General features: G+C 70.6%; 116 protein-coding genes and 1 pseudogene (2 of these 117 only partly in view). 84 read left to right on the forward strand and 33 right to left on the reverse strand.

Annotated features, from left to right (window positions below):
* A protein-coding gene (gene tuf / locus B072_RS0102460) for an elongation factor Tu (RefSeq protein ID WP_018528343.1) crosses the window boundary here: on the forward strand, positions 1–825 show its 3' portion. The gene continues 369 nt to the left of window position 1, outside the view; 825 of the gene's 1,194 nt are visible here — the last part of the coding sequence; its start codon lies beyond the left edge, outside the window; its stop codon occupies positions 823–825.
* A gap of 106 nt (positions 826–931) precedes the next feature.
* Here tuf and B072_RS0102465 read toward each other — a convergent pair whose 3' ends face one another.
* The 5 genes from B072_RS0102465 to B072_RS0102485 all read right to left on the reverse strand — a co-directional run bounded on the left by B072_RS0102465 (position 932) and on the right by B072_RS0102485 (position 7,033).
* The gene (locus B072_RS0102465) at positions 932–1,255 is read right to left on the reverse strand and encodes a hypothetical protein (RefSeq protein WP_018528344.1); all 324 of its coding nucleotides are present in this window, start codon (positions 1,253–1,255) and stop codon (positions 932–934) included.
* Positions 1,256–1,287: 32 nt separating this feature from the next.
* On the reverse strand, positions 1,288–3,309 hold the full coding sequence (locus B072_RS0102470; RefSeq protein WP_018528345.1) for a PIG-L family deacetylase: 2,022 nt from the start codon (positions 3,307–3,309) through the stop codon (positions 1,288–1,290).
* Between the two features lie 166 nt (positions 3,310–3,475).
* Positions 3,476–5,068 (reverse strand): caspase family protein, encoded by a 1,593-nt coding sequence (locus B072_RS46130; RefSeq protein WP_018528346.1) that lies wholly within the window; start codon positions 5,066–5,068, stop codon positions 3,476–3,478.
* Positions 5,069–5,078: 10 nt separating this feature from the next.
* A complete protein-coding gene (locus tag B072_RS0102480) occupies positions 5,079–5,438 on the reverse strand; it encodes a hypothetical protein (RefSeq protein ID WP_018528347.1) in 360 nt (119 codons plus the stop codon).
* A 95-nt stretch (positions 5,439–5,533) separates the two neighbouring features.
* Positions 5,534–7,033 carry an MFS transporter gene (locus B072_RS0102485; RefSeq protein WP_018528348.1) on the reverse strand — a complete coding sequence of 500 codons (1,500 nt, stop codon included), beginning with the start codon at positions 7,031–7,033 and terminating at the stop codon, positions 5,534–5,536.
* 149 nt (positions 7,034–7,182) lie between these two features.
* On the opposite strand from B072_RS0102485, the gene B072_RS0102490 reads away from it, so the two are divergent.
* The 35 genes from B072_RS0102490 (at position 7,183) to B072_RS0102655 (ending at position 29,704) form a co-directional block, all read left to right on the forward strand.
* Complete coding sequence (locus B072_RS0102490; RefSeq protein WP_018528349.1) at positions 7,183–7,635, forward strand: MarR family winged helix-turn-helix transcriptional regulator; 453 nt, start codon at positions 7,183–7,185, stop codon at positions 7,633–7,635.
* A gap of 443 nt (positions 7,636–8,078) precedes the next feature.
* The gene (gene rpsJ / locus B072_RS0102495) at positions 8,079–8,387 is read left to right on the forward strand and encodes a 30S ribosomal protein S10 (protein ID WP_003948644.1); all 309 of its coding nucleotides are present in this window, start codon (positions 8,079–8,081) and stop codon (positions 8,385–8,387) included.
* A 17-nt stretch (positions 8,388–8,404) separates the two neighbouring features.
* Positions 8,405–9,049, forward strand: a complete 645-nt coding sequence (gene rplC / locus B072_RS0102500) for a 50S ribosomal protein L3 (protein ID WP_018528350.1) — start codon at positions 8,405–8,407, stop codon at positions 9,047–9,049.
* Positions 9,050–9,054: 5 nt separating this feature from the next.
* Positions 9,055–9,708 carry a 50S ribosomal protein L4 gene (gene rplD, locus B072_RS0102505; RefSeq protein ID WP_018528351.1) on the forward strand — a complete coding sequence of 218 codons (654 nt, stop codon included), beginning with the start codon at positions 9,055–9,057 and terminating at the stop codon, positions 9,706–9,708.
* Entirely contained in the window at positions 9,708–10,124 is a 417-nt protein-coding gene (gene rplW / locus B072_RS0102510) for a 50S ribosomal protein L23 (RefSeq protein WP_018528352.1), read from the forward strand. Before rplD ends, rplW begins: the two co-directional genes overlap by 1 nt.
* A 39-nt stretch (positions 10,125–10,163) precedes the next feature.
* Positions 10,164–11,000 carry a 50S ribosomal protein L2 gene (gene rplB, locus B072_RS0102515; RefSeq protein ID WP_018528353.1) on the forward strand — a complete coding sequence of 279 codons (837 nt, stop codon included), beginning with the start codon at positions 10,164–10,166 and terminating at the stop codon, positions 10,998–11,000.
* Positions 11,001–11,012: 12 nt separating this feature from the next.
* Positions 11,013–11,294, forward strand: coding sequence for a 30S ribosomal protein S19 (rpsS, locus tag B072_RS0102520; protein WP_018528354.1), 282 nt, complete (start codon positions 11,013–11,015; stop codon positions 11,292–11,294).
* Between the two features lie 42 nt (positions 11,295–11,336).
* Positions 11,337–11,684 (forward strand): 50S ribosomal protein L22, encoded by a 348-nt coding sequence (gene rplV, locus B072_RS0102525; protein WP_004571827.1) that lies wholly within the window; start codon positions 11,337–11,339, stop codon positions 11,682–11,684.
* Positions 11,684–12,526, forward strand: a complete 843-nt coding sequence (gene rpsC / locus B072_RS0102530; protein ID WP_018528355.1) for a 30S ribosomal protein S3 — start codon at positions 11,684–11,686, stop codon at positions 12,524–12,526. Before rplV ends, rpsC begins: the two co-directional genes overlap by 1 nt.
* A 5-nt stretch (positions 12,527–12,531) precedes the next feature.
* Positions 12,532–12,951 carry a 50S ribosomal protein L16 gene (rplP, locus tag B072_RS0102535; protein WP_018528356.1) on the forward strand — a complete coding sequence of 140 codons (420 nt, stop codon included), beginning with the start codon at positions 12,532–12,534 and terminating at the stop codon, positions 12,949–12,951.
* Positions 12,951–13,175 carry a 50S ribosomal protein L29 gene (gene rpmC, locus B072_RS0102540; protein WP_018528357.1) on the forward strand — a complete coding sequence of 75 codons (225 nt, stop codon included), beginning with the start codon at positions 12,951–12,953 and terminating at the stop codon, positions 13,173–13,175. The genes rplP and rpmC overlap by 1 nt, the downstream gene beginning before the upstream one ends.
* Positions 13,175–13,459 (forward strand): 30S ribosomal protein S17, encoded by a 285-nt coding sequence (gene rpsQ / locus B072_RS0102545; RefSeq protein WP_018528358.1) that lies wholly within the window; start codon positions 13,175–13,177, stop codon positions 13,457–13,459. The genes rpmC and rpsQ overlap by 1 nt, the downstream gene beginning before the upstream one ends.
* 98 nt (positions 13,460–13,557) lie before the next feature.
* Positions 13,558–13,926, forward strand: coding sequence for a 50S ribosomal protein L14 (rplN, locus tag B072_RS0102550; protein ID WP_003974257.1), 369 nt, complete (start codon positions 13,558–13,560; stop codon positions 13,924–13,926).
* 2 nt (positions 13,927–13,928) lie between these two features.
* Positions 13,929–14,252, forward strand: coding sequence for a 50S ribosomal protein L24 (gene rplX / locus B072_RS0102555; RefSeq protein WP_016645174.1), 324 nt, complete (start codon positions 13,929–13,931; stop codon positions 14,250–14,252).
* Positions 14,252–14,809: a 50S ribosomal protein L5 gene (gene rplE / locus B072_RS0102560; RefSeq protein WP_018528359.1), complete on the forward strand. Its 558-nt coding sequence runs from the start codon at positions 14,252–14,254 to the stop codon at positions 14,807–14,809. The genes rplX and rplE overlap by 1 nt, the downstream gene beginning before the upstream one ends.
* 5 nt (positions 14,810–14,814) lie before the next feature.
* The gene (locus tag B072_RS46135; protein ID WP_003948630.1) at positions 14,815–15,000 is read left to right on the forward strand and encodes a type Z 30S ribosomal protein S14; all 186 of its coding nucleotides are present in this window, start codon (positions 14,815–14,817) and stop codon (positions 14,998–15,000) included.
* A 226-nt stretch (positions 15,001–15,226) separates the two neighbouring features.
* Positions 15,227–15,625, forward strand: a complete 399-nt coding sequence (rpsH, locus tag B072_RS0102565) for a 30S ribosomal protein S8 (RefSeq protein WP_018528360.1) — start codon at positions 15,227–15,229, stop codon at positions 15,623–15,625.
* A 24-nt stretch (positions 15,626–15,649) separates the two neighbouring features.
* The gene (gene rplF / locus B072_RS0102570; protein WP_018528361.1) at positions 15,650–16,189 is read left to right on the forward strand and encodes a 50S ribosomal protein L6; all 540 of its coding nucleotides are present in this window, start codon (positions 15,650–15,652) and stop codon (positions 16,187–16,189) included.
* Between the two features lie 3 nt (positions 16,190–16,192).
* Positions 16,193–16,576: a 50S ribosomal protein L18 gene (rplR, locus tag B072_RS0102575; protein ID WP_018528362.1), complete on the forward strand. Its 384-nt coding sequence runs from the start codon at positions 16,193–16,195 to the stop codon at positions 16,574–16,576.
* Between the two features lie 43 nt (positions 16,577–16,619).
* On the forward strand, positions 16,620–17,225 hold the full coding sequence (rpsE, locus tag B072_RS0102580; protein WP_018528363.1) for a 30S ribosomal protein S5: 606 nt from the start codon (positions 16,620–16,622) through the stop codon (positions 17,223–17,225).
* Entirely contained in the window at positions 17,225–17,407 is a 183-nt protein-coding gene (rpmD, locus tag B072_RS0102585; RefSeq protein WP_005481207.1) for a 50S ribosomal protein L30, read from the forward strand. The genes rpsE and rpmD overlap by 1 nt, the downstream gene beginning before the upstream one ends.
* Before the next feature lie 2 nt (positions 17,408–17,409).
* Positions 17,410–17,865: a 50S ribosomal protein L15 gene (gene rplO / locus B072_RS0102590; protein WP_018528364.1), complete on the forward strand. Its 456-nt coding sequence runs from the start codon at positions 17,410–17,412 to the stop codon at positions 17,863–17,865.
* A gap of 234 nt (positions 17,866–18,099) precedes the next feature.
* Positions 18,100–19,413 carry a preprotein translocase subunit SecY gene (secY, locus tag B072_RS0102595; protein WP_018528365.1) on the forward strand — a complete coding sequence of 438 codons (1,314 nt, stop codon included), beginning with the start codon at positions 18,100–18,102 and terminating at the stop codon, positions 19,411–19,413.
* A complete protein-coding gene (locus B072_RS0102600; RefSeq protein ID WP_018528366.1) occupies positions 19,413–20,060 on the forward strand; it encodes an adenylate kinase in 648 nt (215 codons plus the stop codon). The genes secY and B072_RS0102600 overlap by 1 nt, the downstream gene beginning before the upstream one ends.
* 111 nt (positions 20,061–20,171) lie before the next feature.
* Positions 20,172–21,008, forward strand: coding sequence for a type I methionyl aminopeptidase (gene map, locus B072_RS0102605; RefSeq protein WP_018528367.1), 837 nt, complete (start codon positions 20,172–20,174; stop codon positions 21,006–21,008).
* Positions 21,009–21,168: 160 nt separating this feature from the next.
* Entirely contained in the window at positions 21,169–21,390 is a 222-nt protein-coding gene (gene infA / locus B072_RS0102610; protein ID WP_004927214.1) for a translation initiation factor IF-1, read from the forward strand.
* A gap of 59 nt (positions 21,391–21,449) precedes the next feature.
* Positions 21,450–21,563, forward strand: coding sequence for a 50S ribosomal protein L36 (gene rpmJ, locus B072_RS0102615; protein WP_003974245.1), 114 nt, complete (start codon positions 21,450–21,452; stop codon positions 21,561–21,563).
* A 213-nt stretch (positions 21,564–21,776) separates the two neighbouring features.
* Positions 21,777–22,157 (forward strand): 30S ribosomal protein S13, encoded by a 381-nt coding sequence (gene rpsM / locus B072_RS0102620; protein ID WP_018528368.1) that lies wholly within the window; start codon positions 21,777–21,779, stop codon positions 22,155–22,157.
* A 64-nt stretch (positions 22,158–22,221) separates the two neighbouring features.
* Positions 22,222–22,626 carry a 30S ribosomal protein S11 gene (gene rpsK, locus B072_RS0102625; protein WP_003948617.1) on the forward strand — a complete coding sequence of 135 codons (405 nt, stop codon included), beginning with the start codon at positions 22,222–22,224 and terminating at the stop codon, positions 22,624–22,626.
* A gap of 115 nt (positions 22,627–22,741) precedes the next feature.
* Positions 22,742–23,764: a DNA-directed RNA polymerase subunit alpha gene (locus B072_RS0102630; RefSeq protein WP_003966937.1), complete on the forward strand. Its 1,023-nt coding sequence runs from the start codon at positions 22,742–22,744 to the stop codon at positions 23,762–23,764.
* 83 nt (positions 23,765–23,847) lie between these two features.
* A complete protein-coding gene (rplQ, locus tag B072_RS0102635; RefSeq protein ID WP_018528369.1) occupies positions 23,848–24,345 on the forward strand; it encodes a 50S ribosomal protein L17 in 498 nt (165 codons plus the stop codon).
* Positions 24,346–24,427: 82 nt separating this feature from the next.
* Positions 24,428–25,282: a tRNA pseudouridine(38-40) synthase TruA gene (truA, locus tag B072_RS0102640; RefSeq protein WP_018528370.1), complete on the forward strand. Its 855-nt coding sequence runs from the start codon at positions 24,428–24,430 to the stop codon at positions 25,280–25,282.
* A 194-nt stretch (positions 25,283–25,476) separates the two neighbouring features.
* Positions 25,477–27,063, forward strand: coding sequence for a glycosyltransferase family 2 protein (locus B072_RS0102645; RefSeq protein WP_078506253.1), 1,587 nt, complete (start codon positions 25,477–25,479; stop codon positions 27,061–27,063).
* Positions 27,063–28,097 carry a glycoside hydrolase family 26 protein gene (locus B072_RS0102650; RefSeq protein ID WP_018528372.1) on the forward strand — a complete coding sequence of 345 codons (1,035 nt, stop codon included), beginning with the start codon at positions 27,063–27,065 and terminating at the stop codon, positions 28,095–28,097. Before B072_RS0102645 ends, B072_RS0102650 begins: the two co-directional genes overlap by 1 nt.
* On the forward strand, positions 28,094–29,704 hold the full coding sequence (locus tag B072_RS0102655; RefSeq protein ID WP_018528373.1) for an ArnT family glycosyltransferase: 1,611 nt from the start codon (positions 28,094–28,096) through the stop codon (positions 29,702–29,704). The genes B072_RS0102650 and B072_RS0102655 overlap by 4 nt, the downstream gene beginning before the upstream one ends.
* A 19-nt stretch (positions 29,705–29,723) precedes the next feature.
* On the opposite strand, the gene B072_RS0102660 is transcribed toward B072_RS0102655, so the two are convergent.
* A complete protein-coding gene (locus tag B072_RS0102660; RefSeq protein ID WP_026245380.1) occupies positions 29,724–30,575 on the reverse strand; it encodes a hypothetical protein in 852 nt (283 codons plus the stop codon).
* Positions 30,576–30,884: 309 nt separating this feature from the next.
* On the opposite strand from B072_RS0102660, the gene rplM reads away from it, so the two are divergent.
* From rplM to glmM, 3 genes are all read left to right on the forward strand, one after another.
* Positions 30,885–31,328, forward strand: a complete 444-nt coding sequence (gene rplM, locus B072_RS0102665; RefSeq protein ID WP_026245381.1) for a 50S ribosomal protein L13 — start codon at positions 30,885–30,887, stop codon at positions 31,326–31,328.
* 44 nt (positions 31,329–31,372) lie between these two features.
* Complete coding sequence (rpsI, locus tag B072_RS0102670) at positions 31,373–31,894, forward strand: 30S ribosomal protein S9 (protein ID WP_018528376.1); 522 nt, start codon at positions 31,373–31,375, stop codon at positions 31,892–31,894.
* A gap of 103 nt (positions 31,895–31,997) precedes the next feature.
* Positions 31,998–33,356, forward strand: a complete 1,359-nt coding sequence (glmM, locus tag B072_RS0102675; protein WP_018528377.1) for a phosphoglucosamine mutase — start codon at positions 31,998–32,000, stop codon at positions 33,354–33,356.
* A 285-nt stretch (positions 33,357–33,641) separates the two neighbouring features.
* On the opposite strand, the gene B072_RS0102680 is transcribed toward glmM, so the two are convergent.
* Both B072_RS0102680 and coaA read right to left on the reverse strand, forming a co-directional pair.
* Positions 33,642–34,574, reverse strand: a complete 933-nt coding sequence (locus tag B072_RS0102680) for a DUF389 domain-containing protein (RefSeq protein WP_018528378.1) — start codon at positions 34,572–34,574, stop codon at positions 33,642–33,644.
* A gap of 34 nt (positions 34,575–34,608) precedes the next feature.
* Positions 34,609–35,607 carry a type I pantothenate kinase gene (coaA, locus tag B072_RS0102685; protein WP_018528379.1) on the reverse strand — a complete coding sequence of 333 codons (999 nt, stop codon included), beginning with the start codon at positions 35,605–35,607 and terminating at the stop codon, positions 34,609–34,611.
* Positions 35,608–35,842: 235 nt separating this feature from the next.
* Between coaA and B072_RS48575 the strand changes: the two genes are divergently transcribed.
* Complete coding sequence (locus B072_RS48575) at positions 35,843–36,004, forward strand: hypothetical protein (RefSeq protein ID WP_018528380.1); 162 nt, start codon at positions 35,843–35,845, stop codon at positions 36,002–36,004.
* A gap of 31 nt (positions 36,005–36,035) precedes the next feature.
* Positions 36,036–37,877 carry a glutamine--fructose-6-phosphate transaminase (isomerizing) gene (gene glmS, locus B072_RS0102695; protein WP_018528381.1) on the forward strand — a complete coding sequence of 614 codons (1,842 nt, stop codon included), beginning with the start codon at positions 36,036–36,038 and terminating at the stop codon, positions 37,875–37,877.
* Here the strand turns inward: glmS and B072_RS0102700 are convergent.
* Together B072_RS0102700 and B072_RS0102705 are read right to left on the reverse strand one after the other, a co-directional pair.
* Positions 37,838–38,056 carry a DUF397 domain-containing protein gene (locus tag B072_RS0102700; protein ID WP_018528382.1) on the reverse strand — a complete coding sequence of 73 codons (219 nt, stop codon included), beginning with the start codon at positions 38,054–38,056 and terminating at the stop codon, positions 37,838–37,840. The genes glmS and B072_RS0102700 overlap by 40 nt on opposite strands.
* An 8-nt stretch (positions 38,057–38,064) precedes the next feature.
* The gene (locus B072_RS0102705) at positions 38,065–38,916 is read right to left on the reverse strand and encodes a helix-turn-helix domain-containing protein (protein WP_018528383.1); all 852 of its coding nucleotides are present in this window, start codon (positions 38,914–38,916) and stop codon (positions 38,065–38,067) included.
* 276 nt (positions 38,917–39,192) lie between these two features.
* Between B072_RS0102705 and B072_RS42220 the strand changes: the two genes are divergently transcribed.
* Genes B072_RS42220 through B072_RS0102720 form a run of 3 tightly spaced genes read left to right on the forward strand, consistent with a single transcriptional unit; the run spans position 39,193 to position 41,080 of the window.
* Positions 39,193–39,780 carry a hypothetical protein gene (locus B072_RS42220; protein WP_199790997.1) on the forward strand — a complete coding sequence of 196 codons (588 nt, stop codon included), beginning with the start codon at positions 39,193–39,195 and terminating at the stop codon, positions 39,778–39,780.
* Between the two features lie 24 nt (positions 39,781–39,804).
* Positions 39,805–40,176 (forward strand): holo-ACP synthase, encoded by a 372-nt coding sequence (locus tag B072_RS0102715; RefSeq protein WP_018528385.1) that lies wholly within the window; start codon positions 39,805–39,807, stop codon positions 40,174–40,176.
* A 28-nt stretch (positions 40,177–40,204) separates the two neighbouring features.
* A complete protein-coding gene (locus B072_RS0102720) occupies positions 40,205–41,080 on the forward strand; it encodes a hypothetical protein (RefSeq protein WP_018528386.1) in 876 nt (291 codons plus the stop codon).
* 24 nt (positions 41,081–41,104) lie between these two features.
* On the opposite strand, the gene B072_RS0102725 is transcribed toward B072_RS0102720, so the two are convergent.
* Positions 41,105–41,458: a hypothetical protein gene (locus B072_RS0102725; RefSeq protein WP_018528387.1), complete on the reverse strand. Its 354-nt coding sequence runs from the start codon at positions 41,456–41,458 to the stop codon at positions 41,105–41,107.
* 136 nt (positions 41,459–41,594) lie between these two features.
* Between B072_RS0102725 and B072_RS0102730 the strand changes: the two genes are divergently transcribed.
* The gene (locus B072_RS0102730) at positions 41,595–42,167 is read left to right on the forward strand and encodes a DUF4240 domain-containing protein (protein ID WP_018528388.1); all 573 of its coding nucleotides are present in this window, start codon (positions 41,595–41,597) and stop codon (positions 42,165–42,167) included.
* Positions 42,168–42,193: 26 nt separating this feature from the next.
* Positions 42,194–42,709 carry an SMI1/KNR4 family protein gene (locus tag B072_RS0102735; protein WP_018528389.1) on the forward strand — a complete coding sequence of 172 codons (516 nt, stop codon included), beginning with the start codon at positions 42,194–42,196 and terminating at the stop codon, positions 42,707–42,709.
* A 16-nt stretch (positions 42,710–42,725) separates the two neighbouring features.
* Here the strand turns inward: B072_RS0102735 and B072_RS0102740 are convergent, their stop codons facing one another.
* Together B072_RS0102740 and B072_RS0102745 are read right to left on the reverse strand one after the other, a co-directional pair.
* Positions 42,726–44,000 (reverse strand): amidohydrolase, encoded by a 1,275-nt coding sequence (locus tag B072_RS0102740; protein ID WP_018528390.1) that lies wholly within the window; start codon positions 43,998–44,000, stop codon positions 42,726–42,728.
* Entirely contained in the window at positions 43,997–45,286 is a 1,290-nt protein-coding gene (locus B072_RS0102745) for an MFS transporter (protein WP_018528391.1), read from the reverse strand. The genes B072_RS0102740 and B072_RS0102745 overlap by 4 nt, the downstream gene beginning before the upstream one ends.
* Positions 45,287–45,375: 89 nt before the next feature.
* Between B072_RS0102745 and B072_RS0102750 the strand changes: the two genes are divergently transcribed.
* Positions 45,376–46,425, forward strand: coding sequence for an Lrp/AsnC family transcriptional regulator (locus B072_RS0102750; RefSeq protein WP_018528392.1), 1,050 nt, complete (start codon positions 45,376–45,378; stop codon positions 46,423–46,425).
* 200 nt (positions 46,426–46,625) lie between these two features.
* Here B072_RS0102750 and B072_RS0102755 read toward each other — a convergent pair whose 3' ends face one another.
* From B072_RS0102755 to B072_RS0102765, 3 genes are read right to left on the reverse strand one after another with little or no spacing between them, the layout of a single operon-like run.
* Positions 46,626–48,059, reverse strand: coding sequence for an NAD(P)H-hydrate dehydratase (locus tag B072_RS0102755; RefSeq protein WP_018528393.1), 1,434 nt, complete (start codon positions 48,057–48,059; stop codon positions 46,626–46,628).
* Between the two features lies 1 nt (position 48,060).
* Positions 48,061–48,900 (reverse strand): alpha/beta hydrolase, encoded by an 840-nt coding sequence (locus B072_RS0102760; protein ID WP_018528394.1) that lies wholly within the window; start codon positions 48,898–48,900, stop codon positions 48,061–48,063.
* A complete protein-coding gene (locus B072_RS0102765) occupies positions 48,897–49,475 on the reverse strand; it encodes a TetR/AcrR family transcriptional regulator (protein ID WP_026245382.1) in 579 nt (192 codons plus the stop codon). Before B072_RS0102765 ends, B072_RS0102760 begins: the two co-directional genes overlap by 4 nt.
* Before the next feature lie 158 nt (positions 49,476–49,633).
* Between B072_RS0102765 and B072_RS0102770 the strand changes: the two genes are divergently transcribed.
* The 4 genes from B072_RS0102770 (at position 49,634) to tsaE (ending at position 53,667) form a co-directional block, all read left to right on the forward strand.
* Positions 49,634–50,554: a L,D-transpeptidase family protein gene (locus tag B072_RS0102770; RefSeq protein WP_018528396.1), complete on the forward strand. Its 921-nt coding sequence runs from the start codon at positions 49,634–49,636 to the stop codon at positions 50,552–50,554.
* 44 nt (positions 50,555–50,598) lie between these two features.
* Positions 50,599–51,807 (forward strand): alanine racemase, encoded by a 1,209-nt coding sequence (gene alr, locus B072_RS0102775; protein WP_018528397.1) that lies wholly within the window; start codon positions 50,599–50,601, stop codon positions 51,805–51,807.
* A gap of 119 nt (positions 51,808–51,926) precedes the next feature.
* Complete coding sequence (locus B072_RS0102780) at positions 51,927–53,165, forward strand: alpha/beta hydrolase (RefSeq protein ID WP_018528398.1); 1,239 nt, start codon at positions 51,927–51,929, stop codon at positions 53,163–53,165.
* Positions 53,128–53,667 (forward strand): tRNA (adenosine(37)-N6)-threonylcarbamoyltransferase complex ATPase subunit type 1 TsaE, encoded by a 540-nt coding sequence (gene tsaE / locus B072_RS0102785; protein WP_018528399.1) that lies wholly within the window; start codon positions 53,128–53,130, stop codon positions 53,665–53,667. Before B072_RS0102780 ends, tsaE begins: the two co-directional genes overlap by 38 nt.
* 361 nt (positions 53,668–54,028) lie before the next feature.
* Here tsaE and B072_RS0102790 read toward each other — a convergent pair whose 3' ends face one another.
* Entirely contained in the window at positions 54,029–54,583 is a 555-nt protein-coding gene (locus tag B072_RS0102790; RefSeq protein ID WP_026245383.1) for a L,D-transpeptidase, read from the reverse strand.
* A 119-nt stretch (positions 54,584–54,702) separates the two neighbouring features.
* Here B072_RS0102790 and tsaB point away from each other — a divergent pair, with 119 nt between their 5' ends.
* The 4 genes from tsaB to B072_RS0102810 are packed head-to-tail and all read left to right on the forward strand — an operon-like array spanning position 54,703 to position 57,209.
* Positions 54,703–55,362 carry a tRNA (adenosine(37)-N6)-threonylcarbamoyltransferase complex dimerization subunit type 1 TsaB gene (gene tsaB / locus B072_RS0102795; RefSeq protein WP_018528401.1) on the forward strand — a complete coding sequence of 220 codons (660 nt, stop codon included), beginning with the start codon at positions 54,703–54,705 and terminating at the stop codon, positions 55,360–55,362.
* A gap of 26 nt (positions 55,363–55,388) precedes the next feature.
* Complete coding sequence (gene rimI, locus B072_RS0102800) at positions 55,389–55,874, forward strand: ribosomal protein S18-alanine N-acetyltransferase (protein WP_043243221.1); 486 nt, start codon at positions 55,389–55,391, stop codon at positions 55,872–55,874.
* Entirely contained in the window at positions 55,867–56,964 is a 1,098-nt protein-coding gene (tsaD, locus tag B072_RS0102805; protein ID WP_018528403.1) for a tRNA (adenosine(37)-N6)-threonylcarbamoyltransferase complex transferase subunit TsaD, read from the forward strand. The genes rimI and tsaD overlap by 8 nt, the downstream gene beginning before the upstream one ends.
* The gene (locus tag B072_RS0102810; RefSeq protein ID WP_018528404.1) at positions 56,961–57,209 is read left to right on the forward strand and encodes a hypothetical protein; all 249 of its coding nucleotides are present in this window, start codon (positions 56,961–56,963) and stop codon (positions 57,207–57,209) included. Before tsaD ends, B072_RS0102810 begins: the two co-directional genes overlap by 4 nt.
* Positions 57,210–57,221: 12 nt before the next feature.
* On the opposite strand, the gene B072_RS0102815 is transcribed toward B072_RS0102810, so the two are convergent.
* A complete protein-coding gene (locus tag B072_RS0102815) occupies positions 57,222–58,778 on the reverse strand; it encodes an alpha/beta hydrolase (protein ID WP_018528405.1) in 1,557 nt (518 codons plus the stop codon).
* 242 nt (positions 58,779–59,020) lie between these two features.
* On the opposite strand from B072_RS0102815, the gene B072_RS0102820 reads away from it, so the two are divergent.
* The 3 genes from B072_RS0102820 (at position 59,021) to B072_RS0102830 (ending at position 61,863) form a co-directional block, all read left to right on the forward strand.
* Complete coding sequence (locus B072_RS0102820; protein WP_043243222.1) at positions 59,021–60,001, forward strand: LCP family protein; 981 nt, start codon at positions 59,021–59,023, stop codon at positions 59,999–60,001.
* A gap of 156 nt (positions 60,002–60,157) precedes the next feature.
* Positions 60,158–60,514, forward strand: a complete 357-nt coding sequence (locus tag B072_RS0102825; RefSeq protein WP_018528407.1) for a YciI family protein — start codon at positions 60,158–60,160, stop codon at positions 60,512–60,514.
* Positions 60,515–60,597: 83 nt separating this feature from the next.
* A complete protein-coding gene (locus B072_RS0102830; RefSeq protein WP_018528408.1) occupies positions 60,598–61,863 on the forward strand; it encodes an RNA polymerase sigma factor in 1,266 nt (421 codons plus the stop codon).
* A gap of 31 nt (positions 61,864–61,894) precedes the next feature.
* On the opposite strand, the gene B072_RS0102835 is transcribed toward B072_RS0102830, so the two are convergent.
* On the reverse strand, positions 61,895–63,082 hold the full coding sequence (locus B072_RS0102835) for a THUMP-like domain-containing protein (RefSeq protein WP_018528409.1): 1,188 nt from the start codon (positions 63,080–63,082) through the stop codon (positions 61,895–61,897).
* A gap of 83 nt (positions 63,083–63,165) precedes the next feature.
* Between B072_RS0102835 and B072_RS0102840 the strand changes: the two genes are divergently transcribed.
* The 4 genes from B072_RS0102840 (at position 63,166) to groL (ending at position 67,480) form a co-directional block, all read left to right on the forward strand.
* Positions 63,166–64,095, forward strand: coding sequence for a polysaccharide deacetylase family protein (locus tag B072_RS0102840; protein WP_018528410.1), 930 nt, complete (start codon positions 63,166–63,168; stop codon positions 64,093–64,095).
* Positions 64,096–64,136: 41 nt separating this feature from the next.
* Complete coding sequence (locus tag B072_RS0102845; RefSeq protein ID WP_018528411.1) at positions 64,137–64,967, forward strand: polysaccharide deacetylase family protein; 831 nt, start codon at positions 64,137–64,139, stop codon at positions 64,965–64,967.
* A gap of 415 nt (positions 64,968–65,382) precedes the next feature.
* Positions 65,383–65,691 (forward strand): co-chaperone GroES, encoded by a 309-nt coding sequence (gene groES, locus B072_RS0102850; protein WP_018528412.1) that lies wholly within the window; start codon positions 65,383–65,385, stop codon positions 65,689–65,691.
* A 160-nt stretch (positions 65,692–65,851) separates the two neighbouring features.
* A complete protein-coding gene (gene groL, locus B072_RS0102855; protein ID WP_018528413.1) occupies positions 65,852–67,480 on the forward strand; it encodes a chaperonin GroEL in 1,629 nt (542 codons plus the stop codon).
* 87 nt (positions 67,481–67,567) lie between these two features.
* On the opposite strand, the gene B072_RS0102860 is transcribed toward groL, so the two are convergent.
* The 4 genes from B072_RS0102860 to B072_RS0102865 form a co-directional block, all read right to left on the reverse strand.
* Positions 67,568–68,341 carry an SDR family NAD(P)-dependent oxidoreductase gene (locus B072_RS0102860; RefSeq protein ID WP_018528414.1) on the reverse strand — a complete coding sequence of 258 codons (774 nt, stop codon included), beginning with the start codon at positions 68,339–68,341 and terminating at the stop codon, positions 67,568–67,570.
* Between the two features lie 45 nt (positions 68,342–68,386).
* Positions 68,387–69,691 carry a transposase gene (locus B072_RS46150; protein ID WP_324603817.1) on the reverse strand — a complete coding sequence of 435 codons (1,305 nt, stop codon included), beginning with the start codon at positions 69,689–69,691 and terminating at the stop codon, positions 68,387–68,389.
* On the reverse strand, positions 69,637–69,798 hold the full coding sequence (locus B072_RS49740; RefSeq protein ID WP_324603813.1) for a helix-turn-helix domain-containing protein: 162 nt from the start codon (positions 69,796–69,798) through the stop codon (positions 69,637–69,639). The genes B072_RS46150 and B072_RS49740 overlap by 55 nt, the downstream gene beginning before the upstream one ends.
* 248 nt (positions 69,799–70,046) lie before the next feature.
* On the reverse strand, positions 70,047–70,715 hold the full coding sequence (locus B072_RS0102865; protein WP_026245387.1) for an MOSC domain-containing protein: 669 nt from the start codon (positions 70,713–70,715) through the stop codon (positions 70,047–70,049).
* An 80-nt stretch (positions 70,716–70,795) separates the two neighbouring features.
* Here B072_RS0102865 and B072_RS0102870 point away from each other — a divergent pair, with 80 nt between their 5' ends.
* Entirely contained in the window at positions 70,796–71,704 is a 909-nt protein-coding gene (locus tag B072_RS0102870; protein WP_018528416.1) for a LysR family transcriptional regulator, read from the forward strand.
* 58 nt (positions 71,705–71,762) lie between these two features.
* On the opposite strand, the gene B072_RS0102875 is transcribed toward B072_RS0102870, so the two are convergent.
* On the reverse strand, positions 71,763–72,104 hold the full coding sequence (locus B072_RS0102875) for a WhiB family transcriptional regulator (protein ID WP_018528417.1): 342 nt from the start codon (positions 72,102–72,104) through the stop codon (positions 71,763–71,765).
* 393 nt (positions 72,105–72,497) lie between these two features.
* On the opposite strand from B072_RS0102875, the gene B072_RS0102880 reads away from it, so the two are divergent.
* From B072_RS0102880 to B072_RS0102895, 4 genes are all read left to right on the forward strand, one after another.
* Positions 72,498–73,109, forward strand: a complete 612-nt coding sequence (locus B072_RS0102880; protein ID WP_003948568.1) for a response regulator transcription factor — start codon at positions 72,498–72,500, stop codon at positions 73,107–73,109.
* A gap of 331 nt (positions 73,110–73,440) precedes the next feature.
* A complete protein-coding gene (locus tag B072_RS0102885) occupies positions 73,441–74,028 on the forward strand; it encodes a sigma-70 family RNA polymerase sigma factor (RefSeq protein WP_018528418.1) in 588 nt (195 codons plus the stop codon).
* A gap of 138 nt (positions 74,029–74,166) precedes the next feature.
* Positions 74,167–75,678, forward strand: a complete 1,512-nt coding sequence (guaB, locus tag B072_RS0102890) for an IMP dehydrogenase (protein WP_026245388.1) — start codon at positions 74,167–74,169, stop codon at positions 75,676–75,678.
* Positions 75,679–75,807: 129 nt separating this feature from the next.
* A complete protein-coding gene (locus B072_RS0102895) occupies positions 75,808–76,932 on the forward strand; it encodes a GuaB3 family IMP dehydrogenase-related protein (protein ID WP_018528420.1) in 1,125 nt (374 codons plus the stop codon).
* Between the two features lie 75 nt (positions 76,933–77,007).
* On the opposite strand, the gene B072_RS0102900 is transcribed toward B072_RS0102895, so the two are convergent.
* On the reverse strand, positions 77,008–77,625 hold the full coding sequence (locus B072_RS0102900; RefSeq protein WP_018528421.1) for a hypothetical protein: 618 nt from the start codon (positions 77,623–77,625) through the stop codon (positions 77,008–77,010).
* Positions 77,626–77,686: 61 nt separating this feature from the next.
* The gene (locus B072_RS0102905; RefSeq protein ID WP_018528422.1) at positions 77,687–78,940 is read right to left on the reverse strand and encodes a nucleotide sugar dehydrogenase; all 1,254 of its coding nucleotides are present in this window, start codon (positions 78,938–78,940) and stop codon (positions 77,687–77,689) included.
* A gap of 314 nt (positions 78,941–79,254) precedes the next feature.
* On the opposite strand from B072_RS0102905, the gene B072_RS0102910 reads away from it, so the two are divergent.
* The 9 genes from B072_RS0102910 to B072_RS0102950 all read left to right on the forward strand — a co-directional run bounded on the left by B072_RS0102910 (position 79,255) and on the right by B072_RS0102950 (position 96,294).
* Positions 79,255–80,961: a glycerol-3-phosphate dehydrogenase/oxidase gene (locus tag B072_RS0102910; protein WP_018528423.1), complete on the forward strand. Its 1,707-nt coding sequence runs from the start codon at positions 79,255–79,257 to the stop codon at positions 80,959–80,961.
* Positions 80,962–81,265: 304 nt separating this feature from the next.
* On the forward strand, positions 81,266–83,221 hold the full coding sequence (locus B072_RS0102915) for a serine/threonine-protein kinase (protein ID WP_018528424.1): 1,956 nt from the start codon (positions 81,266–81,268) through the stop codon (positions 83,219–83,221).
* A 157-nt stretch (positions 83,222–83,378) separates the two neighbouring features.
* The gene (locus tag B072_RS0102920) at positions 83,379–85,799 is read left to right on the forward strand and encodes a protein kinase (RefSeq protein WP_018528425.1); all 2,421 of its coding nucleotides are present in this window, start codon (positions 83,379–83,381) and stop codon (positions 85,797–85,799) included.
* A gap of 168 nt (positions 85,800–85,967) precedes the next feature.
* On the forward strand, positions 85,968–87,602 hold the full coding sequence (locus B072_RS0102925) for a serine/threonine-protein kinase (protein WP_018528426.1): 1,635 nt from the start codon (positions 85,968–85,970) through the stop codon (positions 87,600–87,602).
* Between the two features lie 63 nt (positions 87,603–87,665).
* Positions 87,666–89,282 (forward strand): serine/threonine-protein kinase, encoded by a 1,617-nt coding sequence (locus B072_RS0102930; protein ID WP_018528427.1) that lies wholly within the window; start codon positions 87,666–87,668, stop codon positions 89,280–89,282.
* 90 nt (positions 89,283–89,372) lie between these two features.
* A complete protein-coding gene (locus tag B072_RS0102935) occupies positions 89,373–91,016 on the forward strand; it encodes a serine/threonine-protein kinase (protein ID WP_018528428.1) in 1,644 nt (547 codons plus the stop codon).
* 85 nt (positions 91,017–91,101) lie between these two features.
* Entirely contained in the window at positions 91,102–92,724 is a 1,623-nt protein-coding gene (locus B072_RS0102940) for a serine/threonine-protein kinase (RefSeq protein WP_078506273.1), read from the forward strand.
* Between the two features lie 135 nt (positions 92,725–92,859).
* A complete protein-coding gene (locus B072_RS0102945; RefSeq protein WP_018528430.1) occupies positions 92,860–94,473 on the forward strand; it encodes a succinic semialdehyde dehydrogenase in 1,614 nt (537 codons plus the stop codon).
* Between the two features lie 33 nt (positions 94,474–94,506).
* Complete coding sequence (locus B072_RS0102950; protein ID WP_026245389.1) at positions 94,507–96,294, forward strand: GMC oxidoreductase; 1,788 nt, start codon at positions 94,507–94,509, stop codon at positions 96,292–96,294.
* A 78-nt stretch (positions 96,295–96,372) separates the two neighbouring features.
* On the opposite strand, the gene B072_RS0102955 is transcribed toward B072_RS0102950, so the two are convergent.
* Positions 96,373–97,374 (reverse strand): LPXTG cell wall anchor domain-containing protein, encoded by a 1,002-nt coding sequence (locus tag B072_RS0102955; RefSeq protein WP_018528432.1) that lies wholly within the window; start codon positions 97,372–97,374, stop codon positions 96,373–96,375.
* A gap of 320 nt (positions 97,375–97,694) precedes the next feature.
* Between B072_RS0102955 and B072_RS0102960 the strand changes: the two genes are divergently transcribed.
* Complete coding sequence (locus tag B072_RS0102960; protein ID WP_234018775.1) at positions 97,695–98,426, forward strand: hypothetical protein; 732 nt, start codon at positions 97,695–97,697, stop codon at positions 98,424–98,426.
* Between the two features lie 488 nt (positions 98,427–98,914).
* Here the strand turns inward: B072_RS0102960 and B072_RS0102965 are convergent, their stop codons facing one another.
* Positions 98,915–99,202: a chorismate mutase gene (locus B072_RS0102965; protein WP_018528434.1), complete on the reverse strand. Its 288-nt coding sequence runs from the start codon at positions 99,200–99,202 to the stop codon at positions 98,915–98,917.
* An 820-nt stretch (positions 99,203–100,022) separates the two neighbouring features.
* Between B072_RS0102965 and guaA the strand changes: the two genes are divergently transcribed.
* Complete coding sequence (guaA, locus tag B072_RS0102970; protein WP_018528435.1) at positions 100,023–101,603, forward strand: glutamine-hydrolyzing GMP synthase; 1,581 nt, start codon at positions 100,023–100,025, stop codon at positions 101,601–101,603.
* 81 nt (positions 101,604–101,684) lie between these two features.
* On the opposite strand, the gene B072_RS0102975 is transcribed toward guaA, so the two are convergent.
* Complete coding sequence (locus tag B072_RS0102975) at positions 101,685–102,164, reverse strand: pyridoxamine 5'-phosphate oxidase family protein (RefSeq protein WP_018528436.1); 480 nt, start codon at positions 102,162–102,164, stop codon at positions 101,685–101,687.
* 116 nt (positions 102,165–102,280) lie between these two features.
* Between B072_RS0102975 and B072_RS0102980 the strand changes: the two genes are divergently transcribed.
* The gene (locus B072_RS0102980; RefSeq protein WP_018528437.1) at positions 102,281–103,090 is read left to right on the forward strand and encodes a class II aldolase/adducin family protein; all 810 of its coding nucleotides are present in this window, start codon (positions 102,281–102,283) and stop codon (positions 103,088–103,090) included.
* An 11-nt stretch (positions 103,091–103,101) separates the two neighbouring features.
* Here B072_RS0102980 and B072_RS0102985 read toward each other — a convergent pair whose 3' ends face one another.
* A complete protein-coding gene (locus B072_RS0102985) occupies positions 103,102–103,989 on the reverse strand; it encodes a DUF4429 domain-containing protein (protein WP_018528438.1) in 888 nt (295 codons plus the stop codon).
* Between the two features lie 174 nt (positions 103,990–104,163).
* Between B072_RS0102985 and B072_RS0102990 the strand changes: the two genes are divergently transcribed.
* Together B072_RS0102990 and B072_RS0102995 are read left to right on the forward strand one after the other, a co-directional pair.
* A complete protein-coding gene (locus B072_RS0102990) occupies positions 104,164–105,435 on the forward strand; it encodes a hypothetical protein (protein ID WP_026245390.1) in 1,272 nt (423 codons plus the stop codon).
* Positions 105,436–105,555: 120 nt separating this feature from the next.
* The gene (locus tag B072_RS0102995) at positions 105,556–106,077 is read left to right on the forward strand and encodes a DoxX family protein (protein ID WP_018528440.1); all 522 of its coding nucleotides are present in this window, start codon (positions 105,556–105,558) and stop codon (positions 106,075–106,077) included.
* Positions 106,078–106,385: 308 nt separating this feature from the next.
* Here the strand turns inward: B072_RS0102995 and B072_RS0103000 are convergent, their stop codons facing one another.
* Together B072_RS0103000 and B072_RS0103005 are read right to left on the reverse strand one after the other, a co-directional pair.
* Positions 106,386–106,589, reverse strand: coding sequence for a hypothetical protein (locus B072_RS0103000; RefSeq protein WP_018528441.1), 204 nt, complete (start codon positions 106,587–106,589; stop codon positions 106,386–106,388).
* Positions 106,579–107,883: a PspC domain-containing protein gene (locus B072_RS0103005; protein ID WP_018528442.1), complete on the reverse strand. Its 1,305-nt coding sequence runs from the start codon at positions 107,881–107,883 to the stop codon at positions 106,579–106,581. The genes B072_RS0103000 and B072_RS0103005 overlap by 11 nt, the downstream gene beginning before the upstream one ends.
* 175 nt (positions 107,884–108,058) lie before the next feature.
* Here B072_RS0103005 and B072_RS0103010 point away from each other — a divergent pair, with 175 nt between their 5' ends.
* The 3 genes and pseudogenes from B072_RS0103010 to B072_RS42225 all read left to right on the forward strand — a co-directional run.
* Positions 108,059–109,366, forward strand: a complete 1,308-nt coding sequence (locus B072_RS0103010) for an ATP-binding protein (protein WP_026245391.1) — start codon at positions 108,059–108,061, stop codon at positions 109,364–109,366.
* The gene (locus B072_RS0103015; protein ID WP_018528444.1) at positions 109,363–110,055 is read left to right on the forward strand and encodes a LuxR C-terminal-related transcriptional regulator; all 693 of its coding nucleotides are present in this window, start codon (positions 109,363–109,365) and stop codon (positions 110,053–110,055) included. The genes B072_RS0103010 and B072_RS0103015 overlap by 4 nt, the downstream gene beginning before the upstream one ends.
* Before the next feature lie 57 nt (positions 110,056–110,112).
* Positions 110,113–110,496: pseudogene (locus tag B072_RS42225) on the forward strand (LysE family translocator); the annotation flags it as partial.
* A gap of 157 nt (positions 110,497–110,653) precedes the next feature.
* Here the strand turns inward: B072_RS42225 and B072_RS0103025 are convergent.
* Positions 110,654–111,393, reverse strand: the 3' portion of a protein-coding gene (locus tag B072_RS0103025) for a serine hydrolase domain-containing protein (protein WP_018528446.1). Its footprint extends 322 nt past the window's final position; only the last 740 of its 1,062 coding nucleotides appear in the window; its start codon lies off the right edge, out of view; it ends in the stop codon at positions 110,654–110,656.

A 111,393-nucleotide genomic window follows, 5' to 3' on the forward strand; every position in this document is an offset into this window, starting at 1 on the left:
CTGGCCCGCCAGGTCGGCGTTCCGTACATCGTTGTCGCCCTGAACAAGGCCGACATGGTGGACGACGAGGAGATCCTGGAGCTCGTCGAGCTCGAGGTTCGTGAGCTCCTCTCCGAGTACGAGTTCCCGGGCGACGACGTTCCGGTCGTCAAGGTCTCGGCGCTCAAGGCGCTCGAGGGCGACAAGGAGTGGGGCAACTCGGTCCTGGAGCTCATGGCCGCCGTCGACTCCGCCATCCCGGAGCCGGAGCGCGACGTCGACAAGCCGTTCCTCATGCCCATCGAGGACGTCTTCACGATCACCGGTCGCGGTACGGTCGTCACCGGCCGTATCGAGCGTGGTGTCCTGAAGGTCAACGAGACCGTCGACATCATCGGCATCAAGACCGAGAAGACCACCACCACGGTCACCGGCATCGAGATGTTCCGCAAGCTGCTCGACGAGGGCCAGGCCGGTGAGAACGTCGGTCTGCTCCTCCGTGGCATCAAGCGCGAGGACGTCGAGCGCGGCCAGGTCATCATCAAGCCGGGTTCGGTCACGCCGCACACCGAGTTTGAGGCCCAGGCCTACATCCTGTCGAAGGACGAGGGTGGCCGTCACACCCCCTTCTTCAACAACTACCGCCCGCAGTTCTACTTCCGTACGACGGACGTGACCGGCGTCGTGACCCTCCCCGAGGGCACCGAGATGGTCATGCCGGGTGACAACACCGAGATGAAGGTGGAGCTCATCCAGCCCGTCGCCATGGAGGAGGGCCTCAAGTTCGCCATCCGTGAGGGTGGCCGGACCGTCGGCGCCGGCCAGGTCACCAAGATCAACAAGTAAGTCCGCTTACTTGCTGGGCTTGATGCCTGGTAGCTCCTACTGCGAGCTCTGAAAGGGCCCGTACGACTTCGGTCGTACGGGCCCTTTTGCATGCGCCGAAGCGCTTCTACGCGGCGAACGTCCAGCGCACGGCGGCCACGATGCCGAGGACCGCGCCCGGCGCGACCCAGGTCCAGCTGATGACGCGGCGCACCGACCGCGGCAGCCACAGGGCGACCAGCGCGACGCCGAACACGACCGTGACGAAGCAGGACAGCTCGATGCCGCGGTGGGCGGGGATGTCCCAGACACCCTGCGGCTCGATCGTCAGGGCCGTCCAGCAGAAGTACGCGGAGAGCAGGGTCAGGATGCCGATCGGCACGGCGAGGACGAGGCGCACGCAGCCGCGGTCCTCGTCGGACAGGTCGGGCCGGGCGGAGTGAGGGGCCATCGGGCCAGTGTGGGGCCCGGCCCGCGGCGGGATCAGGCTTTTGCGCGGGCCGGTCGCCACAGCCAGGGCCGGGCGTCCGGGGAGAGTCCCGCCGCCGTCGGTCCGCGCCGGTCCGCCACCAGGGCCGGGCCGTCCAGGGTGACGGGGCCCGTGGCCGGGCGGGTGATCCTGCCGTCCTCCAGGAGCTGGACCCGGCCGTCGGTGCCGAGCCCGAGCAGATAACCGCCCGCCGCCGCCACCGGGCCGTAGCCGGGGAAGTCGAGCGCCGGGCCGCCGGGGGAGAGCAGCCGGGCCGAGGCGGGCGGCCGGTAGTAGAGGCGGCCGTCCGCCGCGGCGATCGCGTCGGCGGGGACGGGCAGGACGGCGAGCGGGGCCGCTCCGTCCGGCGTCCAGTGGTGGACCGTGTCGCGGCCGGGGGCGTACACGTGCACCTGCCCGTCGCCGCCCACCACCGCGGTGAGGCCGTCCTGGACGGGGCCGCCGCCGAGGTCGCGCCAGGGCGACCAGGTTCCGGCCGTGTCCCGTACGCGGGTGCTGATGCCCTGCGCCGCGTTGCGCACGAAGAGGTGGACGCGCCCGTCGGGAGCGGTGACCGCCACCGGGACCCCGATGCGCCGGCCGCGGTCGGGGTCGCTGCCCTCGGGATTGCCGAGACCGGTCCAGGAGCCGTACCTGTGCGGGCCGCGCTGCTCCAGGGCCACGATCTCCCGGGCGTCGGTCGCGCCGCGGCCCTCGATCGCGGCGAGCCGCAGCCCGAGGACGAGGTGGCGGCCGCCGGGGAGCACGGCGCCGCCGAGCACCGGGGCGAGCGGGCCGCCGCCGAGGTCGACCGGGGCCCCGAACCTCCCGTCCTTCTCCTCGTAGCGCACCGCCCGCAGTCCGAGCACGCCGTACGCGGTGAGGTGGCCGTCGGGGTCCGGGGCGAGCGCGAGGCGTGGCCCCGGGTAGCGGTGGTGGGTGGCGCGGACCCAGCCCTTGCGGTTGGTGAGGGGGCGGTCGCCGCCGACGTTGTAGTCGCCGCAGCCCGACGGGTTGCCGCAGCTCCAGTCGGGGGCCGCGCCGTAGGGGACGAGGTGGGCCGCCTTCTGGGCCAGGACCTGGGCCGGGAGGTTCTTGGGCCAGTGGTGGTTGTAGTAGCCGCGGAAGGCGGTGACGGCGAAGGCGGGCGGCCCGCCCCCGGCCTGTCGCGCCCAGCGGATCAGCGCGGCCCAGGTGAAGCAGGCGACGGCGGTGTGGTCGGCGTGGTCGGAGTAGCCGGGCTGCTCGCTGTCGCGGATCCGGGTGATCCGGTCGCCGAGCTGGATGTCGGGGTCCGGGTCGAGGGTGTGCACCAGGGTGGGGCGGTAGCGCTGGAAGAGCTCGACGAGGACGGTGACCAGGGAGTCGTAGTCGTACGTCTGGACCGTGCGCAGCGGCGAGCCGTCGGGGACGAGGGTGCGCAGGAGCAGACCGCTCTCGCGCCACAGCGCGGGGACGCCCATGTGGCCCGCCGGGGTGTGCATCGCGAGGTCGAGATGGACCAACTCGACGCGTCTGCCCCGGTGTTCGAGGGAGCTGGCCTCGGCCTGGAAGCCGCTGGGCAGTCGCAGGACGATGGTGTCCCAGCGGGTGAAGACGGGCAGGCCGAGCTGGGTCGCGTAGGACTGGCGCAGGCCCTGGTGGCGGGCGGCGGAGTAGGCGGCCTTGTTCGGGGCGGGCTGCCGGTCCGCGTCGGTCTTGTTCCGTCCGTCGGCCTCGCCCGCGGTGACGTACACGCAGACGAGCGGGGTGCCCGCGTCGAAGGCGTGCTGCGCGTCCGGGTTCATGAAGTACAGGTCGTCGTCGGGGTGGGCGAGGACCTGGAGCAGCAGGGCGCGGTCGGCCTGGGCGGCGGGCAGGCCCGAGGCGGGGGCGGGGGCGGTGGTGCGCGGCGGGGGAGCGGGGGTGGCGCGGGAGCAGGCGGTGAGCGAACCGGCGGCGGCGAGAGCGGCGGCGCCGCCGAGAACGACGGAGCGGCGGGACGTACCTCGCTCAACAGGCTTTTCGGGCCCCGCTATCGCAGGTCGCTTCCGCATGAGGGCGTACTCCGTCCGCTGTGGAGGCAGCGGTCGGTCGTGCGCTCGCCTCTGTTCAGGTGCTGTGGTGATTCACCTGGTGAGAGGGTCGCCAAGGGGTGGGGGTTCCATGCGCGTACATGTTCCGTTCACCCGAAGGGTGTGCGGTCCGTCCATGCGCTCCCGTTCAGGAGTCGCCGAGGACGAAGGACGTCTGCGACTTCGGGAAGCCGGTCGAGCTCAGCTCCACCAGGTACGTGCCTGACGGTGCGCTGCCGCCGGAAGGGGGAGCGCAGTCGGGGGCGCTCGGCTTCCGGTCCCACTTCACGGTGTGGGTGATGGTGCCCCCGGCGGGCGCGCGGAGCAGTTGGCCGCCTGTCTCGGGGCAGTCGTCCGAGGACCACAGAGGCTTGTCCTCACCGGCCTTGCTGAACACCAGTACGGCCCTCCGCGGCCCCAGGTCGATCTTGCAGTCGCTCGTGGAGCTGTTCTTCGCGGTGATCTCCATGTGCGGCTGTTCGCCGGGCTCGTAGGAGTTGTGTGCGCTGCGCACGGACAGCGACACGGCGCCCGAGGTGCAGTCGGGCAGGGGGCTCACGGCGGACGCGGTGGGCTTCGGTGAGGACTTCGGGGAGGCCTTTGGTGAGGACTTCGGTGAGCCCTTCGGGGAGGCCGAACTCTTTCGCGGAGAGGCGCCGGGAGCGGCGGAGACCGTCGATCCTGCCTTGTCCGCCGTCGAGCCGTCGCCGCCGTGCTGGTCGGCGCCCACGGTGAGGACCGCCCAGACCGTGGCGCCGAGCGCCCCGAGGGCGAGCAGCGCGACGAGCGCCCGTCGGCGGGACGGAAGGCCGCGGGCGCGGTGCCGGACGGGTTCCGGGAACGCGGCCATCGCGGTGCGCGCGGCGGAGGGCGCGGTGGTGCGCGGGCGAGCGGTGACCGTGGGCGCGGAGCGGTCCGGGCGGGGTCCCGTCGACGGGGACGGGGACGGGGACGGAGGCAGGAAGCGGAGGTCCCCCGCCGGGATGTCGGTGACGACGCGCAGCGTCTGGGGCTGCCCGGGCTTCCGGTAGGCCCGGTGCAGTTCCGTGATCCGGTCCTGGACGGCCCGCTGGAACTCCAGGAGGTCGAGGTCCCCGGCGCCGCGGTGGGTGGCCACGACGTCCGACACCGATCGCGAGAAGATGCTGAAGGACTCGTCCGGACCCACTCCGGGCACCGGGTCGACGGGCTTGTCCCTGGCGCGGACGAACAGGGCGAACTGCCCCGGTGAACAGGCGTACACGAAGGCGACCTTGCGGCGCAGCGCGGCACCGGCCTTCTGCCGCCCCCACTGCCGGACACCGGCCACACCCATGGAGCTCTGCTCGATCCCCTCACGACAGGCGTCGATCAGGAAGACGACGCGGGCCGCGGGCGTCTCGTCCAGGTGCGCACGCCAGTCGATGGCCACGCACCCGGACTCGAAGGGGTGCGTGTCCTCCTGAACGTCCTCCGGGACCAGGAAGTCGCGGCCTCCGGCGTGCACCCCGTGGCCGCTCAGCAGCACGAGCAGGGTGTCGTCCCGTCCGGCCCGTCTGAGGAAGCCGGTCACCTGGCCGTCGACGAAGTTCCTGGAGACCTGCTTGCCGCCTTCCCGCGCGGCCACGACCAGGACGTCGAACCCCCGGTCCTCGAGCGCCGAGCCGAGGCGGGCCAGGTCCGCGGGGACGAAGGGAAGCGGGGAGACACCGGGCATCTCGTAGTCGCTCGCCCCGATGAGCAGGGCCCTGTGCCGTGCCATCACGTACCGGTCACTGCTTGAAGACCAGCGTGATGCCGTGGCCCCGCTGGATCTGCGCGCTGCCGATGAACTGCACCCCGCCGCTCGCGGTCACCGAGAAGGACAGGTGCGCCTCGCGCAGCGGCAACGGTCCGCCGCGCGCCGCGGCTTCCGCGAAGACTTCCTGCAACGCGTCCACGGCGTCGGCGAGGTTCTTCCGTAACGGTCCGAGCGGCACGTTCCGCAGCCGTACGTCCGCGTCGTCGTCCCGGAACAGCCCCATGGTGTCGCCGTCGTCCCCGAACTCGCTGTCCGCGTCGTCCTGGTGATCGTGCGACACCCAGAACGGCAGTCCCGGAACATCGGACGACCCCGCGGCGGCAGAACCCATCGCTCCCCCTCGATCAGCGACAACATGTCAACTGTACGGAGCGGCAGGGGAGTTCGGGGCCGCAGTGGCCGATCCGGTGTCCGGGACCGCGGAGGTCAGTGCCGGCCCGCCTGGGGCTTGGCGTCGACCAGGAGGGCTGCGAAGACTCCGGCGAGCAGCATCGCGCCGACGGCGTACCAGATCGCGTGGGTGTAGCCGTGGACGATGCCCGCGGCGACGACCTGGTCCTTCTTCGACGGGTCGGTCAGATGGCCCGCGATGTACGAGCCCGTGGCCGACGTCGCGATCGTGTTCAGCAGGGCCGTGCCGAGCGAACCGCCCACCTGCTGCGAGGTGTTGACCATCGCGGAGGTGACGCCGGCGTCCTGCGGGCGCACGCCGCTGGTGGCCGTGGAGAAGACCGGCATGAACGTCAGGCCCATGCCGAGGCCGAGGATCAGCTCGGCGGGCAGGACGTGGGTGGCGTAGGCGGAGTCGACGCCGAGCTGCGTGAGGATCAGCAGGCCGGACGCGGCCAGGATCATGCCCGGGACCATGAGCGCGCGGGCGGGGACCTTCGGCAGCAGGCGGGCCGAGATCTGCGTCGAGCCGATGATGATCGCGACCGACATCGGCAGGAAGGCCAGGCCGGTGCGGACCGGCGAGTATCCGAGGATGCCCTGGAGGTAGTACGTCATGAACAGGAACAGGCCGAACATGCCGACCGTGGCCAGGCCCATGGTCAGGAAGCAGCCGGCCCGGTTGCGGTCCCTGAGGACGTGCAGCGGCAGCAGCGGCGACTTCGCGCGGGACTGCCAGAAGACGAACGCGACGAGCAGGACGGCGCCGCCGATCAGTAGGGAGACGACCATCGAGTCGCCCCAGCCGCGCGGCTCGGCCTCCGAGAAGCCGTAGACGATCGCGACGAGACCGCCGCAGCCCAGGATCACGCCGGGCACGTCGAGCTTGATGTCCTTGTGGCCCGCGCGGTCGTTCAGCAGGATCACGGCGCCGACGACGGCGACGATCGCGATCGGGATGTTGACGTACAGGCACCAGCGCCAGTTCAGGTACGAGGTGAGGATGCCGCCGAGCAGCAGACCGACGGCGCCGCCCGCGCCCGCGAGCGCGCCGTAGATGCCGAACGCCTTGCCGCGCTCGCGCGGGTCGGTGAACGTCGTGGTCATCAGGGACAGCGCCGACGGGGCGAGGATCGCGCCGAAGACGCCCTGCAGCGCGCGGGCGCCGAAGAGCATGCCGGGGCTCTGCGCGGCGCCGCCGATCGCCGAGGCGAGGGCGAAACCGATCAGGCCGATGATGAAGGTGCGCTTGCGGCCGACGAGGTCGGCGACGCGGCCGCCGAGCAGCAGCAGGCCGCCGAAGGCCAGGGTGTACGCCGTGATGACCCACTGCCGGTTGGCGTCGGACATGCCGAGGGCCGTCTGGGCGGAGGGCAGCGCGATGTTCACGATGGTCGCGTCGAGGACCACCATCAGCTGGGCCAGGGCGATGACGACCAGGCCCCACCAGCGGCGGGGATCGGGCGCATCGGCCGCCGGCGCGGCGGGGGAGACCGGCGCCGTCCGGATGGCGGGCGCGGATATGGAGTCGCTCATGGGCGAGGTGTCGCTTCCTGTGTTTCGCGGAGGTGCGGGAGTCGAGGGCGCTCAGCCTGATGCGTACCGATACGTACGGGGTCGCATTTTTAGCGAGCGAGCCTGATCGTCAGTAGCACTGACTATCAGGCAAGGATACGCTACGAAACATGACGAACGACCCCGCGCAGACCGGACTTCTGACCCAGCGCCTCGGGTATCTCGTCAAGCACGCCCATCTCCAGCTCGCCGAGCGGCTCGCCGAGGCGCTGGGTCCCTACGGGGTTCATCCGCGCGAGGTGGGCATCCTGTCGGTGCTCGCGGCCGACGGTGAGGAGCGCTCGCAGCACGAACTGGCGCAACTGATCGGGGTGGACCGCACGACGATGGTCGCGGTCGTCGACGAGCTCGAGCGCAAGGGCCTGGTCGAACGGCACCGCAGCGAGCGCGACCGGCGCCGCAATGTCGTGGTGCTCACACCCGCGGGTGTCACCTGTCAGCGCGAGGCGGACCGGGCGCGCGCCGAGGCGGAAGAGGCTTATCTGGCGCCGCTCGACGAGGCGTCGGCGCGGGCCCTGACCAGGGCGCTGCGCACGCTGTACGCGGCGCACGCGGGCCGGTAGCGGCGTTTTCCCCGGCGTGCGGCCACCCCGGGTTTGACCTTCGTCACTCTCGGGGTAGTCTCTTCCGCTCGATTGGCCCCGGACATGCCCCGTATGGCAGACTGTCGGGGTTGCTCGGTTGAGTGCCGATGCTGCGCGCCTCCCGCCGGGAGGACCGGAAGCGAGTCCCACAGTACTCGTCGCCTTATCTGTCGCCTGCGGCAGCGCTGGGGCGGACGTACGGGAATCTTCCGGGAAGTTCAGCGCGGAGCTCCACCAGGCACCTGGTGGGTTTCTTCCCCCAGTCCATGTGGCCCAGGGCCGCGGTTCCTGTAGCAGGGAAATCCGTACGGATATTTCTGTCAGCGAGACTGCGACACGCCCGACCGCGTGGGTCGGAGGAAGTGTGAAACAGGGCCCCTCAGGAGCCAGAGCGTTACGAGAGACAGGACTACTAAGTAGCCATGGCGGGACAGAAGATCCGCATCCGGCTCAAGGCCTACGACCACGAGGTCATCGACTCTTCGGCGAAGAAGATCGTCGAGACGGTGACTCGCACTGGTGCGTCGGTCGCGGGCCCGGTGCCGCTGCCTACCGAGAAGAACGTGTACTGCGTCATCAAGTCGCCGCACAAGTACAAGGACTCGCGCGAGCACTTCGAGATGCGCACGCACAAGCGCCTGATCGACATCCTCGACCCGACGCCCAAGACCGTTGACTCTCTGATGCGACTCGACCTCCCGGCCGGTGTCGACATCGAGATCAAGCTCTAAGGGTCGGTGAGCTGAAGATGGCTAAGCAGATCAAGGGCATCCTGGGCGAGAAGCTCGGCATGACGCAGGTGTGGGACGAGAACAACCGTGTTGTTCCGGTCACCGTCGTCAAGGCCGGCCCCAACGTCGTGACCCAGGTCCGTACGAACGACTCCGACGGCTACGAGTCCGTCCAGATCGCGTTCGGCGAGATCGACCCGCGCAAGGTGAACAAGCCCCTCAAGGGCCACTTCGCCAAGGCCGACGTCACCCCCCGTCGTCACCTCGTCGAGATCCGTACCGCTGACGCCAGCGAGTACACCCTCGGCCAGGAGATCACCGCTGAGACCTTCGAGTCCGGCGTCAAGGTGGACGTGACCGGCAAGAGCAAGGGCAAGGGCTTCGCCGGTGTCATGAAGCGTCACAACTTCAAGGGCCTCGGCGCCGGTCACGGCACCCAGCGCAAGCACCGCTCGCCCGGCTCCATCGGTGGCTGCGCCACCCCGGGTCGTGTGTTCAAGGGCCTCCGCATGGCGGGCCGTATGGGCAACGAGCGGGTCACCACCCAGAACCTGACCGTTCACGCCGTTGACGCGGAGAAGGGCCTGCTCCTCATCAAGGGCGCGGTTCCTGGTCCGAACGGCGGCCTCGTCCTGGTCCGCACCGCGGCCAAGGGGGCCTGAGGACTATGAGCACCATTGACATTCTGTCGCCCTCCGGCGACAAGACCGGGACCGTTGAGCTCCCGGCCGAGATCTTCGACGTAGAGAAGATCAGCGTTCCGCTGCTCCACCAGGTTGTCGTCGCGCAGCTGGCCGCGGCCCGTCAGGGCACGCACAAGGTCAAGCGTCGTGGCGAGGTCCGTGGTGGCGGTAAGAAGCCTTACCGCCAGAAGGGCACCGGCCGCGCCCGCCAGGGTTCGACCCGCGCGCCGCAGTTCGCCGGCGGTGGCGTCGTTCACGGCCCCACCCCGCGTGACTACTCGCAGCGGACCCCGAAGAAGATGAAGGCCGCGGCCCTGCGCCACGCCCTCACCGACCGGGCCCGCAACGCTCGCATCCACGTCGTCACCGGCGTGGTCGAGGGCGAGGTCTCCACCAAGGCCGCCAAGTCGCTGCTCGGTAAGATCTCGGAGCGCAAGAACGTGCTCCTGGTGATCGACCGTGCCGACGAGGTCGCGCTGCTCTCCGCTCGCAACCTGCCCCAGGTCCACATCCTGGAGCCGGGCCAGCTGAACACGTACGACGTTCTCGTCTCGGACGACGTGGTCTTCACCCAGGCCGCTTTCGAGTCCTTCGTGTCTGGCCCGAAGGCCAATGACACCGAAGGGAGCGAAGCCTGATGGCTACGCGTCACCCGAGCATCGCCTCGAAGGCCGCCAAGGCCGCCAAGGCCGCGCGCGTCGCCAAGGCGAAGCGCCACGCCACCGAGGGCAAGAACACCGTCGAGACCCCGCTGAGCAAGAGCTTCACGGACCCCCGTGACGTTCTCGTCAAGCCGGTCGTCTCGGAGAAGAGCTACGCGCTGCTCGACGAGGGCAAGTACACCTTCGTCGTGGCGCCGGGCGCCAACAAGACCCAGATCAAGCAGGCCGTCGAGGCGGTCTTCTCGGTCAAGGTCACGGGCGTCAACACGCTCAACCGCCAGGGCAAGCGCAAGCGCACCCGCACCGGTTTCGGCAAGCGTGCCGACTCCAAGCGCGCGATCGTGACCCTCGCTGAGGGCGACCGTATCGACATCTTCGGCCAGGCCTCCTAACGGAGCGCCCTGGTCCGAATATCGGACGAGGACTGAGAAATGGGAATCCGCAAGTACAAGCCGACTACGCCGGGCCGTCGTGGCTCCAGCGTCGCCGACTTCGTCGAGGTCACGCGGTCCACGCCGGAGAAGTCGCTGGTCCGCCCGCTGCACAGCAAGGGCGGCCGTAACAACGCCGGTCGTGTGACCGTTCGCCACCAGGGTGGTGGCCACAAGCGCGCCTACCGCGTGATCGACTTCCGTCGTCACGACAAGGACGGCGTGCCCGCGAAGGTCGCTCACATCGAGTACGACCCCAACCGCACGGCGCGCATCGCGCTCCTGCACTACGCGGACGGCGAGAAGCGCTACATCCTCGCCCCGCGCAACCTGTCGCAGGGTGACCGGGTTGAGAACGGCCCCACGGCCGACATCAAGCCGGGCAACAACCTTGCGCTGCGCAACATCCCGGTCGGTACCACGATCCACGCGATCGAGCTCCGTCCGGGCGGCGGCGCCAAGTTCGCCCGCTCCGCGGGTGCCTCCGTGCAGCTGCTGGCGAAGGAGGGCTCGATGGCCCACCTTCGTATGCCCTCCGGCGAGATCCGCCTGGTCGACGTGCGCTGCCGCGCGACGATCGGCGAGGTCGGCAACGCCGAGCAGTCGAACATCAACTGGGGCAAGGCCGGCCGTAAGCGCTGGCTCGGTGTCCGTCCCACCGTTCGCGGTGTGGCGATGAACCCGGTTGACCACCCGCACGGTGGTGGTGAGGGCAAGACCTCCGGTGGTCGCCACCCGGTCTCCCCGTGGGGTCAGAAGGAGGGTCGTACTCGTTCGCCGAAGAAGGCTTCGAACAAGTACATCGTCCGCCGCCGCAAGACGAACAAGAAGCGCTAGGAGCGGGTTTAGATGCCGCGCAGTCTCAAGAAGGGACCCTTCGTTGACGGCCACCTCGTAAAGAAGGTGGACGCTCAGAACGAAGCCGGTTCCAAGAACGTCATCAAGACCTGGTCCCGTCGCTCGATGATCATCCCCAGCATGCTGGGCCACACGATCGCGGTGCACAACGGCAAGACCCACATCCCGGTGTTCGTCACCGAGTCGATGGTCGGCCACAAGCTCGGCGAGTTCTCGCCGACGCGCACCTTCCGGGGTCACGTCAAGGACGACCGGAAGTCGAAGCGCCGCTAAGGCGGGGTGGAATCGACTATGACTAACACCGAAGGGACAACCATGGAAGCCAGGGCCCAGGCGCGGTACATCCGCGTCACGCCCATGAAGGCCCGCCGCGTGGTGGACCTCATCCGTGGCATGGATGCCACGGAGGCTCAGGCGGTCCTGCGTTTCGCCCCGCAGGCCGCGAGCGTGCCCGTTGGCAAGGTGCTGGACAGCGCCATCGCCAACGCTGCGCACAACTACGACCACACCGACGCCTCTTCGCTGGTCATCAGCGAGGCGTACGTGGACGAGGGCCCGACCCTGAAGCGGTTCCGTCCGCGTGCTCAGGGCCGTGCCTACCGGATCCGTAAGCGGACCAGCCACATCACCGTGGTCGTCAGCAGCAAGGAAGGAACCCGGTAATGGGCCAGAAGGTAAACCCGCACGGGTTCCGGCTCGGTGTCACGACCGACTTCAAGTCGCGTTGGTACGCCGACAAGCTGTACAAGGACTACGTCAAGGAAGACGTCGCCATCCGTCGGATGATGACGTCCGGCATGGAGCGCGCCGGCATCTCGAAGGTTGAGATCGAGCGCACCCGTGACCGCGTGCGGGTGGACATCCACACCGCTCGTCCCGGCATCGTCATCGGCCGCCGTGGCGCCGAGGCCGACCGCATCCGCGGTGACCTCGAGAAGCTCACGGGCAAGCAGGTCCAGCTGAACATCCTCGAGGTCAAGAACCCCGAGACGGACGCTCAGCTCGTGGCCCAGGCCGTTGCCGAGCAGCTGTCCTCCCGCGTCTCCTTCCGTCGCGCCATGCGTAAGAGCATGCAGTCGGCGATGAAGGCGGGCGCCAAGGGCATCAAGATCCAGTGTGGCGGTCGTCTCGGCGGTGCCGAGATGTCCCGTTCGGAGTTCTACCGCGAGGGCCGTGTGCCCCTGCACACGCTCCGCGCCAACGTGGACTACGGCTTCTTCGAGGCCAAGACGACCTTCGGCCGCATCGGCGTGAAGGTCTGGATCTACAAGGGCGACGTCAAGAACATCGCCGAGGTTCGCGCCGAGAACGCCGCGGCCCGCGCCGGTAACCGTCCGGCCCGTGGCGGTAACGACCGCCCGGCCCGTGGTGGTGGCCGTGGTGGCGAGCGTGGCGGTCGCGGTCGCAAGCCGCAGCAGCAGTCCGCGCCGGCTGCCGAGGCCCCCAAGGCCGACGCTCCCGCCGCTGCCGCTCCGGCTGCTGAGAGCACCGGAACGGAGGCCTGACCGAAATGCTGATCCCCCGTAGGGTCAAGCACCGCAAGCAGCACCACCCGAAGCGCAGCGGTATGTCCAAGGGTGGCACGCAGGTTGCGTTCGGCGAGTACGGCATCCAGGCGCTCACGCCGGCGTACGTGACGAACCGTCAGATCGAGGCCGCTCGTATCGCCATGACGCGTCACATCAAGCGTGGCGGCAAGGTCTGGATCAACATCTACCCGGACCGCCCCCTCACCAAGAAGCCTGCCGAGACCCGCATGGGTTCCGGTAAGGGTTCCCCGGAGTGGTGGGTCGCCAACGTCAAGCCCGGACGCGTGATGTTCGAGCTGTCGTACCCCAACGAGAAGACCGCGCGCGAGGCGCTGACTCGTGCGGCCCACAAGCTGCCGATGAAGTGCAAGATCGTCAAGCGCGAGGCAGGTGAAGCGTGATGTCGACCGGTACCAAGGCGTCGGAGCTGCGCGAACTGGGCAACGAGGAGCTTCTCAACAAGCTCCGCGAGGCCAAGGAAGAGCTGTTCAACCTCCGCTTCCAGGCGGCGACGGGTCAGCTCGAGAACCACGGTCGGCTCAAGGCCGTCCGCAAGGACATCGCGCGGATCTACACCCTCATGCGTGAGCGCGAGCTGGGCATCGAGACGGTGGAGAGCGCCTGATGAGCGAGAAGACTGTGACTGAAGAGACCGCCGCCCGCGGCTTCCGCAAGACCCGTGAGGGCCTTGTTGTCAGCGACAAGATGGACAAGACCGTCGTCGTCGCTGTCGAGGACCGCGTCAAGCACGCCCTGTACGGCAAGGTCATCCGCCGTACGAACAAGCTCAAGGCGCACGACGAGCAGAACGCTGCCGGCGTCGGCGACCGCGTCCTCCTGATGGAGACGCGTCCGCTGTCGGCGACCAAGCGCTGGCGCATCGTCGAGATCCTCGAGAAGGCCAAGTAATTCTCTGAGGGGTATCCCTCAGGGTTCGTTCCGCCAGGCTCCCGGGGCAGTTCAGCTGAACTGCCCCGGGGGAACCGGCAGACAAACAGGAGATAGACGTGATCCAGCAGGAGTCGCGACTTCGCGTCGCCGACAACACGGGTGCGAAGGAAATTCTCACCATTCGTGTTCTCGGTGGCTCGGGTCGCCGCTACGCGGGCATCGGTGACGTCATCGTCGCCACCGTCAAGGACGCGATCCCCGGTGGCAACGTGAAGAAGGGTGACGTCGTCAAGGCGGTCATCGTTCGCACCGTCAAGGAGCGTCGCCGTCCGGATGGCTCGTACATCCGCTTCGACGAGAACGCCGCCGTCATTCTGAAGAACGACGGCGACCCCCGCGGCACCCGTATCTTCGGCCCGGTCGGCCGTGAGCTGCGCGAGAAGAAGTTCATGAAGATCATCTCGCTCGCGCCGGAGGTGCTGTAAGCATGAAGATCAAGAAGGGCGACCTGGTCCAGGTCATCACCGGTAAGGACAAGGGCAAGCAGGGCAAGGTCATTGCCGCTTACCCGCGCGACGAGCGCGTCCTGGTCGAGGGTGTCAACCGGGTCAAGAAGCACACCAAGGCCGGCCCCACCGCCTCCGGCTCGCAGGCCGGTGGCATCGTCACGACCGAGGCGCCTGTCCACGTCTCCAACGTCCAGCTGGTCGTTGAGAAGGACGGCAACAAGGTCGTCACGCGCGTCGGTTACCGCTTCGACGACGAAGGCAACAAGATCCGCGTTGCCAAGCGGACGGGTGAGGACATCTGATGACGACCACCACTTCCCCGCGTCTGAAGCAGAAGTACCGCGACGAGATCAAGGGCAAGCTGCAGGACGAGTTCTCGTACGAGAACGTCATGCAGATCCCCGGCCTGGTCAAGATCGTGGTCAACATGGGTGTCGGTGACGCTGCGCGTGACTCGAAGCTCATGGACGGTGCTGTCCGCGACCTGACCACCATCACGGGTCAGAAGCCGGCCATCACCAAGGCCCGCAAGTCCATCGCGCAGTTCAAGCTGCGCGAGGGCCAGCCGATCGGTGCCCACGTCACGCTCCGTGGCGACCGCATGTGGGAGTTCCTGGACCGCACCCTGTCGCTCGCGCTTCCGCGCATCCGCGACTTCCGTGGTCTTTCCCCCAAGCAGTTCGACGGCCGTGGCAACTACACCTTCGGTCTCACCGAGCAGGTCATGTTCCACGAGATCGACCAGGACAAGATCGACCGCGTCCGGGGTATGGACATCACCGTGGTCACCACGGCGACCAACGACGCTGAGGGCCGCGCGCTCCTTCGTCACCTCGGCTTCCCGTTCAAGGAGGCGTAAGCGAGATGGCGAAGAAGGCTCTTATTGCCAAGGCTGCTCGTAAGCCCAAGTTCGGTGTTCGCGGCTACACGCGCTGCCAGCGCTGCGGCCGTCCGCACTCCGTCTACCGCAAGTTCGGCCTGTGCCGCGTGTGCCTTCGTGAGATGGCTCACCGTGGCGAGCTGCCGGGCGTGACCAAGAGCTCCTGGTAATCACCTACTGCCCCTTGGGGCGTAGGGGATTGCTCAGGACTCTCGGTAAGTAAAGGGTCGGCTGAGGCCCCAGCTCTCATGGCTTAGGCTAGGAGGGTTGGGCGCTTCAGCCGCCCTGACCGACTTACTACGCCGTAGGTCCCCGTGCCGCACCCGTCCTGCCTCTGTGTGGGGAGAGGGATGGCGCATACAGGAAACCCCGGCGAGAGAGGCCGAAGGCCAATTCATGACCATGACTGATCCGATCGCAGACATGCTTACGCGTCTGCGGAACGCGAACTCGGCGTACCACGACACCGTGGCTATGCCGCACAGCAAGATCAAGTCGCACATCGCCGAGATCCTCCAGCAGGAGGGTTTCATCACCGGCTGGAAGGTCGAGGACGCCGAGGTCGGCAAGAACCTCGTCCTCGAGCTGAAGTTCGGCCCGAACCGTGAGCGTTCGATCGCCGGCATCAAGCGCATCTCCAAGCCGGGTCTGCGCGTTTACGCGAAGTCCACCAACCTGCCGAAGGTCCTCGGTGGCCTGGGCGTGGCGATCATCTCCACGTCGCACGGTCTCCTGACCGGTCAGCAGGCAGGCAAGAAGGGCGTGGGTGGGGAAGTCCTCGCCTACGTCTGGTAGCGGAAGGGAACGGAGGAAACAGCTATGTCGCGTATTGGCAAGCTCCCCATCACGGTTCCCGCCGGCGTGGACGTCACCATCGATGGCCGCACGGTCACGGTGAAGGGTTCCAAGGGCACCCTGAGCCACACCATCGTCGCGCCGATCGACATCGCCAAGGGTGAGGACGGCGTTCTGAACGTCACCCGCCCCAACGACGAGCGTCAGAACAAGGCCCTGCACGGCCTGTCCCGCACGCTGGTGGCGAACATGATCACCGGCGTGACCACGGGTTACGTGAAGAAGCTCGAGATCAGCGGTGTCGGTTACCGCGTCCTGGCGAAGGGCTCCAACCTGGAGTTCTCGCTCGGCTACAGCCACCCGATCCTGGTCGAGGCGCCCGAGGGCATCTCGTTCAAGGTCGAATCGGCGACCAAGTTCTCGGTCGAGGGCATCGACAAGCAGAAGGTCGGCGAGGTTGCGGCCAACATCCGCAAGCTGCGCAAGCCCGACCCGTACAAGGCCAAGGGCGTCAAGTACGAAGGCGAAGTCATCCGCCGCAAGGTCGGAAAGGCGGGTAAGTAAGCCATGGCATACGGTCAGAAGATCGCTAAGGGCGACGCTTACAAGCGTGCGGCAATCAAGCGCCGCCACATCCGTATCCGCAAGCACATCTCGGGTACGGCCGAGCGTCCGCGCCTGGTCGTGACGCGCTCGAACCGCAACATCGTGGCCCAGGTCATCGACGACGTTAAGGGTCACACCCTCGCGTCGGCGTCGACCCTGGACACCTCGATCCGCGGTGGCGAGGGCGACAAGTCCGCGCAGGCCAAGTCGGTCGGCGCCCTGGTCGCCGAGCGCGCCAAGGCCGCCGGTGTCGAGGCTGTCGTGTTCGACCGTGGTGGTAACCAGTACGCCGGGCGCATTGCTGCCCTGGCGGACGCCGCCCGCGAAGCCGGACTCAAGTTCTGAGTCCTGGTTCCGTAGCTAGCGGAAACAGAGAGAGGTAATTCCAATGGCTGGACCCCAGCGCCGCGGTGGCGGTGCCGGTGGCGGCGAGCGGCGGGACCGGAAGGGTCGCGACGGTGGCAACGCCGCCGCCGAGAAGACCGCGTACGTTGAGCGCGTTGTCGCGATCAACCGCGTCGCCAAGGTTGTGAAGGGTGGTCGTCGCTTCAGCTTCACTGCGCTCGTCGTAGTGGGCGACGGTGACGGCACCGTGGGTGTCGGTTACGGCAAGGCCAAGGAGGTGCCGGCCGCCATCGCCAAGGGTGTTGAGGAGGCCAAGAAGCACTTCTTCAAGGTCCCCCGTATCCAGGGCACCATCCCGCACCCGATCCAGGGTGAGAAGGCTGCCGGCGTCGTGCTGCTCAAGCCCGCGTCCCCGGGTACCGGTGTTATCGCCGGTGGTCCGGTGCGCGCCGTGCTCGAGTGCGCCGGCGTTCACGACATCCTGTCGAAGTCCCTGGGCTCCGACAACGCGATCAACATCGTGCACGCCACGGTGGAGGCCCTGCGTGGTCTGCAGCGTCCCGAGGAGATCGCGGCTCGCCGTGGTCTGCCCCTCGAGGACGTCGCTCCCGCGGCCCTGCTGCGTGCGCGTGCCGGGGCTGGTGCGTAATGGCGCAGCTCAAGATCACGCAGACGAAGTCGTACATCGGCAGCAAGCAGAACCACCGTGACACCCTGCGCTCCCTTGGTCTCAAGGGCATCAACACGCAGGTCGTCAAGGAGGATCGTCCCGAGTTCCGCGGCATGGTGCACACCGTCCGCCACCTCGTGACGGTCGAGGAGGTCGACTGATCATGGGTGAGCAGAACCCGCTCAAGATCCACAACCTCCGTCCGGCCCCCGGCGCCAAGACCGCCAAGACCCGTGTCGGTCGTGGTGAGGCGTCGAAGGGTAAGACGGCCGGTCGTGGTACCAAGGGCACGAAGGCCCGTTACCAGGTTCCGGAGCGCTTCGAGGGTGGCCAGATGCCCCTCCACATGCGTCTCCCGAAGCTGAAGGGCTTCAAGAACCCCTTCAAGGTCGAGTTCCAGGTCGTGAACCTGGACAAGCTCGCCTCGCTGTACCCCGAGGGTGGCGAAGTCACCGTCGAGGGTCTGGTGGAGAAGGGCGCTGTCCGCAAGAACAGCCTCGTCAAGGTCCTGGGCCAGGGCGAGATCACCGTGGCGCTGCAGGTGACGGTCGACGCCGTCTCCGGCTCCGCCAAGGAGAAGATCACCGCCGCCGGCGGTACGGTCACCGAGCTCGTCTGATTTCAGACAGCGTCTCGATGACGTGAACGATCCCGACCGGGGATACCCCACAAAAGGGGTATCCCCGGTTGGTCGTTCCTAGGGGGGCAGGTACGCCGGTAAGGTGGCGTCCGCTGTTAATTTCTGGGATCTGCGTGCCCCCGGCACCAATCGCGGACCTTGACCGTTACGTATTCGTCGAATCCTCAAGACCGTCACCTCTGGCGCACGCGCGCGGGGGTCGCAGGAGGCACCGTGCTCACCGCGTTCGCCCGGGCGTTCAAGACGCCCGACCTGCGCAAGAAACTGCTCTTCACTCTGGGCATCATCGTGATCTACCGGCTCGGCGCGCATGTGCCGATCCCCGGCATCGATTACTCGAACGTCCAGACGTGCATGGACGTTTCTAAGTCCACCACGGGCCTGTTCGGCCTGGTCAACATGTTCAGTGGTGGCGCGCTGCTCCAGATCACGGTCTTCGCGCTCGGCATCATGCCGTACATCACCGCGAGCATCATTCTCCAGCTGCTCACCGTGGTGATCCCGCGCCTGGAGGCCCTCAAGAAGGAGGGCCAGGCAGGCACGGCGAAGATCACGCAGTACACGCGCTATCTGACCGTCGCACTCGCCATCCTCCAGGGCACCGGCCTCGTCGCCACCGCCCGCACCGGCGCCCTGTTCCAGGGCTGCCCGGTCGCCAGCCAGATCGTGCCCGACCAGTCGATCTTCATCACCGTCACCATGGTGATCACGATGACCGCGGGCACCTGCGTGATGATGTGGCTCGGCGAGCTGATCACGGACAAGGGCATCGGCAACGGCATGTCGATCCTGATGTTCATCTCGATCGCCGCCACGTTCCCGTCCGCTCTGTGGGCCATCAAGCAGGGCGGTTCGCTGGCCGACGGCTGGATCGAGTTCGGCACCGTCATCCTGGTCGGCCTCGTCATGGTCGGCCTGGTCGTCTTCGTCGAGCAGGCCCAGCGCCGTATCCCGGTGCAGTACGCGAAGCGCATGGTCGGCCGTCGTTCCTACGGCGGGACGTCCACGTACATCCCGCTCAAGGTGAACCAGGCGGGTGTGATCCCTGTCATCTTCGCCTCGTCCCTCCTCTACATCCCGGCACTCGTCGCGCAGTTCGCGGGCGGCGACTCGTCGTGGAAGCTGTGGATCGACGACCACCTGACCAAGGGAAATCACCCGATTTACATCGTCACGTACTTCCTCCTGATCGTTTTCTTCGCGTTCTTCTACGTGGCGATCTCGTTCAACCCCGAGGAAGTCGCGGACAACATGAAGAAGTATGGTGGCTTCATCCCGGGCATCCGGGCTGGCCGACCGACCGCTGAGTACCTCAGTTACGTGCTCAACCGGATCACCTGGCCGGGTTCGCTGTACTTGGGTCTGATCGCTCTCGTACCGACGATGGCGTTGGTTGGTTTCGGGGCAAACCAGAACTTCCCGTTCGGCGGCACCAGCATCCTGATCATCGTGGGTGTTGGTCTGGAGACGGTGAAGCAGATCGAGAGCCAGCTCCAGCAGCGCAATTACGAAGGGTTCCTCCGCTGATGCGAATCGTCCTCGTCGGGCCGCCCGGGGCTGGCAAGGGAACGCAGGCCGCGTTCCTCGCCCAGAACCTGTCGATCCCGCACATCTCCACGGGCGACCTCTTCCGTGCCAACATCAGCCAGGGCACGGACCTCGGCAAGCAGGCCAAGTCCTTCATGGACGCGGGCCAGCTGGTACCGGACGAGGTCACCATCGGGATGGCCAAGGACCGCATGGAGCAGTCGGACGCCGTCAACGGCTTCCTGCTCGACGGCTTCCCCCGCAACGTCTCGCAGGCCGAGGCGCTCGACGTCGCCCTCAAGGCGGACGACGTGAAGCTGGACGCGGTCCTGGACCTGGAGGTCCCCGAGGACGAGGTGGTCAAGCGCATCGCCGGCCGCCGCATCTGCCGAAACGAGTCGGCACATGTCTTCCACGTCGAGTACAAGCAGCCGAAGGCCGAGGGCGTCTGTGACGTCTGCGGCGGCGAGCTGTACCAGCGCGACGACGACAAGGAAGAGACCGTGCGCAAGCGGCTCGAGGTCTACCACACGCAGACCGAGCCGATCATCGACTACTACCGGGAGCAGGGGCTCGTCGTGACGATCTCCGCCCTGGGCAAGGTCGAGGACGTCACGGCGCGGGCCATGGAGGCCCTGGGCCGCTGACGGCGCCTGTCGTAGTACGTGGCTGAGGCCGCGGTTCCCCGTCCGGGGTGCCGCGGCCTTAGTGTTGGTGTACGTACCCCCAGTACCGGATGACGGAGAGCGCAGGCCCCCATGGTGCAGATCAAGACCCCCGACCAGATTCGCAAGATGCGGGAGGCGGGGCTTGTCGTCGCGGCGATCCACGCCGCGACCCGTGAGGCGGCCGTGCCCGGCGCGACCACCAAGGACCTGGACGAGGTCGCCCGCAAGGTCATCGCCGAGCACGGCGCGAAGCCCAACTTCCTGGGGTACGGCGGCTTTCCCGCCACCATCTGCACCTCGAAGAACGAGGTGGTGGTGCACGGCATCCCGAGCGACGAGGTCGTGCTCGAGGACGGCGACATCATCTCCATCGACGCGGGCGCGATCATCGACGGCTGGCACGGCGACGCCGCCTACACGTGCTTCGTGGGTACCGGGCACTCGGCCGAGCTCGTCGAGCTGTCCCGGGTGACCGAGGAGTCGATGTGGGCCGGGATCGCCGCCATGAAGGCGGGCAACCGGCTCGTGGACATCTCCCGTGCGATCGAGACGTACATCCGCCGCCAGCCCAAGCCGGGCGGCGGCAAGTACGGGATCGTCGAGGACTACGGCGGCCACGGCATCGGCACCGAGATGCACATGGACCCGCACCTGCTGAACTACGTCGAGCGGCGCCGCGGCAAGGGCCCCAAGCTCGTCCCCGGCCTGTGCCTGGCCATCGAGCCCATGGTCTCCCTCGGCACCCCGAAGACGGAGACCCTCTCGGACGACTGGACCGTCATCACCACGGACGGCACCTGGTCCTCGCACTGGGAGCACTCCGTCGCGCTGACGGAGGAGGGGCCGCTCGTGCTCACCTCTCCGGACGGCGGCAGGGCGAAGCTCGCGGAGATGGGGATCACCGCTGCGCCCGATCCGCTGGCCTGATTGGGCGAGCCGCCTGCTTAGCGATCTCCGTGATGGGGCAGAATCCCTGGATTCGTCTTTCCGGGGGTACTGACGTAGACTGACGCGTCGGCTCTCGTGTATCGGCATGTCCGCATGCGAAGCGAGAGTCGATCAAGGTAGTCGATTCGAAGGGCGAAGCGTGGCCAAGAAGCAAGGTGCCATCGAGATCGAAGGCACTGTCGTCGAGTCTCTTCCGAACGCCATGTTCAGGGTGGAGCTCCAGAACGGCCACCAGGTCCTGGCACACATCAGCGGCAAGATGCGTATGCACTACATCCGTATCCTCCCTGACGACCGGGTCGTGGTGGAGCTGTCTCCGTACGACCTGACGCGTGGCCGGATCGTCTACCGGTACAAGTAGATCTTGCCCAGTCCCGCATCTCTGCGGGCCGCCGGCAACTGACCCGGAGAACCTCACCCATGAAGGTCAAGCCGAGCGTCAAGAAGATCTGCGACAAGTGCAGGGTGATCCGCCGTCACGGTCGGGTCATGGTGATCTGCGACAACCCGCGCCACAAGCAGCGCCAGGGCTGACGCAAGACTTACTGCAGTTCGTTCGCAGAGTTTCGCGCGACGCACGCAACACATTGAGTACATATGCAGAGCCCGCCGGGGTGGATCCACTTCACTCGGGCGACACCTTCAGTCGGAGGCTGAGGACCCGGTTCGTACCGCACTTCCCCTTCGGGGGGCCGGCGGCCGGGAGTGGTTCTGCTGCAGACCTCCGAAAATCAACAGGAGCCATGAATGGCACGCGTTGAAGGCGTTGACCTCCCGCGCGACAAGCGCATCGAGGTCGCCCTCACCTACGTGTTCGGCATCGGGCGTACGCGCGCCCAGCAGACGCTGGACGCCGCTGGTATCGACCGCAACGTCCGTGTTCGCGACCTGACCGAGGAAGACCTCGTCAAGATCCGCGAGTACGTGGACCAGAACTTCCAGACCGAGGGTGACCTCCGTCGCGAGATCCAGGCCGACATCCGCCGCAAGGTCGAGATCGGCTGCTACCAGGGTCTGCGCCACCGTCGTGGTCTGCCGGTCCGCGGTCAGCGCACCAGCACGAACGCTCGTACCCGCAAGGGCCCGCGTCGCGCCATCGCCGGTAAGAAGAAGCCGGGCAAGAAGTAGTCCTCAGCGGACGCTCACCAGCGGTCTTCGCTGTAGGACCGACCACCTCCCGTAGGAGAACGACATGCCCCCCAAGGGTCGTCAGGGCGCTGCCAAGAAGGTGCGCCGCAAGGAAAAGAAGAACGTCGCTCACGGGCACGCCCACATCAAGAGCACGTTCAACAACACGATCGTGTCCATCACGGACCCGACCGGCAACGTGATCTCGTGGGCCTCCGCCGGCCACGTCGGCTTCAAGGGCTCGCGCAAGTCCACGCCGTTCGCCGCGCAGATGGCCGCCGAGTCGGCTGCCCGTCGCGCGCAGGAGCACGGCATGCGCAAGGTCGACGTCTTCGTCAAGGGTCCCGGCTCCGGCCGTGAGACCGCGATCCGCTCCCTCCAGGCCACGGGCCTCGAGGTCGGTTCGATCCAGGACGTCACCCCCACGCCGCACAACGGCTGCCGTCCGCCCAAGCGCCGCCGCGTCTGACGCACGGTTGTCTTAGGTTCCGGGCGGTACGGCTCTTCGGAGGCGTGCCGCCCGTACCCTTGATGTATCTCAGGGCATCAAATAGTGGGTGCCCCTGAACTGAAGGAATCACTTCATGCTGATCGCTCAGCGTCCCTCGTTGACCGAAGAGGTCGTCGACGAGTTCCGCTCCCGGTTCGTGATCGAGCCGCTGGAGCCGGGCTTCGGTTACACCCTCGGCAACTCCCTTCGCCGGACCCTTCTCTCCTCGATCCCGGGTGCGGCGGTCACGTCCATCCGTATCGACGGTGTCCTGCACGAGTTCACCACCGTGCCGGGCGTCAAGGAAGACGTCACCGACCTGATCCTCAACATCAAGCAGCTGGTCGTCTCCTCGGAGCACGACGAGCCGGTCGTGATGTACCTGCGCAAGCAGGGCCCGGGTCTGGTCACCGCCGCCGACATCGCGCCCCCGGCCGGTGTCGAGGTGCACAACCCCGACCTCGTCCTCGCCACGCTCAACGGCAAGGGCAAGCTGGAGATGGAGCTGACCGTCGAGCGCGGTCGCGGCTACGTCTCCGCCGTGCAGAACAAGCAGGTCGGTCAGGAGATCGGGCGCATCCCGGTCGACTCGATCTACTCGCCGGTTCTCAAGGTCACCTACAAGGTCGAGGCCACGCGTGTCGAGCAGCGGACCGACTTCGACAAGCTGATCGTCGACGTCGAGACCAAGCAGGCCATGCGCCCCCGCGACGCCATGGCGTCCGCCGGTAAGACGCTGGTCGAGCTGTTCGGTCTCGCCCGTGAGCTGAACATCGACGCCGAGGGCATCGACATGGGTCCGTCCCCGACGGACGCCGCCCTGGCCGCCGATCTGGCGCTGCCGATCGAGGAGCTCGAGCTCACCGTTCGGTCGTACAACTGCCTCAAGCGCGAGGGCATCCACTCCGTGGGTGAGCTCGTCGCCCGCTCCGAGGCCGACCTGCTCGACATCCGCAACTTCGGTGCGAAGTCGATCGACGAGGTCAAGGCGAAGCTGGCCGGTATGGGCCTCGCCCTGAAGGACTCGCCTCCCGGCTTCGACCCGACCGCCGCCGCCGACGCCTTCGGCGCCGACGACGACGCGGACGCCGGTTTCGTGGAGACCGAGCAGTACTGATGTGACTGCCCGCAGGCAATCCGCCTGCGGGGCCCTGACCCCGGTACCTGATACGGCCGGGGCAGACACCTAGGAGAAACACCATGCCGAAGCCCACCAAGGGTGCCCGTCTGGGCGGCAGCGCCGCGCACGAGAAGCTGCTCCTCGCGAACCTCGCGAAGTCGCTCTTCGAGCACGGCAAGATCACGACGACCGAGGCCAAGGCCCGTCGTCTGCGCCCGTACGCGGAGCGTCTGGTCACCAAGGCGAAGAAGGGCGACCTTCACAACCGCCGTCAGGTGCTCACGGTCATCACGGACAAGAGCGTCGTCCACACGCTCTTCACCGAGATCGCCCCGCGCTACGAGAACCGTCCGGGTGGTTACACCCGTATCACCAAGATCGGTAACCGTCGTGGCGACAACGCGCCCATGGCTGTCATCGAGCTGGTCGAGGCCCTGACGGTCGCGCAGCAGGCCACCGGTGAGGCCGAGGCCGCCACCAAGCGTGCCGCCAAGGACGCCGAGGCTGCCGCTCCGGCCGCCGAGGTCGTCGAGGACGCCAAGCCGGCCGAGGCCGCCGAGGAGTCCAAGGACGCCTGAGGCTTCACGCCTTGAGTGTTGAGCGGGTCCGTCCCTGTGGGGGCGGGCCCGCTTTTCCTTTGTCTAGCGAGGGACTGTTGTTGTGAGCGATGAGGTAGCGGACGGGTTCGTGCGGGTGCGGCTCGATCTGTCGTACGACGGTGCCGACTTCTCCGGGTGGGCCAAGCAGGCCAGTGGGCGCCGGACCGTGCAGGGGGAGATCGAGGCCGCGCTGCGGACGGTGACCCGGTCCTCGGTGACGTACGACCTGACCGTGGCCGGGCGGACCGATGCCGGGGTGCACGCGCGCGGGCAGGTGGCGCACGTGGATCTGCCGGAGAGCGTCTGGGCCGAGCACCGCGAGAAGCTGCTCAAGCGGCTGGCCGGGCGGTTGTCCAAGGACGTGCGGGTGTGGTCCGTGGCGGAGGCGCCGAGCGGGTTCAACGCGCGGTTCTCGGCGATCTGGCGGCGGTACGCGTACCGGGTGACCGATCATCCCGGCGGGGTCGATCCGCTGGTGCGGGGTCATGTGCTGTGGCACGACTGGCCGTTGGACGTCGAGGCCATGAACGTCGCCGCGGAGGGGCTGCTGGGGGAGCACGACTTCGCCGCCTACTGCAAGCGGCGTGAGGGTGCCACGACCATTCGTACGCTGCAGGAGCTGAGCCTCGTGCGCGGGGACGACGGGATCATCACCGCCACCGTGCGGGCCGACGCCTTCTGCCACAACATGGTGCGCTCGCTCATCGGCGCGCTGCTCTTCGTGGGCGACGGGCACCGGCCGACGGACTGGCCGGGCAAGGTACTCGCCGCCGGGGTGCGGGATTCCGCGGTGCATGTGGTGCGGCCGCACGGGCTGACGCTGGAGGAAGTCGGTTACCCGGCCGACGAGTTGCTGGCCGCGCGCAATCTCGAGGCGCGCAACAAGCGGACGCTGCCGGGCGCCGGATGTTGCTGACGCGCTGACAGCCGAAACCTGTCGGCGGTTGTCACGGGGAGGGAAAGAAGAGCCAAAACCCTCGGGCAACACGCCTGTTCGGATGTGACACTGGTAACTCGGCTGTACTGCCGCAGTTCGGCCAGGGGTTCGAATGGGGTGGCCGGGCGCGGCGGGGATGACGCGGGTCCGCAAGGGCCTGGGGGGTTTCCGGCATGAGTTCTTCTGGTTCCGTGCGGACCGGCGGGCGCCGCGCCGCGCACCGACGGGAGCATCAACAGTTCGGGCTGCTGCCGCTGCCGCCGTCGGACCGGGAGAAGTACTCCTATACCCGGCGGCGGCTGTGGATCCTGACGATCAGCTCGCTCATCAGCTTCGGCTGCCTGGCGGTCAGCCAGGTCGAACTGGCCCGCTCCGCACCGGTGTTGTGGGTGTACGCGCCGCTGCTCGTCTTCACCGTCGTCTACTACCTGGTGTCGCTGCGGGTGAACGGGTTCACCCGGGACTTCGACATCAAGCGGCACCGGCGACTGGTGCGGAACTGGCGGCCCGAGACCTACCCGTCCGTCGATGTGTTCCTGCCGGTGTGCGGTGAACCGATCGCGGTGCTGCACAACACCTGGCGGCATGTGCGGGCGATGGCGGACCGGTACCCGGGCGTGTGCGTCCCGTTCGTGCTCGACGACCGGGCGAGCCCCGAACTCGCCGCGATGGCACGGGACTTCGGATTCCGCTACGGGACCCGGGAGAACCGCGGCTGGTTCAAGAAGGCCGGGAACCTGCACTTCGGGTTCGGGCGGTCCGACGGCACGTACATCCTGATCCTGGACGCCGACTTCACCCCGCGCGCCGATCTGCTGGAGGAACTGCTTCCCTACCCGGAGGCGGACGCCCGCATCGGCATCGTCCAGTCGCCGCAGTACTTCCGCGTCCTCGACTCGCAGAACTGGATCGAGCGCGGGGCCGGGGCGGTGCAGGAGCTGTTCTACCGGTCCGTGCAGGTGTCCCGGCAGGGCAGCGACGGAGCGATCTGCGTGGGCAGTTGTGCCGTGTACCGGCGGGCCGCCCTGGAGACCAACGGCGGTACGACGCTCATCGAGCACTCCGAGGACGTGCACACCGGGTTCGACCTGCGGGGCCTGGGCTGGGACCTGAGGTACGTGCCGGTCGCCGTGTCCACCGGGGTCTGCCCGGACAGCGCGAGCGCCTTCTTCAACCAGCAGTACCGCTGGTGCTCCGGCTCCATGAGCCTGCTCGGCAGCAGGAAGTTCTGGCAGCGGAAGATCAAGCTCTCCAGCCGGCTCTGTTACCTGTCCGGGTTCTTCTACTACATCCACACGGCGCTGTTCACCTTCGCCGCCCCCGTCATCCCGCTGGTGCTGCTGTTCGCCATGCCGGGCAAGCTCCTGATCGAGAACCTGGCCCTGGTGCTGCCCAGCATCGTCTACACCACGATCGTCTTCCCGATGTGGCACAAGGCGCCCTACCGCCTGGAGGCGTGGGCGGCCCGCATGATGTACGGCTGGGCGCACGTCTTCGCCATCTGGGACATCCTGCGCAGGAACCGGATGGGCTGGCTGCCCACCGGCTCCTCCGGCGCGCGGGAGAACAGAACCCGCCGGTTCTGGGTCGGCATGTGGGCCTGGAGCGGCGGCACCGCGGCGCTGTGGGTCGGCGCCGCCGTGTGGCGCATGTCCACCATGAACGCCCCCGACTTCGTCCTGATCCTGTCCTCCGGACTCTTCTACGCCCTCGTCGTGGGCCGGGTCCTCGTGCAGCCCCGAGCGGAGAGTGCCGTCTGATGGTGGCCCGGCGTATCCACAAGGCCCTGCGCGGCACGGTGCTCGTCCTCGCCGCCGTGCTCGCCCTCGGCGGCTGCTCGTCGGCCGACCACGACGCGGGCACGGGAGGCGGGGGGCCGGGCGGCGCGGGTCAGGGCGGCGCCGGCGAGGGCGCGCCGAGCGCGTCGGCGCAGGCCCCGTACGACGTGTCCCCGCTGCTGAAGCCCGCCAAGAAGTACTTCGGCGCGGCCGTCGACGGCGCCCCGATCTCGATGAAGCCCGTCGACGCGTACACGAGGACGACGGGCAAGCGGCCCAACCTGATCGAGTACTACGCGGCCTGGGGCGACGGCTTCGACGCCACCGGGGTGCGCAACGCCTGGGCATCGGGCGCGCTGACGCTGATGTCCTGGGAGCCGTTCGACGCGACCCTCGCCGACATCGCGGCCGGCAAGCAGGACACGTATCTGAAGGAGTACGCGGCCGCGGTCAGGAAACTGAACCTGCCCGTCGTCATCGACTTCGCCGACGAGATGAACGGCACCTGGGAGAAGTGGGGCACCGAGCACGCGACGCCGAAGCAGTACGTCGCCGCCTGGCGCCACCTGCACGACACGTTCGCCGAGGTCGGCGCCTCGAACGTGATCTGGGCCTGGTCGCCGAACGTCGTCAACCCGATGCCCGACGTGCGGCTCGCGCCGTACTACCCGGGTGACGAGTACGTCGACTGGGTCGGTCTGGTCGGCTACTTCGCGGGGCCCGATGCCACCTCGTTCGACGCCGTCTTCGGCCGGACGATCAAGGAGATCAGGGCCTTCACCGAGAAGCCGATGCTGCTGGTGGAGACGGCCGCGGAGCCCGGACAGCGGCGCGGCGCCGACGTGCACCACCTCTTCGCCGGCGTCGAGGGCGACGACAGTCTCATCGGGTTCATCTGGTTCAACTACGACAAGCGTGCCGACTGGCGTCTGGAGGCGAATCCGTCGGCGCTGGATCAGTTCAGGAAGCTCGCCGCCGACGACCGGTTCGGCTTCGACGTACGGAAACCGCGATGACCCCGGGCGGCGACGACCCGACGTTCGCGCTGCGCACCGTGACGCCCCCCGTCCCTGCCGAGCCCGGTTACGAGATACCCGAGACGCCCGAGGCCGGCTGGGACATGGCGGCCAGCGGTCGCCGCGCCTGGGTCGGCCGGGGCGTGCTGTTCGTCATCATGGCGATCCAGGCCGTTCTGTCCCTGCGACTGTCCAACACGGCGTTCCAGGACGAGGCGCTGTATCTGGCCGCCGGGCACTCCGAGCTCGCCCACCTGCTCCACGGGACGCCGCTGCCGAAGGACTACGCGGCCTACTTCTCGGGTTCGCCGCAGCTGTACCCGGTGCTCGCGGCCGTGGTGGACGGGAAGGCCGGGCTGGCCGGCGCCCGCGCGCTGAGCCTCGCCCTCATGCTGGGCACCACCGGCCTGCTCTACGCGATCACGCGCCGGCTCTTCAACGAGCGGACGGCGCTCGCCGCGGCCGGGCTGTTCGCCGTCGTGCAGTCGACGATCGTCATGGGGCACTACGCGACGTACGACGCGATGGCGCTGTTCCTGCTGGCGCTGGCCACCTGGATCGTGGTGCGCACCGACCGGCTGCCGGCCGTCGCGGCGCTGCTCGCCACCCCTGTCGCCGTGCTCGCCGTCGGCGTGAAGTACGCGTCCGCCCTGTACCTGCCGACGATCGTGGTGCTCGCGCTGCTCACGGCGTGGCCGAAGCGCGGCGCCGGATCCGCGATCCTGCGCGCCGTGCTGCTCGCGCTCGGCATCGGCGCACTGCTCGCGGCCGGCGCGTACTCCACCGATCTGCTCGCCGGTGTCCGGCAGACCACCACCGACCGTGCGCACGGCACCGACAGCGCGCGCCGGCTGCTGGAACAGTCGGCCGAGTGGGGCGGCCTGATGTTCCTCACGGCGGTCGGCGGCGCGGTCTCGTACGTGCGGCGCGGCCGGATGAACGAGTCGCCGCTCGCCCGCAGGCTGGGCAATCCGGGCCGGTGCTGGCGGCTGCTGCTCGGGCTGCTGCTGTGCGGCACCGCGCTGCTGGCGCCCGCCTACCAGATCCATCTGGCCACGGTCGTCTCGCTGTACAAGCACATCGGCTTCGGCCTGTTCTTCGCGGCGCCCATGGCGGGCGTCGGGCTGACCCGGCTGGTCGGAGCGCACTTCCGCCATCCGCAGCTCGGCATCCTGCTGTGGACGGCCGTGCTCTGCCTGGGCATCCAGCAGGCGGACTGGCGCTTCGGTCTGTGGCCCGACTCCACGCGGATGATCAGGACGATCTCCCCACACGTGAACTCCCATGGCCACTACCTGAGTTCGACGCCCGAAGTGCCCGTGTACTACCTGCGCGCGAAGACCAGCCACCGGCAGTGGCAGAGCGTCTTCGGCATGGAGTACTCGGACAAGAAGGGCCGGTACCACGCCGGGGACGACGCCTACCGGTCGGCGGTGCGCGACGGCGAGTTCGACCTGATCGTCCTGGACGGGCTGACCAACCCGCGGGTCGACGACATCGTCGCGGCCGCGATCAAGGGCAACGCGCACTACCGCCTGCTGGGCGACCTGCCGTTCACCAACTCCAGCGGCACCGGCACGTACCGGATCTGGATCAAGACCTCCTGACGCGCCCCCGGCCTTGCCGTCAGCCCCTCGCCGCCGCCGAGGCCTGCGCCTCGCCGCGCTGCTTGATCTGCTGGAAGGTGAACTGCTGGAGATCGTCGCCGAGGGCGAACATCACGGTGTCCTTCTTGGTGGCGTCCGTGCCGTTGGTGCGGCCGCCGTTGGTGAAGTACGTGTAGCGGCCCCAGGAGTTCGCCGTGGTGCGGCACACCGTCGTACGGCAGAACGTGGGCACCCCGGCGCCGGGCAGCGAGACGACCGTGCCGTCCTCGTACTCGTCCTTGGCCTTGAGTGCCTGCGCCTTGGAGTCGAAGACCGCGACGCCGATGGTGACCGCCGAGCCGTCCTTGTAATAGGTGGCGCGGATCACTTCGGTGCAGCCGTTCTTCTTCAGGACGCCGGCCAGGCCCTTCCGTGCCGCGGAGGCGCAGTCCTTGGTGCTGCTCGTGGCGCCCTTCTTGTACACGCGGTCACCCATGGTGAGCGTCTTGCCGGGGAAGAGCGTGTCCGGGCCGAGCGGGGCCTTGTCCTTGGCGGCGCTGTCGATGAAGTCGTTCGGGTCCAGCGGCGGCGGCGCGGACGTCGAGGCGAAGGACGGCTGGTCCGTCTTCTCCTCGCTCGGGATGTCCGCGGAGCTCGGCAGCTGGTCGGCCGGCTTGTTCCCGGCGTCGTTGCTCCTGTTCGTGGAGACGATGCCCCAGGCCACCGCCGATCCCACGGCGAGCGTGGCGACGACGGCACCGCCGATCATCAGCCAGCGCCTCTTGCGCGCGCGTGCCTCGGAGGCCTCGGCGAGCGCCGCCCAGTCCGGGGCGTTTCCGTTGTCACTGGTGCCACCGGGCCCCCACGAGGGTCCCCCCTGCCCAAAACTCATGGGGCGCATCTTAGACGGGGCACATGAGGGGCTGGGGAGGGTCCGCCGCCGACGGGTTACGCTGGATGCTTCGGCCGAGGCGGAGCCGGAGCGCGTTTTGACCCGTACGGGGCACCGCAGGTATTCTGCCTAGTCGTTATGCGTATCGGCCTGGTCGTTCTCAGGCGAGAGGCCCTTACGTAGGTTCCCTGGAGCAGTTACCAGTGGACGGCATACGGGAGTCTCCCCGGCCACTGTCGTCCCCAGCTGCACGATCGCTTCAGTGATGCCATGTCTCAGCACCCATCTACTGAAGAAGAAGGCTGCGAAGTGCGTACGTACAGCCCCAAGCCCGGCGATGTGACTCGCCAGTGGCACGTCATTGACGCGCAGGACGTCGTCCTGGGCCGTCTGGCCACCACTGCCGCGAACCTCCTCCGTGGCAAGCACAAGCCGACCTATGCCCCGCACATGGACATGGGCGACTTCGTCGTCATCATCAACGCGGACAAGGTTCACCTGTCCGGCAACAAGAAGACCCAGAAGATGGCGTACCGCCACTCCGGTTACCCGGGCGGTCTGCGCTCCGTGCGCTACGACGACCTCCTGGCGAACAACCCGGAGAAGGCCGTCGAGAAGGCCATCAAGGGCATGATCCCGAAGAACACGCTCGGCCGTCAGATGCTCTCGAAGCTGAAGGTCTACTCGGGCGACCAGCACCCGCACGCTGCCCAGCAGCCGGTGCCGTTCGAGATCACCCAGGTCGCGCAGTAGTTCCGGCCACACCCCCTAAGACAGAAAAGAATCTGAGGAGCATCGTGGCCGAGACCACTGCCGAGACGCCGGTCGAAGAGACCGAGATCGTCGACGTCGAGAGCTACACCACCGAGTCGGACGCCCCTGTCGAGGGCGAGTACACCTCGGAGTCCAACCCCGCCCGCTTCGGTGACCCGCAGCCGGCCGCCGGCCTGGGCCGCCGCAAGAACGCCATCGCGCGCGTTCGCATCGTGCCCGGCACCGGCAAGTGGAAGGTCAACGGGCGCACGCTCGAGGACTACTTCCCGAACAAGGTCCACCAGCAGGAAGTCAACGAGCCCTTCAAGGTGCTCGAGCTCGACGGCCGCTACGACGTCATCGCCCGCATCTCGGGTGGCGGCGTCTCCGGCCAGGCCGGCGCCCTGCGCCTCGGTGTTGCCCGCGCGCTGAACGAGGCCGACGTGGACAACAACCGCCCGGCGCTCAAGAAGGCCGGTTACCTCAAGCGTGACGACCGTGCGGTCGAGCGCAAGAAGGCCGGTCTCAAGAAGGCCCGCAAGGCCCCGCAGTACAGCAAGCGCTAAATCTCGCTGCCTGCTTGTTTTTCCCGTTCGCCCCGGCGGCACTTTGTGTGCTGCCGGGGCGTTCGGCTTATGGTCGACTTGTTTTCAGTTCGGAGGACACCAAGTGGGACGACTCTTCGGCACGGACGGTGTGCGCGGTGTGGCCAACGCCGACCTGACGGCCGAGATGGCGCTCGGTCTGTCGGTCGCGGCGGCGCACGTACTGGGTGAGGCTGGCAGCTTCGAAGGACATCGTGCCGTCGCCGTCGTCGGCCGTGATCCGCGGGCCTCGGGCGAGTTCCTGGAGGCCGCGGTCGTCGCGGGTCTTGCGAGCGCCGGTGTTGATGTACTGCGCGTCGGTGTGCTGCCCACCCCCGCGGTGGCGCATCTCACCGGTGCGCTGGGAGCCGACCTCGGCGTGATGCTCTCCGCGAGCCACAACGCCATGCCGGACAACGGCATCAAGTTCCTCGCGCGCGGCGGCCACAAGCTGGACGACGCCCTGGAGGAGCGCATCGAGTCGGTCTACGAGGAGCACCGCACCGGTGCCCCCTGGGACCGCCCGACGGGTTCCGGCGTCGGCCGCGTGAAGTCGTACGACGAAGGGCTCGACCAGTACATCGCCCACCTGGTGGGCGTGCTGCCGAACCGGCTCGACGGGCTGAAGATCGTCCTCGACGAGGCGCACGGGGCGGCGTCCCGCGTCTCTCCCGAGGCGTTCACGCGGGCCGGGGCCGAGGTCGTCACCATCGGCGCGGATCCGGACGGGCTCAACATCAACGACGGGTGCGGTTCGACCCACCTGGACCTGCTGAAGGCCGCGGTCGTCGAGCACCAGGCCGACTTCGGCATCGCGCACGACGGCGACGCCGACCGGTGCCTCGCCGTGGACCACACCGGGTCCGAGGTCGACGGCGACCAGATCATGGCCGTGCTCTCGATCGCGATGCAGGAGCGGGGCGCGCTGCGCCACGACACCGTCGTCGCGACCGTCATGTCGAACCTCGGGCTGAAGCTCGCCATGGAGCGGGCGGGCATCACGCTCGTGCAGACCGCGGTCGGTGACCGGTACGTCCTGGAGAACATGAAGGAGCACGGCTACGCGCTCGGCGGTGAGCAGTCGGGGCACGTGATCGTGCTCGACCACGCCACCACCGGTGACGGCACGCTGACCGGGCTGCTGCTCGCGGCGCGGGTCGCGCAGACCGGGCGCACCCTGAAGGACCTGGCGTCCGTCATGGAGCGGCTGCCGCAGGTCCTCATCAATGTGCCGGACGTGGACAAGTCCCGGGTCGACTCGTCGCCGGAGCTGACCACCGCCGTGGCGGACGCGGAGCGGGAACTCGGTTCCACCGGGCGGGTGTTGCTGCGTTCTTCCGGGACCGAGCCGTTGGTGCGGGTCATGGTCGAGGCCGCCGACATCGAGCAGGCTCGGACTGTGGCCGGGCGGCTCGCGGATGTGGTGAAGTCGGCGCTCGGCTAGGGCCTGTCTCCCAGATCCCTCCGTCGCCCGAAGGGCGGCCCGGCGGCGTCTGGTGCGTGCTCTCGGCGGGCCGGGTGCAAGGTCTCGTACTGGATGTACTTGGCCTTGTGCCCGGTGCGGCGAATGGGGTCTCCCCTGCTCGAGCGAAGTTCGAGAGCTTGGGGAAGCGTGCCAGGCGTCGCGGGGCAGGAGGGATCTGGGAGGCAGGCCCTAGGCGCCTGCCACGTTGTCTGCGCGGCCGGGTGCGGCATTCGTCGTGGCTGGTCGCGCAGTTCCCCGCGCCCCTTACGGGGCGCTTTTCCCTGCCCTCTTCCAGAGCCACTTCTGGGCCAGGAGCGTCAGCGTGCCCGCCAGGACGATGCCCAGCAGGTTCAGGAGCAGTTGTTCCGTCGAACCCCAGGCCTGTTGGTACTCGTTGTAGCTGAAGGCCACCGCCGCGTTCGCCGCAGCCGGGACCGTCGTCACCGAGATGGCGACGCCGACCATGGCGCCCGACTTCGCCGACGTCAGGGAGAGGGTGCCGGCCGCGCCCGCGAGGACCGCCACCACGAACGAGAACCAGTCGGGGCGGTAGATGAAGTTGGTGTTGGGCCGGTCCGCCTCCAGCTGGGAGTAGCTGAACAGGTGCACCGCGTCCATGAAGTAGCTGAAGCCGACCGTCACCACCATCGACACCGCGAACCCGACGAGCAGCGCGATCAGCGAGCGCAGCGCCAGGCGCGGGGCGCGCCGCACCAGCGAGGTGCACACCCCGGCGACCGGGCCGAAGTCGGGGCCGACGGCCATCGCGCCGACGATCAGGATCGCGTTGTCGAGGACCACACCGCAGGCCGCGATCATGGTGGCGATCACCATGAAGGCGACGTAGGTGACGGAGAGCGTGGACTCCTCGTGCGTGGCTTCGGTGAGCTGCTCCCACAGGACCGCGTCCGCGCCCTCGCCCGGTGCGTCGTCCTCCGCCTTGTCGGCGCGCTGGGAGAGCGAGAGGTCGATGCTCTCGACGGCGATCGACCCGGTCTCGTCGACGCCCAACTCCTTCAGCCCCGCGATGAGTTCGTCACCGGCCTCGCGGGCGACGTCGCACATGACGACGTCGCCCACCGGGTTGCGGGCCGCTCCCGGCAGCACCGCGAGGTGCGCGGTGCCGACCGTCTTCTCGATCAGGCGCACCACGTCGTCCGTCGTGTCGGCCGGGGTGATCAGGCGCAGATGCAGCATGACGCCTTTCTAACAGCAGCGGGCGGGGCGTTGACTACAGCTTGCGCAGACGCAGGCGCTGCACCTTGTGGTCGGGCCCCTTGGTGATGACGAGGTTCGCGCGGCCGCGCGTGGGCGCCACGTTCTCCAGCAGGTTGACCTTGTTGACGGTCCGCCAGGTCGTGCGCGCGTAGTCGAGCGCCTCCTCCTCCGAGACCTGCGTGTACTTCTGGAAGTACGAGGACGGGTTCTGGAAGGCGGTCGCGCGCAGCTTCTTGAAGCGGTTGAGGTACCAGCGCTGGATGTCCTCCTCGCGCGCGTCCACGTACACACTGAAGTCGAAGAAGTCGGCGAGGCCGACGCGGGTGCGGCCGTCCTTGCCGGGCAGGGCGGGCTGCAGGACGTTGATGCCCTCGACGATGAGGATGTCGGGGCGGCGGACGGTCAGTTTCTCGTCGGGGAGGATGTCGTAGATCAGGTGCGAGTAGACGGGGGCCGTCACCTCGTCCTTGCCCGCCTTGATGTCGGCGACGAACCGGGTCAGGGCCCGTCGGTCGTACGACTCGGGGAAGCCCTTCCGCGACATCAGGCCGCGGGCCTCCAGCTCCTTGGTGGGCAGCAGGAAGCCGTCGGTCGTGACGCGTTCGACGCGGGGGTGCTCGGGCCAGCGCGACAGGAGCGCCTGGAGGAGCCGGGCCACGGTCGACTTGCCGACGGCCACGGAGCCGGCGACCCCTATGACGAACGGCGTGCCGGACTGGGAGCCCTTCTTCCCGGTGTCGCCGAGGAACGTGTTGAGCGCGCTGCGCAGTCCGTCGGTCGCGCCGACGTACAGGTTCAGCAGACGTGACAGCGGCAGATAGATGTCGCGGACCTCGTCGAGGTCGATCACGTCGCCGAGGCCGCGCAGCCGTTCCAGCTCCTCGGCGGTGAGGGGCAACGGCGTCTTGTCGCGCAGAGCGCTCCACTCGCCGCGGGTGAGGTCGACATAGGGAGTCGCCTCCGGCTTGTGCCGGTGGGCGCTCCGCAGGTTTTCGGAGACCGGTGAGATCACAGTCCATTGTTACGGCTGTGTGGCAGGTCGTGGAGGTGGGGTGCGTCACGCCGGGTGGTCCGCCGCCTCCCCGACGTCACACTGTGCGCACATGTATGGACCTCATGTGGTGACAGCGGTAGGTTCCGCAGACCTGAGGGACGGAGCCGCTCCCGAGGGCCGGGAGGTGACCGTCGTGTCCGTGCTGCGCCGTTTACGTGGACGAAGGCGCCCACGTGACGACTGGGCCGAGCGGGTGTGCAGTGAGCTCGCGCAGGACCTGCCGGACGAGGACATCGGCGAGGACCTGGACGACTGCCTCGACCTCTACGAGATGGGCAGCAAGCCGCGCTGCGAGGAGGCCGAGTACCTGGGCCTCGTGCAGGACGCGCGGGACCGCATCGTGTGGGGCCGTTGATCCGGCCGGATGCGGGCCTACGCTGCCCCGTATGTGCGGAATCGTGGGATACGTAGGTTCACAGTCGGCTCATGACGTCGTCCTCGCCGGGCTCAAGCGCCTGGAGTACCGGGGCTACGACTCGGCGGGGATCGCGGTCCTCGCGGACGGCGAGCTCGCCGCCGAGAAGAAGGCCGGCAAGCTCGCCAATCTGGAGAAGTCGCTGGTGGACCGGCCGCTGCCGGCCGGCGCCACGGGCATCGGGCACACCCGCTGGGCCACCCACGGCGGCCCCACCGACGCCAACGCGCACCCGCACCTCGACAACGCGGGCCGGGTCGCCGTCGTCCACAACGGGATCATCGAGAACTTCGCGGCGCTGCGGACCGAGCTCGCCGAGCGCGGGCACGCGCTCGCCTCCGAGACGGACACCGAGGTCGTCGCGCATCTGCTGGGCGAGGAGTTCTCGGGGGACCTGGCGGAGGCGATGCGCCGGGTCTGCCGTCGCCTGGAGGGCGCGTTCACGCTGGTCGCGGTGCACGCGGACGCGCCGGACGTGGTCGTGGGCGCGCGCCGGAACTCGCCGCTGGTGGTCGGCGTCGGGGAGGGCGAGGCGTTCCTGGCCTCCGACGTCGCGGCGTTCATCGCGCACACGCGCTCCGCGATCGAGCTGGGCCAGGACCAGGTCGTCGAGCTGCGCCCGGACGCGGTGACCGTGACGGACTTCGACGGCCGGGCCGCCGACGTGCGCAGGTACCACGTCGACTGGGACGCCTCGGCCGCCGAGAAGGGCGGCTACGACTACTTCATGCTCAAGGAGATCGCCGAGCAGCCGAAGGCCGTCGCGGACACGCTGCTCGGGCGGATCGGGGCCGAGGGCCAGCTGACGCTGGACGAGCTGCGGATCCCGACGCAGGTGCTGCGGATGGTCGACAAGGTGGTGATCGTGGCGTGCGGGACGGCGTTCCACGCGGGCCTGATCGCGAAGTACGCCATCGAGCACTGGACCCGCATCCCGTGCGAGGTGGAGCTGGCCAGCGAGTTCCGCTACCGGGACCCGATCCTCGACGCGCGCTCGCTCGTCATCGCCATCTCCCAGTCCGGCGAGACCATGGACACGCTGATGGCGCTGCGGCACGCGCGCGAGCAGGGCGCGACGGTGCTCGCGATCTGCAACACGAACGGCTCGACGATCCCGCGCGAGTCGGACGCGGTGCTGTACACGCACGCCGGTCCCGAGGTCGCGGTCGCCTCGACGAAGGCGTTCCTGACGCAGCTGGTGGCCTGCTACCTGGTCGCCCTGTACCTGGGGCAGGTGCGCGGCACCAAGTGGGGTGACGAGATCGCCGCCGTCGTACGGGAGCTGGGCCGCAGCGGCGAGGAGGTCGAGCGGGTCCTGGAGACCATGGAGCCGGTGCGGGAGCTGGCGCGTTCCCTGGCCGGGCAGGACACCGTGCTGTTCCTGGGGCGGCACGTGGGCTATCCGGTCGCCCTGGAAGGCGCGCTGAAGCTCAAGGAGCTCGCGTACATGCACGCCGAGGGCTTCGCGGCGGGCGAGCTGAAGCACGGGCCGATCGCGCTGATCGAGGACGGGGTGCCGGTGGTGGTCGTCGTGCCGTCGCCGCGCGGCCGCTCGGTCCTGCACGACAAGATCGTGTCCAACATCCAGGAGATCCGGGCGCGCGGGGCCCGGACCATCGTGATCGCGGAGGAGGGCGACGAGGCGGTGGTGCCGTACGCGGACCACCTCGTCCGGGTGCCCGTCACGCCCACCCTGCTCCAGCCGCTGGTGGCGACGGTGCCGCTGCAGGTCTTCGCGTGCGAGCTGGCCACGGCGCGCGGGAACGAGGTGGATCAGCCTCGGAATCTGGCGAAGTCGGTCACCGTGGAGTAGGCCTTCACGTCGTCGAGGAATGCGGTGAAGACTCCGGCCGGGAAGGTGAGGGTGCCTTGGGCCGGGGTCTTTGAGTCGCGGATGGATATGTGGGTGGGGTGGGTGGCGAGCTCGATGCAGGAGTCGCCGTCGCCCGGCCCCGAGTAGGACGACTTCCGCCAGGTGTCGGGGGTGCCCATGGAGTGCCTCACAGCTCTTTCGTGACCCGGTGGATGAAGTCACGCGATCGCGCGGAGTCGAGTGACATCGCTTCCACTTTACGGAAGAGCGTTCGAAAGGCGTTGAGTTGGGCCTCGGAGTCGACGAAGGCCGCACCGTGTGGTGCGTCGCGTACGACCGTGTCCAGCTGCGGGAGGGTGCCTCCCGCGAGGGTCATGGTGCTGGCGGCGCCGGCGAATCCTTCCAGGGCGAAGGGGATGACCCGGACGTCGACATGGTCCGTCTGCGACAGTTCCAGGAGCTGAACGAGTTGGGCTCGGGCTGCCGCACGGTCGCTGACCATGATGCGCAGCGCCGCCTCGTGGATGACCGCTTCGTACGGGACCGGGGCCGGGCCATCGAGGATCACCTTGCGCTGCATTCGATGTCGTACGCGCAACTCCAGCTCTTCGGGCGGGAGTTCAGGTGTCCGGAAGCTGTAGACGGCGCGGGCGTAGTCCTCCGTCTGGAGTGGGCCGGGGACGAACAGGAACTGGACTTCCCTCATGTGTGAGGCGTGGTGCTCCAGCTCGGCCAGGTCGAGGAAGGGGTGGGGGAGAGATCCGCGGTACTCCTCCCACCAGCCGCGTGTGCGGTCGGTGGCCATCGCGACCAGTGCGGAGATCAACTCCGTGTCCGTGCAGGCGTAGTGAGCGGCGAGGAGGCGCAGCCGCTTCTCGCTCACCCCGGCGAGGGCGGCCTCGATCTGGCTGATCTGGGCGGGGCTCACCCCGAGCAGGGTTGCCGCTTCGCGGCTGGTGAGGCCTGCCGCGTTGCGGAGCCTGCGCAGTTCGGTCGCCAGGCGCATCTGGCGCGCTGTCGGCTCGCTCCTCAGCGCCATCGACGCTCCTCTCAACTCGCCTTCCGGCGTTACTCGTTCGGGCGGTAGGTTACGCGATCCGCTTGCGAGACCTAAATAATTAAGTCCACCGTCGGTGGTGCGCTACTCACTCTGCGGATTGCCGGGGCTCCGGAAGCGCACCGCTCCGTCCTGCCATGACGGACGCGGCATGCCACCGCCCGCCGACCGCAACTCCACCCTGAGCGACCGGAGTTGACGCATGCCCGAAACAGAATCCACGGAATCTGGGAGTACCAGCTGCAGCCGCTGCTGTTCGTGCTGACGCAGAGCAGGGCCACGGCCCGCTGGGCCGCACAGCCCATCCGGCTGGGACTGTCCTGGTACCCGACGGTGACGGTTCGTCCCTTCGTACTCGGGCCGGACAACGTACCGCTGATCACGGACGAGAAGCAGGCGATGGAGGACCCGTCGCTCGCCGTCTTCTCGGCGATCGTCCACGCCCGGGGCAAGCGCTGCGCTGCCATACTGGAAATGCTCGCGGCGGTTCTGGACACCATCGACCGCGACAGTGCGGCGATGTTCGCGCAGTTCGTGGAGTCGGGCCTGGCGAGCAAACCGGCTCGGGACATCTGGAGGAACCTGATGACGTCGGTGAACTACTTCTTCCGGAACCCCGTCGCCGAAGGCTTTCGTGAAGAAGGTCGGGAAGAAGGTCGGGAAGAAGGCCGGATCGAGGATCGCGCGGAGATGACCCTGCGCATTCTCGAATGGCGCGGTGTTCCGGTCCCCGAGCATGTCCGCGAGCGCGTCCTCACCTGCACCGACGGCGACCAGCTCACCGTCTGGGCCCAGCGGGCCGTCCACGCCGCCGACGCCGCGGATCTCTTCGTCGACGCCGGTTGATCCCCCGACCGTAAGGTGCTCGGCATGAGCATCATCGGGGTCGGAATCGACGTGGCCGAGATCGAGCGGTTCGCGGCGGCGCTGGAGCGTACGCCGGGGATGGCCGCGCGCCTGTTCACGGACGGCGAGCTGTTGCTGCCGAGCGGCGAGCGGCGCGGGGTCGCCTCGCTCGCCGCCCGCTTCGCGGCGAAGGAGGCTGCGGCCAAGGCGCTGGGTGCGCCGAAGGGGCTGCGGTGGACCGACGCGGAGGTGTACGTCGAGGAGAGCGGGCAGCCGCGGCTCCGGGTGAGCGGGACGGTGGCGGCGCGGGCGGCCGAGTTGGGGATCGCCGGGTTCCATGTGTCGCTGAGTCATGACGCGGGGGTTGCGTCCGCTGTGGTGGTGGCGGAGGGGTGAGGGTTCGGCGGATGGCGGAGGCGGCCGCTTGACCGGCGAACTGGGCATGGAGCTGATCGCCAGTCCTCGCGACGAGCGTGTGTGGGAGGAGCTTGGAGACGCAGCTACCTGGAGTGCGTATGCGGCGGAACTGCGCCGAGTGCTCGGAGCGGTGATCGAGAAGAGCGGCGCCGACCGCTTGGAGGTCACCTACCTGATGGTGAGCGAGCCCCTCGACGACGGGCACCCAGGCCTCCGCAACGGTACGGAGGTCCAGGCCCCGCAAGCGATTGATCTTGTCGAGGAAATGGCCGCCGGCCGCGGGCCGTATGCCTGTCTTTCCGCCCCGGGGCGGCTTCAGATCGAGTCGGGATGGGACGGGGCCGTACATCTCTGCACGACACAAGCTGTAGCCGCCGATTTGGCGGGGCTCCGTGGCGATGACGTGATTCTTCGGTGGCGCGACGGAGCTCCTGAACCCACGGAGATCTTGAATCCCGTCGTTGCTGTCGCGGACGAGAGTTTCTGGGCGACGGTGGCGGAGGTCTCCGAACGCTTCACGTTGTTGTGCGAGCGCTGGGCGTACGGCGCCTACGGGTGGAGATGGTTCCGCGTGACTCGGGAGAACGCGGCCGAACTGGCCCGACTCGTGCGGCCGCGTTCGCTGGTCTGCGTGGCTACCGAGCCGGACTTGCACCCCAGGCCTGAGCTGCTGGAGGACAACTTCACCGCCTTCTCGGCCCCGCTGCTTCCGGGCGAGTTGGCCTACCGGTCCTACCCCGGTGGCGCCGATTCGCTCGCAGAGGTCATGGGTGAGGGCTTCTCACTCATGCTGGCGGACAAGGCGATGGGCGACCGGTGCGCCGTGGTGCCGGACCCGGACGGGGTGCTGAGGGCGCAGTGGGAGAACCCGGCGGAACCGTAGGCCGATTGCCCACAGCCGCGTCGGTCAGTGGAACTCGTGCACCACTTCGATCTCACCGACGATGTGTGTATTGAACTCGTCGAGCTCCTCGGCCGGAACCCAGAGTTCGAGGATCGTCCGGCCGCCTGCCTGTTGGACCGGGTACCGGGTCACGAAATCCGACTCGACCTCGAAGCGGGTGACGAAACCCGCGCCGTCGTGCTTGACGTTCCAGTCCCTGGCGATCTTGATGGCGTAGTCCTCGTTGAGGACCGGGTAGAAGATCGGCTGCTCGGGCAGACGGGGCGGCCAGGCGCGCCAGTTCAACTCCCGGACCAGGTCCAGCTCCTTGGGGCCGGTGGGGCGCCACAGGGTCGTCGTTGCTCGGCTGCTGGTCATCGAAGTAACTCTCTCGTCGCGGCGACCGCGGGCACAGCCGGTCGGGGAAGCCAGACCGTACCTGTGGCTCGGGCGGCGCGGCCACGGGATTTGGGACCGGAGGCATTGTCATAGGGGCGTGGCAGAGTGCGCGGCCATGGACATCGACACGTTCTGGAACGTCATCGAAGCCGCGCGGGCCGAGGCGGCCCAAGCGAACGAGCCTTTTGACGAGGTCCTCGTCAGGCAGCTCGTGGACCGGCCGCAGCAGGAGATCCTGGAGTACGCGGAACGCTTCGACGAGGTGCATGGCGCTCTGTACCGCTGGGACGTGTGGGCGGCGGCCTATCTCATCGGGGGCGGCTGCTCCGACGACAGCTTCATCGACTTCCGGGCCGGAGTGATTGCTCTGGGCCGTGGGTGGTACCGGAAGGTGGCCAACGACCCCGACAGCCTCGCGGCGCACCCCGATGTGATCCCGGCGGTCAACGACCCGGATCGCCCTGAGGCGTTGTTCTACGAGGACGTGAACTACGCAGCCGTAGAGGCGTTCCGGCGGATCACCGGTGACGGGGATTCCTTCTGCACAGCGTGGGAGACATTCCGCCGGGCCGATGAGGGGAATGGCACCGCAGGTGACATGGGGGAGGATTTCGACTTCGACGACGACGAGGAAATGAGCCGTCGACTGCCCCGGCTGGCCGCGCTGTTTCGCGGTGCCCACCACTGAGACCGATCCTGCGCCGGAGGCTTCTGATGCCGGAACTCTTTGACGACAGCGACGACGACAGCGACGACGACAGCGACTACTGCACGGGGCCTCCGCTCGACGGTGACATGGTCCGTCGGGCAGAGGCCGACCTCGGTGTGCGATTGCCCCGCGGCTACGTCGAGGTGCTGCTCCTGCGGAACGGAGGGGTTCCGCGACACCGTTGTTGCCCCACGACCTTTCCCACCTCGTGGGCCGCCGATCACTTCGAGATCAGTGCGATACGAGGGATCGGCGGCGCCTGGGGAATCGACTCGGAGGCGGGCGGAGGGAGCGCCTACCTGGTGTCCGAGTGGGGGTATCCGGACATCGGAGTGGTGATCCGCGACACCCCTTCCGGTGGTCATGACACGGTGATGCTCGATTACTCCGAGTGCGGCCCCGAGGGCGAGCCCGCCGTCGCGTACGTCGATGAGGACCGGGTGCCGCGGCGCGTGGCGGATTCATTCGGTGAGTTCATTGCACGGCTGGTTCCTCTTGGGGCGTTCGACGGCGAGGGCTGACCGGGCCGCCCCCGACTCACTCCCCAGGCGCCAGCCAGGCCCGCGCCGCGCCCAGCAGCGCCCGTACGCCGAGTTCGATCGTCGGGTCCTGGAGGGGCGCGTACAGCGGCGAGTGGTTCATCGGGATCGACGGGGGCAGCCCGCGGGTGGCCAGCGTGTCGGCGTCGACGCCGGCGAACGCGGCCGGGTCGGCGCCGCCGAAGTGCCAGAACACCGAAGGCGCGCCGAGCTCGGTGCCGAAGAGGCCGAAGTCCTCACTGCCGTTGATGGGGTGCGGCAGCGTCAGGACCGCCTGCTCGCCGAGCGCCCCGCGCAGCGCGGCGACCGTCGACTCGGTGGCGTCCCGCGTGTTCACGGTGAGCGGGAAGGCGTTGAGGGGCGTGATCTCCGGGGGCTTGGGGGCCGCCGACGCCGTCGCCTCGGCCTCGATGATGCGGCGCACCGAGGCGAGCACCTTCTCCCGTACGACGGGGTCGACGGAGCGGATGTTGAGCTTCAGTTCCGCCTCGTCCGGGATGATGTTCTCCTTCGTGCCGGCGTGGATCGAGCCGACCGTCACCACCGCGGCCTGCGAGGCGCCGACCTCGCGCGCGACCACCGTCTGCAGCCGCAGCACGACCGCCGCCGCCATCACCACGGGGTCGACCGTCGACTCGGGCGACGAGCCGTGCCCGCCCCGGCCGAACAGCCGCACCCGGAAGCTGTCGGACGCCGCCATCAGCGCGCCGGGCCGGGTGACGGCGACCCCGGTCGGGAACGGGCCCACGTGCTGGCCCAGGCACACGTCGGGGGCCGGGAAACGCTCGGCGAAGCCGTCGTCGAGCATGTTCCTGGCGCCCTCGCCGGTCTCCTCCGCGGGCTGGAACACGGCGACGACCGTGCCGCGCCAGGTGTCCCGCCCGGCGGTGAGCAGGGCCGTCACGCCCAGCAGGCAGGTGACGTGCATGTCGTGGCCGCAGGCGTGCATGGTCGGTACGTCGTTGCCGTCGCGGTCGGTGGCCCGGTCCACGGACGCGTACGGCAGCCCGGTCGCCTCGAACACCGGCAGGCCGTCCATGTCCGCGCGCAGCAGGACCGTCGGGCCCTCCCCGTTGCGCAGCACGCCGACGACTCCGGTGCCGCCGACGCCCTCGGTCACTTCCCAGCCGGGCTGGGCGCGCAGCCGCTCGGCGGCGATCCCGGCCGTCCGCGTCTCCTGGAGCGAGAGTTCGGGGTGGGCGTGCAGGTCCTGGTACAGCTCGCGCAGATCCGGCAGGAGGGCGTCGAGACCGGCGGGTGCGGTGGTGCTCATGCGTGCTGCTCGCTTTCTACGGGTTCTACGGCGTCGGGGGAGGGGGGTTCGGGCAGTCCGAGGGAGCGGCGGAAGGAGGCCGAGTCCTGCGGGGTGACGACGGCGAGCACGGCGGCCAGTACGGCGCCCAGGACCAGGAACCCGAAGGCGGCCCCGAACCCCGCGGCATCGGCGAGCAGGCCCATCGCGGTGGGCGCGACGACCCCGGCGAACTGTCCGCCGAAGGTGATCAACCCGGCCCCGGCGCCGGTGAGTTCGGGCGGCAGGCTGCGCAGCGGTACCGCGTAGACGGGCATGTACGAGAGCGAGGACGCGGCGGTCGCCACCGACATCCACGCGATGAACGCGGACGTCGTCGGCGCCGTCGCCATCAGGATCAGGGCGATCGCGGCCACGGACATCGAGGGTACGACGATCAGCCGCTGTCGGCCTTCCAGCCGGTCGGCGAGGCGCCCGCCGACGATCACGGCGACGGCCGCCGCGCCCGCGGGGATCACCGACAGCGCTCCGGCCGAGGTCAGCGAGATGCCGCGGTCCTGGCTCAGATACGAGGGCACCCAGGTGTTCAGGCCCCACACGATGATGTCGTAGCCGAAGAACATCGCGGCGAAGCCCCACATGGCGGGGGAGCGCAGCACGGTGCGGGCGCCGCCCGTGGCGGTCGGCGCGGGCCCCGCCCCGGCCGGTGCGGCCTTCGGTTCGGGCAGCCACAGCCGGACCGCCACGAGGACGAACACCCCCACGCCCGCGACCGTGAAGAACGCCGAGCGCCAGCCGAAGTGCACGATCAGCGGGGCGGCGAGGAGCGGTGCGACGACCGCGCCGACGGCGTTCGACGACTGCACGACGCCGTTGGCGCTCATCCGCTGGCCCGGCGTGGTCCGTTCGGTGATCGCCTTCATCGAGGCGCCGGGGAAGATCCCCTCCGCGGCGCCGAACAGGAACCGCACGACGAGCAGGATCGCGAACGACCCGGCGAACCCGGTCAGCGCCGTGAACGCCGACCAGATCAGCAGCGCCCAGCAGGTCACCCGCTTGGCGCCGAACCGGTCGGCGAGCATCCCGCCGGGGATCTGACAGGCCGCGTAGGCGAGGAAGAACGCCGAGACGGCGATTCCCTGCTCGGTGCGGCTGAGGTCGAACTCGTCGCCGATCGAGGGCAGCGCGAGATTGATGACGAGCCGGTCGACGTAGTCGATCAGCCAGGCGCCGAAGAGCAGCGCGACCGTGATCTTCGCGCCTCGGTCGAGGCGCTCCCTGGCGCGGGGCGGGGACGGTGGAGCCACGGGCACTCCTTCTAGAGTGGGCGTGCGATCAGGTGGTGCGGCTCGGAAGTGGGGACAGATTCCGGCCGGCGCGGGGAAAGGGGCGAAGATTGCAGGAAAGCGGCGGTGGGGCCGTCCTGGATCCGGATTCCGTCAGAGGCTTCGAGGAGACCGACCTCGCGCTCGTCGACGCCCTGCAGACCGATCCGCGCGCTCCCTGGACCCGGATCGGACCGGCCGTCGGCATCGACGCGACGACCGCCGCGCGCCGCTGGGCGCGGCTGCGCCGTGAGGGCCTCGCCTGGGTCACGGCGTACGCGGGCCCGGTCACCGGGGCCGTCGGCTACGTCGAGGTCAGCTGCCGGCCGAAGCGGCTGGCCGAGCTGAGCGAGCGGCTCAGCGCGCTGCCGTGGGTGCTCAGCGTCGAGCATGTCGTCGGCGACTTCGACCTGTTCCTCACCGTCGCGGCCGTCGACCTGCCCGCGCTCGGCCGCCGGGTCGGCACCGAGCTCGGTCTGCTGCCCGGCGTGCGCTCCACCCGCACCCGGCTCGGCGTCCGCGTCTATCAGGAGGGCAGCGGCTGGAAGGTGCGCGCCCTGGAACCGGCGGGCCGCGCCCGTCTGGAGGGTGCGCGCCCCGCCGCCGGTGCCGGGCTGGGCGGCTCGTCCGGGCACGGGCCGCGCGGGGGTCTCGACCGCCGCCTCCTTGCCGCGCTCGGTGTCGACGGCCGTGCGGGCTGGGCCGAGCTCGCCGCGCGCACCGGACTGAGCGAGTCCACGGTGCGCCGTCGCCTCGCCCGCGAACTGCGGGACCACGAGATCCTGGTCCGCTGCGACCTGGCGCAGCAGGTGGCGGGCTATCCGGCCATCGCCACGTACCGCGCGACCGTCCCGCACGGGGCGCTCGACACCACGGGCGCGGCGCTCGCCCGGCTTCCGCAGATCCGGCTGTGCGCCTCCGTCACCGGCTCGTGCAACCTGCTCTTCTCGGTGTGGCTGCGCGACCTCGACGGCATCACGGCCCTGGAGTCACTCCTCGACGAACGCTTCCCGCACCTGACGGTCCAGGACCGCACGGTCACCCTCCGCACGGCCAAGCGCATGGGGCGTGTCCTGGACGACGAGGGGCGGGCGGTGGGGCATGTGCCGATGGTGGTGTGAGGGTGCGGTGCCGTCTGCCGGGTGCGGTTTCGTGGCGGTCTGCGGGTGCGTCGTGGCTGGTCGCGCAGTTCCCCGCGCCCCTGAAGCGAGCTTCGCTCGCCCGGGGGAGGCTGCGCGGAGCGCATGCCTCAGGGGCGCGGGGAACTGCGCGAGAAGCCCCACCGGCCCGCACCCGCCCGCACAGCGCACCCCGCAGACGACTACACCCCCCGAACGTCCCGCCACGCCGAGGGGACCGAACCCGCCACGTCCTGTGCCGACACCGGTGCCCCGTCCGCCGCGAAGCGGGCCGCCAGGCCGTGGAGGTACGCGCCCACCGATGCCGCGTCCACCGGCTTCAGGCCCGTCGCGAGGAGGGAGCCGGTCAGGCCCGAGAGGACGTCGCCGCTGCCGGCCGTGGCGAGCCAGGGGGTGCCGGTCGGGTTGACGCGGGCCGGCCCGCCGGACGGTGACACGACCAGCGTCGTCGAGCCCTTCAGGAGCACCGTCGCGTCGTAGCGACGCGCCAACTCCCGTACGGAAGAGAGGCGTTGGCCCTCCACCTCGTCGCGGGCCACCCCCAGCAGCGCCGCCGCCTCACCGGCGTGGGGCGTCAGCACCGTGGGTGCCGTGCGGGCGCGTACGGCGCTCACCCCGGCCAGGCGCAGACCGTCCGCGTCGATCAGGACCGGGACGTCCGACGTCAGGACGTCGTGCAGGTTCGAGGCGTCGTCGCCCAGGCCGGGGCCGATCACCCAGGACTGGACGCGGCCCGCCTTCGCGGGGGGACCCTGCGACACCAGCGTCTCCGGGAAGCGGGCGAGGACCGCCTCCGCCGCCGGGCCCACGTACCGGACCGCCCCCGCGCCACCGTGCAGGGCACCCGCCACGGCCAGCACCGCCGCCCCCGGATAGCGCGCCGAGCCCGCGACGACACCGACCACGCCCCGGCGGTACTTGTCGCTCTCGCCGGCCGGTTCGGGCAGCAGCGAGGACACGTCCGCGTGCTGCAACGCCTCCAACTCGGCGTCCGCCGCCGGGAGTTCCAGGCCGATGTCCACCAGCCGGAGCGCCCCCGCGTACTCGCGCGCCGGGTCGATCAGCAGGCCCGGCTTGTACGTGCCGAACGTGACCGTCGCCGTCGCCCGGACCGCGTCGCCGTGCACCTCGCCGGTGTCGGCGTCCACCCCGCTGGGGAGGTCCACCGCGACCACGAGCCCCCGTGCCGCCTCGGCCAGTTGCGCCGCGCGCGGGCGCAGGCCGCCCTTGCCGCCGATGCCCACGATGCCGTCCATGACGAGGTCGGCGCGGCCCACGATCTCCGGGGCGGACTCCGTCGCCGCGTCGAGCACCGTGCCGCCCGCCGCCCGCAGCGCCGCGAGGCCGCCCGCGTGCGCCCGGTCCGGGGAGAGGAGCAGCGCGGTGACGCCCGCGCCGCGGCGGGCCAGGCGGGCGCCCGCGTACAGCGCGTCGCCGCCGTTGTCGCCGGAGCCGACCAGGAGGGCGACCCGCGATCCGTACACCTTGCCGAGCAGTTCCGCGCAGGCGACGGCCAGGCCTGCCGCCGCCCGCTGCATCAGGGCGCCGTCCGGCAGGCGCGCCATCAGTGCGCGTTCGGCGGACCGGACCGTTTCCACGTCGTAGGCAGTGCGCATGTCATCGAGTGTCCCCCAGGAGGTGGGCCCGGAGCAGGTCGGCCGTCTCGGCAGGGTGGGTCGACCAGCCATTGTGGGCGCCCGGGAACATCGCGAGTTCCAGGCCCAGGCGCTCGGCGAGGACCGTCGCCGGGCGGGACGGCAGATGCGGCGGCGTCTCCTTGCCCACGGCCAGGAACAGGCGCTCCCGCGCCTTCGCCAGCGCGTCGACGTCGGGTGCGTACGCGGCGAAACTGCGGTGCTCGTACCGGATGGCCAGGGGCGCGTTCGCCGTGACGCGGGCCAGCATCTCCCGCGTGCGGGGCGGGGGTTGAGGGTCCCGTGTCCACGGCGCGGGGCGCATCGCGCCGCCGATCCCGCGCAGGAAGCGCTCGCCCGCCGCCTGGAGGCCCTCCGTGACGAACAGCTCGTGCACCTCCTCGAAGAACGCCAACTGCTCTGCCGAATCCGGGAGCACGGACCACGACGGGGGCTCGTGCGCCACCACCCGGCGCAGCCGCTCCGGGTGGCGGGCCAGCAGATCGAGCGCGACGATCGCACCGCTGGACGCGCCCGCCACGTACGCGGGCTCGCCGGGGGAGTGCGCGTCGAGGAGGCGGAGCGCGTCGTCCGCGTGGACCGGGACCCGCTGCTCGGTGTGCGGGCCGTCCAGAGCGCTGCGCGAGTAGCCGCGCGGGTCGTGGGTGAGCACCGTGAACGTGTCCGCCAGCGCGTCGGCCACCGGGTCGAGGACCGCCGCGTCGCCGCCCGCGCCGGGCAGCAGGAGGAGCACCGGGCCGTGGCCCCGTACCTCGTGGTGGAGGGTGGCGCCCGGTACGCGCAGCGAGCCTTCGGTGATCAACGGTCCACCTCCTCGGGCCAGTGGGAGAGCGCGATGTGCAGCGCCTCCAGGGCGTTCGCCCAGGACCGCTCCACGTCCCGGTGGTGCCGGAAGCCGCCCGCCAGCTCCAGTGCGACGAAGCCGTGGAACGTACTGCGCAGCAGGCGCACCGCGTCGGTCAGCGCCGGTTCCGCCAGGCCGTAGCCCTGGAGCAGCGCGTAGGGGCCCGTGAGGTTGCGGCGCAGGCCCGGGTGGTCGTCGAGGGCCGACGGGTCGAGGTCGAGCTGCGTCGCCGCGTACCGCCCCGGGTGCTCCAGGGCGAAGGCGCGGTAGGCGTGCGCGAAGGCGAGCAGGGCGTCCCGCCCGGCCCGGCCCGCCAGCGCGTCCGAGATCCGGTCCGCGAGGTCCAGGCCCGAGACGATCGCGACCCGCGTGCTCAGGTCGGAGAGGTTCCTGACATGGGCGTACAGGCTCGCGTCCTTGACGCCGAAGCCGCGGGCGAGCGCCGCGACGGTGATGTTCTCGAAGCCGACCGTGTCGGCGAGGTCGGCGGCGGCCGCCACCACGCGCTCCCTGGTCAGGCCCGCTCTGGCCATCATGACTCCGCCGCTCCCTGTGCGCCGAGGCTGTTTCCTAGGGGTCCTAGGTTTCTGGTTACGGTACCTAGGTTCCGATGGGCCGATCAACCGCTTTTCGGGGGCCCTGCCGCGCGGCTGACCCGGATCCGGAGTCCTGCCGGGTTTCGCTCACGCCCATGACCAGCACCGCAGTGCGCGGCGGACTCGCCGCGCTGCTCGCCCTCGCCGTGGCCCTGCCCGCGGGCCGGGCAGCCGCCGACCCCGAGCCACCCACGCCGACGGCGACCGCCGCCGCGCCCCTCCCGGCCGCGCCCGCCCCGGCCCCCGGCCTCGTCCCCGGCATCCCGCTCACCACCGACCAGCCCTGGCACCTGGACACGCCCGACCAGGTCCTGCCCCCGCACATGTACCGGCCGAGCGCGGCCGAGGACGCGATCGAGCCGATGCCGGCCCCCGACGGGCTCGACGTGCTCGTCGAGTACGTGCCGCCCAGCGAGGTGCGGGGCGCCGTCACCTGCACCAAGAAGACCGGCCCCTACCAGCGCCAGGTCGAGCGCTGGCTCGGGCTGAAGGTCGACGGGAAACAGTCCCCCGCCGACTGCAGGCGCATCCGCGCCTTCCAGACCAAGCAGGGCATCCGCCCGAACATCGGCTTCGCCGGACCCGTCACCTGGACCCGGATGCGCACCATCTCCGCCCGCAAGAACCCGAACGCGGCGAAGAAGTGCCCCACGCGCGCGTACCGCCTCGCCTGCGTGGACCTGCCGCGCCAGCTGATGTGGGTGAGCAAGGGCAAGAAGATCGTCTACGGGCCCGTCCCGATCCGCAGCGGACGCGCCGGCAACCGCACCCGCGTCGGCTGGCACAAGATCTACTGGCGGCACAAGAACCACTGGTCGTCGCTGTACAACAGCCCCATGCCGTACAGCCAGTTCTTCAGCGGCGGCCAGGCCTTCCACGGCATCTACGGGAACGTCTACAGCCCGCCCGGATCGCGCGGCTGCGTCAACCTGCGGGTGAGCGACGCCAAGCGGCTGTGGGGTGTCCTCGAGCGCGGCGACCGGGTCTACGTATGGGGACGCAAGCCCGGAACCTGAGGCTCTGAGGCCTTGTCGGTGCCCTCTGAGAGACTGGGCGCACCATGAACGAGAACGTGACTGCTCCGCTCCGCGCCCGCGCCGAGATCGATCTGGCCGCGCTCAAGGCCAATGTCAGGTCCCTGCGTGCCCACGCGCCGGGGGCCGCGTTCATGGCCGTGGTGAAGGCGGACGCGTACGGGCACGGGATGCTCCCGGTGGCCCGCGCCGCCCGGGAGGCGGGCGCCGAGTGGATCGGCACCGCCACCCCCGAGGAGGCCCTCGCCCTGCGCGGCGCGGGCGTCGAGGGCCGCATCATGTGCTGGCTGTGGGTGCCCGGCGGGCCCTGGCGCGCGGCGATCGAGGCCGACCTCGACCTGGGGGTCAGCGGCCTGTGGGCGCTGCGCGAAGTCGCCGACGCCGCGCGGGAGTCGGGCCGCCGCGCCCGTGTCCAGCTGAAGGCCGACACCGGCCTCGGGCGCAACGGCTGCCTGCCGGCCGACTGGCCCGAGCTGATCCGCGAGGCGCTCACCGCGCAGCGCGCCGGACTCGTCACCGTCACCGGCCTGTGGTCGCACTTCGCGTGCGCCGACGAGCCGGGGCACCCGTCGATCGCCGCCCAGCTCGACACGTTCCGCGAGATGGTCGGGTACGCGGAGGCGGAAGGCATCACGCCGGAAGTGCGGCACATCGCCAACTCGCCGGGCACGCTCACCCTCCCCGAGACCCACTTCGACCTCGTCCGCCCCGGCATCGCCATGTACGGGATCTCGCCCAGCCCCGAGCTCGGCACCCCCGAGGACTTCGGGCTGCGCCCGGTCATGTCCCTCAAGGCGTCGCTCGCGCTCGTGAAGCACGCGCCGGGTGGCCTCGGCGTCAGTTACGGGCATCACTACGTCACACCGGGTCCCACGACCCTCGGCCTCGTCCCGCTCGGCTACGCGGACGGCGTGCCCCGGCACGCCTCCGGCACCGGTCCCGTCCTGATCGGCGGCAAGCGGCGCACGGTCGCGGGCCGGGTCGCGATGGACCAGTTCGTCGTCGACCTCGGCGGCGACGAGCCGGCCGCGGGCGACGAGGCGGTCCTGTTCGGCCCCGGGGACGGGGGCGAGCCGACCGCCGAGGACTGGGCGTCGGCGTCGGGCACCATCGCGTACGAGATCGTCACGCGGATCGGTTCCCGCGTTCCGCGCGTCTACGTCGAAGAGGGCGACGCGGGAGACGCCGTCGGCGCGGGCCACGAGGGCGACGCGGGAGACGCCGCCGGCGCGTGACGACCGCCACAGGTTGCGCGGACCCCGCGGGGGCCAGGTTGACTACTGGTTATGTGAAGCACGAACCGAACGGGTAACAGGGCACAGCGAAGCACCGGCGCGCAGCGAGGGAGCGGCACGTGAGCGAGACCAGCGCACAGGCCACGGCGGCCGTCACCGAAGCGGCTGCTTCGGGGAGCTGGCGGCGGGCCGGCCTCGCGGGCGCCGCGATAGGCGTGGTCGCCGCGGGCGCCGCCGCCGGAGTCGCCGTCGAGCGGCTCACCGTGGGGCGCGGGATGCGCAAGAAGGCGCGGCTCGCCCTCGACGCGTCGGGTCCCTACGGCTCGCTGCGGGGCGTCCCCGGCCGGGCGTACGCCGCCGACGGCACCGAGCTGTACTTCGAGGTCGACGAGCCCGAGCCGGACAGCGGCGGCGGCACCGGCGGGCGCAGGCGGCGCCTGTTCGGCCGCAAGACCCCGGCGCCCGTCACCGTCGTCTTCAGCCACGGCTACTGCCTGAACCAGGACTCCTGGCACTTCCAGCGCGCGGCCCTGCGCGGCGTCGTCCGCTGCGTGTACTGGGACCAGCGCAGCCACGGCCGCTCCGGTCGGGGCGTGGAGCAGGTCGAGCACGGCAGGCCGGTCTCCATCGACACGCTCGGCGGCGACCTCAAGGCCGTCATCGACGCGGCCGCGCCCGAGGGCCCGGTCGTCCTCGTCGGCCACTCCATGGGCGGCATGACCGTGATGGCCCTCGCCGACCAGCATCCCGACCTCGTCCGCGACCGTGTCGTCGGAGTGGCCCTCGTGGGTACGTCGTCGGGGAAGCTCGGCGAGGTCAACTACGGCCTGCCGGTGGCCGGGGTGAACGCGGTGCGGCGGGTGCTCCCCGGCGTCCTGAAGGTGCTCGGGCAGCGGGCCGAGCTGGTCGAGAAGGGGCGCAGGGCCACTGCCGACCTGTTCGCCGGGATCATCAAGCGGTACTCGTTCGCGACCCGTGACGTCGACCCGGCGATCGCCCGGTTCGCCGAGCGGATGATCGAGGGCACGCCGATCGACGTGGTCGCCGAGTTCTACCCGGCGTTCCAGGAGCACGACAAGACGGCAGCGCTCGCCTCCTTCGCCGAGCTGCCGGCCCTCGTCCTCGCGGGCGAGCAGGATCTCGTCACGCCGAGCGAGCACAGCGAGGCGATCGCCCAGCTGCTCCCGGACGCCGAGTTCGTGCTCGTGCCGGACGCCGGGCACCTGGTGATGCTGGAGCACCCCGAGGTCGTCACGGACCGCCTCGCCGATCTGCTGGCCCGTACGGGAGCGGTTCCGGCAGCGGCTACCGTGGGGATTTATGGAGACACCGGCAGCACCGCACAACCCGGCGGGTGAACCCGCCACCCCCGGCACGACCGTCACCACCATCACCGTCAACTCCCCGGACGAGATGCGGGAGTTGGGCCTCGCCCTGGCGAAACGACTGCGCCCCGGCGACCTCGTGATGCTCACCGGTGAACTGGGCGCGGGCAAGACGACCCTGACCCGCGGGCTCGGCGCGGGCCTGGGGGTGCGCGGCGCGGTGACCTCGCCGACGTTCGTGATCGCCCGCGTCCACCCGCCGCTCGGCGAGGGGCCTGCCCTGGTGCACGTCGACGCGTACCGCCTCGGCGGCGGGCTCGACGAGATGGAGGACCTGGACCTCGACGTGTCGCTCCCGGACTCCGTGGTCGTCGTGGAGTGGGGCGACGGCAAGGTCGAGGAGCTCTCCGACGACCGCCTGCACGTGCTCATCGACCGGGCCACCGGCGACACCACCGACGAGGTGCGCGTGGTGACGCTGCACGGCATCGGGGCGCGCTGGACCGAGGCGGACCTGGGCTCGCTCGCGGGCTGAGCCCGCGCACCCGTACATCCCGACAGGGCGTCGGCATCATGTTGCGCGACGCCTGTTCGGCGTGTTCACATGGAACCCGGAAGTAGTTAGGTCTACCTAACCACGACTGCTCCGGCGGCCTTCGGGAGGCGTCCATGTCGACATCGGAACGTGACGGAGCGCGCCGTGCCGCGGTACCGCTCGCAGGGCGGGACGTGGCACGCGGGGTGACGATGGGGCAGTTGTTGGCATCGTGCGCGGCGGCCAGAGCGGTTTCGACGCCGCCGCAGCGCCCCGCAGGGGCGCGGGGAACCGCGCGAGCAACCACGAACGAAGCCGGCACCCGCGAAGAAATGCTGAACCCCTACGGCGCGCAGGCGAACTAGGGCACGACCACCACGGGCCGCCCGAACGTGGCGAACTCCCACATGGCGTTGGCGTCGGCCCGCGACTCCCGGATGCCGCCGGTCTGCTTCGACGGGTCCGGCTCGGGCGTGGAGCCGTCGACCGCCGCGCTGAACCCGATCGCGACCCCGTCCGTGTTCGCGAACCGCACGACGTGCTCGATCGGCGTCCCGTCGGTGCCGGTGATGGCGCCGGAGCGCGACGTCACCGTGTACTTGCCGGGCGCCGGGTCGACACTGCCGGGCGTCACCTCGTACGTGCGCTGCACCTTGCCGTTGCCGCCGACCAGCCAGACCCGGTCCGTGCCGAGGGCGTACACGACGCGCTCGCCCTTGCCGGACTGCGCGGGCAGCGCCTTCGGGTCCTTCTTCTCCTTGGGGGAGCGGGACGCCGTCGACGAGGAGGCCGTGTCCGAGGGGGTCTTGCCCAGGTCGGCCGGCGCGCTCGCCGAGGCCTGATAGGCGAGGAAGCCGACCACGGCGAGCGCTCCCGCGGTCAGCGCGGTCACGAATCCGGTGCTGCTCCGTGCCACCAGGTGCCTGCCTCTCGGTGTTCGACTTCTCCGGGTGACGGTAGCAGTCGGGAGCGGGCCCTCCCCGGGTTGTCGGCGGTCCGGACGTGTCCGCTCTTGTGTGGTCGTAGGCTGTTCGCGTGCTGTTGCTCGCTCTGGATACCGCCACCCCCGCCGTCACCGTCGCCCTGCACGACGGCTCCTCCGTCGTAGCGGAGTCGAGCCAGGTGGACGCCCGCAGACACGGGGAGCTGCTGCTGCCCGCCGTCGACCGGGTCCTCACCGACGCCGGGGTGAAACTGGACGCCGTCACCGGGATCGTCGTGGGCGTGGGCCCGGGACCGTACACGGGACTGCGCGTCGGCCTGATGACCGCCGACACCTTCGGGCTCGCGCTCGGGGTGCCCGTGCTCGGCGTGTGCACGCTGGACGGGCTCGCGTACGAGGCCGAAGGCAGCGTCGACGGGCCGTTCGTCGTCGCCACCGACGCCCGGCGCAAGGAGGTGTACTGGGCGCGCTTCGACAACCCGCGCACCCGTGTCACCGAGGCCGCCGTGGACCGCCCGGCCGACATCGCCGAAGCCGTGGCCGGGCTGCCCGCCGTCGGCGCGGGCGCGCGCCTCTACCCCGACACCTTCCCGGACGCCCGCGGCCCCGAGCACGTGTCCGCCGCCGCGCTCGCCGCCCTCGCCGCCGAGAAGCTGGCCGCGGGCGAGGAGCTCCTCGAACCGCGGCCCCTCTACCTGCGCCGTCCCGACGCCCAGGTGCCCAAGAACTACAAGGTGGTCACCCCCAAGTGACGACCGTGGACGTCGAGCTGCGCGAGATGCGCTGGTGGGACATCGATCCCGTACTCGCCCTGGAGAAGGACCTCTTCCCGGACGACGCCTGGTCGCGCGGCATGTTCTGGTCCGAGCTCTCGCACGCGCGCGGGGTCGGTTCGACGCGGCGGTACGTCGTCGCGTACGAGAAGGACGAGCGCGGCGCGAACGGGCGGCTGCTCGGCTACGGCGGCCTCGCCGCGTCCGAGGACCTCGCCGACGTGCAGACCATCGCCGTCGCCCGCGACCAGTGGGGCACCGGGCTCGGCGCCCGGCTGCTCACCGAACTGCTGCGGCACGCCACCGCCTTCGAGGTCGCCGAGGTGATGCTCGAGGTGCGCGTCGACAACACCCGGGCGCAGAAGCTCTACGAGCGCTTCGGCTTCGAGCCGATCGGCTTCCGCCGCGGCTACTACCAGCCGGGCAACGTGGACGCCCTCGTGATGCGCCTTACTACTGAGAAAGCGACCGAAGAGAAGAACCATGGCTGACGAACCGCTCGTCCTCGGCATCGAGACCTCCTGCGACGAGACCGGCGTCGGCATCGTCCGCGGCACCACCCTGCTCGCCGACGCCGTCGCCTCCAGCGTCGACGAGCACGCCCGCTTCGGCGGCGTCGTCCCCGAGGTCGCCTCCCGCGCGCACCTGGAGGCGATGGTCCCGACGATCCAGCGCGCCCTGAAGGACGCCGGCGTCACGGCGAAGGACCTCGACGGCATCTCCGTCACGGCAGGTCCCGGCCTCGCGGGCGCCCTGCTCGTCGGCGTGAGCGCCGCGAAGGCGTACGCGTACGCGCTCGACAAGCCGCTCTACGGCGTCAACCACCTGGCCTCGCACATCTGCGTCGACCAGCTGGAGCACGGCAAGCTGCCCGAGCCGACGATGGCGCTGCTCGTCTCCGGCGGGCACTCCTCGCTGCTGCTCTCCACCGACATCACCTCCGACGTGCGGCCGCTCGGCGCGACCATCGACGACGCGGCGGGCGAGGCCTTCGACAAGATCGCCCGGGTGCTCAACCTCGGCTTCCCCGGCGGGCCCGTCATCGACCGGTACGCGAAGGAGGGCGACCCGAACGCCATCTCCTTCCCGCGCGGGCTCACCGGGCCGCGCGACCCCGCCTACGACTTCTCCTTCTCCGGCCTGAAGACCTCCGTGGCCCGCTGGATCGAGGCCAAGCGGGCGGCAGGCGAGGACGTGCCGGTGCGCGACGTGTCGGCGTCCTTCCAGGAGGCCGTCGTCGACGTGCTGACCCGCAAGGCCGTGCGGGCCTGCAAGGACGAGGGCGTCGACCACCTGATGATCGGCGGCGGTGTCGCGGCCAACTCGCGGCTGCGCGCGCTCGCCCAGGAGCGCTGCGAGCGGGCCGGTATCCGGCTGCGCGTGCCGCGCCCCAAGCTGTGCACGGACAACGGCGCGATGGTCGCCGCGCTCGGCGCCGAGATGGTGGCCCGCAACCGGGCCGCGTCCTCCTGGGACCTGTCGGCGGACTCGTCGCTGCCGGTGACCGAGACGCACGTACCCGGGCACCACCACGACCACGATCACGTGCACGAGGTCAGCAAGGAGAACCTGTACTCGTGAGCGTCGCCCTGATGTGGGAGGCCCGGGCCGTCGCGGGCCGGGGCGAGGAGCTGCTGGCCTGGGTCGGGGAGCAGCGCCTGGAGCGCGAGCCGCTGCGCCGCGACACGCTGCGCGCGCCCCAGGACCGGGTGCTCGTCATCACCTGGTGGGACGCCGCCTACGACGCCGAACTCCCCGAACTTCCGGAGCCGGACGGGGAGTTGGTCTCGCGGGCCGTGCACAGGTGGCGGTTCGAGACCGTCTGAGGCGGCGACGGCCTACGCGCCGTCGGTGCACTCCGCGCCGTCGCGGGGCACCTTGCCGTCCAGCAGGTAGGCGTTGACGGCCCGGTCGACGCAGTCGCTGCCGTGCGCGTACCCGCAGTGGCCCTCGCCGCCCTTCCAGCTGAGCAGGACACCGACGCCGGGGCCGAGCCGCTCGGCCAGGGCGGGCGCGCCGTCGTAGGGCGTCGCCGGGTCGCCGGTGTTGCCGACGACGAGGATCGGCGGGGCGGTCGGCGCGGAGACGTCCATGTGGTCGGACGCGCCCTTGACCGGCCAGTTCAGGCACTGGTTGAGCGACCAGGCGAAGGTGGCGCCGAACAGCGGGGACGCCTTCTCGTACGCGGGGAGCAGCGCGCGGATCCGCCGCTCGGTGACCGGGACGCCGCTGTCGGCGCAGCTCGTGCCGATGTAGACGTTGGTGCCGTTGCTGTAGCGGCCCTTGTCGTCGCGGCCCAGGAACGAGTCGACGAGCGGCATCAGGCGGCTCGGGTCGCTCCGGTTCCACAGCTGGGCGACGCCCGCGGCCAGGGTCGGCCAGTACCCGGCGTTGTAGAGGGACTGCAGCATGGCGCCCTGCACCATCGAACCGGTCAGCTTCCGTCCGTCGGGCAGTGGGAGGGGCCGCCTGTCGAGCGTGGCGACGACCCGGACGAGCAGGTCCTCGACCTCCTGGGCCGACTCGCGGTGGATCGGGCAGACGTAGCGGCCCCGCACGCACGCCTCGGCGAAGTGGTCGAGGGCCAGCTGGAATCCCCTGAGCTGGTACAGGCCCCAGTCGGTGTACGACTTGTCGGGGTGCATGGCGCCGTCGAGCACGGCCCGGCCGACCTTGCGGGGGAACAAGTGCGCGTAGGTGGCACCGAGTTGGGTGCCGTAGGAGAAGCCGAGGTAGTGCAGCTTCCCGTCGCCGACCGCCGCGCGGATCAGGTCCAGGTCGCGGGCGACCTCGGTGGTCCGCAGGTGCGGCAGCAGGTCGCCGGAGCGGCGCGCGCAGGCCGCCGAGTAGCTCTTCGCCGCGTCCATCCAGAGGCGGGCCTCGGCCTCGGTGTCGGGGGAGTTGTCGAGGTCGTTGAACCGGTCCGTCTCGGCGTCGGTCAGGCATGTCACCGCGGTGGAGCGGCCGACCCCGCGCGGGTCGAAACTCACCAGGTCGTAGCGGGAGTTCAGCTGCTCGAAGCCCGGGTCCTCGGCCCAGCCGGGCAGCGCGCCGACCCCGGAGCCGCCCGGGCCGCCGAAGTTGTGGATCAGCGAGCCGATGCGCTCGCCGGGCCCGGTGGCGGGCTTGCGGATCAGGGCGAGGGAGATCTGCCGGCCGTCCGGCTCCGCGTGGTCGAGCGGCACCTTCAGCGTGCCGCACTGCCAGTCGGGGCCGGGGGCGGGGCCCGAGCCCTGGAGGGCGTCCGGTGCCGGGCACGAACCCCACACCACGTCAGGCGCGGGCGCGGCGGCGGCCGGTGGGGCGGCGAGGAGCGCGGGGGACGCGGCCGCGAGGGAGGCCGCCGCGGTCAGCCAGGCCACGGGGCGCGGTGACCGGCGGATGCGAAGGATCATGAAGCTCATGCTGGGGCGGGTGCGCGAGGCCCGCGCGCCGCACGGGGCGTACGGGGGAGCGGGGAAGAGATGCCCGGGTACAGGGGGATTCGTGGGGGTGCGGTGTCTGAAATTTTCCGAAGAAGCGGGGCGAGAGGTTTACCGCTGTAATAATTCGGACTTACGTTCCCTCAGTGACTGAGAAGAAACGGTTCCGTGGGCGTGCGGTGAAGACCGCGGGTGTGGTGCTCGGCTGTGCCCTCGTGCTCGGCGGCGCGGGCGCCGGCTGGATGTACTGGCACCTGGACCACAACATCCGCAGCGTCGACATCGACAAGGCGCTCGGCGACAACCGCCCGATGCGGGCCGACCAGGTGGCGGCGTCCCCCTCGGCGTCGGCGTCCCCCTCCGCGTCGGCCTCGGCGGAACCGGTCGAGAAGGGCGTCCTCAACATCCTCGTCCTCGGCTCGGACTCGCGCTCCGGCAAGGCGAACAAGGCCCTCGGCGGCGGCCCGAGCGGCGGCGCCCGCTCCGACACCGCGATGGTCCTGCACCTCGATGCCGACCGGACGGAGGCGACCGTCGTCAGCATCCCGCGCGACACCCTCGTCGAGCGTCCTTCCTGCCCGACCGAGTCCGGCGGCACGACCGCGGTCGCGTACGGCGTCATGTTCAACAGCGCCTACTCGCTGGGCGGTCCGGTCTGCGCGGTGAAGACCGTCGAGACCCTCACCGGGGTCCGCATGGACCACTACCTGGAGATCGACTTCTCGGGCTTCGCGAAGCTCGTCGACGCGCTCGGCGGTGTGGACGTCACCACCGACCAGGACATCGACGACGACCTCAGCCACCTCCACCTGGAGGCCGGCGAGCACCACCTCGACGGCAAGGCCGCCCTCGCCTTCGCCCGCACCCGGCACGGCGTCGGCGACGGCAGCGACCTCGGCCGCATCAAGCTCCAGCAGCAGCTGGTGAAGGCGCTGGTGGGACAGGTCTCCGACTCCGGACTGCTCACCAGCCCCACCCGCCTCTACAAGGTCGCCGACGCCGCCACCGGCAGCCTCACGGCCGACACCGGCCTCGACTCGCTCACCGAACTGTCCGGTCTGGCGCGGAGCCTGGAGGGCCTGTCCGCCGACGCGGTGAAGACGGTGATGATGCCGGTCGTCCAGGCCCCTTCGGACGCCAACCGGGTCGTGGCGGACGAGCCGGAGGCGAGCGACCTGTGGAAATCGCTGCGGTAGGAACCGTGGAAGCGGTCGGAGCCGGCGGAGCCGTTTCCGGGGCCGCGTAAAGAATCCTCGGAGAAGATCCGGCGTGTGTGTCGATCCGGGGGCGGCCCGTTCGACGCAGGGGTGAGAGGCCGGGAAGGACCGGCCCGCCGGACCGGAGGAGTCACCATGCCGCGCTACATCTCGATCATCCGCATCGACGAGACCACCCGCCCCGCGGAGGGGCCGAGCCCCGAGCTGGAGCAGCGGATGGGGGAGTTGCTGGAGGAGATCACCAAGGCGGGCGTCATGCTCGACACCGCCGGGCTGCTGCCCGACGACCAGGGCAAGCGGGTGCGCTGGGAGGGCGGGAAGACGTCCGTCACGGACGGGCCGTTCACCGAGTCCAAGGAGGTCATCGGCGGCTACGCCCTGATGCAGTGCAAGGACCTGGCCGAGGCCGTCGAGTGGTCCAAGAAGTTCCTGCAGGTCCACGAGGAGCACTGGACGGCGACCTGCGAGGTGCGGGAGATCGCCGAGGGCTGAGCCCCCCCGCCGGGGTCCCGGCACGGGCTCCAGGCCGGGTCGAGCCTTGGCCGGGTGGCGTCTTCGGTGTCTGATGGTGGGTCGTGACAGAGCGACACGACAGCACGGCCCGGGCCATCGAGACCGTCTTCCGCATGGAGGCGCCGCGTGTCATCGCCGCCGTCACCCGCATCGTGCGGGACGTCGGCATCGCGGAGGAGCTGGCGCAGGACGCGCTGGTGGCCGCGCTGGAGAGGTGGCCGGACGCCGGTGTCCCGGACAACCCGGGCGCCTGGCTGACGGCCACCGCCAAGCACCGCGCCGTCGACCTCGTACGGCGTCGTGAGAACTACGCCCGCAAGCTGGAGGAGGTCGGCCGGGCGACGGAGTTCGCGTACGAGGAGGCCGGGGTCGTGGCCGACCCCGACGACATCGACGACGACCTGCTGCGGCTCGTCTTCATGAGCTGCCACCCGGTGCTGTCCGCCGAGGCCCGGGTCGCCCTCACCCTGCGCCTGCTCGGCGGGCTGACCACCGCCGAGATCGCCCGCGCGGTCCTCGCGCCCGAGCCGACGGTCGCCCAGCGCGTCGTGCGCGCCAAGCGCACCCTCGCGACGAAGAACGTCGCCTTCGAGGTGCCGTTCGGCGCGGAGCGGGAGGCCCGTCTCGGCTCGGTCCTCGAGGTCATCTACCTCATCTTCAACGAGGGGTACGCGGCCACGGCGGGCGACGACTACCTCCGCCCGGGGCTGTGCGAGGACGCCCTGCGGCTGGCCCGCGTGCTCCAGTCGCTGATGCCGAAGGAGTCCGAGGTGCACGGCCTGGCCGCGCTCCTCGAACTCCAGTCCTCGCGCGCGGCCGCCCGCACGGCACCGGACGGCGCGCCCGTCCTCCTCAAGGACCAGCACCGGACGCAGTGGAACCGGCTCCTGATCCGCCGCGGGTTCACCGCCCTCGCCCACGCGGAGGCGACCCTGCCGGGCGACGGGCCGGGCCCGTACGTGCTGCAGGCCGCGATCGCCGCGTGCCACGCGCAGGCCCTGCGGTACCCGGACACCGACTGGTCGCGGATCGCCGCCCTGTACGCCCTGCTCGCGGCCCGCGCCCCCTCCCCGGTGATCGAGCTGAACCGGGCGGTGGCGGTGTCCATGGCCGAGGGCCCGGCGGCGGGGCTCGCGATCGTGGAGGAACTCGCCGGCGAACCCGCGCTCCAGGGCTACTACTTGCTGCCCAGCGTGCGCGGGGACCTGCTGGAACGTCTTGGCCGGGTGGCGGAGGCGCGGGCGGAGTTCGCGCGGGCGGCCGCGCTCACCCGCAACGAACGGGAACGGGAGTTCCTGCTCGGCAGATCAAGCCCCTCCGGCGATTGAGGAGCGGGGTCCGGGGCAGAGCCCCGCGACCTCAGCCGACGGGGGCGCCCACCAGCATCGTCGGGGCGCCGACCACCCGGGTGAGGAACACCGTCGCCGAAGCCTTCCCATAAGGCTTCGGCATCACCTTGCGGCGCAACTCCTCGGGCTCCACGGCCGACCCGCGCTTCTTCACGGTCAGCACCCCGACCCCGCGCTCGCGCAGCAGCGCCTTCAACTTCTTCACGTTGAAAGGGAGTTGATCGGTGATCTCGTAGGCGGCGGCGTACGGGGTGGGCCGCAGCTCGTCGCTCGTCACGTACGCGATCATCTCGTCGACGAGCCCGCCCCCGACCTCCTCGGCCACCTCGGCGACCAGGTGCGCCCGGATGACGGCGCCGTCGGGCTCGTACAAGTACCGCCCCACGGGCCGCACTTCGGGATCCGGCAGCCCCCGCCCGGCCAGCCGCCGCACCCCCGGCAGCAGCGCGGCCCGCATCCTCCCCGGCTCCGTGCCGAACCACAGCACGGCCTCCTTCACGTCGCCCCCGTCCGAGATCCACTCGGCGTCGGCCTCCGCCGGGATCGCCTCGTGCGGGATGCCGGGGGCGATCTTCAGCGCGGCGCGCTGCGCCTTGAGGGCGGCGGCGACGGCCCAGGACAGCGGTGGGGAGTAGGCCTCGGGGTCGAAGATGCGGCCGCGTCCGCCCCGCCGCGCCGGGTCCACGAACACGGCGTCGTACGCGGACGTCTCCACCTCCGTCACATCGGCCTCCCGCACCTCGACGAGGTCGGACAGGCCGAGCGCCTCGGCGTTGGCCCTGGCCACGGCGCAGGTCAGCGGGTCCCGGTCGACGGCGAGGACGGAGATCCCCGCGCGGGCCAGCGCGATCGCGTCGCCGCCGATGCCGCAGCACAGATCGGCGACGGAGCCGACCCCCAGCGCCTTGAAGGACTCGGCGCGGTACGTGGCCACGCTGGTGCGGGTCGCCTGCTCGACGCCGTTCGCCGTGAAGTACATCCGGGCCGCGTCCTCGGCCCCGAACTTCGCCGCCGCCCGCTGCCGCAGCCTGGCCTGGGCGAGCGCGGCCGAGACGAGTTCGGCGGGGTGCTCGCGGCGCAGCCGGGTGGCGAGGGCGAGTTCCTGGGCCGGGTCGTGGTCGCGCAGCGCGTCGAGCAGGGCCTGTCCCACGGGGGCCAGGAGGGCGGAGAAGGAAGCGGGGTCGTTCACCCGTCCCATTGTGGGCCAGTCGGTGGACGATGCCGCGCGCGGCGGCGGTGTCGGCCCCTGATCACCGCGTTGAGCTGCAAGGATCCGGCGCCATGCAGCTAGTACGACAAAACGAAAAAAGCGGCAGAAGGCAGACTTCGTATCGCGTCGCCGCCGCCGCTCTGGCCGCCTGCGCCCTCGCCTCCGGCTGTGCGGCGGGCGGCGACGGCGGGTCCGCGCAGCCGGCCCCCGGCCAGCAGCCCCTCCAGGCCCCGCCGGCCCGCGCCCTCGACGCGTACGCCGGCAAGCTCAAGGCCGAACGCGCCCGGCTCGTCGCGGCGGCGAAGCGCTGGGACCTGGCCAAGCCGCCCCTGACCGCGCCCGAGCCGCCCGCGCGCAAGCCGCACATCGCGCCGCGCAAGGGCTTCGAGGTCGACGACCAGCGGGAACTGGGGCTCCCCCCGGTCTTCACGACGATCCCCACCAAGCAGAAGATCGTCTTCCTCACCATCGACGACGGGGCCGAGAAGGACCCGGAGTTCCTGCGGATGATGAGCGACCTCAAGATCCCGTACACGGCCTTCCTCAGCGACTACCTCGCCAAGGACGACTACGGCTACTTCAAGAAGATGCAGCGCGCCGGGGTGAGCCTGAACAACCACACGCTCCACCACCCCTACCTGCCGGGCCTGTCCTACGAGGGCCAGAAGCGCGAGATCTGCGGCATGCAGGACGTCATCGAGAAGCGCTACGGCAAACGCCCCACCCTGTTCCGCCCGCCCTACGGCAACTACAACCAGGCCACCTTGAAGGCGGCCAAGTCCTGCGGCGTGAAGTACGCGCCGATCTGGAACGCCGAAGTGTTCGTGGACCGTTTGGACTACCGCGAATGGGATCGGAACATCCATCCGGGCGACATCATCCTCACGCATTTCCGGGGACGTGAGGACTGGAAGGGCACGATGCCCGACATGATCCGTACGTTCATGAAGTACGTCACCGACAAGGGATACGCGGTGGCCCGCCTGGAGGACTACCTGTGACAACCGGTTCTGGGGCGGGGGCTGTCGTACGGCGGTTCGGGGTGCGGCGGGCGATCGCCTGCGCCCTGGCCGCCGCGCTGCTCACCGGGTGCGCGCAGTCCGTCGACCCGATCGAGCGGATGGGCAGGAAGGCCGCGCAGAAGGTCCGCCACCATCCGTCCCCGCCCCCTGCCCCGGCGGCCGGCGCGCCCGCCGCGGACGCCCACCGCCGCTGGGGCCTGACCGCCCCGCTGGCCCCGGCGCCCCGAGCCCACCGGGTGCTCGCGCCCCGCGCCCGCGGCAAGGTCCCGCCGGTCATCGACCGCGTCCCCACCCGCGACAAGGTCGTCTTCCTCACCTATGACGACGGGGCCGAGAAGGACCCCCGCTTCGTCTCCATGGTCCGCGATCTGCGGCTGCCGATCTCGATGTTCCTCACGGACTCCGTCGCGGGCCCCGGCTACGACCACTTCGGGCAGCTGCGGCGGCTCGGCGCGGGGGTGCAGAACCACACCCTCACCCACCCGTTCCTGCCCGGCCTCGGGTACGTGGAGCAGCACGCCGAGATCTGCGGCCAGCAGACCCGGATCGCGTCCCGCTTCGGCTCGGCCCCGCGGCTGCTCCGCCCGCCCTACGGCAACTACGACGCGGACACCCTCCGCGCGGCCGGCGACTGCGGCATCGACGCGATCGTCCTGTGGCGCGCCTCGATGCAGATCAACGACCTCCGCTACGCCGAGGGCGACCGCCTGAGCCCCGGCGACATCATCCTGACCCACTTCCGCGGCCCGTCCGACCTCAAGGGCACGAGCCTGACGCAGATGACGACGCGCATGCTCCGCCGCATCCAGGAACAGGGCTTCACGGTGGGACGCCTGGAGGACTACGTCTGAGGGGTGCGGGGTGCGCTCGGTTCGCGGGCTGCGGGCCGGTGGGGCTTCTCGCGCAGTTCCCCACGCCCCTGAGGCATGCGCTGCGCGCAGCTTCCCCTGGGCGAGCGGAGCTCGCTTCCAGGGGCGCGGGGAACTGCGCGAGAAGCCACGACGAGACCCGCACCCGGCCGCGATCAGAACCCCCGCGACGCGAAGCCGCACAAGGCCCGGCCCCGCCGAAAATCCCGCCCCGCGCCGGAGGCGATTAGCAGTCCGCTTGACCGAGTGCTAATCGCCGCCATAGTCTCGGCTCTGGCACTCCCCGTAGGAGAGTGCCAACAGCGACGGGCAGGTCCGGCACCCGCGACGACGGATCGACCTGGTCGCCACCTCAGACAGTTAACCCCGTGAGATCTCCGAAGGGGGAGGTCGGATCGTGACGACCACCAGCTCCAAGGTTGCCATCAAGCCGCTCGAGGACCGCATTGTGGTCCAGCCGCTCGACGCCGAGCAGACCACCGCCTCTGGCCTGGTCATTCCGGACACCGCGAAGGAGAAGCCCCAGGAGGGTGCTGTTCTCGCCGTGGGCCCGGGCCGCTTCGAGAACGGCGAGCGCCTTCCGCTCGACGTGAAGGTCGGCGACGTCGTGCTTTACAGCAAGTACGGCGGCACCGAGGTCAAGTACAACGGCGACGAGTACCTCGTCCTCTCGGCCCGCGACGTCCTCGCGATCGTCGAGAAGTAATCCACCGGATTACCCGCTGTACCCGCTTCACCGAAGCGACATGCTTTTGCTTTCGATCTGCGCCCCTGGCACCCGCGACGTCTACGTAGCCGGGGTCAGGGGCGCGGTTCGTTTCACACCAAGCTTCACCCTAGTTTTCCGAGAGGGCTGAAACGCTCCCATGGCGAAGATCCTGAAGTTCGACGAGGACGCCCGTCGCGCCCTTGAGCGCGGCGTCAACAAGCTTGCCGACACGGTGAAGGTGACGATCGGCCCCCGCGGCCGCAACGTCGTCATCGACAAGAAGTTCGGCGCCCCCACCATCACCAACGACGGTGTCACGATCGCCCGTGAGGTCGAGATCGAGGACCCGTACGAGAACCTCGGCGCGCAGCTGGTGAAGGAGGTGGCGACCAAGACCAACGACATCGCGGGTGACGGCACCACCACCGCCACCGTCCTCGCCCAGGCCCTGGTCAAGGAGGGCCTGCGCAACGTAGCCGCCGGCGCCTCCCCGGCCGCCCTGAAGAAGGGCATCGACGCCGCGGTGAAGGCCGTGTCCGAGGACCTCCTCGCGACCGCCCGCCCGATCGACGAGAAGTCCGACATCGCGGCCGTCGCCGGTCTGTCCGCCCAGGACAGCCAGGTCGGCGAGCTCATCGCCGAGGCGATGGACAAGGTCGGCAAGGACGGTGTCATCACCGTCGAGGAGTCCAACACCTTCGGTCTGGAGCTCGACTTCACCGAGGGCATGGCCTTCGACAAGGGCTACCTGTCCCCGTACTTCGTCACCGACCAGGAGCGTATGGAGGCCGTCCTCGACGACCCGTACATCCTGATCCACCAGGGCAAGATCGGGTCCATCCAGGACCTGCTCCCGCTCCTGGAGAAGGTCATCCAGGCGGGCGGCTCGAAGCCCCTCCTGATCATCGCCGAGGACGTCGAGGGCGAGGCCCTGTCGACCCTGGTCGTGAACAAGATCCGCGGCACGTTCAACGCCGTCGCCGTGAAGGCCCCCGGCTTCGGTGACCGCCGCAAGGCGATGCTGCAGGACATGGCCACCCTCACCGGTGCCACCGTCATCGCCGAGGAGGTCGGCCTCAAGCTCGACCAGGCCGGTCTGGACGTGCTGGGCTCCGCCCGCCGCGTGACGATCACCAAGGACGACACCACCATCGTCGACGGTGGCGGCAAGTCCGAGGACGTCGTGGGCCGCGTCAACCAGATCAAGGCCGAGATCGAGAACACGGACTCGGACTGGGACCGCGAGAAGCTCCAGGAGCGCCTCGCGAAGCTGGCCGGCGGCGTCTGCGTGATCCGCGTCGGTGCGGCCACCGAGGTCGAGCTCAAGGAGAAGAAGCACCGTCTGGAGGACGCCATCTCCGCGACCCGCGCCGCGGTCGAGGAGGGCATCGTCTCCGGTGGTGGCTCCGCTCTGGTGCACGCCTCCAAGGTCCTCGAGGGCGGTCTGGACAAGACCGGCGACGAGGCCACCGGTGTCGCGGTCGTCCGCCGCGCGGTCGTCGAGCCGCTCCGCTGGATCGGTGAGAACGCCGGCCAGGAGGGCTACGTCATCGTCTCCAAGGTCAAGGAGATGGAGAAGGGCCAGGGCTACAACGCCGCGACCGGCGAGTACGGCGACCTGGTCAAGGCCGGCGTCATCGACCCGGTCAAGGTCACCCGCTCCGCGCTGGAGAACGCCGCGTCCATCGCCTCCCTGCTCCTGACGACCGAGACCCTGGTCGTCGAGAAGCCGGCCGAGGAAGAGGGCGAGGCCGGTCACGGCCACGGCCACGGTCACTCGCACTGACCCCAGCTGTTCCTGAGGCCCGTCTCCCGGTTCGGGGGGCGGGCCTCGCCTCATTCTCCGGGCAGGCCCGCACCCGAACGCGACGACCTACTGCGGCCCGTACTTCCGCCCCGTCCGCGACGTGACCCCGCCCAGCAGGGCGCGCGGCGTCACCTTCACGACCCCCATCAGCGCCTTGTACCGCGGGTCCGGGATCGACAGCGACTTGCCCCGCGACAGATCCGCCAGCGCCGCCGCCACCAGCTTGTCGGCGTCGAGCCACATCCACTTCGGGATGTTGTCCGTGCCCATGCCGGCCCGCTGGTGGAACTCGGTGCGTACGAAGCCGGGGCACAGTGCCATCAGGCGCACGCCGGTCCCGGCCAGGTCCTTCGCCGCGCCCTGCGTGAACTGCACGACCCAGGCCTTCGAGGCGCCGTACGTGCCGCGCGGGACGAACGCCGCCACCGACGCCACGTTCACCACGCCGCCGCGCCCGCGCTCGCGCATCGCCGAGGTCGCCGCCGACGTCAGCCGCAGCACCGCCTCGCAGTGCACCTTCAGCATGGTCAGCTCGTCGGCCATGGGGACTTCCAGGTACTGGCCCTTGTTGCCGAACCCGGCGTTGTTGACCAGCAGGTCGACCGCGTTCTTGCGGTCCTTCAGCCGCTCCTCGACGGCCGCGATGCCGTCGTCCGTGGCGAGGTCGGCGGTCAGCACCTCGGCCTCGATGCCGTGCCGGTCGTGCAGTTCGGTCGCCTGGTCCTGGAGACGCTTCGTGTCCCGCGCGACGAGGACCAGGTTGTGGCCGTCCGCGGCCAGGCGCCTGGCGAACGCGGCGCCGATGCCCGCGGTGGATCCGGTGATCAGTGCCGTAGTCATGCGACCAGGTTAGTGACGGCCCCGGCGGCTCAGTGATGCGCATGATCACCGGAGGGCGGCCGCCCCGCCCGCTGCCCCTTGTCGACCACCACGAACTGCCCCATCATGCCGCCGTCCTCGTGGTACAGCAGATGGCATTGACATCCTCCCTCTCTGCGGGACAGGGATTCCAACCCGGGTGAGGGGTTGAGGTTCACGGGCGTTCGAACGGCCTCGGGCCGTTGTCGCCCCTCCGGCACCGGCGCTGCTACGCCGGGGGCGGGGGATCCCGCCCTGTCCTGCCGCGACATTGATGGCTGCGTTCTCATCCGCGTTACAGGTGAACCCGCAGGACACGCAGACGAACTCGGCTTGGCTCTTGCGCGAGTTCTTCTCTATCCGACCGCAGGCACTGCAGCGCAGACTCGTGTAGGGAGCCGGTACATCTTCAACCCGGCCCGGGGCCTTGTCCTCGGTGCGTCGGCGCAGCAGGCCCCAGCCTTGCGCAAGGATCAATCGATTCAGACCAGCCTTCTGGCGTACGCGCTTACCGGGGCGCTCGATGGTTCCCCTCGCGGAGGCGGTCATGTTCTTGATGTTCAACTGCTCGAACCGGATCAGCCCGTAGGTCCGGGCCAGCATCGTGGAGGTCTTCTCGCACCAGCCCTTGCGTCTGTTCGCCTCCCGAGCTTTGAGCTGAGCCACTTTCTCGTACGAGGCTGCCTTCTGTTCGCTGTTCTTCGGCGCTCGGGCGGCTCGCCGCTCGTGCTTGCGTACCTGGGCGCGTTCCTTGATGGTCAGTTGCGGGCAGTTCAGGTGCCGCCCGTCGGAGAGGGCGGCGGTGATGGTTACGCCCCGGTCGATGCCGATCACTTCACCAAGGGCTGGCTTGTCGACTGGCTCGGGGATGACGGCGAACGCGATGTGCCACTGATTGTTCTTGAACGTGACGCGGAGTGTCTTGGCCTGCGGCAGCTCCCTGCCCTTGCCTTGGACGCTGAGCCGAAAGCGGACCCAGCCGCACCCGGGCACTTTCACCTGCGCCCATCGCCGGTTGAGCTTCTGCACCACCACCGAGCGGGCCATCACTTGTTTGCCCTTGGCGTTCAGCTTCGGGGCGCCGGTCGTCGTGAACTCTGGCAGTCGGTCGGTACCGATGACCCGAAAGCCCTCATGCGTGAACTTCTTGCGCCATGTTGGTTCGCCGAATCCAGACGTGAACCGGGCGCTCTTGGCCTTGGCGAAGTCCTTTAACGCCTGTTGTTGCACGTCGGCATTTCCCGCGCCCAGCCACGCGTTCTCCCGCCGAGACTCAGTCAGTTGACGGCACTGCTCGGCAAACCCCGGTGCCGTACTACGCCCGGAGCCCAGTGCGCATGCTGCTCGACTGCCAAGTTCCATACATACCGGGCACGCGAGCAGTGTCCGCGCATGATGCGCGCCTGCTCACTCGTCGGGTACATCCGAAACCGTGCCATGCGGCGAACCTAGTCAGCACGTTCCCCGCCCGCCTGCTTTGTCGAAATCCATCACCCGAGCGAGTGACCTGGTTCTGCTGTCGCGCATGCGGGCCGATGCTGCCCCGTGCGGGGTTGGAATCGCCCTGCCGGTGTTGCCGCGGCGGGTACGACTGGGGCGACTCTGGATCCGCGTCCGATTCCAACCCTCGTACACCGCAAGGTCGTTCCCCGTGGAATCTCAGGATCCGTACGTGGGCAGCCGCATTTCATGAGCCGTACTTCGCCACGTACTCCCGCGCCGCCTTCAGCTCCTCGGGGTGCAGGGCGTCCCCGGCCGCGAGCATCCGCGGCAGCAGCGTCCGCTCCGTCGTCACCGCGCGGAACGCGAGCCGCACCGTCACCTCGTGGTCAGGACGGTGCACGACCTCGATCGGGTCCCCGGCCCGGATCTCGCCCGGCTCGATCACCCGCAGGTACGCGCCCGGCGCCCCCTCCTGCGTGAACCGCTTGACCCAGCCCTGCTCCCCGACATGCTCCTGGAACGTCCGGCACGGGATACGGCTCGACGTCACCTCCAGGACCACGTCGGGACCGATCCGCCAGCGCTCGCCGATCAGCGCGCCCGTGACGTCGAGGCCCTCGGTGGTCAGGTTCTCGCCGAAGGCGCCGCTGGGTATCGCCCGGCCCAGCGCCTGCCCCCAGGCGTCCAGGTCCTCGCGCGCGTACGCGTAGACCGCCTGGTCGTCGCCGCCGTGGTGCTTCTTCGAGCACACCGCGTCGCCCGCGAGCCCGCTTCCGCCGACGCCCTTGGGGCCGGGCGCGGCGACCCGCACGGGCCCCTCGACCGGCTGCTTGTCGATACCGGAGAGGCCCTCGGCCTGGTCGGTGTACTCCACGGCCTTGGCGCGACCCAGATTGAGAGACAGAAGCTTCATGACCAGAACGCTACGGGACCCGAACCAAAGCCGCTACGCATTATTCGCCGCCTTCCCCAAGTCAGGCTTATGCTTGAGAGGTGATCGAAGCCCGCCACCTCCGCGTCCTGCGCGCCGTCGCCGCCACCGGCTCCTTCTCGGCGGCCGCCCGTGAGCTGGGCTGCACCCAGCCCGCGGTCAGCCAGCAGATGAAGGCCCTGGAGTCCTCGGCGGGCACCCCGCTGCTGATCCGCACCGGACGCGAGATGCGGCTGACCCAGGCGGGCGAGGCGCTCGTCCGGCACGCCGCGGGCATCCTCGCCGGGCTCACCGCCGCGGAGGAGGAGGTCGCCGCGATCGCGGGCCTGCGCGCGGGCCGGGTCCGGCTCGTGTCCTTCCCGAGCGGCAGCTCGACCCTCGTGCCCACGGCGCTCGCCGCCCTGCGCACCGAGCACCCGGGCACCCGCGTCTCGCTCGTCGAGGCCGAACCGCCGCGCTCGGTGGAGATGCTGCGCGAGGGCGACTGCGACGTCGCGCTCGCCTTCCGGTACGAGGGCGCCCAGGCGGCGGAGGACTGGGACGACCTCGTCGTACGTCCCCTGCTCGCCGACCGCCTCGTGGGTCTGGTCCCCGAGGGGCACGCGTTGGCCGCGGCCGGCTCCGTCACCATCGACGCCTTCGCCGACGAGTCGTGGATCGCGGGCTGCCCGCGCTGCCGCCGCCAGCTGGTCGAGGTGTGCCGGGGTGCCGGGTTCGCCCCGCGCATCGATTTCGCGACGGACGACTACCCGGCGGTGGTCGGGCTCGTCGGCGCCGGGCTCGGCGTGGCGGTCCTGCCCGAACTGGCAATCGAGTCCGTTCGGCCCAAGGGTGCACGCACAGTGACGGTCGAGCCGGCCGTGCAGCGCGAGATCGTGGCGCTCACGCTGCCCGATCTGGCCCAGGTGCCGGCCGTGGCCGCGACCCTCGACCATCTGGCCAGGGCCGCCGGCAAGGCCGCCACCCGCTGAGCGCGGGCGTGGGCGCACCGGAGTGCGCCCACGGGTGAAGAGGCGGAGAAACGTTCCTTCAGTTGTGCGAGGCAGTGGCCGGCGCCTGCGCGCCACCCGCCGCCGACGCCGTGACGAGCCGGTTGCGGGCCCGCCCCATCAGCTCTTCGCGCTCGTCCTCGGTGAGCCCGCCCCACACGCCGTACGGCTCACGCACCTGTAGCGCGTGAGCAGCGCACTCCGCGCGCACCGGGCACCGCATGCAGACCTCCTTGGCCGAGGTCTCACGGGCGCTGCGTGCGGCACCCCGCTCGCCCTCGGGGTGGAAGAAGAGCGAACTGTCGACCCCGCGGCAGGCCGCGAGCAGCTGCCAGTCCCACAGATCTGCGTTCGGTCCGGGAAGGCGGGAGAAATCTGCCATTGGTGTGTCCCCTTGTAGCCGTTGTGACGCGGATACGGTGCCCATGACCGTACATCTACTGTCTAAGGAGATGAAAATATGACTCATTGCGAATCTAGCCACAGACACCAGCAAAAGGGAAGAAAAGGCGCTAAATGGGGCATAGCTTGTGATGAAACCTTGAGGGTCTGTCGCGCTGCCCCCGCTGTGTACGGCCCCTCACGTAGAGTGCCGAACTAGGCCGTCCGACCCGTAACTCTTTCGAGTGACCGTCGTTGAGAAGTGCGGAGGCGGTTGAAAGCACAAGCGCTCGGGCATCTGTCCGAAACTGCTTGTGAGTGTCGACCGCACAGGTGACGATTTCGTACCAGCCTGGAGGCTCAAGGTGACGCGCATCAGCTGCGGAGGACGGTCATGACATCCGTCCTCGTCTGCGACGACTCCCCGCTTGCCCGAGAGGCGCTGCGCCGCGCGGTCGCGACCGTGCCCGGCGTCGAGCGCGTGACGACCGCGGCCAACGGCGAGGAAGTCCTCCGCCGCTGGGGCGCCGACCGCTCGGACCTGATTCTTATGGACGTGCGCATGCCGGGGCTCGGCGGCGTCGAGACGGTCCGCCGGCTCCTGTCCGCCGACCCCGGTGCGCGCATCATCATGCTCACCGTGGCCGAGGACCTGGACGGCGTGGCCCTCGCGGTCGCCGCCGGCGCCCGCGGCTATCTGCACAAGGACGCCTCGCGCGCCGAACTGCGTGCCACGGTGACGCAGGCGCTCGCCGACCCGACGTGGCGGCTCGCCCCGCGCCGGCTCCGCTCCGCGGAGATGGGTGCGGCGCCGACGCTCACGGCGCGTGAGATCCAGGTGCTCGAGGGCATGAGTCACGGTCGGTCCAACGCGGAGATCGGGCGCGAGCTCTTCCTCTCGGAGGACACCGTGAAGACGCACGCGCGCCGGTTGTTCAAGAAGCTCGGTGCGTCCGACCGGGCGCACGCGGTGGCGCTCGGGTTCCGTTGGGGCCTGGTCCGGTAGAGATCCCCCGTCGGCCGGCTGCGGCTTGCGTCGTGGCTGGTCGCGCCCCGTGGCGGAGCCGCCAAAGGATGGAGCCTGGCGCCCCTTGCGGGGCGCGCGGGACTCCACTCCCACGTTTCGTGGAAGATGCCGCATCCTTGGAGGTGTGGAGTTCCTCGGGGACGACGAGTCGGGCGAGCAGGGTCAGCGAGAGGGGAGGGTGCAGCGGATGAGTTCCGGCGCACCTGCCCAGAACGCATCGGGCGCCTCTGGCGCATCAGCGCATAACGCTTCGGTGCACAACCAGGGGCGTGGTGCCGCGGACCGCGCGTCGACAGGGCACCATGGACCGATGCGCGACGACGAGGCAGCGGCCCAGCAGGGGGTCATCGGCACGCTCGTCGGCCGCGCCGTCGACGGCGACGCGCAGGCGACGCACGACCTGCTCGCGCACGTCCACCCCCTCGCCATCCGCTACTGCCGTACGCGGCTGTCCCGGCTGCCGGGCGACGCCCGGCACTTCGTCGAGGACCTCGCCCAGGAAGTCTGTGTCGCGGTACTGCTCGCGCTGCCGCGCTACAAGGACACCGGGCGGCCCTTCGAGGCGTTCGTCTTCGCCATCGCCGCGCACAAGGTCGCCGACCTGCAGCGCGCGGCCATGCGCGGGCCCGGCTCCACGGCCGTGCCGTCCGACGAGATGCCGGAGCGGCCCGACGACTCCCTCGGCCCGGAGGAGCGGGCGCTGCTGAGCAGCGACGCGGAGTGGGCCAAGAAGCTCCTCGCCAACCTCCCGGAGAACCAGCGGGAGCTGCTGCTCCTGCGGATCGCCGTCGGGCTCACCGCGGAGGAGACCGGGCAGATGTTGGGCATGTCACCCGGCGCCGTGCGCGTGGCGCAGCACCGGGCGCTGAGCCGCCTGCGGGCGCTCGCCGAGCAGTAGCGGGTAGTAGCACACGACCCCGGCCGCGTACGTGTGAACGTACAAAGAAGGCCGATGATCTTGATCGTGGAATGAGACACCCCGTCTGGCCGTTAGCATGGACATCCGCACCGATCAAGGCCATTTGGGGAAGGTGTCATGACTGCAAACGGCGGTCCTTCGACTGGGGTGCCCGAGAAATTCGCGACACTCGGGCTGACCTACGACGACGTGCTGCTGCTGCCCGGCGCGTCGGAGGTCCTCCCGAACGCGGTCGACACCTCGTCCCGCATCTCCCGCAACGTGCGCGTGAACATTCCGCTGCTCTCCGCGGCGATGGACAAGGTCACCGAGGCCCGTATGGCGATCGCCATGGCCCGTCAGGGCGGCGTCGGCGTGCTGCACCGGAACCTGTCCGTCGAGGACCAGGTCAACCAGGTCGACCTCGTGAAGCGCTCCGAGTCCGGCATGGTCACCGACCCGATCACGGTGCACCCGGACGCGACGCTGGCCGAGGCCGACGCGCTGTGCGCCAAGTTCCGCATCTCCGGCGTGCCGGTGACGGACCCGAACGGCAAGCTGCTCGGCATCGTCACCAACCGCGACATGGCCTTCGAGAACGACCGCGGCCGTCAGGTGCGCGAGGTCATGACGCCGATGCCGCTCGTCACCGGCAAGGTCGGCATCTCCGGCGTCGACGCCATGGAGCTGCTGCGCCGCCACAAGATCGAGAAGCTTCCGCTGGTCGACGAGTCCGGGATCCTCAAGGGCCTCATCACCGTCAAGGACTTCAAGAAGGCCGAGCAGTACCCGAACGCGGCCAAGGACGCCGAGGGCCGGCTGCTCGTCGGTGCCGCCGTGGGCGCGAGCCCCGAGGCGCTGGAGCGCGCTCAGGCGCTGGCCGCGGCCGGGGTCGACTTCCTCATCGTCGACACCTCGCACGGGCACAACAGCAACGCCCTGAGCTGGATGTCGAAGATCAAGTCCGCGGTGAACGTGGACGTGATCGGCGGCAACGTCGCCACCCGTGACGGCGCCCAGGCCCTCATCGACGCCGGTGTCGACGGCGTCAAGGTCGGTGTCGGTCCGGGCTCGATCTGCACCACGCGCGTGGTCGCCGGAATCGGTGTCCCGCAGGTCACTGCGATCTACGAGGCGGCCGTCGCGGCGCGTGCGGCCGGCGTGCCGGTCATCGGCGACGGTGGTCTGCAGTACTCCGGCGACATCGGCAAGGCGCTCGCCGCCGGTGCCGACACCGTGATGCTCGGCTCGCTCCTCGCGGGCTGCGAGGAGTCGCCGGGTGAGCTGATGTTCATCAACGGCAAGCAGTTCAAGTCGTACCGAGGCATGGGTTCGCTCGGTGCCATGCAGTCCCGTGGCCAGGGCCGCTCGTACTCGAAGGACCGGTACTTCCAGGCCGAGGTCTCCTCCGACGACAAGCTGGTGCCCGAGGGCATCGAGGGCCAGGTGCCCTACCGCGGCCCGCTGGCCAACGTCCTGCACCAGCTCGTCGGCGGTCTGCGCCAGACGATGGGCTACGTGGGCGCGGCGAGCGTCGACGAGATGGAGAGCAAGGGCCGCTTCGTGCGCATCACGTCCGCGGGCCTCAAGGAGAGCCACCCGCACGACATCCAGATGACGGTCGAGGCGCCCAACTACAGCCGGAAGTAATTCCGGAGGTACACGCAGGTCATCGAGGCAGGGGCGGGCCCGGGTCACCGGGGCCGCCCCTTCTTCGTACGTCAGGGATACTGGACGGGCAGGCCCCAGAGGGACCCAGATGGAAAGGCGCCTCCCACAGTGACTGAGATCGAGATCGGGCGCGGCAAGCGCGGCCGCCGTGCGTACGCCTTCGACGACATCGCCGTCGTGCCGAGCCGGCGCACCCGCGACCCGAAGGAGGTCTCGATCGCCTGGCAGATCGACGCCTACCGCTTCGAGCTGCCGTTCCTGGCAGCGCCCATGGACTCCGTCGTCTCGCCCGCGACCGCGATCCGCATCGGTGAGCTCGGCGGGCTCGGCGTGCTGAACCTCGAGGGTCTGTGGACCCGGTACGAGGACCCGCAGCCGTTGCTCGACGAGATCGCCGAGCTGACCCCGGAGGCCGCCACGCGCCGCCTCCAGGAGATCTACTCCGCGCCGATCCAGGCCGACCTGATCAAGCAGCGCATCAAGGAGGTCCGCGACTCCGGTGTCGTGACCGCCGCCGCGCTCTCCCCGCAGCGCACCGCCGAGTTCTCCAAGGCCGTGGTGGACGCGGGCGTGGACATCTTCGTGATCCGCGGGACGACCGTCTCGGCCGAGCACGTCTCCGGTGCCGCCGAGCCGCTGAACCTGAAGCAGTTCATCTACGAGCTGGACGTCCCGGTCATCGTCGGCGGCTGCGCCACGTACACCGCCGCGCTGCACCTGATGCGGACCGGTGCCGCCGGTGTGCTGGTCGGCTTCGGTGGCGGCGCCGCCCACACCACGCGCAACGTGCTGGGCATCCAGGTGCCGATGGCGACCGCCGTCGCCGACGTGGCCGCCGCCCGCCGCGACTACATGGACGAGTCCGGTGGCCGCTACGTGCACGTCATCGCCGACGGTGGCGTGGGCTGGTCCGGCGACCTGCCCAAGGCCATCGCCTGCGGCGCCGACTCCGTGATGATGGGCTCCCCGCTGGCCCGCGCCACGGACGCGCCCGGCCGCGGTCACCACTGGGGCATGGAGGCCGTCCACGAGGACGTGCCGCGCGGCAAGAAGGTCGACCTGGGCACGGTCGGCACGACGGAGGAGGTCCTCACCGGGCCCTCGCACACCCCCGACGGGTCGATGAACTTCTTCGGCGCGCTGAAGCGGGCCATGGCCACCACCGGCTACAGCGAGCTCAAGGAGTTCCAGCGGGTCGAGGTCACGGTCGCGGACTCGCAGCACCGCCGCTGAGTCCACGTACGCCAATGGGTCGGGCCCCGCCGTTTCGGCGGGGCCCGACCCATTCGTGCGTGTGGCGGTCCCGCGTCAGGCGCCGGCCCGCTTGGCGGCGCCGAACGCGGCGATGCCGCCGACCACGATGAACGCGTACGACTTGAAGTCGGCCGCGTCCTTCCAGGCGTCGTTCAGCAGGCTGAAGTGGTCGGTGAGGGCCTCGAAGAACGAGATGTTGGCGTAGTCGCCGAGCGCCATCGCCAGACCGGTCATCTGACCCAGGTACACCGCGACCAGCGAGAGCAAGGCCGCGACGAACGGCACCGCCGGGTTGCGGCCCGCTATCTTGCCCGCGGCGAAGCCCACGATGGCGCCGACGGCGATGGCCGCGTAGCCGATCTCGTGCTCGGTGGCCTTCATGATCGCGCCGTAGGCCCAGGCCAGGATGAGCGAGAGGACCACGGCGGCGACTATCGCGAGCGCCGCGTTCCCGCTGCGGCCCGGGGCCTGCTGCATCGGGGCGAAGCCGCCCGGCCCGGCCTGCTGCTGCGGGAACGGCGTGTACTGCTGCGGGGGCTGCTGACCCGGCTGCTGCTGCGGGTAGCCGTAGCCGGGCTGCTGGGGCGCCTGCGGCGGCTGCTGCCCCACGTCGGGACCCTTCTGGGCGTACGGGTTGCCGTCCTGCGGCTGTGGCTGCGGTGGCTGGGTCATGCGGTCCCCCTGAAGTGTGAACGTGGGCACGTGTGTGCCCAGAGAGGCCGCAATGTAGCAGTCAGAGGCGGTGAGCCGCTCCTGCCGGAGTGGCACCTCTGGTGTCCAGGAGGAGCTGGGCCTTCACCGAGAGGCCCTGGAGGTCGTACGTGCGGTGGTGCTGGAGCAGGATCGTGAGGTCCGCGTCGGCCGCCGCCTCGTACAGGGAGTCCGCGCGCGGGACCGGACGTTCCAGGACGTTCCAGGACGGGATGTACGGGTCGTGGTAGCTGACGGCGGCGCCGAGTTGCATGAGGCGGGTCGCGATCTCCTCGGCGGGGGCGGCCTGTTGGTCGGCGAGGTCGGGCTTGTACGTGATGCCGAGGAGCAGGACGCGGGCGCCGCGGGCGGACTTGCCGTGCTCGTTGAGGAGCGTGGCCGCGCGCTGGACGACGTAGCTCGGCATGTGGTGGTTGACCTGGCGGGCCAGTTCCACCATGCGCAGCGGGCGGGTGTGCAGGTGCGGGGAGGTCAGGTCCTGGGCGAGGGCGTGGCCGCCGACGCCGGGGCCCGGGCGGAAGGCCTGGAAGCCGAAGGGCTTGGTCTCCGCGCAGCGGATGACGTCCCACAGGTCGACGCCGAGGTCGTGGCAGAGGACGGCCATCTCGTTGACCAGGGCGATGTTGACGTGCCGGTAGTTGGTCTCCAGCAGGTGCACCGTCTCCGCCTCGCGCAGCCCGCGCGCGCGGACCACCTTGTCGGTCAGGCGGCTGTAGAAGGTGGCCGCCGACTCGGTGCAGGCCGGGGTGTAGCCGCCGATGACCTTGGGGGTCGCCGCGTACGGGTGGGTGCGGTTGCCCGGGTCGAGGCGGCCCGGGGCGTGCGCGAGGTGGAAGTCGCGGCCCGCGCGCAGGCCGGAGCCCTCTTCGAGCAGGGGCAGCAGGGCCGTCTCCGTGGTGCCGGGCGGGACCGGCGACTCGACGATCACCGTGGTGTGCGGGCGCAGGTGGGCGGCGAGGGTGCGGGTCGCCTCGATCACCGGGGTGAGGGACGGGGTGCCGTCCGCCCCGGGCGGGGTCGGGGCGCAGACGACCGCGGTGCGGACGCGGGCGAGTTCGGCGGGGTTCGCGGTGGGGCGGAAGCCCGCGGCCAGCATGCGGCGGACGTCGGCGGCGGTCAGGGCCGCGCTGTCGCCGTCGCAGGGGAGCCGGCCGGCGGCCAGGTCCTGGGCGCGGGCGGGGTCGTGGCCGACGGTCGCGATCCTGGCGGCGACGGCGGCCTGGGCGAGCGGCAGGCCGAGGTGGCCGAGGCCGACGACGGCGAGGTCTGCGGGCATGGCGGTGGCCGTCCTTCCCAGGAGGTGGACCGGCTTTAGCCGGAGCGGGACGTGGGCGCAAGCCCGGTGGACAGGACGGGCGAGCGCACAGTCAGACTAGGAGTAAATATGACCGATATGTCTCATTGCGCCGCAATGACTTGGGCATGTCGCCGTCGGCGTCGAAAGTTGTCCACAGGTGGGGGACGGGTGGTGGCCGGAATCGGGCAGGAGGGTCAGAATCGGGAACATGCCGCATTACGCGTGCGGCTTGCGCCCTGGGAGCGCGGGTACACCTGCGGGTGAGGCCGGGCCGATGACAGCGGGAGGCAGCAGTGAAGGCAGCGACACTGGGACCCGAGCAGCGCGCGGAGGCTCTGGCGGCGATGGCCGAGCGGGAGCTGGACGTCCTCGTGGTGGGCGCGGGGGTGGTGGGCGCGGGAACCGCCCTCGACGCCGTGACCAGGGGCCTGTCCACCGGGCTCGTCGAGGCGCGGGACTGGGCGTCGGGCACGTCGAGCCGCTCCAGCAAGCTCATCCACGGCGGGCTCAGGTATCTGGAGATGCTGGACTTCGCGCTCGTACGGGAGGCGCTGAAGGAGCGCGGGCTGCTGCTCGAACGCCTCGCGCCGCATCTCGTAAAGCCGGTGCCGTTCCTGTATCCGCTGCAGCACAAGGGCTGGGAGCGCCTGTACGCGGGTTCCGGGGTCGCCCTGTACGACGCGATGTCGATGGCGCGCGGGCACGGGCGCGGGCTGCCCATGCACCGGCACCTGACACGCAAGCACGCGCTGCGGGTCGCGCCGTGCCTGAAGAAGGACGCCCTGGTGGGGGCGCTGCAGTACTACGACGCGCAGATGGACGACGCGCGCTACGTCGCCACGCTCGTGCGGACCTCCGCCATGTACGGCGCCAAGGTCGCCAACCGGGCCCGGGTGACCGGTTTCCTGCGGGAGGGCGAGCGGGTCGTCGGGGCCAGGGTGCAGGACGTGGACGGCGGCGGTGAGTACGAGGTCCGGGCCAAGCAGGTCGTCAACGCCACGGGCGTGTGGACCGACGACACCCAGGCGTTGGTCGGCGAGCGCGGACAGTTCCACGTCCGGGCGTCGAAGGGCATCCACCTCGTCGTGCCGAAGGACCGGATCAACTCGACCACGGGGCTGATCCTGCGGACCGAGAAGAGCGTGCTGTTCGTCATTCCCTGGGGGCGGCACTGGATCGTGGGCACGACGGACACGGACTGGGACCTGGACAAGGCCCATCCCGCCGCCTCCAGCGCCGACATCGACTATCTGCTCGAGCACGTGAACTCCGTGCTCGGGGTGCCGCTCTCGCGCGACGACGTGCAGGGCGTGTACGCCGGCCTGAGGCCACTGCTCGCCGGGGAGTCCGACGCCACCAGCAAGCTGTCGCGGGAGCACACCGTGGCGCACCCCGTGCCGGGGCTCGTGGTCGTCGCGGGCGGCAAGTACACGACGTACCGGGTCATGGCCAAGGACGCGGTCGACGAGGCCATCCACGGCCTCGACCAGCGGGTCGCCGAGTGCGTCACCGAGGACGTGCCGCTGGTGGGCGCCGAGGGGTACCGGGCGCTGTGGAACGCGCGGGCGCGGATCGCCGCGCGGACCGGGCTGCACGTGGTGCGGGTGGAACACCTGCTCAACCGGTACGGGGCGCTGGCCGAGGAGGTCCTCGAACTCGTCGCCAAGGACCCCGGTCTCGGGGCTCCGCTGGGCGGGGCCGACGACTATCTGCGCGCCGAGGTCGTCTACGCCGCGTCGCACGAAGGCGCCCGGCACCTCGACGACGTACTGACCCGGCGGACCCGGATCTCGATCGAGACCTTCGACCGGGGCACCCGATCGGCGCGGGAGGCGGCCGAGTTGATGGCGCCCGTGCTCGGGTGGGACAAGGACCAGGTCGAGCGTGAGGTCGAGCACTACGAGAAGCGGGTGGAGGCGGAGCGCGAGTCGCAGTTGCAGCCGGATGACCTGACGGCCGACGCGGCGCGGCTGGGGGCGCCGGACATCGTGCCGCTGTGACGGTGTGCCAACTCATCGTGGCCGCGAGGGTTTTACGGGTGGACCCGGGTACCCGGTAGGTGAGGAGGGGTGTCACCCTGGGCCTTGCTCTCCGTGACGGGCAACGGAAGAGTGGCGTCCGTAGGGTGGCGGACCGCGGTGGGACGGCTGGATTCGGACAGAGAACCACCGTGGCCAGAGGTATGGCCCGGAGTGTCCGGAGTGCGGTCCCGGGCACCCCGTCCGAGGGGTGACCCTGGGCGTCAAGTGCTCCCCGTGTGAGGGACAATGAAGGTTCTGTCAGGGCGGGTTGCAGAGGGGACGCATGTCGGAGGCGGAGCGGGCGGGCGAAACCCGTCAGGACAAGGACGCGCGTCAGGACTCTTCCGTCGAGGAGGAGGCCGGGACCGGTGCCGCGTCCGAGGCGGGCTCCGGTGCCGCGGGTGCGTCGGGCGGCACGCAGGGACGTCTGCTGGCCGGGCGCTACCGCCTGGGCGACGTGCTCGGCCGGGGCGGCATGGGCACCGTGTGGCGGGCCAAGGACGAGACCCTCGGGCGCACGGTCGCGGTCAAGGAACTGCGCTTCCCGACGAGCATCGACGAGGAGGAGAAGCGCCGCCTGATCACGCGGACGCTGCGTGAGGCCAAGGCGATCGCGCGGATCCGCAACAACGGCGCCGTGACCGTCTTCGACGTCGTCGACGAGGACGACCGGCCGTGGATCGTCATGGAGCTCGTCGAGGGCAAGTCCCTCGCCGAGGCCGTGCGCGAGGACGGCCTGCTGGAGCCGAAGCGGGCGGCCGAGGTCGGGCTCGCCATCCTCGACGTGCTGCGCTCCGCCCACCGCGAGGGCATCCTGCACCGCGACGTGAAGCCGTCCAACGTGCTCATCGCCGAGGACGGCCGGGTCGTGCTCACCGACTTCGGCATCGCCCAGGTCGAGGGCGACCCGTCCATCACCTCCACGGGCATGCTCGTCGGCGCCCCGTCCTACATCTCGCCCGAGCGGGCCCGCGGGCACAAGCCCGGACCCGCCGCCGACATGTGGTCGCTCGGCGGTCTGCTGTACGCCTGCGTCGAGGGCGTGCCCCCGTACGACAAGGGCTCGGCGATCGCCACCCTGACCGCCGTGATGACCGAGCCGGTCGACCCGCCGAAGAACGCCGGGCCGCTGGCCCCCGTCATCTACGGGCTGCTCGCCAAGGACCCCGCGCAGCGGCTCGACGACGCGGGCGCGCGGTCCCTGCTCCTCGACATCGTCCACGCGCCGGAGCCGAAGGCCGCCCCGGAGCCCGTCGACGCGACCAAGGTCGTGCCGCTGCCGCCCGTGCCGCCCGAGCCCAAGAAGCGTGCGGCGAAGGCGACTTCGTCCGCGGCCGCCGGCATCTCCGCCAAGGGCGAGGAGGCCGCCGAGAAGCTGCGCGGCGCCCTCACGTCCGTGCGCAACGCCGCGGCGGCCGCCACGGCCGCGCGGGCGGCCAAGTCCGCCGCCCCGGCCGCGACGCCGCCGCGCACCCCCGCGAACAAGGCCTCGCTCACCGATGTCGTGCCGCGCCGCACCCTCGTGATCGCCGCGGTCGTCGCCGCGCTCGTCGTGCTCGGCACCGTTCTGGCCTTCACGCTGGGCGGGGACGAGGACAAGGGCGGCAAGAGCGGTGGCGGTACGGCCGCCTCGTCCGCCCGGACCACCGGCGACGACGACGGCGGCAAGAGCGACGACAAGTCGGGCAGCGGCAAGAGCGAGGACAAGGGCGCGGGCACGGGCGACCAGCCCGGCGCGAGCGCGAGCCCCTCGTCGTCCCCGAGCCGCAGTTCCTCGCCCAGCGGCGACGCCACGCCGTCCGGCTCCGCCGCCGAGGAGACGTACAAGCACAGCCAGGGCTTCAAGATCGGTCTGCCCAAGGGCTGGAAGTACGTCTCCACGAGCGCCGCCGGAGCGCGCTTCACCGGCCCCAAGGGGCAGAAGCTGCTGGTGGGCTGGACCACGACGCCGAAGTCCGACCCGGTCGCCGACTGGAAGAGCCAGGAACGGTACATGCGCCGCTCGCAGTACGACCGGATCCGAATAGCCGCGGTGGACTACCGCGGCTGGAACACGGCCGACTGGGAGTTCACCTACGTCGACGGGGGCACCAAGTACCACTCCGTGGACCGGGGGTTCGTGGTGAACGGCTCGCTGGGGTACGGGCTGATGTACACCGCGAAGGATGCGGACTGGGGGAGTTCGCTTCGCAAGTCGACCTGGAAGACGCTGACGCAGACGTTCACGCCCAAGTCCTGATCCGCACACCCAAGTTCTGAACCCTCTCCCTCGACGCCGTTCGGCACGTATCGTGAGTGCTTGCGAACCGTACGCAGCCGTATGCGAGCGCATCAGGACGCGTAACCGGTCGCAGAGCGAACGGAATTGACCGTCGGCCGAAGCTGAGGGAGGCGTCGTGGACGAGTACGCGGGACGGGTGCTCGCCGACCGCTACCGCCTGCCACTGCCGGTCGCCGACGCCTACGACGTCACGCAGTCGTGGGCGTCCCGCGCCTTCGACACGTACAGCGGGCAGGAAGTCCTGGTCCGGCAGGTGCCGTTGCCCGAGGTCGTCGAGGCCGAGGTGCTCGACGCGGACGGGCTGCCGGAGGGGTTCAGGCCCGGGGCGCCGCCCACCCGCTCGTCGGCGGAGCCGTCCGTGGCGCGCGCCATCGAGGCCGCGCAGGCCGCCGCGCAGATACCCGACCATCCCCGGCTCGACCAGGTCTTCGACGTGTTCGCCGAGGGCGGGTCGCTGTGGGTGGTCAGCGAGGTGGTGGCGGCGCGGCCGCTCGCCTCGCTGCTCGAAGAGGGGCCGCTGAGCCCGTATCGCGCCGCCGAGATCGCCTCCGACGTCCTGACCGCGTTACGCGCGCTGCACGCGCACGGCTGGGTGCACCGGAACATCACTGCGCGGACCGTGCTCGTCTGCGACGACGGGCGGGTCGTGCTGACCGGGCTCGCCGCGGGCGCCGCGGAGGAGGCCCTGTGCGGCTACGATCCGCGGCCCGCGCCCGAGCCCTCGGTCGTGGAGCCGGAGCCGGAGCCCAAGCCCAAGCCGTCGACTCCTGTGCTGTCGAAGCCCGCCGTGCCCGCGCCCGCCCCCGCCCCTGTCGCCGAGTCCGGTGGGGCCGGGGACTTCCGGGCCGCTCGGGCCGGGGCGATCGCCGCGTATCGGGCGGGGGCCCGGGCCGCCGCGGGGCGGGTCGATGATCCCTACGGGGTGAAGGAGTCGTGGCACGGGGCCACGCGGCGGCCCGCGGTCGAGGGCGCGGCTGAGACGTTGCCCGGGACGGGGGAGGTGCGGCCCGCCCGGTGGAACGAGTTGATACCCGGCGCCGAGGCCGAGGACGAGGACTCGGGGCTCCGCCCCGCACCCCGCTCCGCAGATGCCGGAGAGGTCGGATCGCCCGTCGTCGCCGAGCGGGCGCGGCAGGTGCGGATGACCGTCGTCGGGCCCGTCACCGAGCGGTGGGCGCCCGAGCAGGCGTATCCGGTGCAGGAGAGCTGGCAGTTGGCCGCGCCCGTCGGGCCCGCCACCGATCTCTGGGCGCTGGGGGCGCTGCTCTTCCGGGCCGTGCAGGGGCACGCGCCCTACCCGGAGGAGTCCACGTCCGAGCTGGTGCAGATGGTGTGCGCCGAGCCGCCCGCGTTCGCCGAGGAGTGCGGGCCGCTGCGGCCCGTCGTGGAGTCGCTGCTTCGGCAGGACCCCACCGAGCGGCTCGACTTCGAGGACCTGCGCGGTTGGCTGCGCTCGCTCGTGCGGTCCGCGCCGGAGCCGGAGGCCGGGGCGAACGTGGTGCCAGGACCGTCGTTCGACGCCGCCCGGCTCCCGGTCGTACGACGGCGGGGCTGGATGGTGCGCAGCCGGCGCGGGCAGGCGTCCGCCAACCGGCACGCGGCCCGGCACAAGCGCGGGCGCGGCGAGCGCATGCCCCGACCCGCCCAGCAGACCAAGCAGCCCAAGCCGCTCAGGACTCCCAAGCCGCCGGCTCCCCGGGCGGCGATGCCGTCCACGGCGTACATGGCGTCCAGCCCGCCCATGTCGGCCCGGTCGCCGAGAGCGGACGACCGCGGTTTCAGAGCCGAGCGGGCGCCCAGGGCGCCCCGTACGTCCGGCGCTCCCCAGCGGCCGAAGTCGCTCGGGCGGATGCTGCTCGCCCTCGTCCTGATCGGGCTCGTGGGCGCCGTGGCGTACGCGCTGGTGTTCATGCCGAAGGCCGATCCCGACAGCCGGGGCGGCACGCAGGAGAACGCCAACTCGGTCGGCAGCGCCCCCGAAGCGCCCGCGCAGAGCCACGAGCCGTCGGCGCCCGCCACCTCCAAGTCGCCGGGCCGCAAGCAGAGCTCCGAGCCGTCCTCCACCCAGCCGCAGTCCGACGTCGCCGCCGGGTTCACCCTGCGCAAGGACGCCGAGGGCTTCGAGGTCGCCGTCGCCAAGGGCTGGCAGCGGACGGGGAAGAACGGCCGGGGGCAGGTCGTCTACGGCCACGGCAACTACGAGCTGCTCGTGGTCCCCGGGCGCGACTCCACGGCCACGTACGGCAGCGACCCGATGAAGTACCAGCGGGAGGACGAGCGCGAGCTGCAGCCGTTCCGCGACTCGACCTGGGCCACGTCCAGCGGCATGAAGTCCATCGACGTGGGCGGCCGGACCATGGCCGAGGGGCAGTTCACCTGGCAGGGATCCGACGGACGCGAGGTGTTCGTGCGTAATCTCGCCATGGTCGTCGGCGGGAAGTACCACGTCGTCCAGGTGCGCGGTCCCGAGGCGGAGCGCGACGAGGTGTCCCGCCTGTTCGAGCAGGCGTCCTCCACGTACCGGTACGGCGGTTGAGCGACGTCACGGCGGCTTCGCGACGGCCCGGGGGACACCGCCTGGCTACGCGAAGGTGAACGCGACACGCGTCACAGTGCGGTCTCCATACGACCCCGCCTGTTCCTGGAGTGCCGCCCGCTCCCTAGTGTGGCCCTGTCAAGACCTTTGCGGGGGAACGTGAATCAGATGCAGGGCCAGCTCCTCGCGGGCCGCTACCGGCTCGGAGAATCGATAGGCCGCGGCGGCATGGGCCGCGTCTGGCGGGCGCACGACGAGGTCCTCCACCGCGCTGTCGCCGTCAAGGAACTGACGGCCGCTCAGTGGGTCGCCGAGGCCGACCGTGCCGTTCTCCTCGCCCGTACGCAGACGGAGGCGCGGGCCGCCGCGCGCATCAACCACCCGGCGGTCGTCACCGTCCACGACGTCCTGGAGCACGACGACCGGCCGTGGATCGTCATGGAGCTGGTGGAGGGCCCGTCCCTGGCCGACGCCGTCAAGGAGCACGGGCGGATCGTGCCCGCCGAGGCCGCCCGGATCGGACTGTGGACGCTGCGGGCACTGCGCGCCGCGCACACCGCCGGGGTCCTGCACCGCGACATCAAGCCGGGCAACGTCCTGCTCTCGCGCGACGGCCGGGTCAAGCTGACCGACTTCGGGATCGCGCAGGTGGAGGGGGACTCGACCATCACGCGGACCGGCGAGATCGTCGGTTCCGTGGACTATCTGGCGCCGGAGCGGGTGAGCGGCGCCGAACCGGGACCCGCCTCCGACCTGTGGGCCCTGGGCGCCACCCTGTACACGGCCGTGGAGGGGCGCTCCCCGTTCCGCCGTACGTCGCCGCTCAGCACCATGCAGGCCGTCGTCCAGGAGGAGCCCGAACCCCCCGAGCACGCGGGCGAGTTGGGGCCGGTCATCGCCGCGCTGCTGCGCAAGGAACCGGCCGCGCGGCCGGACACCGACCAGGCCGAGATGATGCTCGCCGAGGTCGCGGAGGGGCGGCGCTCCAGCGGGGCGCAGGCCTACGTGCCGACGCAGGTGCACCCGCACACGGCCCCGCCCACCGGGGCGACCTCCGCGCCGCCCGCCGCTGCCGGGGCCGGGGCCGGGGCGGGCACCGGCACGGTCCCCGTGACACCGGCCGGCGCCCCGCGGCGGCGGTGGCCGAAGATGCTGGCCGGCGCGGTCGCGGTGCTGCTCGTCGCGGGTGGCGGCGCCTTCACGACGATGTACTACCTCGATCACCGGGACACCGGCGACGCGTCGTCGGGGCAGCACGTCGGCGAGACAGGAGAGACCGGGGGCGACGGCAGCGGTGCGCCGAGCAGTCCGGCGCCGTCGGCGTCGAAGCCCTCCGTCGGGATTCCGGACAACTGGGTGCGGAAGAACGACCCCGCCGGGTTCAGCCTGATGCTGCCGCCCGGCTGGGAGCGCAAGGAGTCGGACTCCCCGAACCAGTACGACTACGGGCCCGCCGACGGGCAGCGCTTCGTCCGCATCGGCATCGACAAGGCCTCCGACTGGTCGGACTCGTACCAGCACCAGCTGGACCTGGAGAAGGTCCTGCAGAAGTCGCTGCCCGGCTACACCAGGGTGACACTGCAGGCCAACACGTTCCGGGACCGCAAGGGTTCGCTCTGGGACTTCACCTGGAACGGCGGATCCAAGGACACGGCACCCGGACCGCGCCGCGCCGTCGAGGAGACGTACGTGGCGGACGACGGGACCGAGTACGCCATCTATCTGTCGGCCCCGGCGGGGCAGTGGCCGAGCGCGCGGCAGCAGTTCGAGAACATCCGTAAGGGCTGGCAGCCCCCCGGGTGAGGCCCCGGGCCCTGTCCGGAACCACCGGCTCTGCGCGCACACCCGTGCGGCATGATGGGGCGCATGGGGACCGAGGGGGGCAACGTCCGCGTGATCGGCGGGCGTTATCGGCTGGAGGCCAGGATCGGGCGCGGCGGCATGGGCGTCGTCTGGCGCGCGGCCGACGCACTGCTCGGGCGGCAGGTGGCCGTCAAGGAGCTGGAGGTCGACGAGACCCTGTCGGAGGACGACGCCCGGCAGCAGCGGGAGCGCATGCTGCGTGAGGCGCGGGCCGTCGCCCAGCTGCAGCACCCGAACATCATCGTCGTGCACGACGTCGTCCTGCACGACGAACACCCGTACATCGTCATGGAGTTGGTGAACGGCGGCTCGCTCGCCGACCGGATCTCCCAGCAGGGCCCCGTGGACGCCGTCGAGGCCGCCCGGATCGGTCTCGCGCTGCTCGCCGCGCTGCGCGGCGCGCACGCGGCCGGGGTGCTGCACCGCGACCTGAAGCCCGCGAACGTCCTCCTCGAAGCGGGCACGGGCCGCGTCGTGCTCACCGACTTCGGGATCGCGCAGGTCGAGGGGGCGACCACGCTCACCGAGACCGGCGGGTTCGTCGGATCGCCGGAGTACACCGCGCCCGAGCGGATGGCGGGCGAGCGGGCCGGTGCCGGGGCCGACCTGTGGTCGCTCGGGGCGCTGCTCATCGCCGCGATGACCGGTGAATCACTGTTCCGGCGCGACTCGTTGGGCGGGATCCTGCACGCGGTCGTGTACGAGGAGATACGGCCGCCCGCCGAGGTCGAGCCGCTGCTTCCGGTGATCCAGGGGCTGTTGCAGCGCGAGCCCGCGCGGCGCATGGGGCTCGACGAGGCGGAGCGGCTGCTGCGTGCGTACGTCGCGACCGGGGCCACGCCGCAGCCCGCCACGCCCTACCCGGCGGACGCCGCCCGCGTGCCGTACACGCCCACCCGGTACGACGCGCCGCGCCCCGCCGCCGCGCGGAGCGGGCTGCCGACCCGGGTGCTGCTGGTGGTGGCGGCGCTCGTCGCGGCGGTGGCGGGCGCCGGGATCGCCGTCGCCGTGCTGCTGTCGCAGGGAGGCGGGGAGGGCGACAACTCGCCTCCACCTACGACCAGTTCGGCCCCCCGTACGTCTCCTACGGCGGAGTCGTCCTCGCCCTCGCCCACGCCGACCGTCACGGTCACCCGTCAGGAGACCCGCACCGCGACACCGCGTTCCTCCGTGCCCGCCGGGTACCGCATGACCGACGACGTGGAAGGCTTCCGGCTCGCCGTGCCCGACGGCTTCACCCGGGAGGTCGACGGGTCGCGCGTCTTCTACATGTCGCCGGGCAGGACCTTCCGGATCGGCATCAAGGTGTCGGACGCCGAGAGCGGCGGGCCCGGCGCGGTGCAGCGGCGGTCCGCCGCGAACGGGCCGAAGAACAACCCCGGCTACCGCGCGGGCAAGGTCACCGACACCACGCACGACGGGCACACCGCCGCCCTGTGGGAGTTCACCTGGGACGGGTTCAGCGCCGCCGAGGGGGCCCGGCACACCGTCGACCTGTGCTGGGAGGAGGGCGGCCGGACGTACGACGTGTGGGTCTCGGCACCGGTCGGCGACGTGGGGAAGGCACGGGCCCACTTCGACGCCGCCGTCGACACGTTCGTGCCGTCCGGCGGTGAATGAGCGGTGAATGATCCCTGCCCGCGCATCAGCGCGGTCACAACTCCGTGACCCCAGTGGAACCAGCGGCGCCCGCACTGTAGGGATGGACCCATGAGTGACAACGGGGGAGTTCCCTTCGGATCGGGCCAGGGCCCGAGCGAGCCCACCAGCTACGGACTGCGGCCGCCGCAGCCGCACGTGCCGTTCGAGGGCAACCCGTACGCGCAACAGCCCACCCAGGTGGTGCCGCCGCGGCAGACCGATCCCGGCGCGGGCCGGCTGGTCGCCGGGCGCTACCGGCTGCTGAGCAAGCTGGGCAACGGCGGCATGGGCACCGTGTGGCGGGCCAAGGACGAGACGGTGGACCGGGAGGTCGCGGTCAAGGAGCCGCGGCTGCCCGACCATCTGCCCGACCGCGAGCGGTCCAACGCGTTCGAGCGGATGCGGCGCGAGGCGCGGGCCGCGGCCCGGCTCGACCACCCGGCGGTGGTGAACGTGCACGACGTCGCCGTCGAGGACGGACAGCCGTGGATCGTCATGGAGTTCGTGCAGGGACGTTCGCTCGGCGAGGCGCTGCGCGAGGGCACGCTCGGCGTGCGCGATGCCGCCCGGATCGGCCTGGAGGTGCTCGGCGCGCTGGAGGCGGCCCACGCCGCCGGGATCCTGCACCGTGACGTCAAGCCGGACAACGTGATGCTGGGCCGCCACGACCGCGTGATCCTCACCGACTTCGGCATCGCCCAGATCGAGGGCGAGACGAACCTGACCGACACCGGCGGCTTCGTCGGCTCCCCCGAATTCATCGCGCCGGAGCGGGTGTTGGGGCAGCGGCCCGGACCCGCCTCCGACCTGTGGTCGCTGGGTGTCGTGCTGTACGCGGCGACCGAGGGCGTCTCGCCGTTCCGCCGCAGCAACACCCCCGCGACCCTCCAGTCGGTCCTGAACGCGACACCGGCCGCGCCCGCCTCCGCGCAGGGCCCGCTGGCCGACGCGATCAACGGCCTGTTGCAGAAGGACGCGGCCCGCCGCCCGAACGCGGCGCAGGTGCGGGCCCTCCTGGAGCGCGCCGCCGAGCCGCCGGTCCAGCAGCCCACGCAGGTCGTGCGGATCGGCTCCGCCACGGGCGGGTTCCGGCTCGGCCGCAAGGCGCTGATCGGGATCGGGGCGGGCATCGTCGCGCTCGCGGTCGCGGCGTACCTGGTGCTCGCCAATCCGTTCGCCGGGCCGCTGCCGGACGGCTGGGAGGAACACGACGAGGGGAAGATGCTGGCCGCCTCGTTCGCCGCGCCGCCGGACTACGTGCGGACCGTGGTGGACAACAGCATCTACAAGACCGACCACTGGGTGGCGTACAACGACCCCAGCTACGCCGTCTCCATCACGCTCAGTCTGGACAAGAAGTCCGAGGATTCGCTGGGCGAGATCGCCAGCGACGCCAGCGCGCAGGCCAACAAGGACTCCGACAAGATCAACAAGGGCGACAACTCCGACATGGCGGAGAAGCCCGCCCCCAGGAGCACGACGGAGCTGACCAAGTACAAGGACCGTGACGCCGCCCTGAACACGGTCACCTACTCGGACGACTCCGACGCGGACGCCGTCAAGCCCCGCGAGGCCAAGGTGCTGTACTTCAGGACCACGAAGGGTGACATGTACCGGCTGTGGATCGACTATCCGGGCAAGGGCGACTTCGTCGACCACGGCCGCGAGGTCGCGGAGACCGCCATCGCGAACCTGGAAATCGACAACCTCTGACGTGGCCGGCAACGAGGGACGACACGACGAAGGCCGCCTGATCGGCGGCCGGTACCGGCTCGCCGAGCGGATCGGCGCCGGAGGCATGGGCACCGTGTGGCGCGCGGTCGACGAACTCGTCGGCCGCGACGTCGCCGTGAAGCAGCCGCGGCTGCCCGGTGACCCGCACGGCGAGGCCCAGCGGCGCGCCTGTGCCCGCCTCCAGCGCGAGGCGCGGGCCGCGGCAGGCGTCGACCATCCGTCGGCGGTCACCGTGCACGACGTGGTGGTCGAGGACGAACTCCCGTGGATCGTCATGGAGTTGGTGCGCGGCGAGTCGCTGCACGAGCTGCTGGCCCGTGGCCCGCTCAGCCCGCCCGAGGCCGCCCGGATCGGCCTCGCCGTGCTCGGCGCCCTGCGCGCCGCGCACGCCAAGGGCATCGTGCACCGCGACGTGAAACCGGCGAACGTGCTGCTCGGCCCGCACGGCCGCGTCGTCCTCACCGACTTCGGCATCGCGCACATCCAGGGCGAGGAGTCGCTCACGGTCAGCGGCGAGTTCGTCGGCTCCCTGGAGTGCATCGCGCCGGAGCGCATGTCGGGGGAGCGTGCCGGACCGGCAAGTGACCTGTGGTCGCTGGGAGTTCTGCTCTACGCGGCCGTGGAGGGCTGGTCCCCGTTCCGGCGCACGACGCTGGAGTCCACGCTCGCCGCGATCCTCTCCTTCGACCCGCCGGAGCCCGAACGGGCCGGTGCGCTGGGCCCGTTGATCGCCGAGCTGCTGGCCAAGGACCCGCAGCGGCGGCCGAACGCGGACGCGGTGGCCGAAGACCTTCGGGCGGCCCTCGACCCGGCGGCGTCGCCGCGCGCGGCCAGGGACCCGGGCACCGTGCGACTGGCCCGCGCCGAGAGCCCCCGGCCGCCCGAGCCTGCGGCGCCGCAAGCGCCGGAAGCGCCCGCGGTGCCCGACACGACCCAGGAGGAGAGCAGGCCCGGGAAGTCCCGCCGCACACCGGCGCTGCTGGCGGCGGCCCTGGCGGGTGCGCTGCTCGTCGGCGGCGGGGTCTGGCTCGGCACGTCGCTCGGCTCGGGGCCGGACGACAAGGGGGCCGGGTCCGGCGCGGGCTCGGTGGTGTCGGAGGGGGAGATCGAGTCGACGCTGCCCGACGCGCCGAACGGCCAGGGTTCGCCGTCGGCCTCGCCTTCGGGCAAGGCATCGGACAAGGCCGACGGGGACGCCGAGGCCGACGGGGGCGCCGAGGCCGACGCGGGCTGGATCGCCCACGAGGAGTCGGACGTCGGCGCCGTGATCTGGGCCCCCGCCGAGCTCACCGACGTCTACCACGACCCCTCCCGCGACGGCGTCCAGTACACCGATCCGAAGAGCGACGTGACGCTGAGCCTGAAGCGCTGGAAGCCCGAGCCCGGCGGCTCGGGCGCACTGGCGTGGGCGAACGGCGTGGGCGAGAGCTACGAGAAGGACGGCTCCAGCGACATCACCAAGACGGTCACCAAGGCCGACTTCCACGGCAAGGACGCAGCCCAGCTCGACATCACGTACACCGGCGCCAACGGGAGTGTCATGCGCGAGATGCGCCTGTACGTCGTCGACGCGACGGGTCGCTACGACCTCGGCGTGACCATGCCGAAGGGGGTCGCGCACGACGAGAAACAGGGCACGGACGTCTTCAAGGGCGCCCGGGACCGGCTGGAGCTCGAAAAGAGTTGAGAGGTGTCTGTCCGCAGAGAAAAGCCGCTGATCAGCGGCTTTGCTGCCAGTGATCGCTGGCGCGGTGTGAGAACGCGGTGAAGGCGGATTACCGACGGGTACCGAAAGCGTTGGCTTGGGCTTACTCTCGCCATCATGACGGAGTCGCAGGTCACCACCGAAAGCACCACGAACCCCATCGCCGCCGCCCCGAAGGGCGCGCGCACCGCCGCCGACGTGGTCACGCCCGAGCTGGTCGCCCAGCTGACCCGTGACGTGGTCGGTTCGGGGCGGACGGCGAACCACACGCCGTTCACCGGGGAGAAGCTCGCCGACCTGCCCGAGTCGACCCCCGACGACGTGGCCACCGCTTTCGAGCGGGCCCGCGCGGCGCAGGCCGTCTGGGCGAAGACCCCCGTGCGGCAGCGCGCGGCCGTCCTGCTCCGCTTCCACGACCTGGTCCTCGCCCGCCAGGCCGAGGTGCTCGACCTGATCCAGCTGGAGACCGGCAAGGCCCGCCTGCACGCGCACGAGGAGGTCCAGGCCGTCGCGGTGGCCGCCCGCCACTACGGCAGGAAGGCCCCGTCGTACCTGAGGGCCAAGCGGCACACCGGCGCCGTCCCCACCCTCACCAAGGTGACCGAGCTGCGCCAGCCGCGCGGCGTCGTCGGCCAGATCGCCCCCTGGAACTACCCCCTGGAGCTGTCGGTCGGCGACGCGCTCCCGGCCTTCGTGTCCGGCAACGCGGTCGTCATGAAGCCCGACACCGAGACCTGCCTGACGGCCCTGTGGGCGCGTGACCTGCTGATCGAGGCCGGTCTGCCCGCGGAGGTCTTCCAGGTCGTCCTCGGCGAAGGCCCGGTCGTGGGGCCCGAGTTGGTCAAGCACGCCGACTACGTCTCGTTCACCGGCTCCACCCGCACCGGCCGCGAGGTCGCACAGGGCGCCGCCGCCCGCCTGGTCGGCGTCTCCCTCGAACTCGGCGGCAAGAACGCCATGCTGGTCCTCAAGGACGCCGACGTCGAGAAGGCGGCGGCCGGAGCGGTCCGGGCCTGCTTCTCCTCCGCCGGTCAACTCTGCATCTCCATCGAGCGGTTGTACGTCCACGAGTCGATCGCCGACGCGTTCGTCGCCCGGTTCGCCGCCCGCACCAAGGCGATGCGGCTCGGCAGGTCCCTCGCGTACGGCGCCGACATGGGCTCCCTCGTGGGCGAGCGCCAGCTGGAGACCGTGACCCGGCACGTCGAGGAGGCCGTCTCCAAGGGCGCCACGCTCGTCGCGGGCGGCGTCGCGCGCCCCGACATCGGCCCGTTCTTCTTCGAGCCGACCATCCTGGACGGCGTCGAGGCGCCGATGGCGGTCTGCAACGAGGAGACCTTCGGCCCGGTCGTCTCGATCTACCGCTTCAGCGACGAGGACGAGGTCGTCGCGCAGGCCAACTCGACCGCGTACGGCCTGAATTCCTCGGTGTGGACGAAGGACGCCAGGCGCGGCCACGAGATCGCCGCCCGCCTGCGCACCGGCACCGTCAACATCAACGAGGGCTACGCGCCCGCGTACGGCTCCGTCCAGTCGCCCATGGGCGGCATGAAGGACTCGGGCCTCGGCCGCCGCCACGGCAGCGAGGGCCTCCTCAAGTACACCGAGGCGCAGACGGTCGCGCACCAGCGGGTGATGCCGATGGCGCCGTCGTTCGGGATGAGCGACGAGAAGTACGCGGACTTCATGACCCGCAGCCTCTCCCTGATGAAGAAGTTCCGGCTCAAGTAGCAGACGCAGCGCCGTTCGAAGGAGAACGTGTACGTGACTGAGGACGCCTACGACTACGACGTGGTGGTCATCGGCTCCGGGTTCGGTGGCTCGGTGTCGGCTCTGCGGCTGACCGAGAAGGGCTATCGCGTCGGGGTGCTCGAAGCGGGACGCCGGTTCACCCCCGGCACCCTCCCCAAGAACTCCTGGGACATCAAGAACTATCTCTGGGCGCCCAGGCTCGGCATGTACGGCATCCAGCGCATCCACCTGCTCGGCAACGTGATGGTGCTGGCCGGCGCGGGCGTCGGCGGCGGTTCGCTGAACTACGCCAACACCCTCTACGTGCCCCCGAAGCCCTTCTTCGAGGACCCGCAGTGGAAGGACATCACCGACTGGGAGGAGGAGTTGAAGCCGTACTACGACCAGGCGAAGCGCATGCTCGGGGTCCGGCTCAACAAGACGATGACCCCGGCCGACGTGCACCTGAAGGCGGCCGCCCAGTCGATGGGCATCGGTGACACCTTCCACATGGCGCCGGTCGGCGTCTTCTTCGGCGACGGCGACGACGCCGAGGGCTCCGACGCGACGCGGGCGAAGCCGGGACAGCAGGTCGAGGACCCGTACTTCGGCGGAGCGGGCCCCGCCCGCAAGGCGTGCACCGAGTGCGGCGAGTGCATGACGGGCTGCCGCCACGGCGCGAAGAACACCCTGAACGAGAACTACCTGTACCTCGCCGAGAAGGCGGGCGCGGTCGTCCACCCGATGACGACGGTGGTCTCGGTGACGGACGACTCGCAGGGCGGCTACGCGATCGCGACCCTGCCGACCGACAACAAGAAGAAGTCGGCGGGCCGCACCCTCAAGGCCCGCAAGGTCGTCGTCGCGGCCGGCACGTACGGCACCCAGACCCTCCTGCACCGTATGAAGGCGAGCGGACAACTCCCGCACCTCTCGGAGAAGTTGGGAGAGCTGACCCGTACCAACTCCGAGGCTCTCGTCGGCGCGCAGACCACCGACCGGCGTTACAAGAAGAAGCACGGCGCGGGCCGGGCCGACTTCACCCGTGGCGTCGCCATCACGTCCTCGATCCACCCGGACGAGAACACGCACATCGAGCCGGTCCGCTACGGCAAGGGCTCGAACGCGATGGGCGGCATGTCGGTCCTTCAAGTCCCCTACGCGGAGGGCTCGTCGCTCGTCGCGGGCTGGCTGGCGAACGTCGTCAAGCACCCGACCCTGGCCGTGCGCGCGCTCTCCAACCGCAAGTGGTCGGAGCGCACCATCATCGGCCTCGTGATGCAGTCGCTCGACAACTCCCTGACGACGTACCTGAAGCCGGACGGCGTCGGCAAGGGTCTGCTCACGGCCAAGCAGGGCCACGGCGCCCCCAACCCCAAGCAGATCAAGGCGGCCTCGGAGGGCGCGGCCGCGCTCGCCGCCGAGATCAACGGCTTCGCGGGGTCGAACGTCGGTGAGCTGATGGGCACCCCGCTCACCGCCCACTTCCTCGGCGGCTGCCCCATCGGCGACAGCGCGGAGACCGGCGTGATCGACCCGTACCACCGGGTCTACGGCCACCCCGGCATCTCGGTCGTCGACGGCTCCGCGGTCTCCGCCAACCTGGGCGTGAACCCGTCGCTCACGATCACGGCGCAGGCCGAGCGCGCGATGTCGTACTGGCCCAACAAGGGCGAGGAGGACCAGCGCCCGCGGTCCGGCGCGGCGTACGTGCGGCTGTCCCCGGTCGAGCCGAAGAACCCGGCCGTCCCGGCGGACGCGTTCGGCGCGCTGAAGCTGCCGTTCCTGGGGATGCCGGCGGTGCCGCCGAAGAAGAAGTAACCGCGCGGCGGTCGATGGAGAGCACGAAGGACCCGCACCCCCCTCCGAGTGCGGGTCCTTCACCTGTCGTACGGGCGTTTACGCCTCGTTGCTCACCTTGCGACGACGCACGGAGTAGACGACACCGGCGCCGGCGACGACGGCGAGGCCGCCGATGACCCCGACGGTCGGCAGCATCGAGCTGGAGCCGGTCGCGGCGAGCGACCCGGCGAGCGGGGTGGAGCTGGACTGCGGCGCCGGCGTGTTGCTCGGCTCGGGCGTGCTCGTGGCCGGCGGGACCGTGCTCGGCGTCGCGTTGCCCGCGGCCAGGATCTCGAAGCGGTACTCCTGGTCCTCGGGGACGCTGAAGCCGCAGACGCCGTCCGCGTTCACGCTGGTGGCGAAGGCCATCGAGCCGCCGAGCCCGCTCGGGGCCTTGGCGTCGACCTTGATGCGCAGCTTGAGGTCGGCGTGCTTCTTCGGGGCGAGGGAGCCGAGGTCGGCGAAGTCGTCCGCGTCGATCTCGGTGTCGATGTTCTGCCAGACGGACCCGTCGGACCACTGCACGTGCAGGTAGCGGGAGATCTCCGTGGCGTCCTCGTTGTACTGGAACGCGAAGGCGTACAGCCCCGCCGAGACCGACTCGAAGTTCTCACCGGTGTAGTTGGAGACGCGGAACGTGAAGCCGTGCCAGCCGGAGCCCGCCACGATCTTCGAGGGCAGCCCGCGCAGCTCGGCGAGGGTGCCGGGGCTGTCCTCGTACTTGCTGCACTCGTCGGCCTCGTCCGTGGGCTCGTCCGTCGGCCCGTCGGTCGGCTCGTCGGTCTTCTCCGGCGGCGTGACGGGCGCGACCTCGCCGGGCGGGGTGTCGCCGGTCCCGGGATTGTCCGTCTGGGGCGTCTCGGCGGGGGTCTCCTCCGCGGGAGTCTCCTCGGCCGGCGGGGTCTGGGTCTCCGTCTCCTGCGGGGCCGGGGTCGTCGCGGTGGTCTCGGCGGTGGCGCCCGGCGCCGGGTCCGCGAAGGCGGCCGGAGCGGACAGGAGGGCGATCGGGGCTATGGCGGCCGTCGCGGCCGCAGTCACCAGTGCGCGGCGAAGCTTCATGAAGACCTCAATGGTTACGGAGTGGAGGCCTCCGCGGTGGCGATCGCGGGTGTGGCCGTTGGTTCGGCTTCTGTGACCTGCGATCCCTGTGAATGGTTGTCCCGAATCTCACAGAATCTTTATGAGACCCCGTGCCGGGGCCGGCACTGTGCCGCGTGTCATGTCCGCACCGTACAACCTTTTCGGTGATCTCTGATCGTTACCCAAAGAGGAGCTAAAGGGCTGGCAAATGCGCAGGTCGGGAGCTTTGATTGCGCCTCGGCGCGGCCGTCACGGCACTGTCGTGAACGCGCCCATGAACACCAGAGGTGGGGAAGAACGTGAAGTCAGGTCTGGGTCGCGTACTGGCAGGTGCCCTCGCGGTGGCGGCGCTCGCCACGACAGCGGCGTGCGGTGCGGGTGGGGACGACGCCAAGGGCGATGCCGCCAAGGATGCCGGGGCGAAGCCCGCGGCGAAGGCCTCGGCCTCGGCGAAGCCGGAGCTGAAGCCGCTCTCCGAGGCGGAGCTGACCAAGGTCGTCATCACCAAGGACGACGCCAAGGGCTGGCGCGTCGGCAAGACGCCCGACGCCGACATCCCGGACGTGAGCGTCCCCGCGAAGCCCGCCTCCTGCCAGGCGATCGCCGACCTGTTCCTGCTCGGCACCGAGCCCGACGCCGCGGCCCGCGTCTCGCGTTCGCTGACCAGCCAGAAGCAGACGGACGCCACGGTGATCCGGATGGCGCTGCTCGCGCACAAGGAGGGCGACGCCAAGAAGGTGGTCGCCGACCTGCGCACGCAGAGCGAGAAGTGCGACTCGTACGAGCACACCGACTACCAGTACACCGGCATCAAGCCGCTCAAGGCCCCGGCCCTGGGTGACGAGGCGGTCGCCTACTCGCTCACCGGCAAGATCGACGGTGAGACGATCCCGATGGCGTACACCATCGTGCGCAGCGGTTCGACGCTGACGGTCTTCTACGGGATGAACGTCCTGGACTCCAAGAAGGCCGAGGTTCCGGCCGAGCTGATCGAGGCGCAGGTGACGAAGCTGGAGAAGGCCGCGAAGTAGGACGGCGGCCGCACGGCGTGAGCGAAGGGCCCCGCAGGACGGATCTGCGGGGCCCTTCGCTGTCGGCTCCGACGTCAGGGCAGCGTCGGTGCCGCGGGACGGCGCCGGGGGGTAGCGCCGTTGGTCTCGTACGACCGCGATGGTCGATCGGCTTCTGGAGCAGGGGACTTGACGTACAGGCGTGGGGGTTTCCTGTGCGCCGTGCTCGGTGGTGTGGGGGGTGAGGAGGGAGGCCGGCCGGCCCCGGGCGTCCCCGGGACCGACCGTTCTCTTGGGTGACCGGGCTGCTGTCCCCTGCCGTCCGGTCACTTCACTGGAGCGAGGTCCCACGACGTACGGCGTGACCGTGACGTCTCATCGCTCCAGCGGAGCCACGCGTGGTTCGGTTGGGCCCGCCCCTGGCTGGCACGGACATCGGGACCAACGAAGCCTCCGGGCTTCTGGTCACGCGCCGTACGGGTGAGTGCGGAACCGAACTGAGATCCGGCTCAGACCCGGCCCCGGCACAGTTCGAGCAGCGTCATGGCGAGCGAGGTGCCGGGCTTGCCCAACGCCTCCCTGTAGTGACTCAGGATCTCCATCTCGCGCGAGAGGTTCACCCGCCGTCCGCCCGAGGTGATGCGGGCCTCCTGGATCACGGCGGACACGGCCATCCGTTCCTGGACGAGCCCGATGATCCGGTCGTCGAGCGCGTCGATGCGCTCGCGGGCGCCGGAGATCAGTTCGGCGGCGTCGACGGTGTGGGCGCCGGTCTTCTCGGTGGCGGTGGTGTTCATGATGCGGGCTCCTGAGAGGTGGGCGGCCACCCCGGCCCGACAACCCCCGGAAACGCCAGACGCCCCGGGCCTTGTCGGCCCGGGGCGCCTGGGAAGTCGCTTGTCAGTGGCTCAAGCAGCACAACCATGGCATCCGGCGGGCCGGCTGCCATAGGTAAAGACGAACGTCGTCTGCGAGAACATGAGGCCGAGTATAAGCACAACACCCCCCACCCAAAACGGCCCGCGCAGACGCCCGCCCCGCCAAGGGCGCGGGGAACGGCGCGAGCACCACGCACGGCGGGGCACCCGACGACGGCGACAAGCCCCGTCAGGGTCGCGGGGAACGGCGCGAGCACCACGCACGGCGGGGCACCCGACGACGTTGAAGAGCCCCGTCAGGGGCGCGGGGAACGGCGCGAGCACCACGCACGGCGGGGCACCCGACGACGGCGAAGAGCCCCGTCAGGGTCGCGGGGAACGGCGCGAGCAACCACACACGACCGGCACCCGACGACGGCGACAAGCCCCGCCAGGGGCGCGGGGAACGGCGCGACCAGCCACCGCGCACGCGCACCCGACGACGGCGACAAGCCCCGCCAGGGGCGCGGGGAACTGCGCGACCAGCCACCGCGCACGCGCACCCGACCACGAACACGAACACCGCCCACCCACTCACCCAGCATCCGACCCGCCCCCCATCACCCGCCCCCCATCACCCGCCCCCCATCACGAAGACCGGCCCGCGAAGCACCCCCGTCACAGGAGCCGCGAAGACCCCCGGGACCCGCCCGGTAGACTCGGCCGCACGACCCCCTGCTAAGCCGCCGGAAGGCAACCCGTGTCATCAGCGACTTCCGCTGCCGCCGCCCCCGACACCGTCCTGGTCGTCGACTTCGGTGCGCAGTACGCCCAGCTCATCGCCCGCCGCGTCCGTGAGGCCCGGGTCTACAGCGAGATCGTGCCGAGCACCATGCCGGTCGCGGAGATGCTCGCCAAGAACCCGGCGGCGATCATCCTCTCCGGCGGCCCCTCGTCGGTCTACGCGGAGGGCGCCCCGCGCCTGGACCGCGCGATCTTCGAGGCGGGTGTCCCCGTCTTCGGCATGTGCTACGGCTTCCAGCTCATGGCGACGACCCTCGGCGGCACCGTCGACAACACCGGCGCCCGCGAGTACGGCCGCACCCCGCTCGCCGTCTCCAAGGCCGACTCGACCCTCTTCGAGGGCACCCCGGCCGAGCAGCCCGTGTGGATGTCGCACGGCGACGCCTGCTCCGCCGCCCCCGAGGGCTTCACCGTGACCGCCTCCACCGAGGTCGTCCCGGTCGCCGCCTTCGAGAACGACGAGAAGAAGCTGTACGGGGTCCAGTACCACCCCGAGGTCATGCACTCGACCCACGGCCAGCAGGTGCTCGAGCACTTCCTGTACCGCGGTGCGGGCCTCAAGCCCGACTGGACGACCGGCAACGTCATCGAGGAGCAGGTCGCCGCGATCCGCGCCCAGGTCGGCGACAAGCGCGCCATCTGCGGTCTGTCCGGCGGCGTCGACTCGGCGGTCGCCGCGGCCCTGGTCCAGAAGGCCATCGGCTCGCAGCTGACCTGCGTGTACGTCGACCACGGCCTGATGCGCAAGGGCGAGACCGAGCAGGTCGAGAAGGACTTCGTCGCCGCGACCGGCGCGAACCTGAAGGTCGTCGACGCGAGCGAGCGCTTCCTGGACGCGCTGGCCGGGGTCTCCGACCCGGAGACCAAGCGCAAGATCATCGGCCGTGAGTTCATCCGCGTCTTCGAGCAGGCCCAGCTGGAGATCCTCCAGGAGGACGGCCCCGAGGTCGCGTTCCTCGTGCAGGGCACGCTCTACCCCGACGTCGTCGAGTCCGGCGGCGGCACCGGCACCGCGAACATCAAGTCGCACCACAACGTCGGCGGCCTGCCCGACGACATCGAGTTCGAGCTCGTCGAGCCGCTGCGCAAGCTGTTCAAGGACGAGGTCCGCATGGTCGGCGCCGAGCTCGGCCTGCCGGACGAGATCGTCCAGCGCCAGCCGTTCCCGGGTCCGGGTCTCGGTATCCGCATCGTCGGCGAGGTCACGCGCGACCGCCTCGACCTGCTGCGCGAGGCCGACGCCATCGCCCGCGAGGAGCTCACCGCGGCCGGCCTGGACCGCGAGATCTGGCAGTGCCCGGTGGTCCTGCTCGCGGACGTGCGCAGCGTCGGCGTCCAGGGCGACGGCCGCACGTACGGCCACCCGATCGTGCTGCGCCCCGTCTCGTCCGAGGACGCCATGACGGCGGACTGGACGCGGATGCCGTACGAGGTGCTCGCGAAGATCTCGACCCGGATCACGAACGAGGTCGCGGACGTCAACCGCGTCGTCCTCGACGTCACGAGCAAGCCGCCGGGCACCATCGAGTGGGAGTAGTCCCCGCGACCGTGTGACAGTGCCGCCCGCCTCGGTCGAGGCGGGCGGCACTGTCACACGTGCGGAGCGTGCCCGGGCCCGTCACGTCCGCTTCATCGTGCGGACCGCCTCGCCCGGCTTCCACACCCGCACCACCAGGTACGTGTCGTCCTCGACGGACGTACGCGTCACCTCGGTCAGTTCGGTGCGGAACAGGTGGAAGGAGTCCGGGTCGGGGACCTCGACCCGGTCGGTGTAGCGGGCGATCTCCGCCGGGTCCTCGACGAGGAGCGCGCGGCCGCTGATCCGCGCGTCGCCGCCGCCCATCGACTGGCCCTCGCCCGGGTTCGCCTGGAGCGCGAACCGCGCGTCGCGCAGCAGGTCCCGCGCCTTCAGTGAGTCCGGCATCATGCCGAGCCACAACTCCCCGTGCAGAAAACGGACTTCGAGCCCCGAGGTGCGCGGCGAACCGTCCTTGCGCAGGGTCGCGAGCACGTGGTGCGTGTACGCGGTGAAGCGTTCCTCGACGGTCTTGGCGAGATCGGGTTCCGCGGTCGTGAAAGCTGCCCAGTTCGACGTCATGCGTCGAGTCTGCCGCGCATACCCGACATCTTCTGTCCGGTATCGCGGGTGACTCGCCGCATTCTCTTCACAGCCCGGCTCTGTCGCCTTGAAGAGCGCGGAGGTACCTTCCGCCCATGTCGACGCAGAGCCCCGTGCCCGGATCCGCCCCCGCCCCGATACCCACCGACCAGCTGCACTTCGCCATGCCGCCGGTGCACACGAGCGCCGCCGACGAGCGGCGGTACCGCAAGGAGCGGCTCGCGGGGGCGCTGCGGAACTTCGGCCGGCTCGGGTACGAGGACGGGGTGTCGGGCCACATCACCGTCCGCGACCCGGAGTTCGACGACTGCTACTGGGTCAATCCGTTCGGGATGCCGTTCCGGCACGTCACCGTCGGCGACCTCGTCCTCGCCAACGGGGACGGGCAGGTGCTCCACGGCCGCTACCACGTCAACCAGGCGGCCTTCACCGTGCACGCCGAGGTGCACCGCGCCCGCCCCGAGCTGGTGGCCGTCGCGCACTGCCACTCCACGTACGGCCGCGCCCTGTCCGCGCTCGGCGAGCTGGTCGAGCCGATCACCCAGGAGGCGTGCGCCTTCTACGAGGATCACGCGCTGCTCGACGAGTACACGGGTGTCTCCGTGGACGCGGGGGAGGGCAAGCGGATCGCCGTGGCGCTGGGCCACTACAAGGCGCTCGTGCTGCGCAACCACGGACTGCTGACCGTGGGGGACTCGGTGGACGCGGCGGCCTGGTGGTTCATCGCCCTGGAGCGGTGCTGCCAGGTCCAGCTGGCCGCGCGGGCGGCCGGACGCCCCGTACTGATCGACCGACGCCAGGCCCTGGCGACCCGCGACCAGACGGGCGGCGACCTCGTGGCGTGGATCAACTACCAGAGCATGTGGCAGGACATCACCCGCAGCGAGCCGGAGCTGTTGGCGTAGAGACGCCGCGCTCAACGGAAATCGCGGAGCACCACCCGCTTGGTCATCGCGAACTCCTCCTGCGTGAGCACCCCTTGACGGTGCAGATCACCCAACTCCCGCAGCCGTCGCAGGAGTACGTCATGATCGGCTCGGCGACCCGCGTCCTGGGCCGGCAAGGCGTCACGCGGCGCCGACGGGTGCGGCAGGCGGGCGGTGACCGCCGCCGCGACGAGTGCCGTCAGCAGGTCCTTGCGGGCGTTGCCCCACAGGTCGAGGGCGTACGGGTCCTTCTCCGGCGGGAGCCGGGCGGGCGCGGGCGCGTGCTCGGCGTGCGTGGTCCCCTTGGTCACGAAGCGCAGGAACCCGTCCTCGTAACCGGAGTTGGGCACCCAGTCGACCCCGTCGAGGTCGCCGAGCGCGATGACCCGCGGGCCCGTCGACCGCTTCACCCGGTCCGAGGTGTCGCTCCAGTCGATCCGCACCCGGCTGCCGTCGAAGGAGACCGTGCCGTCGCTGGAGCGCACCGAGACGGGGACGGCGGGCCCGGGGACGAGATACGACTCGGCGGGCCCCTCCGGCAGCTGTTCGAGGAGCAGTGCCTGCCGTATCTCCTCCGCGAGGTACTCGGCGACGCCCGAGCGGTCCGTGTCGACGGCGAGCCGGTAGGGGTCCGCGGACTCCGGGAGGCGGCCGCCGGTGGCCTGAAGCAGCGGGTCGGCGGCCTCGCGCAGGGTGAGCCGGAGCCGGCCGCGGCGGCGCTCCGGTTCGTAGGCGACGCCGGCGACGGCCGCCAGCGGCACGTCGACCTCGCCGTACGTCTGCCGCAGCAGGGCCACGCTGCGGTGCAGACCCGGGGTGATGCGGACCGTGGTTCCGTCGAAGGCCCAGGTTCCGTCACGCTGGATGATCTCGGCCATACGGAAATTCTCGCAGCGTCGTCAACACTCCGGTCAATGTGGGCGAAAGCCATTCACCCTCCCAGGGTGGACCTGCGCGCCGGAGCGTGCGCCGGGTACGGCACAATTCCCTCTCATCACACGGAAGTTGACGGCAACCACGGGATCATGGATTCCGAAGGCGGGGGCACGACGGTGGCGGTGCAGGAAGCACGGCAGGGGCAGGACACGCACGGGGGCGGCTGCACCTGCGGAGACTGTCCGCACGGGGCGCGCCAGGGGCACCGCAGGGCGGTCGCCGCGTTCCTCGCCAAGCGCGACGAACTGGCGGCCGGCACCGGTCTGCCGCCCGCCGTCGCCCACTCGGCCGGGGCGTCCCGGCAGTGGATCTCCGACGAACTGACCCAGTCCGCCCAGGCGGTCGCCGACCGGAGCCGGGAGGAGGGCGCCGCCTGGCTGGCCGGGCTGTGGCCGCGCACCCTGTACGTCGTCTGGGGCGGCGTCGGACTGCTGTTCCTGGTCCAGCTGATCACGGCGTTCGGCGCGGGCTGGAGCGCCGCCCGCACCGCCGGGCTCGTCGCCGCCGCGGTCCTCGCCGGGCTGCTGACCGGCGCCGCGTACCTGCACCGGACGCGCGGCGGCGTCCTCGCCCCGATGATCGGCGAGGACAACCGGCTTTCGACGTCGCGCGCGGTGGCGGCCGTGGTGGTGCTGCTGTCCGTGTACGCGGTCCTCGTCCTGGCCGGTGAACTGGCGGCCGCGTCCGGTCCTGCCCGGCGCGACGCGCTGATCGACGGCCTCGAACTCGCCCGGGGCGCCGGTCTGTTGACGGTCCTCGCGGTGGTCTGCGCGGTGGCCGTCCTGGTCCGCCGCGTCGTCGGGCTCCGGGTCCTCGGCCAGCGCCTTCAGAAGGTGCGGGCGGCCCGGCCGCGCGCCGCCGACCTGCTCACCGACGACTCCGGGCGCGGCAGCTTCACCGACACGCAGTACGTGGCCGTGTGCGCCGCCGCGGTGGTCTGGGCCGGGGCCCGGCTCGCCCGTCGCCCCGACCAACTCCCGGACCTGCCCTGGGGGCTGGCGGTCCTCGTCGTCGTCTCGGCGGCGACGTATCTGACGGGCAAGTACGCGGAGGGCGGCCGCCCCGTCATCCACTCCGTGGTGCGGGCCAGGGAGGCCGGCGACCTCGACGCCCCGATCCGCACCGGCGACGACATCGAGATCCGCGGCGCCGGTTTCGTCCCGCCGGGCGCGGGCTCCGCCGACCAGCTGACCCGGGTCGCCGTGCGCATCGGCCCGGTCCACGTCCACGTCCCGCTGGTCCCGGTCCCCGGCGGCTTCACCAACCCGGCGGACGCGCTGCTCACCGTGCCCGTTCCGGTGGACGTGGAGCCCGGCCGGGTCGAGGTGCAGGTGATCACGGCGACGGGCGTCGAGACGAACCGCTGTGCGATCGACGTCGTCGACTGAGCCGCCGATTGACCGTTCATCGAACTGAGCCGAACATGCTTCTCGTACGTATGGTCAAGTAAAGGCGTGTAGCGGGCTCGATCGGAAACGGCCCCAGGCGCGAGAGGCGGCGGATCGGCTATGGCGCACGGCATGCGGACCGACTCGTACATCGGGTACGTCGACGGGGGACGCGGCGGCTGGCGGGAGACCGCCCAGCGGTACGCGCTGGTGCCGTTGCGCGTGTTCCTCGGGATCACGTTCATCTACGCGGCCTACGACAAGCTCAGCGACAGCGCGTTCTTCGCGGCGACCGGGGCCGGGTCGATCGGCGAGCAGATGCGCGGGGTGCGGGACAGCTCCGCGATTCCCGGGCTCGTCGACCTGGCGCTGAAGTCACCGGCCGGCTTCGGCTACGCGATCGCCTTCGGTGAGCTGGCGGTGGGCATCGGTACGTTGCTCGGGGTGCTGGCCCGGATCGCGGCGGTGGGCGGCGCGCTGATCTCGCTGAGCCTGTGGCTGACGGTGAGCTGGCAGGTGGAGCCGTACTTCCTCGGCAACGACCTGGCGTACCTGATGGCGTGGCTCCCGCTGATCCTGGCCGGGGCGGCGGTGTGGTCGGTGGATGCGTGGTGGCGGGGCCGGAGGCGCGGCTCGTTGTAGTTCGGGGTGCGCGGGTGCGGCTGCGTCGTGGCTGGTCGCGCAGTTCCCCGCGCCCCTGATCGACCGCCGTAGCTCCGGCCGTTGTGGGCAGCTGCGGGTGCGTGGGGCTTCTCGCGCAGTTCCCCGCGCCCCTGAAGCGAGCTCCGCTCGCCCAGGGGAGGCGCGGCGGAGCCGCTGCCTCAGGGGCGCGGGGAACTGCGCGAGCAACCACCCGCGACCTTCAGCCGCACGCCAGGGGAACCCGGCAGGCGCGAAGGCGATAGGGGCGCGGGGAACTGCGCAAACAGCCCCCCCCCACGCACCCGGAGCTATGGCGCCCCGCGCCGTCGTCCCCGTACCGCCCGCGCCGTCATCCCCACCACCCCGGCCAGGCACAGCCCCCCGACCACCAGCGGAATCACCACGAACCACGGCGTGTCCCAGGCCCCGCCCGCGTCGCCGAAGTACACGACCCCGGTCAGCATCAGGACGAGCCCCGCCAGCAGCCGCCCGGGCCAGAAGTCATGCCGCACGGGACACCTCCACCTGTCCGGCCCCGACCTCGACGTGCAGCTCGACCGTGCCGGAGGCCTTCGCGCCGGCGGGCGGGTCGAGCGTGACCCGCTTCTCGACGCCCGGCTGGACGTCGACGTCGTTCGACTCGTCGCCGGGCAACTGGACGTCCCCGACCCCGACCTCGGCGTGCAGTTCCACCGTCGCCCCCTTCGGCACCACGATCTTCGCCCGGCCGGCGCCCACCTGCACGTGCGTGGACACCGACGCGCCCTTGGCCACGGCCACCTTCGACAGGTCGAGGGTGCCGACGCCGGAGCCGAGTTCGTACTTCTCGTGGACGGCGGAGACGCTCGCCGGTGACCAGTCCGTGCGCATCCACCGCGTGCTGATGTTGGCGGGCAGCGCGGCGGACCCCGCGAGCAGCCCCGCCGTGACGACCGCGAGGACGATCGAGCCCGCGCCGGTGCGCCCGCGGAAGGAGCTGACCGCGATGCCGAGTCCGAGGACGACGAGCGCGCAGGCGAGGCCGGTCTGCAGGCTGTGGCTGAGCGTGCGGTCGTCCCAGGTCGCGCCGGTACCGATGAGCCCGGCGACGAGCGCGACGAGGAAGGTGGGCCCGCCGATGCCGCGCGGCCCGCGCGGCCGGGGCGGCGCCGGGGCCCTCCTGCCCGCGGGCCCCGCCGCGGCCGCGTACCCGGGGGTGAGGTCCTCGGCGCCCGGCGGCCCCCAGAAGTACCCGGTGCCGCCGGAGTGGGTGCCGTCCTTGACGATCGGGTCCCGCCACCACGACGGCGCGGCCCCGGTGACCGGCGGTGCCTGCGCCTCGGGCGGCGCGTCCGCGACGGCCTGCGCGGCGACGGGGTCGGCCTCGGCGGTGGCGGGGCGCCGCTGCGACCAGTACCCGGCGCCCGCGAGGAGCAGGGCGAGGACGGCGGCGAAGGTGAGGGCGCCGCCGTTGTTCAGCATGGAGAGGAAGACGCCGCAGCCGACCAGGGCGGTGACGATCGCGGCGAGCCCCGGACCGTCGACCCGCCCGGTGAGCAGCTTCCTGAACTCGTTCTCGTCCGCGTCGTCGTACGGCACGAAGAGCCAGGCGAAGCCGTAGAAGATCAGGCCGACGCCGCCGGTCACGGCGAGCACGGCGAGCACGATCCGGAAGATCACCGGGTCCATGTCGCAGTGCCGGCCGAGCCCCGCGCACACGCCGCCCAGCGTCTTGTGCCGGCGGTCCCTGCGGAAGCGGCGCGCGGGCGCGGGTTCCTTGCCGGAGGCCGGGGCGGCCGTGCCGACCGGGGATTCCTCTTGCGTCATACGTCCATGGTGGCGGCCCGGAGCCGCGTACGGCAGTCGGGACAACCCTGGCCGGACCCTGAGATCGCCCCTGAGCCCCGTCCCCGTACGAAGCGCGTAGGCAGGTGAAGATCAGGGGAGTCTCGGGGCACGACCCTGATGCCGGGCCCTGCCTCGCCGTGTGACGATCGGTGGCATGCCGGAAGCAGCGACCGCTCCACTCGTGGAAGACCCGCGGCCGCCGCGCAAGCTCTACCGAAGCAGCGACGGACGCTGGCTGGGCGGAGTCGCGCGGGGCCTGGCCGGGCATCTCGGCCTGCCCGTCGTCTGGGTACGGCTCGTCTTCGTGGGCCTGTTCATGGCGGACGGTCTCGGCGCCCTGCTGTACGCGGCGTTCTGGTTCTTCGTCCCGCTCGGCGTCGGCGGCGTCGACACGGACCGCCAGGTCGCCTCGTCGATGCTCACCACGGAGATCGCGCCGGACGGGCGCCGCCGGCTGGTCGCGCGCCGCCCCGACAAGGGGCAGATCCTCGCGCTCGTGCTGATGGTCATCGTCGCGATGATCTTCGTGCAGAACGTGAACCTGACCGGTAACACCAAGGCGTACCTGGTGCCGGCCGTGCTCGTCGGCGCGGGTGTCGCCCTCGTGTGGCGCCAGGCGGACAACGCGCGCAGGGCCCGCTGGATGGAGGCGGGCCGCCGCAGGCGCACCCTGAACCTGGCCCGCGCGGCCGCCGGAGTGGTCCTCGTCGGCACGGGCGTGACCGGCATCTTCGTCACCCAGGGCGCCACCCGGCACCTCGGCTCGATCCTCCAGGCGGCGCTCGCGGTCCTGGTCGGCATCGCGCTGCTCGCCGGCCCCTACCTGATCCGGATGACGCAGGACCTGTCCGAGGAGCGCCTGATGCGCATCCGCGCGCAGGAGCGGGCCGAGGTCGCGGCCCACGTCCACGACTCGGTCCTGCACACCCTCACCCTGATCCAGCGCAACGCGGACAGCCCGGCCGAGGTGCGCCGCCTGGCCCGCGCGCAGGAGCGGGACCTGCGGGCCTGGCTGTACAAGCCCGCCGCCGCGGAGAATCCGCAGGAGCCCGAGACGGTCGCGGAGGCCGTCAAGCGCAACGCGGCCGAGGTCGAGGACAAGCACGGCGTCCCGCTCGAGGTCGTGGTGGTCGGTGACTGCCCGCTCGACGAAGGACTCACGGCACAGATGCAGGCCGCGAGGGAAGCGATGGTGAACGCCGCCAAGTACGGTGGCGAGGGCGGCGCGGTCCAGGTCTTCGCGGAGGTCGAGTCGTCCACGGAGGGGGTCGAGGTGTTCGTGTCCGTACGTGACCGGGGACCGGGTTTTGATCTCGACTCCATCCCCGCCGACCGCATGGGCGTAAGAGAATCGATCATCGGCCGGATGGAACGCAACGGCGGCACGGCCCGACTGCGGGCGGTGCCGGACGGCGGCACGGAGGTCGAACTGACCATGAAGAGGGCGGAGAGGACGTCATGACCGACGAGACAGCGGAGCAGGGCCCCGGGCGGCACGTGCGAGTGGTCCTGGTCGACGACCACCGCATGTTCCGTACCGGCGTCCAGGCGGAGATCGGGCGGACCGAGACCACGGGCGTCGAGGTCGTCGGCGAGGCGGCCGACGTGGACCAGGCGGTCACGGTCATCACGGCGACCCGCCCCGAGGTGGTCCTCCTCGACGTGCATCTGCCGGGCGGCGGCGGCGTCGAAGTCCTGCGCCGCAGCGCCGCGTTGATGTCGGACGCCGAGAACCCGGTGCGCTTCCTCGCCCTGTCGGTGTCGGACGCGGCGGAGGACGTCATCGGCGTCATCCGCGGCGGCGCGCGCGGCTACGTCACCAAGACGATCACCGGCACGGACCTGGTCGACTCGATCTTCCGCGTCCAGGACGGCGACGCGGTGTTCTCGCCGCGGCTCGCGGGCTTCGTGCTCGACGCCTTCGCCTCGACGGACGCGCCGCCGGTCGACGAGGACCTGGACCGTCTCACGCAGCGCGAGCGGGAGGTCCTGCGCCTCATCGCCCGCGGCTACGCGTACAAGGAGATCGCGAAGCAGCTGTTCATCTCGGTGAAGACGGTCGAGTCGCACGTCTCGGCGGTGCTGCGCAAGCTGCAGCTGTCCAACCGGCACGAGCTGACGCGGTGGGCGACGGCGCGCCGGCTGGTCTGAGCCGGGCGCCCCGATATCGGTGGCCTTCGCCAACTCCTCTGTGTCTGGATGGAGTTCATGATGACCACCGACCCCCTTCTCGCCTTCGCGGCGATGTCCTTCCTCCTCATCGTCATCCCGGGGCCCAGCGTCCCGTTCGTCGTCGGGCGTGCTCTCGCCCAGGGCCGCCGGGCCGCACTGACCACGGTCGTGGGCAACACGGTGGGGTCGTACGTCCTGGTCGTCGCCGTGGCCCTCGGCGTCGGCACGGTCGTGGAGCGCTCCATCACGGTGTTCACGGCCCTGAAGCTGCTGGGCGGGGCGTATCTCGTCCACCTGGGCGTGCGCGCGATCCGGTAACGCCGTTCGCTGCAGGCCGTGTTCACCGACTCGGGCGCCGCGGCCTCGGGCACGCTGCGCACCTTCTGGGCTGAGAAACGGTGGGGCGTTGGTGTTCCGCGTTGTCGTTTCATAGGACACCTACATGCGGGCGGGCCGTTGCACGCCACACCTGGCTAAGACGCCCCTGTGACACGCGAGTCGAAGATCGGTGACGAAGAGGCGGAGGAAGCGGGGCCGGCACGTCCCCGGCGGGGGCCGGCACGTCCCCGGCGGGGCCTCAGAACACCGCCTTGACGAGCTTCTGCGTGGCCTCCTGGAACGGGACGGCCAGGGAGAGGCCCGCGTCGTCCACGTAGTTCAGCGCCGCGGTCAGGGTCGTACGGCCGTCGGGGGTGCTGTACATCAGCGCGCCGTGGCCCGCGATGCCGCCGTTGTGGGTGATGACGGTGCCGCCGTCGCCCGTGTCCTGGACGAAGACGCCGAGGCCGTAGCCGACCTTGGGGTGCGGTGCGCACATCTCGGCGAGGAGCGGGGCGGGCAGCAGCCTGCCGGTCACGAGCGCGGAGATGAAGGTGTGCAGGTCCCGGGTGGTCGAGATCATGTCGCCGCCGGTGGAGATCCAGGACGGGTTCTGGCGGGTGACGTCGACGACCGTCTCGGCGCCGTCCTCCTCGTACCGGTAGTAGGCGTGGGCGTGCGGCTCGGGGACGTCCACCTGGGTGTCGCCGGGCACGAAGGTGTCCGTCAGGCCGAGCGGCTCCAGGATCCGCAGCCGCATCTCCTCGGCCAGGGAGCGGCCGGTGACCTCCTCGATCAGGAGTCGGGCGAGGACGTAGTTGGTGTTGGCGTAGCTCCAGTCGGTGCCCGGCTCGAACCGCGCCGGCTTGGCCAGCGCGAACCGCACCAGCTCCTCCGGGAGGTGCGACTCGAACCGGCCCTCCACCCACTCCCGGCCCTGCCAGGGCATGCCCGGCGCGACGGTCCCGTCCTCGTAGTACTCGCCGGTGTAGTTGAAGA

This window comes from Streptomyces sp. HmicA12, assembly GCF_000373565.1.
Lineage (GTDB): Bacteria > Actinomycetota > Actinomycetes > Streptomycetales > Streptomycetaceae > Streptomyces.

Excerpts from the sequence above, each read along its gene's own strand:
- B072_RS0102765 (WP_026245382.1), bottom strand. The coding sequence starts at position 49,475 with ATGGCCAGAGCGGGCCTGACCAGGGAGCGCGTGGTGGCGGCCGCCGCC.
- B072_RS0102705 (WP_018528383.1), bottom strand. The coding sequence starts at position 38,916 with ATGGCGCTGAGGAGCGAGCCGACAGCGCGCCAGATGCGCCTGGCGACC.
- rpsS (WP_018528354.1), top strand. The coding sequence starts at position 11,013 with ATGCCGCGCAGTCTCAAGAAGGGACCCTTCGTTGACGGCCACCTCGTA.
- groL (WP_018528413.1), top strand. The coding sequence starts at position 65,852 with ATGGCGAAGATCCTGAAGTTCGACGAGGACGCCCGTCGCGCCCTTGAG.
- rplE (WP_018528359.1), top strand. The coding sequence starts at position 14,252 with ATGACGACCACCACTTCCCCGCGTCTGAAGCAGAAGTACCGCGACGAG.
- rimI (WP_043243221.1), top strand. The coding sequence starts at position 55,389 with ATGCGCTGGTGGGACATCGATCCCGTACTCGCCCTGGAGAAGGACCTC.
- B072_RS0102840 (WP_018528410.1), top strand. The coding sequence starts at position 63,166 with ATGCAGCTAGTACGACAAAACGAAAAAAGCGGCAGAAGGCAGACTTCG.
- rpmJ (WP_003974245.1), top strand. The coding sequence starts at position 21,450 with ATGAAGGTCAAGCCGAGCGTCAAGAAGATCTGCGACAAGTGCAGGGTG.
- B072_RS0102900 (WP_018528421.1), bottom strand. The coding sequence starts at position 77,625 with ATGACCCAGCCACCGCAGCCACAGCCGCAGGACGGCAACCCGTACGCC.
- B072_RS0102470 (WP_018528345.1), bottom strand. The coding sequence starts at position 3,309 with ATGCGGAAGCGACCTGCGATAGCGGGGCCCGAAAAGCCTGTTGAGCGA.
- tsaD (WP_018528403.1), top strand. The coding sequence starts at position 55,867 with ATGGCTGACGAACCGCTCGTCCTCGGCATCGAGACCTCCTGCGACGAG.
- rplP (WP_018528356.1), top strand. The coding sequence starts at position 12,532 with ATGCTGATCCCCCGTAGGGTCAAGCACCGCAAGCAGCACCACCCGAAG.
- rplB (WP_018528353.1), top strand. The coding sequence starts at position 10,164 with ATGGGAATCCGCAAGTACAAGCCGACTACGCCGGGCCGTCGTGGCTCC.
- B072_RS0102975 (WP_018528436.1), bottom strand. The coding sequence starts at position 102,164 with ATGACGTCGAACTGGGCAGCTTTCACGACCGCGGAACCCGATCTCGCC.
- B072_RS0102935 (WP_018528428.1), top strand. The coding sequence starts at position 89,373 with ATGAGTGACAACGGGGGAGTTCCCTTCGGATCGGGCCAGGGCCCGAGC.
- B072_RS0102680 (WP_018528378.1), bottom strand. The coding sequence starts at position 34,574 with ATGCTGCATCTGCGCCTGATCACCCCGGCCGACACGACGGACGACGTG.
- rpmD (WP_005481207.1), top strand. The coding sequence starts at position 17,225 with ATGGCGCAGCTCAAGATCACGCAGACGAAGTCGTACATCGGCAGCAAG.
- rplC (WP_018528350.1), top strand. The coding sequence starts at position 8,405 with ATGGCTAAGCAGATCAAGGGCATCCTGGGCGAGAAGCTCGGCATGACG.
- B072_RS0102885 (WP_018528418.1), top strand. The coding sequence starts at position 73,441 with ATGCGCGACGACGAGGCAGCGGCCCAGCAGGGGGTCATCGGCACGCTC.
- tsaE (WP_018528399.1), top strand. The coding sequence starts at position 53,128 with ATGGAGACACCGGCAGCACCGCACAACCCGGCGGGTGAACCCGCCACC.
- B072_RS0102730 (WP_018528388.1), top strand. The coding sequence starts at position 41,595 with ATGGACATCGACACGTTCTGGAACGTCATCGAAGCCGCGCGGGCCGAG.
- map (WP_018528367.1), top strand. The coding sequence starts at position 20,172 with ATGGTGCAGATCAAGACCCCCGACCAGATTCGCAAGATGCGGGAGGCG.
- rpsE (WP_018528363.1), top strand. The coding sequence starts at position 16,620 with ATGGCTGGACCCCAGCGCCGCGGTGGCGGTGCCGGTGGCGGCGAGCGG.
- B072_RS49740 (WP_324603813.1), bottom strand. The coding sequence starts at position 69,798 with ATGGCACGGTTTCGGATGTACCCGACGAGTGAGCAGGCGCGCATCATG.
- B072_RS0102940 (WP_078506273.1), top strand. The coding sequence starts at position 91,102 with ATGGGCACCGTGTGGCGCGCGGTCGACGAACTCGTCGGCCGCGACGTC.
- B072_RS0102725 (WP_018528387.1), bottom strand. The coding sequence starts at position 41,458 with ATGACCAGCAGCCGAGCAACGACGACCCTGTGGCGCCCCACCGGCCCC.
- B072_RS0102655 (WP_018528373.1), top strand. The coding sequence starts at position 28,094 with ATGACCCCGGGCGGCGACGACCCGACGTTCGCGCTGCGCACCGTGACG.
- B072_RS0102490 (WP_018528349.1), top strand. The coding sequence starts at position 7,183 with ATGACGAACGACCCCGCGCAGACCGGACTTCTGACCCAGCGCCTCGGG.
- B072_RS0102630 (WP_003966937.1), top strand. The coding sequence starts at position 22,742 with ATGCTGATCGCTCAGCGTCCCTCGTTGACCGAAGAGGTCGTCGACGAG.
- alr (WP_018528397.1), top strand. The coding sequence starts at position 50,599 with ATGAACGAGAACGTGACTGCTCCGCTCCGCGCCCGCGCCGAGATCGAT.
- B072_RS0102965 (WP_018528434.1), bottom strand. The coding sequence starts at position 99,202 with ATGAACACCACCGCCACCGAGAAGACCGGCGCCCACACCGTCGACGCC.
- B072_RS0102660 (WP_026245380.1), bottom strand. The coding sequence starts at position 30,575 with ATGAGTTTTGGGCAGGGGGGACCCTCGTGGGGGCCCGGTGGCACCAGT.
- B072_RS0102650 (WP_018528372.1), top strand. The coding sequence starts at position 27,063 with ATGGTGGCCCGGCGTATCCACAAGGCCCTGCGCGGCACGGTGCTCGTC.
- B072_RS0102740 (WP_018528390.1), bottom strand. The coding sequence starts at position 44,000 with ATGAGCACCACCGCACCCGCCGGTCTCGACGCCCTCCTGCCGGATCTG.
- B072_RS0102905 (WP_018528422.1), bottom strand. The coding sequence starts at position 78,940 with ATGCCCGCAGACCTCGCCGTCGTCGGCCTCGGCCACCTCGGCCTGCCG.
- rplR (WP_018528362.1), top strand. The coding sequence starts at position 16,193 with ATGGCATACGGTCAGAAGATCGCTAAGGGCGACGCTTACAAGCGTGCG.
- B072_RS46130 (WP_018528346.1), bottom strand. The coding sequence starts at position 5,068 with ATGGCACGGCACAGGGCCCTGCTCATCGGGGCGAGCGACTACGAGATG.
- B072_RS46135 (WP_003948630.1), top strand. The coding sequence starts at position 14,815 with ATGGCGAAGAAGGCTCTTATTGCCAAGGCTGCTCGTAAGCCCAAGTTC.
- B072_RS0102465 (WP_018528344.1), bottom strand. The coding sequence starts at position 1,255 with ATGGCCCCTCACTCCGCCCGGCCCGACCTGTCCGACGAGGACCGCGGC.
- B072_RS0103005 (WP_018528442.1), bottom strand. The coding sequence starts at position 107,883 with ATGACGCAAGAGGAATCCCCGGTCGGCACGGCCGCCCCGGCCTCCGGC.
- B072_RS0102930 (WP_018528427.1), top strand. The coding sequence starts at position 87,666 with ATGGGGACCGAGGGGGGCAACGTCCGCGTGATCGGCGGGCGTTATCGG.
- B072_RS0102860 (WP_018528414.1), bottom strand. The coding sequence starts at position 68,341 with ATGACTACGGCACTGATCACCGGATCCACCGCGGGCATCGGCGCCGCG.
- B072_RS0102755 (WP_018528393.1), bottom strand. The coding sequence starts at position 48,059 with ATGCGCACTGCCTACGACGTGGAAACGGTCCGGTCCGCCGAACGCGCA.
- rplO (WP_018528364.1), top strand. The coding sequence starts at position 17,410 with ATGGGTGAGCAGAACCCGCTCAAGATCCACAACCTCCGTCCGGCCCCC.
- rpsJ (WP_003948644.1), top strand. The coding sequence starts at position 8,079 with ATGGCGGGACAGAAGATCCGCATCCGGCTCAAGGCCTACGACCACGAG.
- rpsH (WP_018528360.1), top strand. The coding sequence starts at position 15,227 with ATGACCATGACTGATCCGATCGCAGACATGCTTACGCGTCTGCGGAAC.
- guaB (WP_026245388.1), top strand. The coding sequence starts at position 74,167 with ATGACTGCAAACGGCGGTCCTTCGACTGGGGTGCCCGAGAAATTCGCG.
- B072_RS0102600 (WP_018528366.1), top strand. The coding sequence starts at position 19,413 with ATGCGAATCGTCCTCGTCGGGCCGCCCGGGGCTGGCAAGGGAACGCAG.
- B072_RS0102925 (WP_018528426.1), top strand. The coding sequence starts at position 85,968 with ATGCAGGGCCAGCTCCTCGCGGGCCGCTACCGGCTCGGAGAATCGATA.
- B072_RS0102480 (WP_018528347.1), bottom strand. The coding sequence starts at position 5,438 with ATGGGTTCTGCCGCCGCGGGGTCGTCCGATGTTCCGGGACTGCCGTTC.
- rplW (WP_018528352.1), top strand. The coding sequence starts at position 9,708 with ATGGCTACGCGTCACCCGAGCATCGCCTCGAAGGCCGCCAAGGCCGCC.
- rplX (WP_016645174.1), top strand. The coding sequence starts at position 13,929 with ATGAAGATCAAGAAGGGCGACCTGGTCCAGGTCATCACCGGTAAGGAC.
- B072_RS0102825 (WP_018528407.1), top strand. The coding sequence starts at position 60,158 with ATGCCGCGCTACATCTCGATCATCCGCATCGACGAGACCACCCGCCCC.
- rpmC (WP_018528357.1), top strand. The coding sequence starts at position 12,951 with ATGTCGACCGGTACCAAGGCGTCGGAGCTGCGCGAACTGGGCAACGAG.
- B072_RS0102945 (WP_018528430.1), top strand. The coding sequence starts at position 92,860 with ATGACGGAGTCGCAGGTCACCACCGAAAGCACCACGAACCCCATCGCC.
- B072_RS0102915 (WP_018528424.1), top strand. The coding sequence starts at position 81,266 with ATGTCGGAGGCGGAGCGGGCGGGCGAAACCCGTCAGGACAAGGACGCG.
- rplV (WP_004571827.1), top strand. The coding sequence starts at position 11,337 with ATGGAAGCCAGGGCCCAGGCGCGGTACATCCGCGTCACGCCCATGAAG.
- B072_RS0102995 (WP_018528440.1), top strand. The coding sequence starts at position 105,556 with ATGGCGCACGGCATGCGGACCGACTCGTACATCGGGTACGTCGACGGG.
- B072_RS0102835 (WP_018528409.1), bottom strand. The coding sequence starts at position 63,082 with ATGGGACGGGTGAACGACCCCGCTTCCTTCTCCGCCCTCCTGGCCCCC.
- rplD (WP_018528351.1), top strand. The coding sequence starts at position 9,055 with ATGAGCACCATTGACATTCTGTCGCCCTCCGGCGACAAGACCGGGACC.
- B072_RS0103010 (WP_026245391.1), top strand. The coding sequence starts at position 108,059 with ATGCCGGAAGCAGCGACCGCTCCACTCGTGGAAGACCCGCGGCCGCCG.
- B072_RS0102485 (WP_018528348.1), bottom strand. The coding sequence starts at position 7,033 with ATGAGCGACTCCATATCCGCGCCCGCCATCCGGACGGCGCCGGTCTCC.
- B072_RS0102980 (WP_018528437.1), top strand. The coding sequence starts at position 102,281 with ATGTCGACGCAGAGCCCCGTGCCCGGATCCGCCCCCGCCCCGATACCC.
- B072_RS0102875 (WP_018528417.1), bottom strand. The coding sequence starts at position 72,104 with ATGGCAGATTTCTCCCGCCTTCCCGGACCGAACGCAGATCTGTGGGAC.
- B072_RS0102865 (WP_026245387.1), bottom strand. The coding sequence starts at position 70,715 with ATGAAGCTTCTGTCTCTCAATCTGGGTCGCGCCAAGGCCGTGGAGTAC.
- B072_RS0102715 (WP_018528385.1), top strand. The coding sequence starts at position 39,805 with ATGAGCATCATCGGGGTCGGAATCGACGTGGCCGAGATCGAGCGGTTC.
- B072_RS0102770 (WP_018528396.1), top strand. The coding sequence starts at position 49,634 with ATGACCAGCACCGCAGTGCGCGGCGGACTCGCCGCGCTGCTCGCCCTC.
- B072_RS0102955 (WP_018528432.1), bottom strand. The coding sequence starts at position 97,374 with ATGAAGCTTCGCCGCGCACTGGTGACTGCGGCCGCGACGGCCGCCATA.
- B072_RS0102645 (WP_078506253.1), top strand. The coding sequence starts at position 25,477 with ATGAGTTCTTCTGGTTCCGTGCGGACCGGCGGGCGCCGCGCCGCGCAC.
- B072_RS0102880 (WP_003948568.1), top strand. The coding sequence starts at position 72,498 with ATGACATCCGTCCTCGTCTGCGACGACTCCCCGCTTGCCCGAGAGGCG.
- B072_RS0103015 (WP_018528444.1), top strand. The coding sequence starts at position 109,363 with ATGACCGACGAGACAGCGGAGCAGGGCCCCGGGCGGCACGTGCGAGTG.
- B072_RS0102985 (WP_018528438.1), bottom strand. The coding sequence starts at position 103,989 with ATGGCCGAGATCATCCAGCGTGACGGAACCTGGGCCTTCGACGGAACC.
- B072_RS0102735 (WP_018528389.1), top strand. The coding sequence starts at position 42,194 with ATGCCGGAACTCTTTGACGACAGCGACGACGACAGCGACGACGACAGC.
- rplF (WP_018528361.1), top strand. The coding sequence starts at position 15,650 with ATGTCGCGTATTGGCAAGCTCCCCATCACGGTTCCCGCCGGCGTGGAC.
- rplQ (WP_018528369.1), top strand. The coding sequence starts at position 23,848 with ATGCCGAAGCCCACCAAGGGTGCCCGTCTGGGCGGCAGCGCCGCGCAC.
- rpsQ (WP_018528358.1), top strand. The coding sequence starts at position 13,175 with ATGAGCGAGAAGACTGTGACTGAAGAGACCGCCGCCCGCGGCTTCCGC.
- rpsC (WP_018528355.1), top strand. The coding sequence starts at position 11,684 with ATGGGCCAGAAGGTAAACCCGCACGGGTTCCGGCTCGGTGTCACGACC.
- rpsM (WP_018528368.1), top strand. The coding sequence starts at position 21,777 with ATGGCACGCGTTGAAGGCGTTGACCTCCCGCGCGACAAGCGCATCGAG.
- glmS (WP_018528381.1), top strand. The coding sequence starts at position 36,036 with ATGTGCGGAATCGTGGGATACGTAGGTTCACAGTCGGCTCATGACGTC.
- rpsK (WP_003948617.1), top strand. The coding sequence starts at position 22,222 with ATGCCCCCCAAGGGTCGTCAGGGCGCTGCCAAGAAGGTGCGCCGCAAG.
- B072_RS0102700 (WP_018528382.1), bottom strand. The coding sequence starts at position 38,056 with ATGGGCACCCCCGACACCTGGCGGAAGTCGTCCTACTCGGGGCCGGGC.
- B072_RS0102815 (WP_018528405.1), bottom strand. The coding sequence starts at position 58,778 with ATGATCCTTCGCATCCGCCGGTCACCGCGCCCCGTGGCCTGGCTGACC.